At 69.0% G+C, this 113013-nt stretch carries 102 protein-coding genes, 1 tRNA gene and 4 pseudogenes (2 of these 107 running past the window's edge); 60 read left to right on the plus strand and 47 right to left on the minus strand.

Annotated elements, in window-relative coordinates; genetic code table 11:
* The 9 genes from ACWPN3_RS03230 to ACWPN3_RS03270 all read right to left on the minus strand — a co-directional run.
* Positions 1–1496, minus strand: the 5' portion of a protein-coding gene (locus tag ACWPN3_RS03230) for an ATP-binding response regulator (RefSeq protein WP_109450820.1). It extends 166 nt beyond the left edge of the window; only the first 1496 of its 1662 coding nucleotides appear in the window; its start codon is at positions 1494–1496; its stop codon lies beyond the left edge, outside the window.
* A 95-nt stretch (positions 1497–1591) separates the two neighbouring features.
* Positions 1592–1741, minus strand: a complete 150-nt coding sequence (locus ACWPN3_RS03235; protein WP_492261079.1) for a hypothetical protein — start codon at positions 1739–1741, stop codon at positions 1592–1594.
* A gap of 10 nt (positions 1742–1751) precedes the next feature.
* Positions 1752–2333, minus strand: coding sequence for a response regulator (locus ACWPN3_RS03240; protein WP_492261080.1), 582 nt, complete (start codon positions 2331–2333; stop codon positions 1752–1754).
* A gap of 23 nt (positions 2334–2356) precedes the next feature.
* Positions 2357–3502, minus strand: coding sequence for a chemotaxis-specific protein-glutamate methyltransferase CheB (cheB, locus tag ACWPN3_RS03245; RefSeq protein ID WP_247873228.1), 1146 nt, complete (start codon positions 3500–3502; stop codon positions 2357–2359).
* Positions 3499–5760: a hybrid sensor histidine kinase/response regulator gene (locus ACWPN3_RS03250; protein ID WP_109450816.1), complete on the minus strand. Its 2262-nt coding sequence runs from the start codon at positions 5758–5760 to the stop codon at positions 3499–3501. The genes cheB and ACWPN3_RS03250 overlap by 4 nt, the downstream gene beginning before the upstream one ends.
* Before the next feature lie 23 nt (positions 5761–5783).
* Positions 5784–7472: a methyl-accepting chemotaxis protein gene (locus tag ACWPN3_RS03255; RefSeq protein WP_109450814.1), complete on the minus strand. Its 1689-nt coding sequence runs from the start codon at positions 7470–7472 to the stop codon at positions 5784–5786.
* A 48-nt stretch (positions 7473–7520) separates the two neighbouring features.
* A complete protein-coding gene (locus ACWPN3_RS03260; protein WP_109450812.1) occupies positions 7521–8177 on the minus strand; it encodes a chemotaxis protein CheW in 657 nt (218 codons plus the stop codon).
* Positions 8178–8250: 73 nt separating this feature from the next.
* Positions 8251–9627 (minus strand): CheR family methyltransferase, encoded by a 1377-nt coding sequence (locus ACWPN3_RS03265; RefSeq protein ID WP_492261081.1) that lies wholly within the window; start codon positions 9625–9627, stop codon positions 8251–8253.
* A complete protein-coding gene (locus ACWPN3_RS03270) occupies positions 9624–10199 on the minus strand; it encodes a chemotaxis protein CheW (protein ID WP_492242551.1) in 576 nt (191 codons plus the stop codon). The genes ACWPN3_RS03265 and ACWPN3_RS03270 overlap by 4 nt, the downstream gene beginning before the upstream one ends.
* A 242-nt stretch (positions 10200–10441) precedes the next feature.
* On the opposite strand from ACWPN3_RS03270, the gene ACWPN3_RS03275 reads away from it, so the two are divergent.
* The gene (locus ACWPN3_RS03275) at positions 10442–10909 is read left to right on the plus strand and encodes a MaoC family dehydratase (protein ID WP_492242550.1); all 468 of its coding nucleotides are present in this window, start codon (positions 10442–10444) and stop codon (positions 10907–10909) included.
* Positions 10910–10948: 39 nt separating this feature from the next.
* On the opposite strand, the gene ACWPN3_RS03280 is transcribed toward ACWPN3_RS03275, so the two are convergent.
* Positions 10949–11755, minus strand: coding sequence for a LuxR C-terminal-related transcriptional regulator (locus ACWPN3_RS03280; RefSeq protein ID WP_492261082.1), 807 nt, complete (start codon positions 11753–11755; stop codon positions 10949–10951).
* A gap of 102 nt (positions 11756–11857) precedes the next feature.
* Entirely contained in the window at positions 11858–15391 is a 3534-nt protein-coding gene (locus tag ACWPN3_RS03285; protein WP_492242548.1) for a hybrid sensor histidine kinase/response regulator, read from the minus strand.
* A 432-nt stretch (positions 15392–15823) separates the two neighbouring features.
* On the opposite strand from ACWPN3_RS03285, the gene ACWPN3_RS03290 reads away from it, so the two are divergent.
* Together ACWPN3_RS03290 and ACWPN3_RS03295 are read left to right on the plus strand one after the other, a co-directional pair.
* Positions 15824–16966, plus strand: coding sequence for a sensor histidine kinase (locus ACWPN3_RS03290; protein ID WP_109450799.1), 1143 nt, complete (start codon positions 15824–15826; stop codon positions 16964–16966).
* 19 nt (positions 16967–16985) lie between these two features.
* Entirely contained in the window at positions 16986–17375 is a 390-nt protein-coding gene (locus ACWPN3_RS03295; protein WP_492242547.1) for a DUF1636 domain-containing protein, read from the plus strand.
* 27 nt (positions 17376–17402) lie between these two features.
* On the opposite strand, the gene ACWPN3_RS03300 is transcribed toward ACWPN3_RS03295, so the two are convergent.
* Complete coding sequence (locus ACWPN3_RS03300; RefSeq protein ID WP_109450795.1) at positions 17403–17879, minus strand: hypothetical protein; 477 nt, start codon at positions 17877–17879, stop codon at positions 17403–17405.
* Between the two features lie 133 nt (positions 17880–18012).
* Entirely contained in the window at positions 18013–18591 is a 579-nt protein-coding gene (locus ACWPN3_RS03305; protein WP_492242546.1) for a TetR/AcrR family transcriptional regulator, read from the minus strand.
* Between the two features lie 221 nt (positions 18592–18812).
* On the opposite strand from ACWPN3_RS03305, the gene ACWPN3_RS03310 reads away from it, so the two are divergent.
* Positions 18813–19070, plus strand: a complete 258-nt coding sequence (locus ACWPN3_RS03310; protein WP_492242545.1) for a hypothetical protein — start codon at positions 18813–18815, stop codon at positions 19068–19070.
* Positions 19071–19114: 44 nt separating this feature from the next.
* Here the strand turns inward: ACWPN3_RS03310 and ACWPN3_RS03315 are convergent, their stop codons facing one another.
* The 4 genes from ACWPN3_RS03315 to ACWPN3_RS03330 form a co-directional block, all read right to left on the minus strand.
* Positions 19115–19570, minus strand: a complete 456-nt coding sequence (locus ACWPN3_RS03315) for a transporter associated domain-containing protein (RefSeq protein WP_492261083.1) — start codon at positions 19568–19570, stop codon at positions 19115–19117.
* Positions 19545–20420, minus strand: coding sequence for a hemolysin family protein (locus tag ACWPN3_RS03320; RefSeq protein ID WP_492261084.1), 876 nt, complete (start codon positions 20418–20420; stop codon positions 19545–19547). The genes ACWPN3_RS03315 and ACWPN3_RS03320 overlap by 26 nt, the downstream gene beginning before the upstream one ends.
* 27 nt (positions 20421–20447) lie before the next feature.
* Positions 20448–21119 carry an exopolysaccharide biosynthesis protein gene (locus tag ACWPN3_RS03325; RefSeq protein WP_492242544.1) on the minus strand — a complete coding sequence of 224 codons (672 nt, stop codon included), beginning with the start codon at positions 21117–21119 and terminating at the stop codon, positions 20448–20450.
* A gap of 264 nt (positions 21120–21383) precedes the next feature.
* Positions 21384–21815, minus strand: a complete 432-nt coding sequence (locus tag ACWPN3_RS03330; protein ID WP_109450785.1) for a response regulator — start codon at positions 21813–21815, stop codon at positions 21384–21386.
* A gap of 260 nt (positions 21816–22075) precedes the next feature.
* Here ACWPN3_RS03330 and ACWPN3_RS03335 point away from each other — a divergent pair, with 260 nt between their 5' ends.
* Together ACWPN3_RS03335 and ACWPN3_RS03340 are read left to right on the plus strand one after the other, a co-directional pair.
* Entirely contained in the window at positions 22076–24232 is a 2157-nt protein-coding gene (locus ACWPN3_RS03335) for an ATP-binding protein (protein ID WP_492261085.1), read from the plus strand.
* 106 nt (positions 24233–24338) lie between these two features.
* Positions 24339–24947 (plus strand): transcriptional regulator, encoded by a 609-nt coding sequence (locus ACWPN3_RS03340; RefSeq protein WP_109450781.1) that lies wholly within the window; start codon positions 24339–24341, stop codon positions 24945–24947.
* A 45-nt stretch (positions 24948–24992) separates the two neighbouring features.
* Here ACWPN3_RS03340 and ACWPN3_RS03345 read toward each other — a convergent pair whose 3' ends face one another.
* A complete protein-coding gene (locus tag ACWPN3_RS03345; protein ID WP_492242542.1) occupies positions 24993–25517 on the minus strand; it encodes a helix-turn-helix domain-containing protein in 525 nt (174 codons plus the stop codon).
* 599 nt (positions 25518–26116) lie between these two features.
* On the opposite strand from ACWPN3_RS03345, the pseudogene fliF reads away from it, so the two are divergent.
* From fliF to fliN, 3 genes and pseudogenes are all read left to right on the plus strand, one after another.
* Positions 26117–27780 (plus strand): annotated as a pseudogene (gene fliF, locus ACWPN3_RS03350) (flagellar basal-body MS-ring/collar protein FliF).
* Positions 27781–27842: 62 nt separating this feature from the next.
* The gene (locus ACWPN3_RS03355; protein WP_492242541.1) at positions 27843–28619 is read left to right on the plus strand and encodes a FliH/SctL family protein; all 777 of its coding nucleotides are present in this window, start codon (positions 27843–27845) and stop codon (positions 28617–28619) included.
* 34 nt (positions 28620–28653) lie between these two features.
* Positions 28654–28971 (plus strand): flagellar motor switch protein FliN, encoded by a 318-nt coding sequence (gene fliN, locus ACWPN3_RS03360; protein ID WP_098737805.1) that lies wholly within the window; start codon positions 28654–28656, stop codon positions 28969–28971.
* Here fliN and ACWPN3_RS03365 read toward each other — a convergent pair.
* The gene (locus ACWPN3_RS03365; protein WP_492261086.1) at positions 28952–29173 is read right to left on the minus strand and encodes a hypothetical protein; all 222 of its coding nucleotides are present in this window, start codon (positions 29171–29173) and stop codon (positions 28952–28954) included. The two genes, fliN and ACWPN3_RS03365, sit on opposite strands and share 20 nt — an antisense overlap.
* A 107-nt stretch (positions 29174–29280) precedes the next feature.
* Here ACWPN3_RS03365 and ACWPN3_RS03370 point away from each other — a divergent pair, with 107 nt between their 5' ends.
* From ACWPN3_RS03370 to ACWPN3_RS03425, 12 genes are all read left to right on the plus strand, one after another.
* Positions 29281–29904, plus strand: coding sequence for a motility protein A (locus ACWPN3_RS03370; protein ID WP_492261087.1), 624 nt, complete (start codon positions 29281–29283; stop codon positions 29902–29904).
* A gap of 4 nt (positions 29905–29908) precedes the next feature.
* The gene (locus ACWPN3_RS03375) at positions 29909–31465 is read left to right on the plus strand and encodes a sigma-54-dependent transcriptional regulator (RefSeq protein ID WP_109450771.1); all 1557 of its coding nucleotides are present in this window, start codon (positions 29909–29911) and stop codon (positions 31463–31465) included.
* Between the two features lie 41 nt (positions 31466–31506).
* A complete protein-coding gene (flhA, locus tag ACWPN3_RS03380) occupies positions 31507–33678 on the plus strand; it encodes a flagellar biosynthesis protein FlhA (RefSeq protein WP_109450769.1) in 2172 nt (723 codons plus the stop codon).
* A gap of 46 nt (positions 33679–33724) precedes the next feature.
* The gene (locus ACWPN3_RS03385) at positions 33725–35005 is read left to right on the plus strand and encodes a flagellar biosynthesis protein FlhF (RefSeq protein WP_492242539.1); all 1281 of its coding nucleotides are present in this window, start codon (positions 33725–33727) and stop codon (positions 35003–35005) included.
* Positions 35002–35799, plus strand: coding sequence for a MinD/ParA family protein (locus ACWPN3_RS03390; RefSeq protein WP_109450765.1), 798 nt, complete (start codon positions 35002–35004; stop codon positions 35797–35799). Before ACWPN3_RS03385 ends, ACWPN3_RS03390 begins: the two co-directional genes overlap by 4 nt.
* Positions 35800–35818: 19 nt before the next feature.
* Positions 35819–37735, plus strand: a complete 1917-nt coding sequence (locus ACWPN3_RS03395) for a hypothetical protein (RefSeq protein WP_492242538.1) — start codon at positions 35819–35821, stop codon at positions 37733–37735.
* A complete protein-coding gene (locus tag ACWPN3_RS03400) occupies positions 37732–38085 on the plus strand; it encodes a hypothetical protein (protein WP_492242537.1) in 354 nt (117 codons plus the stop codon). Before ACWPN3_RS03395 ends, ACWPN3_RS03400 begins: the two co-directional genes overlap by 4 nt.
* A 188-nt stretch (positions 38086–38273) precedes the next feature.
* Positions 38274–38996 carry a 2OG-Fe dioxygenase family protein gene (locus ACWPN3_RS03405; protein ID WP_109450758.1) on the plus strand — a complete coding sequence of 241 codons (723 nt, stop codon included), beginning with the start codon at positions 38274–38276 and terminating at the stop codon, positions 38994–38996.
* Positions 38997–39238: 242 nt separating this feature from the next.
* Complete coding sequence (locus ACWPN3_RS03410; RefSeq protein ID WP_492242536.1) at positions 39239–40324, plus strand: aldose epimerase family protein; 1086 nt, start codon at positions 39239–39241, stop codon at positions 40322–40324.
* 77 nt (positions 40325–40401) lie between these two features.
* Positions 40402–41901, plus strand: a complete 1500-nt coding sequence (gene pyk / locus ACWPN3_RS03415) for a pyruvate kinase (protein WP_492242535.1) — start codon at positions 40402–40404, stop codon at positions 41899–41901.
* Positions 41902–42199: 298 nt separating this feature from the next.
* The gene (locus ACWPN3_RS03420; protein ID WP_492261088.1) at positions 42200–43729 is read left to right on the plus strand and encodes an MHYT domain-containing protein; all 1530 of its coding nucleotides are present in this window, start codon (positions 42200–42202) and stop codon (positions 43727–43729) included.
* A gap of 154 nt (positions 43730–43883) precedes the next feature.
* Positions 43884–44168 carry a hypothetical protein gene (locus ACWPN3_RS03425; RefSeq protein ID WP_492242533.1) on the plus strand — a complete coding sequence of 95 codons (285 nt, stop codon included), beginning with the start codon at positions 43884–43886 and terminating at the stop codon, positions 44166–44168.
* Between the two features lie 196 nt (positions 44169–44364).
* Here the strand turns inward: ACWPN3_RS03425 and ACWPN3_RS03430 are convergent.
* Positions 44365–44441: transfer RNA gene (locus ACWPN3_RS03430), tRNA-Arg, on the minus strand.
* Positions 44442–44748: 307 nt separating this feature from the next.
* Here ACWPN3_RS03430 and ACWPN3_RS03435 point away from each other — a divergent pair.
* From ACWPN3_RS03435 to ACWPN3_RS03470, 8 genes are all read left to right on the plus strand, one after another.
* Positions 44749–45786 (plus strand): LacI family DNA-binding transcriptional regulator, encoded by a 1038-nt coding sequence (locus ACWPN3_RS03435; RefSeq protein WP_492261089.1) that lies wholly within the window; start codon positions 44749–44751, stop codon positions 45784–45786.
* 29 nt (positions 45787–45815) lie between these two features.
* Positions 45816–46832, plus strand: coding sequence for an extracellular solute-binding protein (locus ACWPN3_RS03440; protein WP_492242531.1), 1017 nt, complete (start codon positions 45816–45818; stop codon positions 46830–46832).
* On the plus strand, positions 46829–47716 hold the full coding sequence (locus ACWPN3_RS03445; protein WP_492242530.1) for an ABC transporter permease: 888 nt from the start codon (positions 46829–46831) through the stop codon (positions 47714–47716). Before ACWPN3_RS03440 ends, ACWPN3_RS03445 begins: the two co-directional genes overlap by 4 nt.
* Positions 47717–47721: 5 nt before the next feature.
* A complete protein-coding gene (locus tag ACWPN3_RS03450; protein ID WP_109453169.1) occupies positions 47722–48525 on the plus strand; it encodes an ABC transporter permease in 804 nt (267 codons plus the stop codon).
* Positions 48526–48568: 43 nt separating this feature from the next.
* Positions 48569–49618 carry an ABC transporter ATP-binding protein gene (locus ACWPN3_RS03455; RefSeq protein WP_492261135.1) on the plus strand — a complete coding sequence of 350 codons (1050 nt, stop codon included), beginning with the start codon at positions 48569–48571 and terminating at the stop codon, positions 49616–49618.
* Between the two features lie 41 nt (positions 49619–49659).
* Positions 49660–50436 carry a phosphodiesterase gene (locus tag ACWPN3_RS03460; RefSeq protein ID WP_492261090.1) on the plus strand — a complete coding sequence of 259 codons (777 nt, stop codon included), beginning with the start codon at positions 49660–49662 and terminating at the stop codon, positions 50434–50436.
* Between the two features lie 166 nt (positions 50437–50602).
* On the plus strand, positions 50603–51589 hold the full coding sequence (locus tag ACWPN3_RS03465) for an ABC transporter substrate-binding protein (RefSeq protein ID WP_109450741.1): 987 nt from the start codon (positions 50603–50605) through the stop codon (positions 51587–51589).
* 257 nt (positions 51590–51846) lie between these two features.
* A complete protein-coding gene (locus ACWPN3_RS03470) occupies positions 51847–53445 on the plus strand; it encodes an ABC transporter permease (protein WP_492242526.1) in 1599 nt (532 codons plus the stop codon).
* Here the strand turns inward: ACWPN3_RS03470 and ACWPN3_RS03475 are convergent.
* Positions 53442–54455 carry an oxidoreductase gene (locus ACWPN3_RS03475; RefSeq protein ID WP_492242525.1) on the minus strand — a complete coding sequence of 338 codons (1014 nt, stop codon included), beginning with the start codon at positions 54453–54455 and terminating at the stop codon, positions 53442–53444. The two genes, ACWPN3_RS03470 and ACWPN3_RS03475, sit on opposite strands and share 4 nt — an antisense overlap.
* A gap of 333 nt (positions 54456–54788) precedes the next feature.
* Here ACWPN3_RS03475 and ACWPN3_RS03480 point away from each other — a divergent pair, with 333 nt between their 5' ends.
* The 7 genes from ACWPN3_RS03480 to ACWPN3_RS03510 all read left to right on the plus strand — a co-directional run bounded on the left by ACWPN3_RS03480 (position 54789) and on the right by ACWPN3_RS03510 (position 62690).
* Complete coding sequence (locus ACWPN3_RS03480; protein WP_247873221.1) at positions 54789–55748, plus strand: carbohydrate ABC transporter permease; 960 nt, start codon at positions 54789–54791, stop codon at positions 55746–55748.
* Positions 55741–56631: a carbohydrate ABC transporter permease gene (locus ACWPN3_RS03485; protein WP_109450734.1), complete on the plus strand. Its 891-nt coding sequence runs from the start codon at positions 55741–55743 to the stop codon at positions 56629–56631. Before ACWPN3_RS03480 ends, ACWPN3_RS03485 begins: the two co-directional genes overlap by 8 nt.
* A 7-nt stretch (positions 56632–56638) precedes the next feature.
* The gene (locus ACWPN3_RS03490; RefSeq protein ID WP_109450731.1) at positions 56639–57748 is read left to right on the plus strand and encodes an ABC transporter ATP-binding protein; all 1110 of its coding nucleotides are present in this window, start codon (positions 56639–56641) and stop codon (positions 57746–57748) included.
* 176 nt (positions 57749–57924) lie between these two features.
* A complete protein-coding gene (locus ACWPN3_RS03495; RefSeq protein ID WP_109453165.1) occupies positions 57925–58443 on the plus strand; it encodes a 2Fe-2S iron-sulfur cluster-binding protein in 519 nt (172 codons plus the stop codon).
* Positions 58440–59429, plus strand: a complete 990-nt coding sequence (locus tag ACWPN3_RS03500) for an FAD binding domain-containing protein (RefSeq protein ID WP_492242524.1) — start codon at positions 58440–58442, stop codon at positions 59427–59429. The genes ACWPN3_RS03495 and ACWPN3_RS03500 overlap by 4 nt, the downstream gene beginning before the upstream one ends.
* The gene (locus ACWPN3_RS03505) at positions 59426–61726 is read left to right on the plus strand and encodes a xanthine dehydrogenase family protein molybdopterin-binding subunit (RefSeq protein ID WP_492242523.1); all 2301 of its coding nucleotides are present in this window, start codon (positions 59426–59428) and stop codon (positions 61724–61726) included. Before ACWPN3_RS03500 ends, ACWPN3_RS03505 begins: the two co-directional genes overlap by 4 nt.
* A gap of 139 nt (positions 61727–61865) precedes the next feature.
* Positions 61866–62690, plus strand: a complete 825-nt coding sequence (locus tag ACWPN3_RS03510) for an aldo/keto reductase (RefSeq protein WP_492242522.1) — start codon at positions 61866–61868, stop codon at positions 62688–62690.
* 43 nt (positions 62691–62733) lie between these two features.
* On the opposite strand, the gene ACWPN3_RS03515 is transcribed toward ACWPN3_RS03510, so the two are convergent.
* The 4 genes from ACWPN3_RS03515 to ACWPN3_RS03530 form a co-directional block, all read right to left on the minus strand.
* A complete protein-coding gene (locus ACWPN3_RS03515) occupies positions 62734–63030 on the minus strand; it encodes a CcdB family protein (protein WP_109450723.1) in 297 nt (98 codons plus the stop codon).
* Positions 63030–63284 (minus strand): type II toxin-antitoxin system CcdA family antitoxin, encoded by a 255-nt coding sequence (locus ACWPN3_RS03520; RefSeq protein WP_247873220.1) that lies wholly within the window; start codon positions 63282–63284, stop codon positions 63030–63032. Before ACWPN3_RS03520 ends, ACWPN3_RS03515 begins: the two co-directional genes overlap by 1 nt.
* A gap of 85 nt (positions 63285–63369) precedes the next feature.
* Positions 63370–64830, minus strand: a complete 1461-nt coding sequence (locus ACWPN3_RS03525) for an ATP-binding protein (protein ID WP_492242521.1) — start codon at positions 64828–64830, stop codon at positions 63370–63372.
* Positions 64820–65569, minus strand: coding sequence for a response regulator (locus tag ACWPN3_RS03530; protein ID WP_109450716.1), 750 nt, complete (start codon positions 65567–65569; stop codon positions 64820–64822). The genes ACWPN3_RS03525 and ACWPN3_RS03530 overlap by 11 nt, the downstream gene beginning before the upstream one ends.
* A 279-nt stretch (positions 65570–65848) precedes the next feature.
* Between ACWPN3_RS03530 and ACWPN3_RS03535 the strand changes: the two genes are divergently transcribed.
* On the plus strand, positions 65849–67132 hold the full coding sequence (locus tag ACWPN3_RS03535) for an ABC transporter substrate-binding protein (RefSeq protein WP_492242520.1): 1284 nt from the start codon (positions 65849–65851) through the stop codon (positions 67130–67132).
* A gap of 111 nt (positions 67133–67243) precedes the next feature.
* Here the strand turns inward: ACWPN3_RS03535 and ACWPN3_RS03540 are convergent, their stop codons facing one another.
* Complete coding sequence (locus tag ACWPN3_RS03540; RefSeq protein ID WP_492242519.1) at positions 67244–68317, minus strand: NAD(P)-dependent alcohol dehydrogenase; 1074 nt, start codon at positions 68315–68317, stop codon at positions 67244–67246.
* 181 nt (positions 68318–68498) lie between these two features.
* Positions 68499–69812, minus strand: a complete 1314-nt coding sequence (locus tag ACWPN3_RS03545) for a sensor histidine kinase (RefSeq protein ID WP_492261091.1) — start codon at positions 69810–69812, stop codon at positions 68499–68501.
* Between ACWPN3_RS03545 and ACWPN3_RS03550 the strand changes: the two genes are divergently transcribed.
* Together ACWPN3_RS03550 and ACWPN3_RS03555 are read left to right on the plus strand one after the other, a co-directional pair.
* Positions 69748–70929: a PQQ-dependent sugar dehydrogenase gene (locus ACWPN3_RS03550; protein WP_492242517.1), complete on the plus strand. Its 1182-nt coding sequence runs from the start codon at positions 69748–69750 to the stop codon at positions 70927–70929. The two genes, ACWPN3_RS03545 and ACWPN3_RS03550, sit on opposite strands and share 65 nt — an antisense overlap.
* Positions 70930–70973: 44 nt before the next feature.
* Positions 70974–71468 carry a GNAT family N-acetyltransferase gene (locus ACWPN3_RS03555; RefSeq protein ID WP_492242516.1) on the plus strand — a complete coding sequence of 165 codons (495 nt, stop codon included), beginning with the start codon at positions 70974–70976 and terminating at the stop codon, positions 71466–71468.
* On the opposite strand, the gene ACWPN3_RS03560 is transcribed toward ACWPN3_RS03555, so the two are convergent.
* Entirely contained in the window at positions 71455–72432 is a 978-nt protein-coding gene (locus ACWPN3_RS03560) for a quinone oxidoreductase family protein (protein ID WP_492242515.1), read from the minus strand. The genes ACWPN3_RS03555 and ACWPN3_RS03560 overlap by 14 nt on opposite strands.
* A gap of 131 nt (positions 72433–72563) precedes the next feature.
* Between ACWPN3_RS03560 and ACWPN3_RS03565 the strand changes: the two genes are divergently transcribed.
* The gene (locus ACWPN3_RS03565; RefSeq protein WP_492242514.1) at positions 72564–73451 is read left to right on the plus strand and encodes a LysR family transcriptional regulator; all 888 of its coding nucleotides are present in this window, start codon (positions 72564–72566) and stop codon (positions 73449–73451) included.
* Between the two features lie 357 nt (positions 73452–73808).
* Here the strand turns inward: ACWPN3_RS03565 and pcl are convergent, their stop codons facing one another.
* A complete protein-coding gene (pcl, locus tag ACWPN3_RS03570; protein WP_492242513.1) occupies positions 73809–75038 on the minus strand; it encodes a 4-coumarate--CoA ligase in 1230 nt (409 codons plus the stop codon).
* Between the two features lie 10 nt (positions 75039–75048).
* Positions 75049–75438, minus strand: a complete 390-nt coding sequence (gene pyp / locus ACWPN3_RS03575; RefSeq protein ID WP_247873218.1) for a photoactive yellow protein — start codon at positions 75436–75438, stop codon at positions 75049–75051.
* 452 nt (positions 75439–75890) lie between these two features.
* Here pyp and ACWPN3_RS03580 point away from each other — a divergent pair, with 452 nt between their 5' ends.
* The 5 genes from ACWPN3_RS03580 (at position 75891) to ACWPN3_RS03600 (ending at position 81161) form a co-directional block, all read left to right on the plus strand.
* Positions 75891–76265 carry an ArsR/SmtB family transcription factor gene (locus ACWPN3_RS03580; protein WP_109450699.1) on the plus strand — a complete coding sequence of 125 codons (375 nt, stop codon included), beginning with the start codon at positions 75891–75893 and terminating at the stop codon, positions 76263–76265.
* Between the two features lie 21 nt (positions 76266–76286).
* Positions 76287–76790, plus strand: a complete 504-nt coding sequence (locus tag ACWPN3_RS03585; protein ID WP_492242512.1) for an arsenate reductase ArsC — start codon at positions 76287–76289, stop codon at positions 76788–76790.
* A gap of 58 nt (positions 76791–76848) precedes the next feature.
* The gene (arsB, locus tag ACWPN3_RS03590; protein ID WP_492242677.1) at positions 76849–77880 is read left to right on the plus strand and encodes an ACR3 family arsenite efflux transporter; all 1032 of its coding nucleotides are present in this window, start codon (positions 76849–76851) and stop codon (positions 77878–77880) included.
* 246 nt (positions 77881–78126) lie between these two features.
* Entirely contained in the window at positions 78127–80886 is a 2760-nt protein-coding gene (adhE, locus tag ACWPN3_RS03595) for a bifunctional acetaldehyde-CoA/alcohol dehydrogenase (RefSeq protein WP_492242511.1), read from the plus strand.
* Between the two features lie 29 nt (positions 80887–80915).
* Positions 80916–81161, plus strand: coding sequence for a hypothetical protein (locus ACWPN3_RS03600; protein WP_109447671.1), 246 nt, complete (start codon positions 80916–80918; stop codon positions 81159–81161).
* Between the two features lie 109 nt (positions 81162–81270).
* On the opposite strand, the gene iolB is transcribed toward ACWPN3_RS03600, so the two are convergent.
* The 10 genes from iolB to ACWPN3_RS03650 form a co-directional block, all read right to left on the minus strand.
* Positions 81271–82080: a 5-deoxy-glucuronate isomerase gene (gene iolB / locus ACWPN3_RS03605; protein ID WP_492261092.1), complete on the minus strand. Its 810-nt coding sequence runs from the start codon at positions 82078–82080 to the stop codon at positions 81271–81273.
* 101 nt (positions 82081–82181) lie between these two features.
* A complete protein-coding gene (locus ACWPN3_RS03610) occupies positions 82182–83687 on the minus strand; it encodes a CoA-acylating methylmalonate-semialdehyde dehydrogenase (RefSeq protein ID WP_492242676.1) in 1506 nt (501 codons plus the stop codon).
* A gap of 8 nt (positions 83688–83695) precedes the next feature.
* On the minus strand, positions 83696–84586 hold the full coding sequence (iolE, locus tag ACWPN3_RS03615; protein WP_492242509.1) for a myo-inosose-2 dehydratase: 891 nt from the start codon (positions 84584–84586) through the stop codon (positions 83696–83698).
* A gap of 55 nt (positions 84587–84641) precedes the next feature.
* Positions 84642–86489, minus strand: coding sequence for a 3D-(3,5/4)-trihydroxycyclohexane-1,2-dione acylhydrolase (decyclizing) (gene iolD / locus ACWPN3_RS03620; protein WP_492242508.1), 1848 nt, complete (start codon positions 86487–86489; stop codon positions 84642–84644).
* 60 nt (positions 86490–86549) lie between these two features.
* On the minus strand, positions 86550–88127 hold the full coding sequence (iolC, locus tag ACWPN3_RS03625) for a 5-dehydro-2-deoxygluconokinase (RefSeq protein ID WP_492261093.1): 1578 nt from the start codon (positions 88125–88127) through the stop codon (positions 86550–86552).
* A gap of 26 nt (positions 88128–88153) precedes the next feature.
* Entirely contained in the window at positions 88154–88492 is a 339-nt protein-coding gene (locus ACWPN3_RS03630) for a PfkB family carbohydrate kinase (protein ID WP_492261094.1), read from the minus strand.
* An 85-nt stretch (positions 88493–88577) separates the two neighbouring features.
* Positions 88578–89588 carry a Gfo/Idh/MocA family protein gene (locus ACWPN3_RS03635; RefSeq protein WP_492242506.1) on the minus strand — a complete coding sequence of 337 codons (1011 nt, stop codon included), beginning with the start codon at positions 89586–89588 and terminating at the stop codon, positions 88578–88580.
* Positions 89589–89969: 381 nt separating this feature from the next.
* Positions 89970–90998: a LacI family DNA-binding transcriptional regulator gene (locus ACWPN3_RS03640; RefSeq protein WP_109447662.1), complete on the minus strand. Its 1029-nt coding sequence runs from the start codon at positions 90996–90998 to the stop codon at positions 89970–89972.
* A gap of 92 nt (positions 90999–91090) precedes the next feature.
* Positions 91091–92677 (minus strand): DHA2 family efflux MFS transporter permease subunit, encoded by a 1587-nt coding sequence (locus ACWPN3_RS03645; RefSeq protein WP_492242505.1) that lies wholly within the window; start codon positions 92675–92677, stop codon positions 91091–91093.
* Positions 92674–93816 carry an HlyD family secretion protein gene (locus ACWPN3_RS03650; RefSeq protein WP_492261095.1) on the minus strand — a complete coding sequence of 381 codons (1143 nt, stop codon included), beginning with the start codon at positions 93814–93816 and terminating at the stop codon, positions 92674–92676. The genes ACWPN3_RS03645 and ACWPN3_RS03650 overlap by 4 nt, the downstream gene beginning before the upstream one ends.
* Positions 93817–94273: 457 nt before the next feature.
* Between ACWPN3_RS03650 and ACWPN3_RS03655 the strand changes: the two genes are divergently transcribed.
* Both ACWPN3_RS03655 and ACWPN3_RS03660 read left to right on the plus strand, forming a co-directional pair.
* Positions 94274–94810 (plus strand): GAF domain-containing protein, encoded by a 537-nt coding sequence (locus tag ACWPN3_RS03655; RefSeq protein ID WP_109447658.1) that lies wholly within the window; start codon positions 94274–94276, stop codon positions 94808–94810.
* A gap of 143 nt (positions 94811–94953) precedes the next feature.
* Positions 94954–96783: a sensor domain-containing phosphodiesterase gene (locus ACWPN3_RS03660; protein WP_492242503.1), complete on the plus strand. Its 1830-nt coding sequence runs from the start codon at positions 94954–94956 to the stop codon at positions 96781–96783.
* A 1-nt stretch (position 96784) separates the two neighbouring features.
* Here ACWPN3_RS03660 and hglS read toward each other — a convergent pair whose 3' ends face one another.
* Positions 96785–98188, minus strand: coding sequence for a 2-oxoadipate dioxygenase/decarboxylase HglS (gene hglS / locus ACWPN3_RS03665; protein ID WP_492242502.1), 1404 nt, complete (start codon positions 98186–98188; stop codon positions 96785–96787).
* A 116-nt stretch (positions 98189–98304) separates the two neighbouring features.
* Entirely contained in the window at positions 98305–99216 is a 912-nt protein-coding gene (locus ACWPN3_RS03670) for a LysR family transcriptional regulator (protein WP_492242501.1), read from the minus strand.
* Positions 99217–99381: 165 nt separating this feature from the next.
* On the opposite strand from ACWPN3_RS03670, the gene ACWPN3_RS03675 reads away from it, so the two are divergent.
* Positions 99382–100677 (plus strand): NAD(P)/FAD-dependent oxidoreductase, encoded by a 1296-nt coding sequence (locus ACWPN3_RS03675; RefSeq protein ID WP_492242500.1) that lies wholly within the window; start codon positions 99382–99384, stop codon positions 100675–100677.
* A gap of 30 nt (positions 100678–100707) precedes the next feature.
* Here the strand turns inward: ACWPN3_RS03675 and ACWPN3_RS03680 are convergent, their stop codons facing one another.
* The 5 genes from ACWPN3_RS03680 to ACWPN3_RS03700 all read right to left on the minus strand — a co-directional run bounded on the left by ACWPN3_RS03680 (position 100708) and on the right by ACWPN3_RS03700 (position 104276).
* Positions 100708–101409, minus strand: a complete 702-nt coding sequence (locus ACWPN3_RS03680) for a CBS domain-containing protein (protein WP_492242499.1) — start codon at positions 101407–101409, stop codon at positions 100708–100710.
* A gap of 231 nt (positions 101410–101640) precedes the next feature.
* Positions 101641–102489, minus strand: coding sequence for a cell wall hydrolase (locus tag ACWPN3_RS03685; protein WP_492242498.1), 849 nt, complete (start codon positions 102487–102489; stop codon positions 101641–101643).
* Between the two features lie 228 nt (positions 102490–102717).
* Complete coding sequence (locus ACWPN3_RS03690) at positions 102718–102960, minus strand: hypothetical protein (RefSeq protein ID WP_199237611.1); 243 nt, start codon at positions 102958–102960, stop codon at positions 102718–102720.
* 93 nt (positions 102961–103053) lie between these two features.
* A complete protein-coding gene (locus tag ACWPN3_RS03695) occupies positions 103054–103260 on the minus strand; it encodes a hypothetical protein (protein WP_109447644.1) in 207 nt (68 codons plus the stop codon).
* 314 nt (positions 103261–103574) lie between these two features.
* The gene (locus tag ACWPN3_RS03700) at positions 103575–104276 is read right to left on the minus strand and encodes an IclR family transcriptional regulator (RefSeq protein WP_492261096.1); all 702 of its coding nucleotides are present in this window, start codon (positions 104274–104276) and stop codon (positions 103575–103577) included.
* Positions 104277–104732: 456 nt separating this feature from the next.
* On the opposite strand from ACWPN3_RS03700, the pseudogene ACWPN3_RS03705 reads away from it, so the two are divergent.
* From ACWPN3_RS03705 to ACWPN3_RS03760, 12 genes and pseudogenes are all read left to right on the plus strand, one after another.
* Positions 104733–104960 (plus strand): annotated as a pseudogene (locus tag ACWPN3_RS03705) (ABC transporter substrate-binding protein); the annotation flags it as partial.
* A 76-nt stretch (positions 104961–105036) separates the two neighbouring features.
* The gene (locus tag ACWPN3_RS03710) at positions 105037–106242 is read left to right on the plus strand and encodes an ABC transporter substrate-binding protein (RefSeq protein WP_492261097.1); all 1206 of its coding nucleotides are present in this window, start codon (positions 105037–105039) and stop codon (positions 106240–106242) included.
* A 158-nt stretch (positions 106243–106400) separates the two neighbouring features.
* A complete protein-coding gene (locus tag ACWPN3_RS03715) occupies positions 106401–106814 on the plus strand; it encodes an ABC transporter permease (protein ID WP_492261098.1) in 414 nt (137 codons plus the stop codon).
* Between the two features lie 31 nt (positions 106815–106845).
* Positions 106846–107439 (plus strand): annotated as a pseudogene (locus tag ACWPN3_RS03720) (ABC transporter permease); the annotation flags it as partial.
* Between the two features lie 103 nt (positions 107440–107542).
* On the plus strand, positions 107543–108181 hold the full coding sequence (locus ACWPN3_RS03725) for an ABC transporter permease (protein ID WP_492261099.1): 639 nt from the start codon (positions 107543–107545) through the stop codon (positions 108179–108181).
* Between the two features lies 1 nt (position 108182).
* Positions 108183–109631: an N-acyl-D-amino-acid deacylase family protein gene (locus ACWPN3_RS03730; RefSeq protein WP_492261100.1), complete on the plus strand. Its 1449-nt coding sequence runs from the start codon at positions 108183–108185 to the stop codon at positions 109629–109631.
* Complete coding sequence (locus ACWPN3_RS03735; protein ID WP_492261101.1) at positions 109616–109786, plus strand: hypothetical protein; 171 nt, start codon at positions 109616–109618, stop codon at positions 109784–109786. The genes ACWPN3_RS03730 and ACWPN3_RS03735 overlap by 16 nt, the downstream gene beginning before the upstream one ends.
* Positions 109787–109896: 110 nt before the next feature.
* Positions 109897–110190: a RidA family protein gene (locus ACWPN3_RS03740; RefSeq protein WP_492261102.1), complete on the plus strand. Its 294-nt coding sequence runs from the start codon at positions 109897–109899 to the stop codon at positions 110188–110190.
* Between the two features lie 168 nt (positions 110191–110358).
* Positions 110359–110658 (plus strand): annotated as a pseudogene (locus ACWPN3_RS03745) (D-TA family PLP-dependent enzyme); the annotation flags it as partial.
* 70 nt (positions 110659–110728) lie between these two features.
* Positions 110729–111136 carry a type III PLP-dependent enzyme domain-containing protein gene (locus ACWPN3_RS03750; protein WP_492261138.1) on the plus strand — a complete coding sequence of 136 codons (408 nt, stop codon included), beginning with the start codon at positions 110729–110731 and terminating at the stop codon, positions 111134–111136.
* Complete coding sequence (locus tag ACWPN3_RS03755) at positions 111108–111347, plus strand: hypothetical protein (protein WP_492261103.1); 240 nt, start codon at positions 111108–111110, stop codon at positions 111345–111347. Before ACWPN3_RS03750 ends, ACWPN3_RS03755 begins: the two co-directional genes overlap by 29 nt.
* A gap of 35 nt (positions 111348–111382) precedes the next feature.
* A protein-coding gene (locus ACWPN3_RS03760) for a dipeptide ABC transporter ATP-binding protein (RefSeq protein ID WP_492261104.1) crosses the window boundary here: on the plus strand, positions 111383–113013 show its 5' portion. Its footprint extends 373 nt past the window's final position; the window shows 1631 of its 2004 coding nt (coding positions 1–1631); the start codon lies at positions 111383–111385; the stop codon falls past the right edge of the window.

Consider the following 113013-nt stretch of genomic DNA (forward strand, 5'->3'; position numbering starts at 1 on the left):
AGCTTGCGGACGCGGTCGATCACGTCGAAGCCGGACACCTTCCCCGGCAGGCGCAGGTCGGTCAGGATGGCGTCGGGCGGGCCTTCCAGCCCGTCGACCGCGGCGAACACCTCGCGCATGTTGGACGCCGAGACGAAGGCGCAGCCCCAGCTTTCCAGGGTCAGCAGCAGGCCGGACAGCACCATGCTGTCGTCGTCCACCACCAGGATGCGCATGCCGTCCAGCGGCACGGCGGCAGCACCCTGGTCGGACGAGGTTACCGCCGCCGAAGCTTCGACGGGAGCCTCCTCCGCCTCCAGCCGCTCGACGGTGACGGCGAAGACCGAGCCGCGGCCGGAGCGCGACTGCACGTCGATGGGGGCATGCAGCAGGACCGACAGGCGCCGGACGATGGCGAGGCCGAGGCCGAGGCCGCGGGTGGGGTCGCGCGCCGGGTTGGTCAGCTGGTGGAACTCGTCGAAGATGACGTCCAGCTTGTCCTGGGGAATGCCGAATCCGGTGTCCCACACCTCGATGCGCCAGCGGCCGTCGCGCTTGCGCAGGCCCAGCATGATGCCGCCGCGCTGGGTGTAGCGGATGGCGTTGGCCAGCAGATTGCGGACGATGCGGCCGAGCAGGACCGGGTCGCTGCGCGTCACCGCCCGGCAGGGCACATGGACGCGCAGGCGCAGCCCCTTCTCCTCCGCCTGCGGGCGGAATTCGTCGGCCAGCGATTGCAGCAGCGCGTCGAGCGGCACCGCCTGCATGTCGGCCTCGACAGTGCCGGCATCCAGCGTCGAGATGTCGAGCAGGGCGTTCAGCAGTTGCTCGCCCGCCGTCATCGCGTTGGCCAGCATGCCGGCGGTGCGCGACGCCCGGGCGTTGCCCTCCACTTGGTTGGTCAGGGCATCGAGGAACAGGCGCATCGCCTGGAAGGGCTGGCGCAGATCGTGGCTGGCCGAGGCCAGGAAGCGGGAACGCGCCGCGGTGGTGCGCGCCACCTCCGCCCGCATGGTCTCGGCCATCTGGGCGATGGCGCCGTCCAGCGTCGCCGTCGCCAGCACGCCGACCACCCGGCCGTCGACCAGCAGCGGCGTCGCGCGCAGGCCGATCGGCGGTTCGCTGGGCAGGGTCAGCCGGACGCTGTCGGGGGGCGAGGCCGGGCTGTCGGCGGTTCCGTCACGGTAGAGCGGGCGCAGCGCCTCGGCCACCGCGGTCCAGCCGCCCGGAAGCAGGCCCGGCCCGCTTTCGTCGCGGGCGGCGGCGCGCGGGCGGTTCAGCAGGGTCGCCAGCGACTCGTTGCAGCGGACGGCGGCCATCTCCGGACCGCCGACCACCAGCATGGTCGGGACCGTCGCGGCCGTGCAGACGCGCCGGGCATTCTCAAGGCACTCGCGATAGCGGAGATCGGTCGGGGAACTATGGGTGGCCGAAGTTCGGTGCATCGCGTCGGTGTCTCTTGCGTCGGCGTCCCTGGAGATCGGGGGCTCGTGGATGGGCTGGAGGCTGATCGCCATGGGCACCTGCCGGACCGTCGGACAGTTTCGTAAAGCCCGCAGAGAATAAACGGTCAAGCCCGCTTCCGAAATCAAACGATGGCCCTACTCCCCTCCTATGCGGAAGGTGCAGGACGCGGCAAACGGATAAGATGGTCCTCGACGAAGTATTTGCGGCGGAGAAGCGCCATCAACCTGATCTTGAGCACATCCATCGTCTGTGCCTTTCCAACGAAATCGTCGGCGCCGGCGTTCAGGCTGATCATCAGCTGTTCCTCATCGTCCTGGCTGGTCAGGATGACGATTTGGAAGAACAGACCGCGCCGGCGGCGGAACCTGTCGAAATCTTTCGCAGAGCTGGGTGCCGCTGGTGCCCGGCATCACGAGATCCAGGATGACGCAGTCGAGCGCGCCGCCGGACAGCGCCTCCACCGCCTCGTCGGCGTTGCGGGCGGCGGTGACGGTGCAGCCCTCCTGCTCCAGCTCGGCGCGCAGGAATTCGCGGTAGGTCGCGCTGTCGTCGACGATCAGGATGTGGGCGCGGTGGAAGATCTCCGGCGCCGTCGGCGGGGCGCTGCGCCGCTCGATCAGCGTGCAGGCGGCCTCCACCACCGCCTTGGGGTTGGATGGATCGCTCTCCCCCTCCCCGCGGCCAAGCACGATGACGGCGGCGTCGGTGCGGGCGCGCAGCTCGGCCAGGCCGGTCGGGCCGGCAAGCTCGCCCTCGACGATCAGCAGATCCTGCGGGGTGCCGGCGATCTCCGCCAGCGCGGGTTCGACGCCGTCGACGCAGACCGTCTCCACGCCGCGCTCCTCCAGCAGCAGCTTCAGCAGAAGCCCCTGCGTCTGGGAACCCATGACAACCAAGGTGCGCTGTCCGTTCATGACGCCATCTTATCGTCGGAGGTCAATTGCAGCAGCCGTCCGGCCACCCGGTCGAGGGGCAGCTCCTCCACCGCACCGCCCAGCCGCACCGCGGTGCCGGGCATGCTGTGGATCACCGCCGTGGAGGCATGTTCGGCTACGGTGTAGGCGCCGGCCGTCCGCATGTCCACCAGCCCTCTGGCACCATCCTCGCCCATTCCGGTCAGCAGCACGCCGATGCCGGACGCGCCATAGGCGCGCGCCATCGACTGGAACAGCACCTCGCCCGACGGGCGCTGGCCGCACACCATCGGGTCGGCCGTCAGGCGCAGCGTGGCGCCGTCCACCAGCAGGTGCCGGTCGCCCGGCGCGACATAGACCGTGCCCGGCCGCGGGGTCAGCCCGGCCTCGCCCAGCCGCACCGGCAGGGCGGAGACGGTGCCGAGCCAGCTGGCGAAACCGGCCATGAAGGGCGCGCCCATATGCTGGACCACGAAGACCGGCAGCGGGAAGTCGGCCGGCAGATCGCGGAGGATCTTCGCCAGCGCCGCCGGCCCGCCGGTGGAGGCGACCAGCCCCACCGCGCGGAAGCGCCGGAGCCGGCCGTCGGCGGCCACCGCCTCGTCCGGGAGCCTGCCTTCCTGAGACGGGGCATCCGCGGTCACTCCTGCGGGCATGCCGGAAGCGGACCGCGCGGCGCGGGCGGTGATGCGGTGGCGGATCACCTTCACCTGGCTCATGATGACGAGCTGGGTGCAGAGATGGTGCGCCACGGTCTGGTAGTCGGCGCGCGCCATGCTGCCCGGCTTCTCCACCACCGCCAGCGCGCCGGCCTGGAGCGCCCGCATCGGAATGTCGAGGTCGCGCACGTCCGACGCCACCACCACGATCGGCAGCGGGGTCTGCCGCATGATTCGGCTGGTCACCTCGAAGCCGTCGATGCCCGGCAGGCGGATGTCGAGCGACACCACGTCGGGCGCCGTCCGCTCGATCATGCGCAGCGCCTGCTCACCGCTCGACGCGATGCCCGCCACCTCCAGCCGCGGGTCGGCGCTGATGACGTGGCTCAGCAGCTGCTGGATGACCGGGCTGTCCTCGACCACCAGCACGCGGATGCGACGGGGTCCGGTGGTGAGGGGGCCGCCGTTCGTCTGGCCGCTCACAGCAGCCGCCGGATGCCGGCCAGAAGCTCGTTCTGGTCGAATCGCGTCTTGACGATGTAGGCGTCGGCGCCGAGCCGCAGGCCGCGCTCGCGGTCCTCGTCGCTGGCGCGCGAGGTGACGAGGATCACCGGGATCTCTTCCAGCCGCTTGTCCGCCTTCACCGCCTGCAACAGGGCGAAGCCGTCCATGCGCGGCATCTCGACGTCGCTGATGATCAGGCCAACCTCCATCCCTTCCGACAGGCGCTCAAGCGCCTCGCGCCCGTCCACGCACAGCGTCACCCGATAACCATGGGCTTCGAGGATGCTCTTTTCCAGCGTGCGGGTGGTGATGCTGTCATCGACGACCAGGATATGCGCCCGGGCAGGGGTCGCCTCTTCGGCAGGGCGGGCCGGGGGCGGCAGAGTGCTGCCGGGCAGCGGCATCAGGCCCGGAATGTTCAGCACCAGCGCCGGTCCGCCGTCGTCCATCAGCACGGTGCCGAGATAGCGGCCGCTGTCCAGCCCGGTCTCCTCCGCCGCCGTCACCACCGTCTCGCGCGTGGCGACGAAGCGGTCGACCGCCAGCGCCAGCCGCCGGTCCCCCGCCCGCACCACGACCAGCGACAGCCCGCGCTCGGCCGACGGCACCACCGGCGCCTCCATGCCCAGGAGGGCGGCCAGCGAGGTGACGGGAATTTCCTCCTCGCCGATGCGGGTCATCGGCGTGCCGGTGCCGGAGAACAGCGACTGGGCGGTGGCGGTGCGCAGGCGGACCACGTCGGCGGACGGGATCGCCAGGGTCTGGTCCTGCACGGCGACGAAGACGAGGCGCTGGCTCAGCAGGCTGAGCGGCACCTCGATGGTGACCGCGGTGCCGCCGCCCTCGGGCCGGTCGGCGATGGTCAAATTGCCCTGCAGCCGCTCCACCTCGCGCCGCGCGATGGCAAGGCCCATGCCGCGCCCGGCCAGCTCGGTGGTCCGGGCGGCGGTGGAGAAGCCGGGATGGAACAGGAATTCGGTCAGCCGCTCCTGCGGCAGCTCCGCGCCGGCCGACAGGTCGGCGGCGTCGATCAGGCCGCGCTCGGCCGCCTTGCGCAGGATCGCCGCGCGGTCCAGCCCGCGGCCGTCATCCTCGATGCGCAGGCGCAGGCGCGCGCCCTCGACCGAGGCGGCGATGGTGACGCGCGCCGCCGGCCGCTTGCCCAGCGCCAGCCGCTCCGCCGGCGTCTCGATGCCGTGGCTGATGGCGTTGCGGGCGATGTGCAGGATCGGATCCTTCAACCGCTGCAGCACGGTGCGGTCGGCCTCGACCTCCAGCCCGCGGACATCGACCTCGACCTCCTTGCCTTCGGCCCGGCTGATGTCGCGGACCATGCGCCCCAGGCCGCTCAGCTGGTTTTCCGCCGGCAGCATGCGCAGGCGCCGCATGTCCTGCTGGAGGCCGCCGCCCCAGCGCCGCATCGACCACAACAGCCGGTCGTGGCTGCGGTGCGCGCTGTCGAGCGCGCCGCCGAGCGCGCGGAAGCGGCGCTCGAAAGCCATCAGCGCGGGGAGCGCGCCACGCCCGTCCAGCGCGCTGGGCAGCGTGTCGGACAGCGCGTCGCCCCCCGCCCCCGCATCCGCCCGGACGCCGCGGCCGATCTGAAGGCGCAGATGCCGCCATGCCCGGTCGAGCGCCCGCCATTCCCGGCGCATCGTGCGAAGCTGTTCGCCGAGGCCGGCCTGGGCCTCCACCTCCGGCAGCAGGGCCGACGCGGTTTCCGACAGGCGTTCCAGCCCCTGTGCCGCGATGCGGACCAGGGCGGCGCTGTCGGCGGTGTCGGCTCGCTCCCGCTCGGCCGGCGGCCGGCGGGCGGCGCGGGCGGGGGCCGGAGACGCAGCCGGGACCGGCCCGCCGCTGCGGCCGGCGGCCAGCGCGTCGAGATCGGCGAGCACGCCGGCGGTCTCCACCGCGTCGCCGCCCTGGAGCGACCAGGCGACCAGATCCTCGATGGCGTCGAGCGACCGGCGCACCACGCCGACGCTGGCGGGATCGAGCGGGATCTCGCCCTTCTGCACGGCGATGAAGGCGGCCTCCAGCCGGTGGGAGATCGCCTCCACCTCCGGCAGGTCGACGGCGCGGGCGGCGCCCTTCAGGCTGTGGGCGCGCCGGTGGATGTCGACGAGATCCGGCGCATCGCCCGTCGCCTCCGCATCGCGGAGCGCGTTGCGGATCGCGGCGAGATGGTCCTTGTGCTCCAGGTCGAAGGCGGCGAGCAGGCGCTGGCGGATGTCCATTCAGGGGCCTCGGCGGTGCATCGTCACACCTGATAGTTCCGCACCGCCTCGACCAGACCCTGGCCGAGGTTGTTCAGGTTGGCGGCCGCACCTTCAAGCTGGCGGGTGCCGGCCGCCGTCTGGCTGCTCGCCTCGCGGATGTTCTGGAGCGCCTGGATCACCTGCTCCAGGCCGATTTGCTGCTGGTTGGTGCCGGCGACGATCTGCTGGAAGGCCAGCACGCTCTCCTGGATGTTCTCCGCCATGGTGCGGATGGTCGACTGGGTGGCGTCGGTCTGGCGCTTGCCGGCGGCGACGCGCTTGACCGCCTCCTCCGTCAGCATCACCGACGCGTTGATGCCGTGCTGGATCTCCGACAGGTTGGAGCGGACCTGGGAGGTCGCCTCCTTCGACTGGTCGGCCAAGCTCTTGATCTCGCCGGCGACGATGGAGAAGGTGCGGCCATGCTCGCCGGCCGCCGCCGCCTCGATGGCGGCGTTCAGCGCCAGCAGGTGGCAGCGCTCGGCGATGTCGTTCACCGTCACGATGATCTCGCCGATGGCCTGGGTGCGCTCGGACAGCATGACGATGTTCTCGGCCACCGCCTCGGCCTGTTCGCGGATGGCGTCCATCGCCTGGATGGTGTCGTCCACCGCCTTCATGCCGGAATGGCTGGAGGCCGCCACCGTCTGTGCGCCGTGGGAGACGTCCTGGGCGCGGCGGTTGATCTGGGCGCCGGACTCGGTGATCTCCGACAGGGTCGCCGTGGTCTGCTCCACCGCCGCCAGCTGTTCGGCGACGCTGGCCGACTGCTGCTGGGTCGAGGCGCGGATCTGGGCGGTGGCGGCGTGGACGCTCTCCGCCGTCTCCCGCGTGGTGCGGGCCATCGACTTCAGCCGGCCGGCCATTTCGTTCAGATGCTGGCCGAGGACGGCGAGTTCGTCCTTGCCGGCGATCATGATCTCCTGCGTCAGGTCGCCATGGCCGACCTTGGTGACGAAGTCGATGGCGCGGCCGAGCCGGCGGGTGATCGAGCTGCCGATGGTGTAGGCCACCCCCACCGCGATCAGGAAGACGGCCACCAGCGCGATGACCGAGGACTGGATGGCGGAGTTGTAGATCGCCCGGATGTCGTCGCGGCCGGCGGCGGTCAGGTGGTCGATGGCGGTCTGGGCGGCGTCGATGCGCTGCTCCATCACCTTGCGCAGCTGGTCCACCTGCTGGCGGCGCTGGAGCGCCTCGGCGACCTGATTGCGCTCCAGCAGGGTGTAGATGGTCCGCGCCTCGTCGCCCACCGCGCCGATGGCGCGGTTCATCTCGGTCACCGACGTGTCCAGCTCCACCCAGCCCTTGCGGCGGCTGTCGGTCACGCTGTTCTGCGAGCGTTCGGCGACCATCGAGCGCAGCTTGCCCAGCGTCTCGCGCAGCTTCTGTCCGGTCTGTTCATATTGGCTGCGCATCGGCGCCATGATGGCCGGGATGTCGGCGGCCCGCCCCTCGGCATTGGCGACCGACACCGCGTTCAACGCCGCTTCCCGGGTGCTGCGCAGCTCCGCCTGATAGTTGCCGACCGACACCACCATGTCGGCGGCCTCGGTGTCGTAGCTGGACACTGCCATGATCACCGACAGCGCGTCGGAAAAGCGCGACATCTGGTAGAGCGCCAGCAATGCGGTCAGGACACAGACGACGCCGAATCCCAGGACCAGCTTGTGTGCGACTTTCACGTTCATTCTTCCACTCCGGCCCCAGGCGGTTTTTTAAGGTGGATCAGGCGGTTTTCAGGTTTTCACGAGGTCGAGCAAGGCGGCCATGTCGAGGATCGCCATGCGGTCCGCGGTGATCGCCCGGACCAGCGGCCCGGCCTCCGCCGGGACGGAGGTCCGCGGCAGCACGATGTCGTCCACCCGCTCGACCTCGTGCAGGCGCAGGGCGGCCGGACGGCCGGTGCCGGTGCGCAGGACGATGGCGTAGCCTGGCTGGTCGATCCCGACGGCGGCGGCATGCGTCCCGCTGCACAGGCTGTCGAGATCGAACAGCCGCATCACCTTGCCGGCGACGGCGATCACGCCGAGGATTGCCGGCGGCGCCCCCGGCACGCGGGCCAGCCGCGGCATCGGCACGATATGGCCGAGATGGCGCAGCTCCAGCCCATAGAGGGTCTCGGCGCCGCGGGCGACCAGCATCGGCGTGCCGGTGCCCGCCTCGTCGTCGCGCTGCGGGACTTCGGCCAGCTCCTGCGCCCGGCGGTCCAGCACGGCGTCGGCCCAGGGGCCCCGGCCGGCAAAGGTCGCCTCGAGGTCGGCGGTGCGGTGCGCCAGCTTCCCGCGCACCGCGTCCCAGTCGACCGATACACGGCCGGCGGCGCGGTCGGGCGATGCGCTGTCGAGGGCGGCGATGAGCGGTGCGGCCCCGGCACCGGCAAGCGTCTCGTCCATCAGCCCTCCTCACCGGTCAGCCAGAGGTCCAGCATGCCGCGCAGTTCCTGCACGGTCAGGCCGCCGCCTTCCGTCACCGCCTCGCCGTCGGCGCGGTTGTCCAGCGCCTCGCGCGCGTTGCGGAAATGGCGCTGGGCCGGGACCAGCCGGCCGCGCCGCCAATAGGCCAAGGCCAGATGATAGTCGGCCAGGACGAAGCGCGGATCGAGATAGAGCGCCCGCTTGAAGGCCGCCACCGGGTCGCCGACGCCCAGCTCCTCCTCCACCAGACCCAGCTGGTAGTGGGCGGCGGGGTCGAGCCGCTGCGCCTCGACCCGGGCCAGGCAGGCTTCCAGCTGCGAGGAGCGCTCGCTGGTCTCGGCCGCATCCGGCGGAGCCGGCACACCGGACGCCGGCGGGGGGAGGCGGGGGAGCGGGATTGCGGACCGGCGGATTGCGGGGCGGAAGCGGCATCGGTTGCGGACCGCGGCGCAGGCTTCGCCGGGGCTCTGGCGGCGCGGCGCGGCGCCGCTGCAAGGGTCAGCGCGGCCGCGGCCGGGCTCGGTGTGGCCTTGCGGCTGACCGCGGCCATGGCCGGCGGTTCGGCCTGCTTGCGGTAGAGGGTGGCGCCGGGGACCGACACCGGGATGAACAGCTCGTTCATCTGCGGCCCGGCCTCGGCATGGCCGACAACCAGCCAGCCGCCGTCGGCCAGCGCCTTGTGCAGGTTGCCGAGCAGCCGGTGCCGCGTCGCCTCGTCGAAATAGATCATGACGTTGCGGCACAGGATGATGTCGAAATGCCCGATCCCGTGCGGATAGGAGGGTATCGCTCCTTCCACCAGGTTGAAGGGCATGAAGGTCGTCCATTGCCGGTATTTCTGCTTCACCGACCACAGCTTGTCCTGGCGGTCGAAGCAGGCCTCCAGCGTTTCCGGCGACAGGCCGCGCACCGCCCAGTCGCCATAGGCGCCGCGCCGCGCCTGCTCCAGGAAGGCACCGTTGATGTCGGTGCCGACGATGTGGACCTGCCAGCCTTCCAACTGGCTGGCGAAATGCTGCTTGAGCAGGATTTCGATGGTGTAGGCTTCCGGCCCGATGGAGCAGCCGGCGCTCCAGACCCGCAGCAGGCGGCTCGACTGGTTGCGGCGGATGCATTCGGGGATGGCGACGGCGCGGAGCGCGTCGAACTGCTCGATGTAGCGGAAGAAGAAGGTCTCCCCCACCGCCAGCTCGTTGATCAGCCCCTGATATTCCGGGCCGCCCGGCCCCTCCGCCTCCAATGCGGCCAGATAGCCGGCGACGGTGGTGACGGTGCCGAAGGGCAGCCGGCGGTTGATCCGCTCGGCGAAGGCGGCGTCCTTGTCGGCGTAGTAGGCAAGGCCGGTGGCATCGATCACCATCGCCTTCAGGCGCTGGAAATGCGGGTCGCGGCGGATCGCCTCGATGGTTGCGGCAGGGTTCGCCATCATGCGGTCCCGTTCCCGGCGGATGCCTCGCCGTCCGCCTCGTCATTTGCCTCGGCGGGGGCCTGCCACTGCGCCAGACGGCGTTCCGCCGACGCCCGGAAGGCGTCGAGCAGCCGCCCCTCCGCCTCGTTCAGCAGCCGGTCGGGCTGGAGCAGGGTCACGCTGCCGCCGCGGCCGGTCACCCGGTCCGGGAAGGCACCCGCGGCACAGCCGTTGAAACTCAGCGCCGGATCGGACGGCGTGCGCTCCGCCGGTTCCACCAGCGTGTCGCCATGGACCTGATCGGCCAGCAGCGCTGCCGGCCGGCCCTGCCAGGTGACGAGGAGAAGCGGCGAATAGAGGCCGGGCGCCGGGGCGCCTGCAACAGAATTGAACGGGACGAGGTCGAGCAGGACATCCAGGCGCAGGACCGGAACCAGCTCTCCCTGGTAGCGGAAGACGCCCTCCACCGGCAGCGGTGCCGTCGGCAGTCGGTCCAGCCGCGGCAACGGCAAAAAGCGCCGCACGGCTTCCACCGGCAGCGCCAGGGCTTGCCCGGCAACCGAAAACACGACGCAACGGAATGGCGGCGGCATCGACGTGCCTTGGGAGGTACTGTGCGCAGGGAGTGGTGACATCCGTCCGTCGATGGTCTGGAATCCGACCGGGAACATGCCCGATCACGACCGGAATGCGAATAACGCCAACGGTTTACGACGTAGGGCCTATGCCTTGGCCGTGGCGTCCCTGCCCTTTGCCGGATGCGCCGGGCGGGCTACTCTCCGGCGGCGGCGACAAGGCCCGACCGACAAGACAGACCAAGGGGAGAAAAGCGACGATGCCCGGCCGCCATTTCGAGGATTTCTGCATCGGCGAGGTGTTCGACTCGGAGGGGGCGACCCTGACCGAGAGCCAGATCATGGATTTCGCCCTGCGCTTCGACCCGCAGCCCTTCCACATCGACATGGTGGCGGCGGCGGACGGGCCGTTCCAGGGGCTGATCGCCAGCGGCTTCCACACGCTGTCGCTGACCTTCCGGCTGTTCCGCGACATCGGGCTGATCACCGGCACCAGCCTGGGCGGATCGGGCATGGACGAGCTGCGCTGGCTGCGGCCGGTGCGGCCCGGCGACACCATCCGCGTCCGGGCGGAGGTGGTGGAGACGATCCCGTCCCGCCGCGGCGGCCGCGGCACGGTGCGGCTGGCCTACACCACGCTGAACCAGCGCGGCGAGCCGGTGATGACCTGCATCATGAACCACATCATCGCCGGGCGCAGCGGTGCCGAGCCGACGGTCGAAGTCTGACCGCCGCAAGTCGGACCGGCGGCCCCGACGACGGGGCCGTCACGCCCGCGCGGCCAGGGTGCGGATCGCCAGCGCCGCGGCAGACGCGCGGTTCTCCACGCCGAGCTTGGTGAAGACCTGCTCCAGGTGCTTGTTCACCGTGCGCGGGCTGATGCCCAGGATCTCGCCGATGTCGCGGTTGGGCTTGCCGTTGGCGATCCACAGCAGCACCTCCGCCTCCCGCGCGGTGAGGCCGAGAGCGTCGCGCAGCACCGCCTCCTGCCGGCCGGCGGTCGGCTCGCTGAGGCGGAACAGGTACTCGTCGGGGTTGGCCGGGCTGAGATAGGTGAACTCCAGCCGCCGCACCCCCTCGCCGTCCGGCAACTCCGCCGTGAAGGGTTCGGCCGCACCGCCGGGGCAGGAGGTCCGGCGCAGGCCGGACAGACCGGCGGCCAGGGCGGAGGCGGCGTCCGGCGGCAGGCCGGCCAGCAGCCGCTCCGCCTGCGGGGTGCACCACAGCAGCCGGCCCTCCCCGTCCGTCGCCAGCAGGAAGCGGCCGGTGGCGTCGAGGGCGGCGCGGGCGGCGTAGGCGACGCGGGCGTTGGTCAGATGGACGCGGATGCGGGCGATCAGCTCGTCCACCACGATGGGCTTGGTGACGTAATCGACGCCGCCGGCCTCCAGCCCCTTCACCACATGCTCGGTGTCGCTGAGGCCGGTCATGAAGATGACGGGGATGTGCGACAGGTGGGGGATCTGCTTCAGCCGCCGGCAGGTCTCGAAGCCGTCGAGGCCGGGCATCACCGCATCCATCAGGATCAGGTCCGGCGTGATCTGGCCGACCAGAATCCAGCGCGCCCTCGCCATCGATGGCGACCAGCACGGTCAGGTCGGCCTGTTCGATGGCCTCCGTCAGGAATCCCAGCGTGTCGGGGGTGTCGTCCACCACCAGGATCATGTCGCGGCGCTTCATCCGGTCACGGCCCCGTCTTCTGCCAGATCATCGTCCGCCCGCTCGGTGTCGCTCTGCACTGGGTCTCCCTGGGCAGCGTCGCGCTGCGCCACTGCCTCGTCCACCGCACGCATATACCCTTTCAGGTCGAAGGCGCGCACCAGCGTTCGCAGCCGTTCGACGAAGGGCGTCGCGGCGCCGTCCTCCGCCTCGATCTCGCGCAGCTTGGCCTCGATCCCGCGAATATAGCCGATCCGCCCGAGCTGGCGCAGGTCGTCGAGATGACGCAGCGCCGACGCCGGCGGGCCGGCGGCTGGCTGCGGGGCAGGCGGCCGGACCGGCGTCCGGACCGGCGGCTGGATCGGCGCCGAGGCGGGCATGGATGCTTGATCGGCCGGCGGCGGAGGCGGGGCAAGCGGTTCCGCCGGTTTTTCCACCGCATGGATCCATTCCAGCCCGGTCAGCGCCTGGAGCCGGTCGAGCAGGGCGTGGATTTCGATGGGCTTGGCGACGAAGGCGTCGTGCGGCGCCCGGCCGTCGCCCGGCCCCTGCGCCTCGTAGGCATTGGCCGAGACCATGACGATGCGGATGCGGTCGGCGAACTGCCGGCGCAGTCCCTCCGCCACGTCCCAGCCGCTCTCGCCCGGCATCGAGATGTCGAGCATGGCGACGTCGGGCTTGCACTGCGCCGCCAGTTCCAGGCAGGTGGCGGCGTCGGACGCGGTGAACAGCACGAAGCCCAGCGGGCGCAGGATATCGGTCATCAGCGCCAGATGGTCGCGGTCGTCGTCGGCCAGCAGGATGGTGATCTGCGGCCCGGCATAGCCGGTGATGGCGCGGCGCTCCGCCTGCTCGCCCGGCCGGTGCATCGCCTCCGACAGCAGCAGGCGGACGGTGAAGACGCTGCCCTCCCCCGCCTTGCTGCGCAGCGCGATGTCGCCGCCCATGATCCGGGTCAGCACCCGCGTGATGGTCAGGCCGAGCCCGGTGCCGGCCACCGCCCGCACCGCCGCCCCGCGCCCGCGCTCGAACGGTTCGAAGACGCGGTCCTGATCCTCCTCGCGGATGCCGATGCCGCTGTCGGCGATCTCGAACTCGGCGATCTGGCTGCGGTAGCGGACGGTCAGGGCGACATGGCCGGTTTCGGTGTATTTCACCGCGTTGGACAGCAGGTTGATCAGGATCTGGCGCAGGATCTTGCTGTCGGTGTGGACCCAGGCCGGCAGGTGCGGCACGCGGGCATAGCGGAAGTCCAGCCCCTTGGCCGCGGCCTGGATGCGGAACATGTCGGCCAGCTGGTCGAGGAAGTCGATCAGCTGCACCTTGTCGCGGCTGAGCCGGCGCAGGCCCGATTCGATCTTGGAGATGTCGAGCAGCCCGTCGATCAGGTTCGACAGATGCTCGGCACTGCGGCGGATGACGCGGACGGCATCCTGCGGGCGCTGGGTGCTGTTGCTCTCCAGGAGCTGGGCATAGCCGGAGATGGCGTTCAAGGGCGCGCGGATCTCGTGGCTGACGCCGATGATGTAGCGGCTCTTGGCGGCGTTGGCGGCCTCCGCCACCTCCTTGGCCTTTTGCAGGGCGGCGTCGGTGCGTTCGTGGGCGGCGATCTCGTCCATCAGCATGGCGGTCTGTCGGCCGGTCTCCTCCTCCGCCTTGCGGCGGCTCTCATGGGCCAGCACCAGGAGCCAGGCGGCGACGCCGGACAGGATGAACAGGCAGACGAAGACGGAGACCAGCGCGGTGTGGATCGCCGCCCGCTCCGCCGCCTCGGCATTGGCGTACTGGAAGTCGATGACCACCAGCACCCCGCCCAGCACCAGCGAGAACAGCGTCATCACCCCGATGAAATGGCCGGTGCGGGTGTGGACGCCGGCGGCCATCCGCTTCGGCAGCACCCGTTGCAGGCTGCGGGCGATCTGGTCGGCGAAGCGGCTGTCGGTCTTGCACAGGTCGTGGCAGCGCGCCTCCAGCGTGCAGCAGAGCGAGCAGATCGGCGCGTCGTAGGCCGGGCAGAAGGCCATGTCCTGCCGTTCGAACGGGTTCTCGCAGATCGAGCAGCGGATGGTCGCGGCGTCGCCGGGCAGCCGGTCGGACTTGCGGGCGATGTAATAGCGGCCCTTGGTCCTCCAGGCGATCAGCGGGGCGGCGGCGAAGGCGACCACCAGCCCGATGAAGGGGGCCAGCGCCTGGGCAACCGGCCCGAGAAGGCCGAAGAAGGCGGTGGTGGAGCACAGCACCGACAGGCCCATCGCCCCGGTGCCGACCGGGTTGATGTCGTAGAGGTGGGCGCGCTTGAACTCGATCCCCGGCGGGCTGAATCCCAAGTGCTTGTTGACGGCCAGATCGGCGGCGACCGCCCCCAGCCAGCCCACCGCGACGTTGGCGTAGAGGCCGAGGATGCTCTCGATCACGCCGAGGATGCCGATCTCCATCAGCAGCAGGGCGAGCAGCACGTTGAAAACCAGCCAGACGACGCGGCCGGGGTGGCTGCGGGTCAGGCGGGAGAAGAAGTTCGACCAGGCGATGGAGCCGGCATAGGCGTTGGTGACGTTGATCTTCATCTGGCAGACGACGACGAAGATGCCGGTCAGCGCCAGCGCCGCGGCGGGCGAGCCGAACACGTCGAGGAAGGCCATGTGGTACAGGCTGTTGGGCTGCACCGCGTCCTCCAGCGGCAGCCCGTGCTTGATGGCAAGGAAGGCCAGCAGCGACCCCGCCGCCAGCTTCAGGCTGCCGATCAGCACCCAGCCCGGCCCGCCGGCCAGCATCGCCGCCCACCAGCGCACCCGGCCGATGCGGGCCTGCGAGGGCAGGAAGCGCAGATAGTCGACCTGCTCGCCGATCTGCGGCAGCAGCGAGAGCAGGACCGACGCCGCCATGCCGAAGGGCAGCAGCGACAGCCCGCCGTCGGGGGCGTAGACGCCGGGCAGCGAGGTCCATTGCGCCAGCGTCTCGCGGTCGAGCAGGAAGAAATAGGCCAGCGGCACGCATTGCAGCAGGATCCACACCGGCTGCGTCGCCCATTGCATGCGGCTGATGAAGCGAATGCCGTAGACGGCGATGGGGATCACCGCCAACGAGCTGATGACATGGGCGACCGAGGCCGGGATGCCCAGCACCATGGTCAGCCCGGCCGACATGATGCTGGCCTCGATGGAGAACAAAATGAAGGTGAAGGAGGCGTAGACCAGCGAGGTGATGGTCGAGCCGAGATAGCCGAAGCCGGCGCCGCGGGCCAGCAGGTCGATGTCCACCCCGGCCTTGGCCGCATGGTAGGTGATCGGCAGCCCGACCAGGATGCTGAGCAGCGCCACCGCCAGGATGGCGGCCATGGCATTCTCGAAGCCGTAGGTCAGGGTGACTGCGGCGCCGAGCGCCTCGCAGGCCAGGAAGGAGATGGCGCCGAGTGCGGTGTTGGCGACGCGCCAGGCGCTCCACCGCCGCGCCCGCTCCGCGGTGTAGCGGAGCGCGTAGTCCTCCAGCGTCTGGTCGGCGGCGAGCTGGTTGTATTGCCGGCGTTCACGGACGATCCGTTGCCTCGCGCTCATGCCCGTCCGCCGTTCCCGCCCGTCGCCCCCGATGGCCCGCATCGTCGGGAGTTTCGGGGTGGTTGGCAAGGCGGAAGCGATCCGGCCGGCCTGACATCGCGATCCATGCCATTCGGCACGGGCACCTCCCCGTTCGCATGCCGCCCTTCACACGCCGCGCCGGCACCGGCCTGCGCCGGACGGCCGCCAGAGGCGTATGCGCAAAGCCGGCCGCGGCGTATTCGCGGCGAAGAGGACTTCCAATCCAACCGATCCCAATCCAACCGATCCCACATGGAGCAAGCCGGAAGAGAATGACAGACTCTGTAGCAAGCAGTGTTATCGCAACTGCGCACTGGTCTCTTTTCCAAGGCGCGGACCTGTTGGTCGATCTCTGCCACCCCGGATGGCAGAGAAGCGGGATCATTTTTCAACCATGGATTTATCCTTGTCATGACTCAAAGCATGGTTCCCAGCGCCGATCCGGACCGCCTCGCCGCCCTGCACCGCTATGAAATCCTCGACACGCCGCACGAACCGGGATTCGATCAGATCGTGGCGCTGGCGTCCCATATCTGCGACGCCCCGATCGCCGTCATCAACCTGATCGAGGACAAACGCCAATGGTTCAAGGCGGAAGTCGGCCTCGGCATCCGGGAAACCCCGCTCGACATATCGATCTGCCGCCATTTCCTGGCCCAGCCGGGGGTGACCGTCGTCCCCGACATGCTCGGCGATGACCGGCTCTGCGCCAACCCGCTGGTCGGGGCCGGCGAGGGTCTGCGATTCTATGCGGGCTGCCTGCTCCAATCCCGGGACGGGCACGGCATCGGAACGCTGTGCGTCCTGGACCGGCGCGCCCGCGACCTGAGCGAGGGACAGCGCTTTGCGCTGAAGGCGCTCGCCGACCAGGTGATGGCGCAGATGGAACTCCGTCTGGCCCTGAAGCAGAAGGCCCGGCTGCTGGAGCAGAAGGAAACGCTCCTGAAGGAGGTCAATCACCGGACCAAGAACAACCTTCAGCTGATCAGCAGCATCATCCAGCTCCAGCTCCGCACGCTGCAGGATCCGTCGGCGCGGGAGGCCCTGCTCGACACCAGCAGCCGCATCCGCAGCATGGCGACTCTGCACGAGCGGCTCTACCGGGCCGACGAGGCCGACAGCGTGGATCTCGCGAATTTTCTCGAAACCCTGGCCCAGGGGTTCCAGAGCACGGCGCCGGAGGGCATCACCTTCAGCGTGGACGCCGTCTCCCTTGCGGTTTCCCTCGACAATGCGGTACCGATCTCGCTCATCGTCAATGAACTTGCGACCAACGCGATCAAGTACGCCTATCGCGACACCGGCGGCGGGGAGATCAGGATCACCCTGGAGCGGACGGACGGGAAGGCTGGCTTGCTGGTCAGGGATTTCGGACAGGGATTGCCGGCCGACTTCGACATACGGCGCGGCCGTTCGCTGGGCATGCGGGTCATCCTGGCGTTGGCGGGACAGCTGGGTGCCGACATCTCGATGCGGAACGCCCATCCCGGAGTCGAGTGCCGCCTGAGCTTCGCCCCGCAGCATGTCCAGGCGGCGGACCGCAGCGGACAATGAGCATCAGGAAAGCGAATTCATGACCGTCGAGACCAGGACAGTCGAGCTTGTCGTCTGCGAGACCTGCCGCCGTCCGGAAGACCCGCCCGACGCCGTCCGGCCGGGGGCCGAGCTGGTGGCGCTGATGGAGCGGGCGCTGGCCGATCAGCCCGATCTGGCCGCCTCGGTGCGGCTGCGGCCGATGCGATGCCTGATGAGCTGCAAGCGCCCCTGCGCCGTCGCGGTGCGTTCGCCCACGCGGATGAGCTATGTGCTGGGCGACTTCGCCCCGGACGAGATGACGGTGGAGACGCTGACCGCTTACCTGCGCGCCTATGCCGCCACCGGGGACGGCATCGTTCCGTTCAAGCAATGGCCGCAGGGCGTCAAGGGCCGTTTCGTTTCCCGCCTGCCGCCGCTGGAGGACTGAACCGCGGCCCCCACCGGGGGAGACGGTTTATTGCCGGCGTCGCGCCAGATGGACGATCTGGGCGGTCAGCCCGATGACGAGGAGGACCGCCAAGGCACCCTGGGCGCCCAGCAACAGCGGCGACTTCAGGTCGGTCACCAGGGGGTGGCCGTCCGGAACCCGGCGCAGGATTTCGCTGACCGTCGGCACCATCAGCAGAAAGGCGCTGACGCTGAGGCAGACGGTCTCGACGTAGCGGGCCGCACGCCCCGCCGCCGCTATCCACCCGACCGCATAGCCCGCAAGCAGCAGCAGGATCGTCACGGCACCGATGCCGACGCTCACGGACTGGTGGGCGACGAGAAAGACCGTCGAGGCGCCGATCAGCATGGATGCGAAATAGACGGCACCCGGAAGGGAGCGCGGAACGATCCGGCCGTGGCGGGCGAACATGTAGGCAGCCACCGGGATGGCCGGCAGGCTGCCGAGCGTATGAACCCAGCCAATCGGAGAAATTCCGAACATCGGCGATTTCCTTTCAGGGTCAGAGGAGCGGGAGGGCCGGCAGGACAGGCCCCGCCTCAAGGGACGTTAAAACTACCTACTGGTTGGTAGGCTGCGGGGTCACGCGTTTGCCCGGCGGGTGAGGCCGCCGCTTTCACGCGGCGATCCGCTCCAGCAGGGGACGGGTTATGGTGCCGAAGGCCGTGGCGTCGCCGTAGGCACGGGCCGACAGCATCGCGCCATGCGTGGTCGCCATGAACATCTCGGCGTCGGCCCCGGCGGTTCCGGACAGGCGGAGGCGGCCTTGGGCGGCGCCGCGTTCGAGAACGCCCGTCAACCAGTCGGCGAGCCGACGGAAATGGGCCCGCACCTCAACGGCGACCTCGTCCGGCAGAACCGGGATTTCGCCCGCAAGCAGCGCGCAGACGCAGAAAGGGGCGGCCGTATCGGCGAAACACCGCTCCCAATAGCCGAGATAGGCGCGAAGTTGATCGAGCGGATCGGGGATGGCCTGTTCCAACTGGACCAGTCCGGCCGCAGCCTCCTCCCGATACCGCGCAACGAGCACGCGGACCAGATCGGATTTGCTGGGAAAATGATGGTGAATGCTTGCCGTTCGGATGCCGACGACCTTGGAAATGTCGGCATAGCTGAAACTGTTGTAGCCACCCCTGACGATGAGGGAGCGCGCACAGTCGAGAATATCGTCGGCCCTGGTCGATTGCGTGTTCATGCAGAGAGCCTACCAACTAGTAGGGAGTTCGTCAATATGGAGTGAGTGTCGTAGGGGGGCAGGTACAGCGGACGGCTTCGGGGAGCGGCCCCAACCGGCACGCGGTACCTAAGCCCTTCCCCTTGCCGCTGAAGGATGGGTTTGACAGACCAAGGTGGCGTTCCGATAATTGTTTGTCAGACCAACAGAGTTCGCCCATTGCGGGCGAGGAGGAGCGCCCGATGAAGGTCGACCCCGAGGTCCTGAACTGTGCCACCGGCCTGCTGCACATGGCGCGCGAGGCGGAGCGGTCCAACGGCTGGGAGGCCGGCGACCTTCTGCGCACCACGCTGCGCCTGCTGGTGGTGGCCGGCGCCGACGGCCATGGCTGGGACGCCAACGACCTGTCGGAGGAAGTTCGCGATCTGGTCGAAGCGGTGCGGATGACCAAGGGTGACGGGGGGATGCGCTTCCGCGGCGGGGAGACGGCGCTGCATTGAGGGGGCGCCGGTCTTTCTGTCCCCTCCCCATCCCTCCTCAGCCCTCAGCCCTCGGACACCTCCGGGTTCAGCTGGATCAGCACCTTGTCGATGCGGCGGCCGTCCATGTCGACGACCTCGAAGCGGATGCCGTTCCAGTGGAAATGCTCGGCCGCGGTCGGGACATGACCGAACCGGTCGAGCAGGAAGCCGGCGATGGTGTGGAAATCGCCCTCCCCCTTCATGTTCTTGACGCCGACCAGCGCCTCGACCTCCTCGACCGGGGTCATGCCGTCGACCAGCCAGCTGCCGTCCTCGCGCTGGACGGCGCCGGCCTCGCCTTCCTGGGTGCTGTCGGGCAGCTCGCCGGCGATGGCCTCCAGGATGTCGGTCATGGTGACCAGGCCCTCGACGCTGCCATATTCGTCGACCACCACCGCCATGTGGACGCTGGCCTGCTTGAACAGGTCGAGCAGGCGGAAGACCGGCGTGCCGTCATGGACGACCAGCGGCTGGACCATCGCCGTCCGCAAGTCGAAGGTGATCCCCTTCAAGGACTGGTCGAGCAGCGCCTTGGTCGCGACGATGCCCTGCACCTCGTCGACGTCGCCGCGGCAGACCGGGAAGCGGGAATAGCCGCTCTCGCAGAATCTCGCGCGCCAAGGTTTCGGGGCTGTCGTCGATGTCGAGCCACATCAGGTCGGGGCGCGGGGTCATGATCGACCGCACGGTGCGGTCGGACAGGTGCATGACGCCCTCGATCATCTGGCGTTCGGCCGGCTCGAAGACGCCGCTCTGGGTGCCTTCGGCGATCAGGGTCTTGACCTCCTCCTCCGTCACCGTCTGCTCGCGCGAGGTGGGCAGGCGCAGGAGCTTCAGCACCGCGTCGCTCGACACGCCGAGCAGCCAGACCACCGGGGCCGACAGGCGCGACACCGTGCGCATCGGGGCGGCGACCAGCGAGGCGATCCGCTCCGACGAGATCAGCGCCACCCGCTTGGGCACCAGCTCGCCGATGATCAGGGAGAAATAGGTGATGGCGGCGACCACCAGGGCGAACGCCACGGTGTGGCCGTAGGGGGCGATCCAGGCGACCTGTTCGTCCAGCACGCCGCCGAGCCGTTCGGCGAGCGTGGAGCCGCCATAGGCGCCGGCGATGATGCCGGTCAGGCTGATGCCGACCTGCACGGTGGACAGGAAGCGGCTCGGGTCTTCCGACAGCTCCAGGGCCGCGCGGGCACCGGCGCCGCCCTTCTCCTCGGCCATCTGCTGAAGCCGGGCGCGGCGCGCCGACACCAGCGCCATCTCCGACATCGCGAAGAAGGCGTTGAGCAGGATCAGCAGGACGATGACCAACAATTCCCAAATCATGGCTTTGTGCCCTTTGGGGGCGCTCCCTCAACCGATCAGTTGTTGCGCCACGGCGACCGCCGCCTGCCCGAGACCGAGCAGGACGGCGGCGACGATGACGATGGCAAGAAGGCCGGCGACGAGGCCGGCCGACACGAAGACGCCGTCGGATTCCATCAGCCCCAGCGCGATCAGCGCGATGGCGAGGGCGGGAGGCTGGTTTCCGAAGACGATGGGAAGGGACAGGATGACGGCCAGCACCACCACCGCCAGCCCGAGCAGCCGTTCGGCGGTCGGGCCGGCCATCGCCGGCAGGCGCGGGCGCAGATGGCGCTCCACCCGCTCCGCCCACGGCTTGGCCCGGCGGATCACGCCGAGGAAGGCCTTGCGGTCGAAGCTGGCCGCCAGCATGCGGCGGGGCAGCCAGGGGCTGTGCCGGCCCACCGCCATCTGGGCGCCGAGCAGGATCATCGGCACGCCGGTGGCGGTCGACAGGCCGGGGACCGGCAGCACGTTGGGAATGGACAGGATCAGCAGCAGAGCGCCGAAGGCGCGGTCGCCCAGCGCATCCATGATCTCGCCGAGCGAGATCTTAGAGCGGTCCTCGCCGAGCGAGATTTTAGAGCGATCCTCGCCGGTCGGGCGGCTTGCCGGGGACGGGTCGTCCGGATCGGAACCGCCGGACTCGGCGGCGTCGCCGCGCGTCAGGAAGTCGTCCAACAGATCGGAAACGCGCGCGCAGGACCGGTCCGCGCCGGAGGGGCGTGCGTCTTGCGACCTGGGGGACGACCCGGGAGGTCGATCTTTGCTCACGGCTCTCCCCGAGGCCGGAAACGGGATCGGAGCGGGCCGGGCGAAGGATGGAAGGAACCCATGGACCTTTCGCGTCACGGCGGCAGCAGCCTTCCTTCTACATCAAGGACGGCGAAAGCGCCAGAGCGGGTTGCGGTGCGCAATAAAGCCGCGGGCCGCCGGTCCCGGCTGTCAGCGCTTCTGCATGGCGAAGGTCAGGCGCTTCATCAGGTCGGCCTTCGACACCGGCTTCACCAGATAGCCGGAGATGCCGTAGGCGATGGCGCGCTTGACCACGTCGGCCTCGCGGTGGCCGGTCAGCACCAGAACCGGCAGGTCGGCCAGCGGGTTGCCGGTGGCGGTGCGCAGCGCGTGCAGCAGGTCCAGCCCGCCCATGCGCGGCATTTCCAGGTCGCAGATCACCAGGTCGATGTCCTCGCTGTTCACCCGCAGCATTTCGAGCGCCTTTATGCCGTCCGCCGCCTCGAACACCGTGCGGAGCCCGATGTCGTGCAGCAGCCGGTAGATCAGCTTGCGGGTGAAGTCGTCATCCTCGACCAGAAGAACACCGAGATCCTGTATCGTCCGAACCTGGCGGGTCCGGTTGCCTGCCTCCACCACCATGACGCTCTCCGCTCCGCCAAAGTTCTCCGGCCGCCATCGGCATGGCCGGTCCGCACAGTTTTCGGATTGCAGTGTTGCACAGTCGTTAACGGAATCGCCATGAGGTGGCGATAGAAAATGTTTCGCATGCTTTGTCTGCCCGTCCGGCCCGCATGGCCGGGTCTGCTGGCCGGGCCCTCCAGCCGGGCAATGGCAATCGGCCCCGCGACCGCTTATCCTGTCCCCTCGCGCGCTCTTTTTGAACCGACCGGGATCCGCCCTTGACCGCGCCGCCCTCCTCCCCAACGACGTTCTTCGGCGGCTCGCCCGATGCCGCGATGCTGGCCGCCGTGGTCGAGACCAGCGGGGCCGGCCTCGTCGTGTCCGACGCCACCCGGCCCGACCATCCCATCGTCTATTGCAACCGCGCCTTCCTGGACATGATCGGCTACGAGGCCGGCGAGGTGATCGGGCGCAACGGCGATTTCCTGCAAGGGCCCGACACCGATCCGGACACCGCGGCGGCGATCCGCGCCGCCTTGGCGGAGGCGCGCCCCCTGTCGGTGGAGGTGCTGAACTACCGCAAGGACGGCAGCGCCTTCTGGAACGCGCTGACCCTGCGGCCGGTGCCGGAAGCAGGGGGGCCGTCCGATGGCCGGGCGCGCTGGATCGCCGGCTCCTGCGCCGACGTGACCCAGAGCCGCCGGTCGCAGGAGGAGCTGCGCGCCGCCGAGGACCAGCTGACCCGGCTGGCGGCCGAGACCTTCGCCCTGGCCGAGAAGCTGGACGGCGCGCGCGAGGATGCGGAGGCCGCCCGCATCGCGGCGGAGAATGCCAGCAGCGCCAAGTCACGCTTCCTGGCGATGATGAGCCACGAGCTGCGCACGCCGATGACCGCAGTGATCGGCATGGGCGACCTGCTGATGGGCACCGGGCTGAACGACCAGCAGAAGGCCTTCGTCAGGACGCTGCGGTCGTCGGCCGACACGCTGATGACCATCCTGAACGACGTGCTGGATTTCTCGAAGATCGAGGCCGGGCAGCTGACGCTGGAGGAGATCGACTTCTCCCTGCCCCGGCTGGTGGACGACGTGGTCCAGCTGTTCCTGGTGCGGGCGGCGGCCAAGGGGCTGAGCCTGTCGGCTTCCATCGCCGACGACACGCCGCGCCACATCCGCGGCGACCCGACCCGGCTGCGGCAGGTGCTGTTCAACCTGGTGTCCAACGCCATCAAGTTCACCGACCGCGGCAGCATCGAGATCGCCGTCTGGTCGCCGGATCCCCCCGCCGACCCGCTCACCGGTGCGGCACCGGCCGATGCGCCCGTCACCCTGCGGTTCGAGGTGGAGGACAACGGCATCGGCATGACGGAGGAGCAGCGCGCCCGCCTGTTCGACGCCTTCGTCCAGGCCGACGTGTCGACCAGCCGCAAATATGGCGGCACCGGCCTGGGGCTGGCGATCTGCAAGCGGCTGGTGGAGGCGATGGGCGGCGGGATCACCGTCGCCAGCACGCCCGGCCGCGGCTCCACCTTCCGCTTCTCGATCCTCAGCCGGCTGGCGGAGGCGCCGCCGGTCGGCGAGCTGGGAGCCCGCCCCACGCTCCCCGGGGCGGCCGAGACGCCGGAGCAGACGCAGGTGCCGCTGCGGCTGCTGCTGGCCGAGGACAACGACATCAACCGCATGCTGGTCGTCGCCATGATGTCCCGCATCGGCCACCGGATCGACGCGGTGACCGACGGGCGCGCGGCGCTGGACGCGCTGGCGGCGGCGACCGACTACGACGCGCTGATCCTCGACATGGAGATGCCGGTGCTCGACGGGCGGTCGACCGCGCGGGCGATCCGGCGGATGGACGGGCCGGTCGCGCGCATCCCCATCGTCGGGCTGTCGGCCGACGCCCTGCCGGAGCATCGCGACGGCCATCTGGCCGCCGGGCTCGACGCCTATCTGACCAAGCCGATCGACTGGGACCAGCTGAACGCCGTGCTGGTCGATCTGGCGACGCGGCCGCAGGAGGGGCGCGTGGTGCCGGTGCCCAGCCGGCCGCCGGCCGCCAGCGGCCATTTCTCGGCCCTGCCGCTGGTCGACCGGGTGAAGCTGGCCGAACTGCGGCTGGCGCTGGGCGGCGAGGCGCTGGACGGGATGCTGCAGCTGCTGCCGGAGACGGCGCTGCGCGAGCTGACGGCGATCCGCTCCGCCCTGCAGGCCGGCAGGCCGAAGGAGCTGAAGCAGGCCGCCCACACGCTGGCCGGGCTGGCCGCCAATTTCGGCACGCCACGCATGGCCGCCATCGCGCGGGCCATCAACGACAGCCCGGCCGACACCGACAAGGTCGCAGCCTTGCTGCCCCTGCTGGAAACGACCGTCGCCGCCACAAGCAGCCTGGTGCGCGATCCGGCGGATAGTATCCCCTCTCCCCCCCGGGGAGAGGGTTAGGGTGAGGGGGGCGCACTGCGTGCCCGACCCGAGAATCCTCGCTGTGCATCCCCCTCACCCCGACCCTCTCCCCGGGGGAGAGGGGGATTTTTCAGAGTCCAGGATCATGAAGAAAGCAACGCCGAAGCGGCGCGGCGGGTCGCCGCGCATCATCCATCCCGACCAGTTCGATCTGCTCGACGTGCCCGAGCCGACGGCGGTCATGATCACCTATTCGGGGCGCACCGTCGATCTGGAGAACCCGGACTTCGGCCCCTTCGACATCGAGGACATCGCCCGCCCGCTGGCCTACCAGTGCCGGTTCGTCGGCAACACCCAGCGCTTCTTCAGCGTGGCCCAGCATTGCGTGCTGGCCAGCCGGCTGGCGCCGGAGGGCTATGCCTACGACGCGCTGATGCACGACTGCGAGGAGGCCTTCACCGGCGACTGGCCGACGCCATGGAAGGTGCGGATCGGCCGCGACGCCATCCGGCAGGCGGTGGAGCCGATCAAGAGCGCGCTCGCCCTGCGCTTCGGCTTCCGCCATCCGGAGCCGAAAGCGGTCAAGCTGGCCGACCAGCGGGCGCTGGCGACCGAGCTGCGCGACCTCTGCGCGCCGCACCGCGTCAACTGGCGCGACCTGCCGGACCCCGACGAGGCCGCCATCCTGCCGCTCGGCCCGGAAGAGGCGCTGGCCGACTTCCTGGACCATTACCGGCGGCTGAAGCCGGCCTGAACGCTTCCGGGCGGTTTCAGGCACAGGTCTTCCAGGCAGACGGCCTCAGGCGTGGCCGCCCTGCTCCGCCCGGCGGCCGCGGCCGCGCCTGGACGCCGATGCCCCGCTGGAGGTTGCTCCGCCGCCGGCAGAGGCACCGCCGTCGGCCTGCTGCTCGGCGCAGCGCTCGGCCAGCTCGCGGATGGCGGCCCGGATCTGCGGATCGCGGATGCTTTGGAAATAGCGCGCCAGCATCAGCGCCTCGCGCGATTGCAGGGTGTTCTCCTGCTCCTCGCCGCCACCCGCCGCCGGCACTTCGCCGCCCTCGGCCGCCGGCTGGCGGTTCTCCAGCCCTTCGAAGAAGACGGAGACGGGGACACGGAAGAACTGGCCCAGCTTGAACAGGCGGCTGGAGGACACGCGGTTGAAGCCGCGCTCGTATTTCTGCAATTGCTGGAAGGTCAGCCCCAGCGCCGAGGCGACGTCGCTCTGGCTGAGCCCCGCGAGCATGCGCAGTTCCCGCAGGCGCTGGCCGACGAACACATCGACCTCGTTCAGGCCTTCCTTCTTCTCGCGGCCACGCCGTTTCATCGCTCTTCCCCTTCGCTCCTGTACTGGTCCCGGCAGCCGATTATTCCCGCCGCCGGCCAGTGGGCCGGTCGGCACCCGCCTCGAAGCACCGCTTCCGGCGGCCGAGCCTGGAAATACCTCGCCGGGAAGACGAATCGGCCGGTTTCGGGCATGGAATGCAACTCAGCTATGATCGGGTGTTGCCGATGTCAACCTTGGCTGGACCAGATACCTCTTTTGGGCAGGCGCCTGTTCGCGGGAATCGGCCTGTTGGTCATAGGACCGCACTCTTCTCGCGCATTGCGCGGTATGATTTTACCGAAAGTCGCGCAATCGGTGTCGCGCCGCCCATGCCGTGGCTTGGCTGCGTCATTGTGACCCAAGGTTGCGAAACCCGCTGTGGCGCCGCGGTCGCAGGGCTGCAACATTTGCGGAGCACTAGGCATATTTTGCCGGGCGCCCGGCAAAAACTGCCGCCGATTAACCCTCTCTTCATCAAGACGCCGCAGCATGCCCCAACGTAGGCAAGACCGGCGCGGAACTTGCACAAACCGTTTCGCAATCGCGAACGGAGACTGTGTGGAGACCATGCCGGAAAGACTTCCGATCGGGGACCGCGCGTGAACAACCTGCTGCAGACCTTGCGCAATCTCGGGCCCGCCCGCCTCGCGGCGATCGGCGGCGTCGGGCTCTTGCTGATCGGATTCTTCGTCTATCTGACCACCCGGCTCTCCACACCGGAGATGGAACTTCTCTATTCCGAACTCCAGCAGACGGAAGCGGCGGCCATCGCCAAGAAGCTGGACGAGGCCAAGGTCCCCTACAGCGTCGACAAGTCCGGCACCAAGATCATGGTCCCGGCCGATCAGGTCGGGCCGATGCGCATGCGCATGGCGGCGCAGGGCCTGCCGTCCGGCGGTTCGGTCGGCTACGAGCTGTTCGACAAGGGCGAAGGCTTCGGCGCCACCAGCTTCATGCAGAACATCAACCACCTGCGCGCGCTGGAAGGCGAGATGGCGCGCACGGTGCAGACGCTGAACGGCGTGCAGCAGGCCCGCGTCCATCTGGTGCTGCCCAAGCGCGAGCTGTTCGCCCGCCAGCAGAACCCGGCGACCGCCAGCGTCTTCCTGAAGCTGCGCCCCGGCACCCAGCTGAGCCGCGAGAACATCCAGGCGATCCAGCAGCTGATCGCCGCCTCGGTGCCCAACCTCGACCCCGGCCGCATCTCCATCGTCGACGACAAGGGCAAGCTGCTGGCCCGCGGCACCGGCAACGACAGCGCCGAGGCGATGGCGGCCAACGCGGAAGAGAAGAAGCAGGCCTATGAGGGCCGGCTGGCCCGCACCGTCGAGGATTCTGCTGGGCCGCACGCTGGGCTACGGCAAGGTCCGGGCGGAGGTGTCCGCCGACCTCGACTTCGACCGAATCACCACCCAGTCGGAAATCTTCGATCCGGAAAGCCAGGTCGTCCGCTCCACCCAGACCGTCAACGAATTGAACGAGAGCAGCGACCGCGACCCGCTGGCCCCGGTGACGGTTGACCAGAACCTGCCCACGGCCCAGGCCAGCAGCAGCGCCAGCCCGCTGTCCTCGAACAAGTCGAACCGCGCCGAAGAGACGATCAACTACGAGATCACCAAGACCACCAAGTCGCATGTCCGCGAGGCGGGCCAGGTCCGCCGCCTGTCGGTCGCGGTGCTGGTGGACGGCACCTATCAGCTCTCCAAGGACGCACCGCCGGCCTACCAGCCGCGCAGCGAGCAGGAGATCGAGAGCATCAAGGCGCTGGTGCGCTCCGCCGTCGGGCTGGACGCCGTGCGCGGCGACTCGCTGGAGGTGATCAACATGCGCTTCTGGTCGCCCGAGGACGACATCCAGAAGCCGGAAGAGCTGTTCATGGGCATGACCAAGGACGACCTGTTCCGCATCGCGGAGATGGTGGTCCTGGGCATCGTCGCCGTCCTCATCATCCTGCTGGTCATCCGCCCGCTGATCTCCCGCGCCTTCGAGAAGGCGGAGATGCAGGAGGAGGACGAGATGGACCGCCTGCTGACCGATCAGGCCGGCATGCCGGCGGCACTCGCCGCCCCCACCGGCGCGCTGGCCCAGGATCTCGGCGCTGGAAGCGGCGCAGGCCGACGAGGAGCTGGAGCAGATGATCGACATCAACCGGGTGGAGGGCCGCGTCCGCGCCTCCTCGCTGCGCAAGGTCGGCGAGATCGTCGACAAGCATCCGGAAGAGGCGGTCTCGATCCTGCGCAACTGGCTCTATCAGGAGAGCTGAGCGATGCCGGTCTCCAAATCCACACCGCTTGAGGCCACCTTGTCCGAAGGGGGATCGCGGCGATGAGCGTGCGCAAATTCCTCTTCGACGAGTCCTTCGACGTGGACGCCGTCCCCCGCATGACCCATGTGGAGGACGACGACCTGCTGCCCGAGGACGAGCTGTCGGCCATGCCGGCGCCCGAGCCGGAGCCGGAACTGCCGCCGGCCCCCACCTTCGGCGAGGAGGAGCTGGCCGCCGCCCGCGCCCAGGGCTATGAGGAGGGCATGGCCGCCGGCAGGTCCGAAGGGACCGCGGCGGGCTACGGCAAGGGATTCACCGACGGCATGACCGCCGGCCAGAACACCGGGTACGAGCGCGGCAGGACGGAGATCGAGGCGACGGTGAACGCCCGCATCGCCAACGCGCTCTCCCAGATCGCCGACGGGGTGGGCCATCTGCTGGCGGCGCACGAGGCGGGCAACGCCGCGCGCAGCGAACAGCCGGTCCATCTGGCGCTCGCCATCGTCCGCAAGCTGCTGCCCGAATGGGCGCGGCGCGGCGGCATGGTCGAGGTGGAGGGAATGGTCCGCGCCTGCCTGACCGACCTGATCGACGAGCCGCGGCTGGTCATCCGGGTGGCGGAGGACACGATGGGGCTGGTCCGCGACCATCTCGACGAGACGGTGGGGGCGCGCGGCTTCGGCGCGAAGCTGATGGTGATCGGCGATCCGTCGGTCGCTCCCGGCGGCTGCCGCATCGAATGGGCCGAAGGCGGCGTGGAGCGGGACACCGCCCAGCTGCTGGACGAAATCGAACGCCGCGCGGCGCACATGCTGGAGGCTCCGGCCCCCGTCTAAGGGGTGACCGGAATGAAGGAGGTCCGAGACCGACATGCCGAGCGACAATTTCTCGCTGAACGATCTGCACGGCGGCGATGGCGACGACTACGCCAGCCCCGGAATCACCAAGGACCTGGAGGCGGTGTACGACATCCCCGTCCAGATCTCCGCGGTGCTGGGCAAATCGACCATGCAGGTGGCGCAACTGCTGAAGCTGGGCCGCGGCGCGGTGGTGGAGCTGGACCGCAAGGTCGGCGAGGCCATCGACATCTACGTCAACAACCGCCTGGTCGCCCGCGGCGAGGTGGTGGTGGTGGAAGACCGGCTGGGCGTGACGATGACGGAAATCATCAAGTCGGACCGCGGCTGATGGCGGTTTCGTCCGACACCGGCGCGGCCCGTGCCAAGGCGAACCCAGGCGGCGGCACCCGTGCCGCGGCGCAGGGCGAGCCGGCAGGCACCCCCACCGGTGCTGCCGCGCCGGGACGGAGCGTGCGGCTGCGCGGCGGGCTGGACGTGGCGACGCTGGTCGGGCTGGCGGCGGCGGCCGGGGTGATCCTGATCGCCATCACCACAGGCGGGTCGGCGCGCGCCTTCCTCGACCCGCCGTCGCTGCTGATCGTGCTGGGCGGGACTTCTGGCGGTCACCACCGCCTCCTTCTCGCTGGGCGACGTGGCGGTGGCCTGGAAGAACGCCGCGGCGGTGCTGGTCCACCAGACGCTCGACCCCAAGGGCGTGGCGCGGCAGGTCCTGCTGCTGGCCGAGGCCGCCCGCCGGGCCGGGCCGGAGACCCTGCGCAACGTCCTGCCGGAACTGCGCGCCGAACCCTTCCTGCACCGCAGCGTCACCCTGATCACCGAGGGGCTGCCGCCCGACGCCATCGAGCGGATGCTGACCGGCGAGGTCGAGGCGACCGCCGGCGGCCACGGCAAGAGCGCCGGCGTGCTGCGCCGCGCCTCGGAAGTGGCGCCGGCCATGGGGCTGATCGGCACGCTGGTCGGGCTGGTGCAGATGCTGGGCAGCCTGAGCGACCCGTCGGCCATCGGGCCGGCGATGGCTTTGGCTCTGCTGACGACCTTCTACGGGGCCGTGCTCGGCAACGTCGTCCTGTCCCCGCTCGCCGCCAAGGTGGAGCGGGCGGCTGAGGAGGACGCGCTGGTCAAGACCCTCTATACCATCGGCGCCGTGTCCATCGCGCGCCAGGAGAATCCGCGGCGTCTGGAGATGCTCCTGAACGCCGTCCTGCCGCCTGGAAAGCGGATCCAGTATTTCGACCGGGAAGCCCCGAGAGTGGGAGCGTAAGGCTATGCGTCTGCTGATCGTTGGAACGTTGGAAGGCTACATCACCGCCGCCGGCAAGATCGCCATGAAGCGGGGGGCCAAGGTGTCGCACACCGACAGCATCGAAGGGGCGCTGACCGCCTTGCGTGCCGCCGCCGGTGCCGATCTGGTGATGATCGACGTCAAGCTGGACATCGCGACCTTCATCGACAGCCTGAAGTCGGAGCGCATCACCATCCCGGTGGTCGCCTGCGGCATCGGCACCGATGCGGCCGCCGCCGTGCGCGCCATCCGCGCCGGCGCCAAGGAGTATCTGCCGCTGCCGCCCAATGCCGAGCTGATCGCCGCGGTGCTGGAGGCGGTGGCCGAGGAAAGCCACTCCATCGTCTGCAGCGACCCGGCGATGCTGGCGACTCTGCGCCTTGCCGAGCAGGTGGCGCCCAGCGACGCCTCGGTGATGATCACCGGCGAGAGCGGCACCGGCAAGGAGCTGATGGCCCGCTTCATCCACCGCAAGAGCCGCCGGTCGGGCGAGCCCTTCGTCGCGGTGAACTGCGCCGCCATCCCGGAGAATTTGCTGGAATCGGAGCTGTTCGGCCACGAGAAGGGCGCCTTCACCGGCGCCGTCGCCCGGCGGCTCGGCAAGTTCGAGGAGGCGAACAACGGCACCCTGCTGCTGGACGAGCTGTCGGAGATGCACCCGAGGCTCCAGGCCAAGCTGCTGCGCGCCATCCAGGAGAAGGAGATCGACCGCATCGGCTCCAGCCAGCCGGTGAAGGTCAATGTCCGCCTGATCGCCACCTCCAACCGCAACCTGGAGGCGGAGGTCCGCTCCGGCAACTTCCGCGAGGATTTGTATTTCCGCCTGAACGTGTTCAGCGTGGCGATCCCGTCCCTGCGTGAACGCCCGGCCGACATCCCGATGATCGCCGAGCATTTCCTGAAGAAGTATGCGGAGGCCAACGGCCTGGGCGACAAGCGCCTGACCGAGGACGCCATGCTGATGCTGAAGACGCATCACTGGCGCGGCAACGTGCGCGAGCTGGAAAACACCATGCACCGTGCCGTCCTGCTGTCGCGCGGCGAAGAGGTCGGGCCGGAAGCCATCATGCTGACCAGCAAGATGCTGGCCCCGGAAGGCAGCGCCCAGGCATCGATCCCGTCGGACTCGCCGGTCGCCAACCCGTTCGCCGGCCCCGGCGGCACGGTTCCGGCCGCCGCCGCCCAAAGCCAGCCGGCCACCCCCCTGGTGGTGCCGCCACAGGGTGCCCTGCCGACCAGCTACGGCCCGCCGAAGGGCGGCAAGCCCGGTCCCTACGGCATGGCCGCCAACAGCAGCGCCGCGGCTGCCGCCAATGCCGGCACCAGCGGCGCCGGCCTGGCGGCGCTGATCGGCCGCACGGTGGCCGACGTCGAGCGCGACCTGATCCTGGAGACGCTGACCCACTGCCTGGGCAACCGCACCCACGCCGCCAACATCCTGGGCATCTCGATCCGCACGCTGCGCAACAAGCTGAAGCAGTATGGCGACGAAGGCCGCAGCGTGCCCACCCCGGGCAACGACGAACGGGCGACGGCCTGACGTCCCGTCCGGGACCGGGATCTTGAGCGGCGGGAGCATCCATGGCGCTGACGGAGCATAATGGCGGCGGCGGGGGCGGCGGTCCCGGCAACATGGCCGCCTTCGGCGAGATGTGGGCCGTCACCAAGGCGTCGCTGAAGCGCGGCGACGTGGCGATGGCCATCGGCATCCTGATCGTCGTGGTCGGCCTGATCATGCCACTGCCCGCCGTCATGCTCGACATGATGCTGGGGCTGAACGTCACCATCTCCATCCTGATCCTGATGGTGGTGCTGTTCATCGAGAAGCCGCTCCAGCTGTCGTCATACCCGACGATCCTGCTGATCACCACGCTGCTGCGCCTGTCGCTGAACATGGCCTCGACGCGCCTGATCCTGACGCAGGGGCATGAGGGGACGTCGGCCGCCGGCCATGTGATCGAGGCCTTCGCCAGCCTCGTCATGGGCGGCGATTTCGTCATCGGCGTGATCATCTACGCCATCCTGACCATCGTGAACTTCAAGGTCATCACCGCCGGTTCGGGCCGCATCGCCGAAGTGGCGGCGCGCTTCACCCTGGACGCCATGCCCGGCAAGCAGATGGCCATCGACGCCGACCTGTCGGCCGGCATGATCGAGGAGAGCACGGCGCGGGCGCGGCGCAAGGAGCTGGAGGACGAAAGCGCCTTCTTCGGCTCGATGGACGGTGCGTCGAAGTTCGTGAAGGGCGACGCGGTCGCCGGCCTGATGATCATGTTCATCAACATCATCGGCGGCGTGACCATCGCGGTCCTGCGCCACGACATGCCGGTGATGACGGCGCTGGACACCTTCACCAAGCTGACCATCGGCGACGGGCTGGTGTCGCAGATCCCGGCGCTGGTGATCTCGATCTCCGCCGGCTTCCTGGTGTCGAAGGCCGGCATGGGCGGCTCCACCGACAAGGCGGTGGTGGGGCAGCTGACCGGCCACAGCCAGGCGCTCGCCCTGTCGGCCGGCGCCGTCGGCGTGCTGGCCCTGCTGCCGGGCATGCCGATCCTGACGCTGGCCCCGGTCATCGGCGCCGTCGGCTTCGCCGCCTGGTACATGCCGCGCCTGCGCGCCAAGAAGGAGGCGGAAGAGGCCGCGGCGGCGGAGGAAGCGGCGGCGGCCGGGGCGGGCCCCGGCGGCATGCCCGGAGCCGGGCCGGCGCCGGACGAACCGATCGCCACGGCGCTCGCCATCGACCTGATCCGGCTGGAGCTGGGCTACGGTCTCTTGTCGCTGATCAACCAGCCCCAGGCCGGCAGCCACCGGCTGACCGACCAGATCAAGGGGCTGCGCCGGCAGATCGCCGGCGAGGTCGGCTTCGTCATGCCGGCGGTGCGCATCCAGGACAATTTGCAGCTTCCGCCCAACACCTACATCATCCGCGTCAAGGAGATCGAGGCCGGGCGCGGCGACATCCGGCCCAACATGCTGCTGGTGATGGACCCGCGCGGCGACGCCATGAGCCTTCCCGGCGAACAGACGGTGGAGCCGACCTTCGGCCTGCCCGCCATCTGGATCGAGCCGGGATACCGCGAGGAGGCCCTGTTCAAGGGCTACACCGTGGTCGATCCGTCGACCGTGGTGACCACCCACCTGACCGAGCTGATCAAGGACAACATGCCGGAGCTGCTGTCCTTCACCGAGACGCAGAAGCTGCTGGACGAGACCGACAAGGAACACCAGAAGCTGATCGCCGACGTGGTGCCCGGACAGATCACTGTGGGCGGCCTGCAACGGGTGTTGCAGAATCTCCTTGCCGAACGGGTTTCGATCCGGGATCTTCCCACGATATTGGAAGGGGTATCCGAAGCGACCAGCCAGACCCGCAGCATCACCCAGATCACCGAGCATGTGCGCTCCCGCCTTGCCCGGCAGATCTGCGACGCGAACACCAACGAGATGGGATTCATCCCGCTCGTCACCCTGTCGCCCGAATGGGAGCAGGGCTTCGCGGAATCGCTGGTGGGCGACGGCGACGACCGGCAGCTGACGATGGCCCCGTCCCGCCTGCAACAGTTCATCACCTCCGTCCGTCAAACCTTCGAGCGACATGCCATGATGGGCGAGAGCCCCGTTCTGCTGACCAGCCCGCTGATCCGTCCGTTCGTCCGCTCGATCGTCGAGCGGTTCCGGCCGGCGACCGTGGTCATGTCGCAGAACGAGATCCACCCGAAGGCCCGCATCAAGACCCTGGGGCAGATCTGATGGCGCGCGGCGTTCCCATCCCCTTAGCTGACGGAAGGCGCTGCCGATGCGGCTGAAGTCCTTCCACGCCAAGACCATGTCCGACGCCATGCGGATGGTGCGCCAGTCGCTGGGCGACGACGCCATCATCGTCGCCACGCGCGAGGAGGAAGGCGGCGGCGTGCGCGTGACGGCGGCGGTGGAAGAGGACGACCTGCCGCCGGCCCCGTCCTCCGGTTCCGCGCGCAACGGCCGCGGCAGGGCGCCGGCCAAGCCGGTCGAACCCGAGATCGACGTCGGCGAGGTGGTGGCCGACGCCCTGCAACGCCACGGCGTGCCGGCGTCGCTGGCCGAACAGCTGATCGACGCGGCATCGGGGCTGGACACCGAGGATCCGCGGCTGGCCCTGGGGTCGGCGCTCGATTCCTATTTCACCTTCAACCCGCTGCCGGACGGCCGCGCGCCGGTGAAGCCGCTGGCGCTGGTCGGCCCGCCGGGATCCGGCAAGACGCTGGTCGCGGCCAAGCTGGCGGCGCGCGCCGTCTTCCGGAAATGCTCGGTCGGCGTCATCACCACCGACACGGTGCGGGCCGGCGGCGTCGACCAGCTGGCCGCCTTCACCCGGCTGATGAAGCTGAAGCTGGCGACGGTGGAGGATCCAGACGCGCTGGCCGGCGCCTTCGAGGTGCATCGCCGGACCGATCTGGTCCTGGTCGACACCGCCGGGCGCAACCCGTTCGACGCCGAGGACATGCAGGACCTCCGCGCCATGCTGTCCGCCGGCGAGGTGGAGCCGATCCTGGTGCTGCCCGCCGGGCTCGACGCGCTGGAGGCCGCCGACATGGCGATGGCCTTCAAGGCGGTCGGCGTGCGGCGCATGCTGGTCACCCGGCTGGACATGGCGCGCCGGCTGGGCAGCGTCCTTGCCATCGCCGCACGCGCCCGGCTGTCCTTCTGCGACGCCAGCATCTCGTCCAAGGTGGCGGAGGGGCTGACCGCGCTGAACCCGCTGGCGCTCGCCCGCATGATGATCCCGGCCGAGGAGAAGGCGCCCGCCGTCAAGGACCAGGCGCCGCGCCGCTCCGCCCGCAAGGCGGGCTGGGACGAGGACGAGGACGGCCACGGCGGCGACCACCAGGACCACGAGCCGGACCGCACCCCCGAGCGCAAGCCGAGCTTCGGGCGGGGATATGAGCCGGAGGACGAGGAACCGGAGATCGAGCCGGCACCGCCGCCACCACCACCGCGCAGGGCCGCCGCGGCAGCCAAGCCGACGAAACCCGCAACCGCAAAACCCGCAACCAAGGCTAAAGCCGCCAGTTCCCCCTCGTCGAGGACCCTGCCATGACCGATCCGGTGTTCCCGGCCGCCCTCAAGAACGTTCGCCCGCTGCGCGGCGCCAACGTCATCGCCGTGGCCAGTGGAAAGGGCGGCGTCGGCAAGACGTGGTTCTCCATCACGCTCAGCCACGCCCTGACCAAGGCGGGCATGAACACCCTGCTGTTCGACGGCGATCTCGGGCTCGCCAACGTCGACATCCAGCTTGGATTCTCGCCCAAGAACGACCTGGGCGCCGTCATCAACGGCGAGGTGACGCTGGCCAAGGCGGCGCAGCGCTTCACCGACACCGGCTTCGACATCATCGCCGGCCGCTCGGGCTCGGGCACGCTGGCGCAGCTGCCGAGCCAGCGCCTGTCGGGCCTGCGCAACGACCTGCTGGAGCTGGCGAAGAGCTATGACCGGGTGGTGATGGACATGGGGGCCGGCGTCGACCGCACGGTGCGCACCCTGTCGGGACCGGCCGGCATCACGCTGGTGGTGACGACGGACGAGCCGACCTCGCTGACCGACGCCTATGCCTTCATCAAGCTGACCCATGCCACCAACCCGTCGGCCGACCTGCGGATCGTGGTGAACATGGCGCAGAGCGTGAAGGACGGCGAGCGGACCTACGGCACCATCCTGAAGGCCTGCCAGAACTTCCTGAAATACAAGCCGGCGCTGGCGGGCATCATCCGCCGCGACCTGAAGGTGCGCGACGCCATCCGCAACCAGACCCCGCTGCTGACCCGCTCGCCCGCCAGCGACGCGGCCCGCGACGTCGAGGCGATCGTGCAGCGGTTGCTCGCCAGCGCCCGGTAACCGGCCGGGACGGGCGGGCATGGGCGGGGCGATCCCACCGTCGGTCACGCCGGCCGCCGCCACCGCCGCGGCAGCCCCCGCCGCGCCCGCCCCCGTCACCGCCGAGGCCACGGTCGTCCAACTTCCCGAACGGCTGCCGGAGGTGACCCGACCGGTGGTGCTGACCGGCACCGTCGCCGGCCAGACGCCGGAAGGGCTGACCCGCGTGCGCACCGCGGCGGGCGAACTGCTGCTCGACAGTGCCACGGAACTGCCGCCGGACAAGCCGGTCACCGTGCAGCTGACCCCCGGCAGCACGGCCTCGCCGGGCGCACCGGCCACGGCGCTGCCGGGCAAGCCGACGGCGCTGATCCTGCTGCAATCGCTGGCAAGCCCGGCCACGCCACAGAGCGCCGGGCAGACCGGCAGCACGACCCAGACCCCAGCGGTCGGCAGCGGCGCCACGCCCGCCGTCCTGCTGCCCACCCCGACGCCGACCACCGTCCCGACCAATCTGCCGCCGCTGCTGCCAGGCACCGTCGTGCCGGCGCTGGTGCTGGCCGGCGGGTCGGGCGCCAAGCTGCCGACCGCCGCCGCGCCCCCGGCGCAGCCGGCCCCTGCCACCCCGTCACCCGCCGCCCCGGCCGGGACCGCGAAACCGGAGGCTCCGGCCGCCGGGACGCCTGCTGCGGCGACGGGCGGTCCCTCCACCCCTGCCCCGGCCATGGGCGGCGGCAGCGCCACCTTCGGAACGCCGGTCCAGCTGGGCGGCAACGCGGCCCATCCCGGCGCCGAGACGCCGACGGCGCCCACTCCGCCCGGCTCCAACCCGCCCAGCTCCAGCCCAGCCGGTTCCAACCCAGCCGGTGACAGCGGCAATCCCGAACCGCCCGACCTGCCGCGCGGCGCCACAGTGGCGCTGAAGATCCTGACGGTCACCCCGCCGCCGCAACAGCCCCAACCGCCCGGTAATCCGGGGGCGGGCAATTCGGAGGCCAACGGGCCCAACCAGCAGGCGGGAAGCCAATCCGGCCAGCAGCCGGGCGGACAGGCCGCCGCTCTGCCCACCCCGCAGGCCGACGAGGCGGCCCTGCCGCCCGATACCCCCATCCTGCGTGGAACGGTGGCCGGCAGCACGCCGCAGGGGCAGCCGATCCTGGCGACCAAGCAGGGGATGCTGGCGCTGAACGTCCCGGCCAGCCTGCCGCAGGGGGCCACGGTGACGGCGGCGCTGGCCGACCTCGCCCGCGCCACCCAGGCGGCGGCCCCCACCCTGCCCGGCCCGCCGGGACCGCTGGACGGGCGCGACTGGCCGGCGATGCGGCAGCTGATGGCGACACTGGCGGCGGCCGATCCGGCAGCAGCCAAGGCGATGCTGGCGACGATGCCGCAGCCGAACCGCAAGCTGACCGCGGCGCTGGGCTTCTTCCTGTCGGCGATGCGCGGCGGCGACGCGCAGGGCTGGCTGGGCGACGATGCCGCCTCCGCACTCGACAAGGCGGGGCGCCGCGACCTGCTGGAGCGGCTGGAGAAGGATTTCGACGGGCTGCGGCGCGAGGCGGCGGAACCGCTGCCGGGCGACTGGCGCAGCTACACCATCCCGCTGATGGACGCGAACGGGCCGAAGCCGATCAGGCTGCATGTCCACCCGTTGCAGGAGGATGAGGAGAGCGGGGGCGGTGAGCGGTCGAAGCCCGGCAGCCGCTTCGTCATCGACCTCGACCTCAGCCGGTTCGGGCCGATGCAGCTGGACGGTCTGGTGCGGCCCAACCATTTCGACCTGATCCTGCGCAGCCATGCCGCCCTGCCGCCGGAACTGCGGGTCGAGCTGATCCAGATCTTCGCCGACAGCGTGCGGGCGGTGGGCTACACCGGCTGCCTGTCCTTCCAGTCGGGCGCCCGCAGCTGGGTGAAGCTGACCCGCGCCGGCCAGGCCGGGCTGGGGGTGTCGGCATGAGGCGGGAGCGGCTGTCCACCCGCCCGTCTCCCGATGCCCGCCACGATTTCCTGGTGGAGCTGCGCGGCGAACCGCTGCCGGGGGTGCGGCTGACCCTGCGGCTGGTGCCCGACCTGCTGGTGCCCGATCCGGCGTCTGTCGTTGCCTATCTGGCGGAGTTTGCCGGCTTCCCGGACGGGTTAGAGGCGCTGGCCGTCGCCATTCTCGACGACATCAACAACGAGCTGGTGCCGCGCTGGGTCGAGGTGGCGGTGGAGAGCGACGCCCCCCTGCCCCACCGCGTGGTGATCGAGGACCGGCAGCCGAGCTGGGACAACCCGTCGCTGCTGGGGCGGCTGCGCCGGCTCTGACAAGGGGGTTCAGTCGTCGTCATGCAAGGCGGCGCTTGGAGCAGGGGCTGCGGGATGAGAAGGGTCCGCGGCTGTTGTGATAGGGTGCGGGCACGAAATCGCTTGAGATCGGATCGCGGAAAATCGGGCTCGATTTGAAGCGTGACTCCGATCGTCAAACACAAAGCTATTGAAAGCGGACAGGCCAGATGACCGATGATCTTCCTGCGGTTCGTGACGCTGTGGCGGCGGACGGCTTCTCCTTCGTCGCGGCGGACGCCATGCAGGGAGTGCTCGACGCCGCCGGGCTGCGGGACTGGGAGGGGTTCAGCGCCAGTTGGAACGACCTGGGCCTCGACACCTACATGGCGGACGGCGGGCGCTACCGCCGCCGCCGCCACGCCGCCTTCGCGGTGTCGGCCGGGGAGATCAGGCGCAAGCCGCACCAGCCCCACTACCAGAGCCGGGACTACAATCCGCTGAACGGCGGCCTGGAACGCTGGTTCGAGCCGATCAGCGAGGCGGTCGCGACCCACCCCGCCCTGGACGCGATCCTGAAGACCTGCTTCGCGCTGTTCGACCCGCTCACCCCCGCCGCCACCAAGCCGGAGGTCTGGCACACCGAGGTCCATCAGTTCCGCATCGAAGCCCGTGCCGGCGAGGCCGGACGGCCCACCCCGGAAGGGATGCACCGCGACGGCGTGGACTGGGTGCTGGTGATGCTGATCCGGCGCGAGAACGTCTCCAGCGGCACGACCAGCATCCATGACCTCGCCGGCCGGCCGCTCGGCAGCTTCACCCTGCGCCATCCGCAGGAATCGGCGGTGGTGGACGACGCCCGGGTGTTCCACGGCGTGACGCCGGTGGAGCCGACCGATCCGGCGCGCCCGGCTTTCCGGGACGTGCTGGTGGTGACGATGCGGCACGCCTGAAGCGGCGGGCCGTCACGCGCCGTAACCGGAATCCTGCGGCATACTGTCCACATCAGCGTCCGGCTCCCGATGCGGTTTGCCTTCTACGCTAATATATTAGTATAATAATGCCATGAGTTATCCGGTGAGGCCGAGCCATGACCGCGGATCCCTTGGAGACGGCGCTGCTCCTGCGCGTGGTGGTGATCCTGGGGCTGCTGCTTCTCGGTTTCTGCTAACCTCTTCGACAGGGATGCCTGAGCATGGCGACCGACCTCAAGCGAGAGAATTATTCCGCCACCATCGACGGCAAGCCGGTGGATCTGTTCACCCTGCGCAACGGGCGCGGCATGGTGGTGCGCATCACCAATTACGGCGCCAAGATCGAACAGATCCTGGTTCCCGACCGCGACGGCGTGGTGGGCGACGTGGTCCAGGGCTATGACGGGATCGAGGGTGCGATGGGCGGGCAGGCGTCCATGGGCTCCTTCATCGGGCGTTATTGCGGGCGCATCCCCGACGGGCGCTTCACCCTGGACGGCGTCGCCCATCAGGCCGCGGTCAACAGCCCGCCCAACACCCTGCATGGCGGCCAGCGCGGCTCGCGCTTCCGGGTCTTCGACGCCCGGCAGCTCGACGAGGCCAGCCTGGAGCTGAGCCATGTCTTCGCGGACGGCGAGGAGGGCTTTCCCGGCACCCTGCCGCTGCGGCTGGTCTATACGGTCGGCGACGACAACGCCCTGACCATCGCCTGGACCGCGGTGGCGGCCGACAGGACCACCATCGCCAACTTCACCGACCACACCTTCTTCAACCTGTCGGGCGATCTGGGGTCGTCGATCCTCGACCATGTCGCCACCATCCAGGCCGGCCGCTATCTGGCGCTCGGCGATACCGGGGTGCCGACCGGCGAGATGGTGGAGGTCGCCGGCACGCCGCACGACTTCCGCACCCCGGCGGCGCTGGGCGCCCGCATCGACGCCGACGACCGCATGCTGGCGCTCGGCAAGGGCTACGACCTGCATTACGTGGTCGACAAGCCGGCGAACGGCCCGACGCCCGTCCTCAACGCCCGCTTCCTGCACCCGGCCAGCGGCCGGACGCTCGAGGTGCTGTCCACCGAACCCGGCCTGCAGCTCTACACCGGCAATGCGCTGGAGGGAAAAACCCCGCGGGACGTCGGCAAGGGCGGCACGCTCTACACCAAGCACAGCGCCTTCTGCGCCGAACCGTCGAAATTCCCGAACTCCATCAATCTCCCCTCCCTCTGGCCGTCCGTCCCCTCGACCGTGCTGCGTCCCGGCCAATGGACCGCCGGGTCCATCGTCTACCGGTTCGGGGTCGCCTGAGGCGGCGCCGCGCCGCCCGTCTCCGCCCCCGCGACCTGCACGGCAGCCCACATTCCTCCCTCGGAGTCCGTTACGCCATGAGCACCGCCAAGCCGATCCGCCGTTACCGGCAGACGAAAGTCGTCGCCACGCTGGGTCCGTCCTCCTCCTCGCCCGAGATGATCCGCCGCCTGTTCGAGGCCGGCGTCGATGTCTTCCGCCTGAATTTCAGCCATGGCAGCCACCAGGACCATGGCGAGCGCGTCCGCGCCATCCGCGCGCTGGAGGAGGAGACCGGCCGCCCCATCGCCATCATGGCCGACCTCCAGGGGCCGAAGCTGCGGCTGGGCCGCTTCGCCGACGGGCCGGTGACGCTGACCGCCGGCCAGCCTTTCTGCCTCGACCTGCTGGCCGAGCCGGGTGACGCCCGCCGCGTCGGCATGCCCCATCCGGAGATCTTCGCCGCTCTGGTGCCGGATGCCGAACTGCTGCTCGACGACGGCAAGGTGCGGCTGCGGGTGACCGCCTGCGGCGCCGATTTTGCCGAGACGGTGGTGGTGTCCGGCACCAAGCTGTCGGACCGCAAGGGCGTCAACGTGCCGGGCGTGGTGCTGCCGCTGTCGCCGCTGACGCCCAAGGACCGCGCCGACCTGGATTTCGCCCTCGACCAGGGGGTGGATTGGGTGGCGCTGAGCTTCGTCCAGCGGCCGGAGGACGTGGCGGAGGCGCGCAAGCTGATCGCCGGCCGGGCCGCCCTGCTGTCGAAGCTGGAGAAGCCGCAGGCGATCCAGCATCTCGACCGCATCGTCGAGATGTCGGACGGCGTCATGGTGGCGCGTGGCGACCTGGGCGTGGAGATGCCGCCGGAAGACGTGCCGTCGATCCAGAAGCGGATCATCCGCGCCGCCCGGTCGGCCGGCAAGCCGGTGATCGTCGCCACCCAGATGCTGGAATCGATGATCTCCGCCCCCGCCCCGACCCGGGCCGAGGCCTCCGACGTCGCCACCGCGGTGTTCGACGGCGCCGATGCCGTCATGCTGTCGGCCGAGACCGCGTCCGGCGACTATCCGGTCGAAGCCGTGTCGATCATGGACCGCATCGCCCGGCGGGTGGAGGGCGATCCGCTCTACCGCGGCCTGATGGATGCCCAGCATGCCGACCCGGAACAGACGGAATCGGACGCCATCACCGCCGCAGCCCGTCAGGTCGCCCATACGGTGAAGGCGGCGGCCATCGCCACCTACACCACCAGCGGCTCCACCACCCTGCGGGCGGCGCGCGAACGGCCGGAGGTGCCGATCCTCTGCCTGACCGAGAGCGCCGCCATCGCCCGCCGGATGGTGCTGGCCTATGGCGTCCACGCCGTGCTGACGGAGGATGTCCAGAGCTTCGCCGACATGGTGCACAAGGCGGCGCGGCTGGCCTATGTTCATGGGCTGGCCGAGGAGGGGCAGCGGCTGGTCATCACCGCCGGTGTGCCGTTCGGCATGCCGGGATCGACCAATATCCTACGAATCGCCTGGGTCGAGGCGCCGAGCCGCCCGGAGCGCGACCGCGAGGCCCGTGCCCGCCAGCCGATGGCCTTCGCCGACGCCTGACCGCATCTTACCTTCCGCCGACCGCCAGGCTTCCGTTTCGTATAAACGGAGGCTTGGCGGAGTACCAAACGCACAGCGCATCTGCCTGACGTTCTATCGACTCCAATGCTCTTGACACCCGCCGCAGAAAGATAGCTTTTTAGCTAACTACCGGCAATTGACCGGTGCCGCTCGATGCCCGACTGTTGGAGTCGGGGTATTTCTCCTTCTGGACGCCCTGACGGTTGACCGGGCGGTCGAAAAGAGGCGGTCGGGCAGGACGGCCGGCAGCGGCCGGGTGTTTTCAGGAGTGTCGTGGATGTCGTTCCAACTGGCCGGGTTGTGCTTCACAACGGCGTCCGGCCTGCCGTTCTCCCACGACCATTGGCTGGTGGCCCTGTCCTATGCCGTCGCCGCCTTCGCCTCCTACTCCGCGCTGGACATGGCGGAGCGGATGCACCGGACGGACGGCGCCGCCCGCATGATGTGGCAGGGCTGCGCCGCGGCGGCGCTGGGCGGCGGCATCTGGGCCATGCATTTCATCGGCATGCTGGCGCTGACCATCGACACGCCGATCGCCTACGATCCGGTGAAGACGCTGCTGTCGCTGTTGACCTCGGTCGCCTTCGTCGCCGTCGGCTTCCGCATCATCCAGCGCCGCCGCTCCCTCGCCACCATCGCCGCGGCCGGCCTCATCGTCGGGCTCGGCGTGGCGACGATGCATTATCTCGGCATGGCGGCGATGGTGCTGCCGGCCCGCATCGCCTACGACCCCACCCTGTGGGGCCTGTCGGTCGCCATCGCGGCAGCGGCGGCGGCGGCGGGGTTGTGGCTGGCCACCCGCATCCACCGCCTGCTGGAACGCACGCTGGCCGCCCTGGTGATGGCGGTGGCGGTCTGCGGCATGCATTACACCGGCATGGCCGCCCTGGTGGTGCAGGTCGATCCCACGCTGATGGCGGCGGACGGCAGCCTGGGGGACGGGGTGTCGAGCGGCCCCCTGGCCGCTCTGGTGGCGGTGGCGGCCTTCGGCCTTCTGCTGCTGGCGCTGGTCTCGGCCATGGCCGACCGCAAGGTTTCCGCCGCGTCGGCGCGCGAGGCCGCCGCCCTGCGCATCGCCAATCTGGAACTTGAGGCGGCCCGCCTGCAGTTGGAGGCCAACCAGCGCGAGATCATCCGCCGCCTGTGCAGCGCCGGGGAATTCCGCGACAACGAGACCGGCCAGCATGTGGCGCGCATGGCGCAGATCTCCCACCAGTTGGCGCTCGCCGCCGGCTGCACCGCCAACTATGCCGCGCAGGTGCTGGAGGCGGCCCCCCTGCACGACATCGGCAAGATCGGCGTTCCCGACCAGGTGCTGTTGAAGGCCGGACGGCTCGAGCCTGAGGAATGGGTGATCATGCGCCGGCACGCCAGCATCGGACAGCGGCTGCTGGCCGGCAGCGGGCTGCCCCTGCTCGACCTCGCCGCCGAGATCGCCGGGACTTCATCACGAGAAATGGGACGGCACCGGCTACCCCAACGGTCTGGCCGGAACGGACATCCCGCTGTCCGGCCGCATCGTCGCCATCGCCGACGTGTTCGACGCTCTGCTGTCCGCCCGCCCCTACAAGGAGCCCTGGCCGCTGGAGAAAGTCGTCGGCTTCATGCGGGAGCAGGCCGGTCTCCATTTCGATCCCGAACTGGTGACGGTGTTCCTCGACAGGCTCGACGTCATGGTGGCGATCCGCGGGCGCTTCGTCGACGAGGACCACACTCCGCCGCTGCTGGCGGAGGCGGGCGCGGCCGAATAAGGTCCCCCGGACTGCAACGCCTTTTCTGCAACGCCTTCTGCAAAATCTTGCGGTGAGTGCGGTTCCGGTGCGGGAGCGCCGAGCGCCGCGCCATGGCGCATCCGTCGGCTGGGTCAGGAGGCGCTGCCGGTGGGCGGTGCATGACAAAAACTATCCTTTACCCGGCGGCCACGGCAGGGCAAATTCAGAAACCAACTTATGAGAGAAAATATGAAGGCGCTAATTCTTCCGGCGATATTGTTGGTTGTGGGATGCGGCGCCAAGGATGGCCCGCATGCGGCTCTGCTGCCGGACGGAACCATGGGAAGTTCAGTTACCTATTGGACGGGGACAGGCGATCAGGGCAAATCCGCCGCTCAAGAATTGGAGTATATGATTAGAATCAATGGCTATTGTTCTTCGGAGGAATCCGTAAAATTCATAGCGCTCGATGAAGTCGCCGCGGGAGCTGGGAGAAAGATTTCAGGCGTATACAAATGCCAGCCCAAGGTTTAGTTTTGGCGCCTATGCAATCAACCAATCAGTATTTTAGGATATTGTCGGGCAGCAGATTGTGGATCGCGAGCCGACGGCCGAACAACGGCCGTTATCGTCCACTGGCAGGCTCGAAAGACCAAGGAAAAATCTGATGGGGAGGCGATACGCGCTAGAGCGGATTTAACTGTTAAATCAACGCTCTAGCGCAAATCGATGGCGGACCCGACGAGATTCGAACTCATGACCTCTGCCTTCGGAGGGCAGCGCTCTATCCAGCTGAGCTACGGGTCCATCGCTGGTGGAGGCGCAACATAGCCCAAGCCATTCGGGGACGCAAACACAAAAATCACAGATTTTCCGACAGCTTGCAGACACCCTCGTCCGCCCTTCGACCTCTGCCTTCGGAGGGCAGCGCTTCAACCGGTTCGGGCGCATGGAAACGTTTCCATTCTTCACGAAACCGTTTTCACGACGTCATGCGATTGCAACACACCGCCGCCACTCTGCACCCGCGCCGGATCGGCCGGCGCCGGAAACAACAGCCTGGAACAAGGGTTGACGGATGGTGCGGGGCGGAATGCGGGCGGGCGATGGACAGATGGCGGACGGACGCGCGATGGACCGCGTGGCGACGATCCGCGACGTGGCGGCGCGTGCCGGGGTGTCCATCGCCACCGTGTCGCGCGTGCTGAACGGCAGCGGCAACGCCACGCCGGAAACCATGGAAAAGGTCCGCGCCGCCGCGTCCGACCTGTCCTTCCGCCCCAGCACCATCGGGCGCAACCTGAAGGCGGCGCGCACCCGCACCGTCGGCGTGCTGGTGCCGTCGCTGACCAATCCCGTCTTCGCCGAAAGCGTCGCCGGCATCCAGGACGCGGCGGCAGAGGCCGGCTACAGCGTGCTGATCGCCTCCACCGACTACGATCCGGGACGGGAGGTGCGCGCCATCGAAGGGCTGCTGTCCAACCGGGTCGAGGGGCTGGTGCTGACCGTCGCCGATGCCGACCGCAGCGGGTCGCTCGACACGCTGGACGAGGTGCGGCTGCCCTATGTGCTGGCCTACAACCAGCCGGAACGGGTGCCGCGCGCCCATGTGTCCGTCGACAATGTCGCGGCCTCCCGCGCGGTGGTGGAGCGGATGACGGCGCTCGGCCACCGGCGCATCGGCATGATCGCCGGGCGCTTCCGCCAGTCCGACCGCTCGCGCCGGCGCCATGCCGGCTGGCTGGCTGCGCTCGCCGATGCCGGGCTGCCGCCGGGGCCGGTGGTCGAGGTCGATTTCAACGAGCTGCGGCTGGCCCACCGGCTGGCCCCCCTGCTGGAAGGGCCGGAGCGGCCGACGGCCTTCTTCGCCTCCAACGACATGCTGGCGCTCGCCACCATCCGGGCGCTGCGCGACCTCGGCCTGTCGGTGCCCGACGACCTGTCGGTCTGCGGGTTCGACGGCATCGAGGTCGGGCGGCTGATGGCGCCCAGCCTCGCCACCCTGGTGCAGCCGGCCCGCGCCATGGGCGCCACCGCCTTCGAATGCCTGCGCACCGGCTTTTCCGGCGACTTGCAGGGCCGCGCCGTGATGCTGCCCTTCACCCTGCGGCCGGGCGAATTGCTCGGGCCGGCGCCATCGAAATCCTCCTAAGCACTTTCGGAACGGAGACCCCCCGGATCATGTTCAAGCCGCTCCTTCTCGGCGCTGCCGCGTTGGCCGCCGCCCTCACCGCAACGGTGACACCCGCCGCAGCCGCGGAGCCGGTCGCCATCTGCTACAACTGCCCGCCGGAATGGGCCGACTGGGCGTCGCAGTTGAAGGCGATCAAGGCCGATCTCGGCATCGCCGTGCCGTTCGACAACAAGAACTCGGGCCAGGCGATGGCCGCCATGCTGGCGGAAAAGGACAAGCCGGTGGCCGACGTCGCCTATCTCGGCGGGCCGGTCGGCATCCAGGCCAAGGCGGCCGGCATCGTCACCCCCTACAAGCCGGCGGCGTGGGCCGACATCCCCGACGGGATGAAGGATGTCGACGGCAACTGGTTCGCCATCCACAGCGGCACGCTGGGCTTCTTCGTCAACACCGAGGCGCTGGGCGGCAAGCCGGTGCCGCAGAGCTGGGCCGACCTGCTGAAGCCCGACTATTCGGGCATGGTCGGCTATCTCGACCCGACCAGTGCCGCCGTCGGCTATGTCGGCGCGGTGGCGGTCAATCTGGCGCTGGGCGGCGATTACGGCAGCTTCGACAAGGCGGTCGGCTGGTTCAGGGACTTGCAGAAGAACCAGCCCATCGTGCCGAAGCAGACCTCCTACGCCCGCGTGCTGTCGGGCGAGGTTCCGATCCTGATCGATTACGACTTCAACGCCTACCGCGCCAAATACACCGACAAGGCGCCGGTCGCCTTCGTCATCCCGACGGAAGGCACGGTGTCGGTCCCCTATGTGATGGCGCTGGTCAAGAACGGCCCGAACCCGGAGAACGGGAAGAAGGTGCTGGACTATGTGCTGTCCGACAAGGGCCAGACCCTGTGGGCCAACGCCTTCATGCGCCCGGTGCGCGCCGAGGCGATGTCGCCGGAGACCGCGGCCAAGTTCCTGCCGGCCGCCGACTATGCCCGCGCCAAGCCGGTCGATCTGGTTCGTATGGCCGAGGCGCAGAAGGGCTTCATGGACCGCTATCAGGCGGAGGTGAAGTGAGCGCCTGCGCGCAGGACGCCCCCCTTCCCCACCGGCCGGCGGCCCGTCCGCCGGTTCGCTCGGGATGGGCGGGCGAACCGCTGCGGCTGGCGGCCCTGCTGGCGCCGGCGGCGGTGGTGTTCGCCGCCTTCTTCCTGCTGCCGCTGGTCCGGCTGATCCTGATCGGCGCCGGCGGGACGGCGGGATGGTCGGCCTATCTGACCACGCTGGCCGATCCCGGCCATCTCGACAGCCTGATCTCCACGCTGGCGCTGTCGGCCGGGGTGACTTTGGTGACGCTGGCGGTATCGACCGTCGCCGGGCTGTTCCTGGTGCGCAACCGCTTTCCCGGACATGCCCTGCTGGTGGCGCTGCTGACCTTCCCGCTGGCCTTTCCCGGCGTGGTCATCGGCTTCATGGTCATCATGCTGGCAGGCCGCCAGGGGCTGATCGGCACCATCACCCAGGCGCTGGGCGCCGGGAAGCTGGTCTTCGCCTATTCGATGACCGGGCTGTTCCTCGGCTACGTCTATTTCTCGATCCCGCGCGTCATCCTGACGGTGATGGCGGCGGCGGAGAAGCTGGACCCGCGGCTGGAGGAAGCGGCGCGCTCGCTGGGGGCATCCTCCTGGCGGGTGGTCGCCGACGTGATCCTGCCGGCGCTGAAACCGGCGCTGATCTCGGCGGGTGCCTTGTGCTTCGCCACCTCGATGGGTGCGTTCGGCACCGCCTTCACGCTCGCCACCCGGATCAATGTGCTGCCGATGACGATCTACACCGAATTCACGCTCCAGGCGAACATCGCCGCGGCGGCGGCGCTCAGTGTCCTGCTCGGCCTCATCACCTGGGCGGCGCTGGCGGTGGCGCGCAGCGTCGCCGGCACGTCGGTTGCGGCGGCGGGGTGACGATCATGCGTGACCTTTCCCACCGACGCGGCTGGGGGTTCTGGCTGCAACTGGGCTTCACCCTGCTGGTCTGCGCCCTGCTGACCGTGCCGATGGCGATGTCGATGCTGGCCGGGCTGACCGCCAATTACTTCGTGGGCCTGAAGAGCGGCCTGACCCTGCGCTGGGTCGACGAGGTTCTGCGGGTCTATTCCGGCACCATCCTCTTGTCCCTGCAGATCGCCTTCGCCTGTCTGGCCTGCACGCTGGTCCTGGGCGTTCCGGCGGCTTATGCGCTGGCGCGGCGTCCCGGCCGGATCGCCCGGCTGGTGGAAGAGCTGCTGATGATGCCGGTCGCCATCCCCGGCCTCGCCACCGCGCTGGCGCTGATCGTCACCTATGGCGGCGTCGGGGATCTGCGCGGCAGCTGGCTGTTCATCCTGATCGGCCATGTGCTGTTCACCCTGCCCTTCATGGTGCGCGCCGTGCTGGCGGTGATGGGCTCCATCGATTTGACGACGCTGGAGGAGGGGGCGGCCAGCCTGGGCGCCGGCTTCCTGCGCCGCTTCGCCACGGTGGTGCTGCCCAACTGCCGATCCGGCATCCTGGCCGGGTCGCTGATGGTGCTGACCCTGTCGGTGGGGGAATTCAACCTGACCTGGCTGCTGCACACGCCGCTGACCAAGACCTTGCCGGTCGGGCTGGCCGACAGCTATGCCTCGCTGCGGATCGAGATCGGCAGCGCCTACACCCTCGTCTTCTTCCTGATGATTGTGCCGAGCCTGATCCTGATGCAGGGTCTGTCCAGGCGCGGCCGTCCGTCCGTTTGAGGTCCTTTCCACGATGCCAGACAGCGTGATGCAGAACAGCGCGATGCAGAACAGCTTCCACCTCGACGCCGTGCCGATCCGCCTGGAGCGCTGCGGCAAGACCTTCGCCGGCGGCGCCCGCGCGCTGGAGCCGCTGGACCTGACCATCCGCGGCGGCGAGACCATCGTCTTCCTCGGCCCGTCCGGCTGCGGCAAGACCACGACCCTGCGCATCATCGCCGGGCTGGAAAGCCCCGATCGGGGGGGCCGCGTGCTGTTCGGCGAGGAGGACGTCACGGCGCTCCCCATCGAGCGGCGCAACGTCGGCATGGTGTTCCAGAGCTACGCCCTGTTCCCCAATATGACGGTGGCGGAGAATGTCGCCTATGGGCTGAAGGTTCGCAAAATTGCCCGCGCCGACCGCGGGCGCCGGGTCGAGGAGATGCTGGATTTGATGCATCTGGGCGAGTTCGCCGGGCGGCGGATCGACCAGCTGTCGGGCGGGCAGCGGCAGCGGGTGGCGCTGGCCCGCGCGCTCGTGGTGCGGCCGCGCGTGCTGCTGCTGGACGAGCCGCTGACGGCGCTGGACGCCAAGCTGCGCGACAGCCTGCGGCTGGAGATCGACCGGCTGCTGCGCGGGCTGGGCATCACCGCCGTCTATGTCACCCACGACCAGGGCGAGGCGATGGCGCTGGGCGACCGCATCGTCGTGATGGCCAAGGGCCGGGTGGCGCAGGTCGGCACGCCGCGCGAGATCTACTATCAGCCGGCGGACGGCTTCGTCGCCGACTTCATCGGCACGATGAACCGGCTGGGCGGGATGGCGCGCGGCGGTACGCTGTCCATCGGATCGGCGACGCTGCCCTGGAGCGGGCCGGAGGGTGCGGTGGAACTGCTGGTCCGGCCGGAGGATTTGGCGCTGGCCGGCGAGGCCGACGGGCATCTGGGCGGCACCGTCGCCGCCGCGGTGTTCCTGGGCGACCGCACCCGGCTGGTGGTGGAGCCGGCGGACGGGCCGGCGCTGACGGTGGACGCCGCCGGGCGCAGCGAACTGGGGCGCGGCGACCGGGTCTGGCTGCGCGTCGATCCGGCGCGGGTGCTGGCGGTTCCGTAACACTCCCGAACGAACACTCAAGCCCCCCGAGAGCCCATCCCATGATCATCGTCCAGATCACCGACACCCACATCAAGCCGCCCGGCCGCCTCGCCTACCGGCGCGTCGACACCGCCCCCTTCCTGGAGCGCGCCGTCGCCGCCATCCTGGCGCTCACCCCGCGGCCCGACGTCATCCTCGCCACCGGCGACCTCGTCGATGCCGGCGATGCGGAGGAGTATGAGCGGCTGCTCGGCCTGCTACGGCCGCTCGACATCCCGCTCTTCGCGGTGCCGGGCAACCATGACGAGCGCGCCGGGCTGGCCCAAGCCTTCCCCGATCTGGCGGCGCGGGTGGGCGGCGGCCCGTTCTTCCATTATACGGTGGAGGAGTGGCCGGTGCGGCTGATCGCCATGGACACCGTCCTGCCCGGTTCCGGTGCCGGCGAGGTCTGCGCCGAGCGGCTCGGCTGGCTCGACGCGCGGCTGGCGGAGCAGCCGGACCGGCCGACCATCGTCTTCCAGCACCATCCGCCCTTCGACACCGGCATCGGCCACATGGACCGGCTGGGACTGAGCGGGGCGGCGGCGATGGCCGACGTGGTCCGCCGCCATCCTCAGGTGGAGCGGGTGCTGTGCGGCCATCTGCACCGGCCGATCCAGGTGCGCTGGGCCGGCACCATCGCCTCGACCGCGCCGTCCACCGCGCATCAGGTGGCGCTCGACCTGCGCGACGATGCGCCGTCGGCCTTCGTGATGGAGCCGCCGGGCTATCGAGATCCACATGTGGCGCGCCGACACCGGGGTGGTCAGCCACACCGCCATGGTCGGCGACTATGACGGCCCCTATCCCTTCTTCAAGGGCGGAAAGCTGATCGACTAGCCCCTATTGCCGGCCCCTATTGCCAGGCTCTATTGATTGATTTGGGCCTTTCCGTCCATTGTCACGCGCCTGTCATCGGTATCGCGTAAGACAAGGCTCCCCGATCCAACGGAGACGACAGAGATGAAGGCGTTCCTCGCCACCCTCGCCACCGTGCTGACCCTCACGTTCGGACAGGCGGCACTGGCCGACGGCGCCACCGGCAAGCTGGTGCTCTACACCTCGCAGCTGGAGCCGGACGCCCGCCAGACGGTGGAGGCCTTCAAGGCGAAGAACCCCGGCGTCGAGGTGGAGTGGATCCGCAACGGCACCACCGAGCTGATGAACAAGCTGCGCGCCGAGTTCACCGCCGGGGCGCCGCAGCCCGACCTGCTGCTGATCGCCGACGCGGTGACGATGGAATCGCTGAAGGCGGAAAAGCGGCTGCAAGCCTATGAGGGCGCTCCGGTCGCCGGCTACCGCCCCGGCACGCACGATGCGCAGGGCTATTGGTTCGGCACCAAGCTGATCACCACCGGCATCGTCTACAACACCGCCGCTCCGATGAAGCCGACCTCATGGCAGGATCTGCTGAAGCCGGAGGCCAAGGGCACCACGGTGATGCCGAGCCCGCTCTATTCCGGCGCCGCCGCCATCCATATGGCGTCGATCAAGGCGCAGCCGGCGCTGGGCATGGCGTATTACGAGGCGTTGCAGCGCAATGCCGTCACCGCCGCCAAGGGCAACGGCGGCATCCTGAAGGACGTGGCCGGCGGGGCGAAGCTCTACGGCATGATCGTCGATTACCTGCCGATCCGCGAGCATCTGAAGGGCGCGCCCGTCGCCTTCGTCTTCCCCAAGGAGGGCGTCAGCGCAGTCAGCGAGCCGGTGGCGATCCTCAGCACCGCGAAGAACCCGGCGGCGGCGAAGGCGTTCATCGACTTCCTGCTGAGCCGCGAGGGCCAGGAGCTGGCCTCGGCCCAGGGCTTCCTGCCGGCGCTGCCGGGGGTGAACCCGCCGCCGGGCTTCCCCGACCCGGCCGGCATCACGCTGCTGCCCTACGATCCGGCCAAGGCATTGGCCGAGGACGAGGCCAACAAGCGCGCCTTCGCCGACCTGTTCGGCGGGTGAGGGTGCGGCTGTGAAAACTGGTAGTCCCCTCTCCCCCCTGGGGAGAGGGTTAGGGTGAGGGGGGTGCGTTGCAGGGATCTCCAAGAATCGCACACCCCGTTGCTCCTGTGAAAATCCACGCTGTGCGTCCCCCTCACCCCGACCCTCTCCCCGGGGGAGAGAGGGAGATTGCCCCGGGTGGTCGAAGGGCGGGAACACGCATTCTCTCCGCCCTCCCCGGCTGGCCGCTGCTCGTCGGCCTGCTGGTGCTGCTGCCCGTGCTACGCCTGTTGTGGGAAGCCGGCGACGCCGCGGTGCTGACCCGCGTGCTGAACTCGCCTACCACGTGGCGGGCCGCGACCAACAGCATCGCCATCGCGGCAGGCGCCACGCTGGCGGCGGCGCTGATCGGCGGGCCCTTCGCCCTGCTGATCGGGCTGACCAACCTGCGCGCCCGCACGGCGATGAGTTTCGCCCTGATCCTGCCGCTGATGATTCCGCCGCAGATCGTGGCGATGGCCTGGACCCATCTCGCAGGCTCCGGCAGCCCGATCCTGAAGCCGCTGGGGCTGGCTCCCCCGGTCGGCACGGCGAACCCGATGCAGTCGTCCGCCGGCATGATGCTGGTCATGGGGATCGAACATGCGCCGCTGGTCTTCCTCGCCCTGCGCGCGGCGCTGCGCGCCATTCCCGGCGACGTGCTGGAAGCGGCGCGGGCGTCAGGGGCCGGGCCGTGGCGGGCGGTGCGCGGCGTGGTGCTGCCGCTCTGCCTGCCGGGGCTGGTAGCCGGGCTGGCCATGGCCTTCGTCGCGGCGCTGGGGAATTTCGGGGTGCCGGCGCTGCTCGGCGTGCCGGCCGGCATTCCGATGCTGCCGACACTGATCTACCGGCGGCTGGCCGGCTTCGGGCCGTCGGCCCTGCCGGAGGTGGCGGTGCTGGCGGCGCTGATCGGCCTCGTCGCCTGCCTGGGCATCGCGCTCCAGACCATCCTGCAAGCACGCATCGCCAGCCGCCTGCCCGGCGGCGCCCGGCCGCTGGCCGAGCTGCCGCTCGGGGCGGCCCGCGCGCCGGTGGAACTGCTCGCCTGGGGCGTGCTGGCGCTGCTGGTCGCCGCACCGCTGACGGCGCTGCTGGCGACCAGCCTCGTCAGCGTCTATGGCCTGCCCATAGGTTTCGGTACGCTGACGCTGGCCCATTACCGCGAGGTGCTGGCGCTCGATCAGGTCGGGCGGGCCTTCGCCAATTCTCTGCTGCTGTCGGGATCGGCGGCCCTGCTGCTGGGGGCGCTGGCGGTGCCGCTGGCCCATGCGATGGCGCTGGCCGGCGGGCGCGGGCGGATCGCACGGGCGGTCGGCGTGCTGGTGGAGCTGCCGCATGCCGTGCCGGGCGTGGTGCTGGGCATCGGCTGCATCCTGCTGTTCCTGAAACCGCTGCCGGGGCTGGGCATCAGCCTGTACGGCACGCTGTGGATCATCCTGGCGGCCTATCTGGTCCGCTTCCTGCCGCTGGCCCTGCGGCCGGTGCAGGCGGCCTGCGCGGCACTCGACCCGACGGTGGAAGAAGCCGCCCGCGCGCTGGGCGCCGGACCGCTGCGGCGGCTGGTGACGGTGGTGGCGCCGCTGGTCGCCCCGGCGGCGGCGGCCGGCGGGCTGCTGGTCTTCCTGACCGCCTTCAACGAGCTGACCGTCTCCATCCTGCTGTGGTCGCAGGGGCGCGAGACGCTGGGCGTCGTCGTCTATGCGCTGGAGGAAGGCGGCAGTCCGACGCTGGGCGCCGCGCTGGGCGTCATCGCCATCCTGGTGGTGCTGGCGGCGATGCTCGCCGCCGGCAGGTTCGGCCGCCGCCTGCCGCCGGGCGTGGTGCCCTGGCGAAGTTAAGCCAGACCCACCGCCTTGCGCACCGCCTCCAGCACGCTCAGCGCGTCGCGTGCCTGTTCGGCGGTCACCGGCGGCGGAGCGCCGTCGAGGATGGCGGCGACAACACCGCGGTAGAAGGCGGGATAATCGCCGGGCAGCGTCTCCACCCGGCGCTCCGTCCCGTCGGCCCGGACCAGCAGGGCATGGTTTTCCGGGTCGTCGGCGCCCCAGCCGGGTTCGGTCGGCAGGCGGCCGGCGCGGAGCGCCGCCTCCTGCCCGTCGATGCCGTGCTTGAGGAAGCTGCCGCCGTCGCCATGCAGCTGGAAGCGCGGACCCGGCCGGCAGACCACCGTTCCGCAATGCAGGATCGCCCGCATCGGCCCATAGCCCAATACGATGTGGAACCAGTCGTCGACCTCAGCGTCCGGCCGCTGGGCGCCGACATCGGCGAGGATGCGGTCGGGCATGCCGAACAGCGTCACCGCCTGATCGATCAGGTGGGCGCCAAGGTCGAACAACACGCCCGAGCCGGGCAGCGTCCGTTCGCGCCAGCCCTGCTTGATCTGCGGACGGAAGCGGTCGTAATGCGCCTCGTAATGATAGGGGCGGCCGATCTCGCCCGCCTCCAGGCAGGCGCGCAGGGTCAGGAAATCGTTGTCCCAGCGCCGGTTGTGAAAGACGGTCAGCAGCCGGCCCTGCCGCCGGGCGAGGTCGATCAGCTCACCGGCCTCCGCCGCGCTGGTCGCCATCGGCTTGTCGATCACCACATGCTTGCCGGCCAGCAGAGCCTCGCGGGCAAGCGGGGCGTGGCTGGTGTTGGGGGTTGCGATCACCACGAGGTCGATGGCAGGGTCGGCGATCACCGCCTCCGCCGTCGTCGCCTCCGCCCCCGGTGCAGCGCGGCGGATGTCGTCGATGCGCGAACTGGCGACCGCCGTCAGGCGCAGGCGCGGTTCGCTCAGGATCAGCGGCGCGTGGAACACCGACCCGGCAAGGCCGAACCCCAGCAGACCGACCGACAGGCACTTCATCGTCCAGTGTCCTCTTCGCAAAAGGCTTGCCCGACAGACCATGGCCCCCGCCCGGCCCCGGCGCAACAGCGCCCGCACCGGCATAGCATCGTCCCGGCCGGGCGGGCGGAGGTCTGTGTAACGGTTGCGTAACAAGGCGGGCGCCGGGAAAGCGCCGCGTTACCAAATTGTCCGCCCCGCCCATCATCGGCAGCGTACAGTGACCGCCAAGCGAACGACCGTCTTGCAGCGGTCCAACAACACCGCGTCACGGGAGGGAACCGACATGCGCGACCTGCATCCGTGTGCGACGCCGGCCCGAAAGCCGGCCCGAAAGCCGATGAGGCTCGCACCATGACCTTGCAGACCCCATCCTACCGCCCGGCAGCCGGAGAAGAGGCCGCCCCCGGCAGCGCCGCCCCGCCCAAGTCGGGCGGGCTGCGTGCGCTGGCGCAGCGGCACCTGTCCAAGCTGGTGGTCGCCCCGTCCTTCGCGGCGATCCTGCTGTTCGTCTACGGCTTCATCGTCTGGACGGTCTATATCAGCTTCACCAACTCCAAGATGCTGCCGTCCTACGAGCTGGTCGGCGCCGACGCCTTTTCCAAGCTGTGGCGGATCGAGCGCTGGTACGTCGCCATCGAGAATCTGCTGATCTTCGGCGGGCTGTTCATCGGCATCAGCCTGATCGTCGGCATCCTGCTGGCGGTGCTGCTCGACCAGCGCATCCGCGGCGAAGGGGCGTTGCGCACCATCTATCTCTACCCGATGGCGCTCAGCTTCATCGTCACCGGCACCGCCTGGAAATGGATCCTCAATCCCGGCATCGGCATCCAGCAGTTCGTCCGCGACCTGGGCTTTCCCGGCTTCACCTTCGACTGGATCGTCCAGCAGGACACCGCCGTCTACACACTGGTGATCGCCGCGGTCTGGCAAAGCTCCGGCTTCGTCATGGCGCTTTTCCTGGCGGCACTGCGCGGCGTCGATCAGGAGATCATCAAGGCGGCCTATCTCGACGGCGCCAGCCTGCCGCGCATCTATTGGGGCATCGTCCTGCCGTCGATCCGGCCGGTGTTCATGAGCGCCTTCGTCATCCTCGCCCACCTCGCGGTCAAGAGCTACGACCTCGTCGTCGCGCTGACCGGCGGCGGTCCGGGCTATGCGTCGGACCTGCCGGCGACCTTCATGTATGAGATGACCTTCCGCCGCAACCAGATCGCCATCGGCTCGGCCAGCGCGCTGATGATGCTGGCGACCGTGGTGGCGATCATCGTGCCCTACCTCTATTCCGAACTGAAGGGAGGCAAGCGTGTCTAGCCTGACCTCCGCCCTGCCGCCGGCGCAGGGCACCGGCGCCCGCATCGCCCGCTGGGGCCTGTATCTGATCCTCCTGCTGTTCGCGGCCTATTACCTGCTGCCGCTGCTGCTGATGATCGCCACATCGTTCAAGAGCCCGGAGGAAATCCGCACCGGGTCGCTGCTGTCGCTGCCGCGCGACTTCAGCCTGGATGCCTGGAGCTATGCCTGGAACCGCGCCTGCATCGGCGCCGACTGCCGCGGCATGGCCCCTTATTTCCTGAATTCCCTGGTGATCGTCGGACCGGCGGTGATCATCTCCACCCTGTTCGGGGCGCTGAACGGCTATGCCCTGACCAAGTGGCGGTTCCGCGGCGCCAACATCGTCTTCGGCATGATCCTGTTCGGCAGCTTCCTGCCGTCGCAGGTGATCCTGCTGCCGATGGCGCAGACGCTGGGCTTTCTCGGGCTGGCCGGCAGCGCCGGCGGGCTGATCCTGGTCCATGTGGTGTACGGCCTCGCCTTCACCACTTTGTTCTTCCGCAATTACTACGTCAGCATCCCCGACGATCTGGTGAAGGCCGCGACCATCGACGGCGCCGGCTTCTTCCAGATCTTCACCAAGATCATGCTGCCGCTGTCGCTGCCGATCCTGGTGGTGACGATCATCTGGCAGTTCACCCAGATCTGGAACGATTTCCTGTTCGGGGCGTCCTTCGCGGCAGGCGGTGCCCAGCCGGTGACGGTCGCGCTGAACAACCTCGTCAACACCACCACCGGCGTGAAGCAGTACAACGTCGACATGGCGGCGGCGATGATCGCCGGCCTGCCCACCCTCGTCGTCTATGTGCTCGCCGGGAAATACTTCATCCGCGGTCTGACCGCCGGCTCCGTCAAGGGGTGATCTTCCGATGGCGACTCTCAGCATCAACAATGTCCGCAAGCAGTATGGCAGCGTCGAGGTCCTGAAGGGCATCGACCTGGACCTGACGGACGGCGAATTCCTCGTCCTGCTCGGTCCGTCGGGCTGCGGGAAATCCACCCTGCTCAACATGATCGCCGGGCTGGAGACGATCAGCGCCGGCGAGATCCGCATCGACCAGCGCGTGGTCAACGAGGTCCATCCCAAGGACCGCGACATCGCCATGGTGTTCCAGTCCTACGCGCTCTATCCCAACATGACGGTGGCGCGGAACATCGGCTTCTCGCTGGAAATGCGCGGGCAGGCCAAGCCGGAGCGCGAGGGCGCCGTCCGCCGCGTCGCCAAGCTGTTGCAGATCGAGCATCTGCTCGACCGCAAGCCGGCGCAGCTGTCGGGCGGCCAGCGCCAGCGCGTCGCCATGGGCCGCGCCCTGGTCCGCGACCCCAAGGTGTTCCTGTTCGACGAGCCGCTGTCCAACCTGGACGCCAAGCTGCGCGTCGACATGCGCACCGAGATCAAGAAGCTGCACCAGCGGCTCGGCACCACCGTGGTCTACGTCACCCACGACCAGATCGAGGCGATGACGCTGGCCAGCCGCATCGCCATCATGAAGGAGGGGGTTGTCCAGCAGTTCGCTCCGCCGCAGGAGGTCTATGAGCGGCCGGCCAACATGTATGTGGCGAGCTTCATCGGCTCCCCCACCATGAATTTCGTGCGCGGCACGCTGTCGGCCGAGGGCGACCGGCTGGGCGTCAGCATCGGGCGCGAGCGCAGCGGCTTCCTGCCGCTGTTCCAGGCGCCGGAGCAGGCCGGAAGCTGGCTGGGCCAGGAGGTGATCCTGGGCATCCGGCCGGAGGCCATCACCTGCTACGACCCGGCGATCGCCGCCGGCAACCCGGCGCTGGTGAAGGTGGCCTGCGGCGTCAATGTGCTGGAGCCGACCGGCGCCGACACCATCACCTATGTCGAGCTGAACGGCCATGAGGTGGTCGCCCGCATCAAGCCGAGCGACCGGGTGGCGGAGGGCGAAACCGCCGACTTCATGATCGACATGGCGCGGGCCAACCTGTTCGACCCGAAGACCGAACAGCGGATTTGAGCGTCCGGAGCCCCGGCGATAATCCCCTCTCCCCCGGGGAGAGGGGGATTTTTTCCGACCCAGCGTGATTTCCAGCGCCGTTGACGGTTAACAGGCCGGCTCAATCCGCCCGCAAGGCGGGGGCGGGCCAGGGTCTGCCATCGGGCAGGACCCGTTCCGTCATGGGGAATGCGCTGATGAACTTCACCATCAATGGGCAAAGCGTCGAGGTCGAGGCGGACATCCGCAGCTCGCTGCTCGACCTCCTCCGCAACAGTCTGGGTTTCACCGGGACCAAGAAGGGGTGCGACCAGGGCGCCTGCGGCGCCTGCACCGTTCTGGTCGACGGCGAACGCATCAATTCTTGTCTGGCGCTGGCGGTCCAGTATCAGGGCCGCAGCATCACCACCGTCGAAGGGCTGGGCAGCGACGGCGCCCTGCATCCGTTGCAGCAGGCCTTCGTCGAGCATGACGGATTCCAGTGCGGCTACTGCACGCCCGGCCAGCTCTGTTCCGCCGTCGGCATGGCGCGCGAGATCGAGCGCAACATCCCGAGCGTCGTCACCGCCGACCTGTCGGCGGGCAGCGTCGCCATCGACGAGACCGAACTGCGCGAACGCATGAGCGGCAATCTCTGCCGTTGCGGCGCCTACAACGGCATCGTCGAGGCCATCTCCGAAACGCTGGGCAAGATGCAGGAAGGGGCACGGGCATGAACCCCTTCAGCTATGAACGAGCCGCCGACGCGGCCGCCGCCATTGGATTGGCGAAAGGCAATACCGCGGCGCGCTATCTTGGCGGCGGCACCAATCTGGTCGACCTGATGCGCGAGACGGTCGAACGGCCGGAGATGCTGGTCGACGTCACCGGCCTGTCACACAAGATCGAGCCGCGCTCAGACGGCGGCCTGCTGATCGGGGCGGCGGCGACCAACACCGCGCTGGCCGCAGATGCGCATGTCCGCACGCAGTACCCGCTTCTCTCCCGCGCGATCCTCGCCGGGGCCAGCGCCCAGATCCGCAACATGGCGACGGTCGGCGGCAACATCCTGCAACGCACGCGCTGCCGTTATTTCTACGATACGGCTGCGGCCTGCAACAAACGGGAGCCGGGGGCCGGCTGCGACGCGCGCGACGGCTTCAACCGCTACCACGCCATCCTCGGCGCGTCGCCGGCCTGCGTCGCCACCCATCCGTCCGACATGTGCGTGGCGCTCGCCGCCCTCGACGCCACGGTGCATCTGGACGGCCCGGACGGGCCGCGCAGCATGGCACTTGCCGACCTGCACCGCCTGCCGGGCGACCGGCCGGACATCGAGACGGAGCTGAAGCCGGGCGAGCTGATCGCCGCGGTCGAACTGCCGCCCCTGCCCTTTGCCCGCCGCTCGACCTACCGCAAGGTGCGCGACCGCGCCAGCTATGCCTTCGCGCTGGTGTCGGTCGCCGCCGCCCTCGATCTCGCCGAGGACGGGACGGTGCGGGACGTAAGGCTGGCGCTCGGCGGCGTTGCCCACAAGCCGTGGCGGGCCTCGGCGGCGGAAGCGGCGCTGAAGGGCCGGCCGGCCAATCCGGAGAGCTTCCGCGCCGCGGCGGAGGCGGAATTGGCCGCCGCTGCCGGGCTTCGCGACAACACGTTCAAGATCGAGCTGGCGAAACGGACCATCGTCGCCGTCCTCGGCGACCTGACAGGAGACGAGGCATGAGCGCGCACTCCGACGCCGCCGCTTCCCGGCCCGGCCGCTGGCAGCCGGCGGTCACGCAGGATCCTCTGCTGCAAAAGCATGGGGCCCAGGGGCATGGAGCGCTGGGCCAGCCGGTTTCGCGCATCGAAGGGCCGCTGAAGGTCCAGGGCAAGGCGCGTTTCGCCGCCGAGTTTCCCTATGAGGGTCTCTGCTACGCCGCACTCGCCTTCAGCACCATCGCGCGCGGGCGGATCACGGCGCTCGACACCGCGGCGGCGGAGGCGGCGCCCGGTGTCGTGCTGGTCATGACCCACCGCAACGCCCCCCGGATGAAGGCGCCGTCGCTGATGATGTCGTCGCCGACGGCCGCCGGGGCGAGCGACCTGCCGGTGATGCAGGATGACGAGATCCACTGGAACGGCCAGCCCATCGCCGTCGTTCTCGCCGAGACGCAGGAACAGGCCGACCATGCCGCCTCGCTGGTGACGGCCGACTATGCGCCGTTGCCGGCCGTGACGTCCTTCGACGAGGCGAAGAAGACGCCGCGTCAACTGGACAACATCCTGGGCCAGCCGCCGGTGGTCGAGATCGGCGATGCCGAGGCCGCCCTGAAAGCCGCCGCGGTGCAGGTGGACCAGATCTACCGGACGCCGCGCCACAACCACAATGCCATAGAGCTGCATGCGGCGACCGTCGCCTGGACCGGCGACGAGCTGAGGGTGCATGACGCCAGCCAGCTTCTCGACCTGACGGCGGGGCAGCTGGCCGACATCTTCGGCCTGGAGCCGGAGAAGGTCCGCGTCTCCTCCCCCTATGTCGGCGGCGGTTTCGGCGGCAAATGCCTGTGGGACCACCAGATCCTCGCCTGCGCCGCCGCGAAGCTCGCCGGCCGGCCGGTGCGCATCATGCTGTCGCGCGAGGGGGTGTTCCGCATCGTCGGCGGCCGGACGCTGACCGAGCAGCGGGTGGCGCTGGGCGCCAGCACCGACGGCAGGCTCGACGCGCTGATCCACACCGGCATCGCGGCGATGACCGAACACAACTCCTGCCCCGAGCAATTCACCTTCCCGACCCGCCACCTCTATGCCGCCAAGTCGGTCCGGCTGGCCCAGGAGGTCGCCGACATGGACATGCTGGCGAACACCTTCATGCGGGCGCCCGGCGAATCCGTCGGCACCTTCGCGCTGGAATGCGCCATCGACGAGCTGGCCGAAAAGCTGGGCCTCGACCCCATCGAACTGCGCCGGCGCATCGAGCCGGACAAGGATCCGACCAGCGGCAAGCCCTTCTCCGCCCGCCACCTGATCGACGCCTACGAGAAGGGTGCCGAACGGTTCGGCTGGGAGCGCCGCAGCCCGACGCCGCGCCAGCGGCGGGACGGCGAGTGGCTGATCGGCATGGGATGCGCCACGGCGACCTACCCCTATCACCGCTTCCCCGGCGGTGCGGCGCGGATCAGGCTGACGGCCGGCGGGCAGGTCACCGTCTCGACCGCGGTGCACGACATGGGGATGGGCACGGCGACGGCGCAGGTCCAGCACATCGCCGCCCGGCTCGGCGTGCCGCTCGACAAGGTCAGCTTCGAGTATGGCGACACCAGCCTGCCGCGCGGGGTGATCGCCGGCGGCTCGACCCAGACCGCCTCCATCGGCGGCGCCGTCATCGCCGCGACGGAGGTCTTCGTCGAGGAACTGCTGAAGCTCGCCGGCAACGATTCGCCGCTGGCCGGCCTGTCGCTGGCCGAGGTCGAGACACGGGACGGCGGCATCGGCCACCGCGACGACCCGGCGCGCTTCGAGAGCTATGAGTTGATCCTGCGCCGGGCGGGACGCGGCGAGCTGGTCTGCGAGGCCGAAGCCCCGCCACCGGCGGAAATGGAAGCCTTCTCGATGCATTCCTACGGCGCGCAGTTCTGCGAGGTCCGGGTCAGCGAAGTCACCGGCGAGGTCCGCGTCTCGCGCTTCCTCGGCTCCTTCGACGCCGGCCGCATCCTGAACGCCAAGACGGCGACCAGCCAGTTCAAGGGCGGCATCATCATGGGGATCGGACTGGCGCTGACCGAGGAGACCAACTTCGATCCGCGCACCGGCCGCATCGTCAACGCCTCGCTCGCCGATTACCACGTGCCGGTGCAGATGGACGTTCCCGCCATCGAAATCCTCTACACCGACATCCCCGACCCGCAAGCGCCGATGGGCGCCCGCGGCATCGGCGAGATCGGCATCACCGGCGTCGGCGCCGCGGTCGCCAACGCCGTCTACAACGCCACCGGCAAGCGTATCCGCGACCTGCCGATCACGCTCGACAAGCTGATGTGACGCTTCAAAGGCTTCGATTTGGGAATTCGGTTCACAGGTGATATGGCGGGAGAGGCGGTTTGCAGAGTGCCTCTCCCGTCCTAAGTCTCCTTCCCAAGCGAAAAGATGCGCTGCGGCGCTGGTTAGGAGAGAGAGCAGGATGCAGACCGTGAAAGCGAATGGCGCCGAAATCCCCGCGCTGGGCTTCGGCGTTTTCCGCATGTCGGACGAGGAGGTCGAGCGGGTGGTGCCGGCGGCGCTGGAAGCCGGCTTCCGCCATTTCGACACCGCGCAGATCTACCGCAACGAGGCCGCCCTCGGCCGTGCCCTGCAAGCGGCAGGCGCGCGGCGCGACGAGCTGTTCCTGACCACCAAGGTGTGGGTCGACAAATACAGCCCCGAGCTGTTCGCCGCGTCGGTTGACGAGAGCCTGGAGAAGCTGAAGGTCGACCGGGTCGATCTGCTGCTGCTGCACTGGCCGGCCGATCAGGTCGCCATCGCCGACCAGATCGAGATGCTGAACGCGGTACAGGCCGCCGGCAAGACCCGCTTCATCGGCGTCAGCAACCAGAACATCGCCCAGCTGCGGGAATCGGTCGAGCGCAGCCAGGCCCCCATCGTCACCAACCAGATCGAGGTCCACCCCTATCTCGACCAGAGCGCGATGGCGGCGGCGGCGAGCGAGCTGGGCGTGGCGATCACCGCCTATTACGCCATGGCCGACGGCAAGGTGCCGCGCGATGCGGAATTGCAGCGGATCGGCGCCAAACACGGCAAGACGGCGGCCCAGGTGACGCTGCGCTGGCTGATCCAGCTGGGCCACATCGTGCTGTCGAAGACCGCCAAGCCGGACCGGGTGCCGGAGAATTTCGCAGTGTTCGACTTTGCGCTGGACGATGGGGACATGGCCACGGTTGCGAAGCTGGCGCGGCCGGATGGGCGGATCGTCAACCCGGCGGGGCTGGCACCGTCTTGGGACAAGTGAGAAAAAAGCAGTATTGATGGATGGGGCGCGTGAGCTTATCGGCTCACGCGCCGATCAGCATGTCCAAAGCTGCGACGATGACGGTGTCCTCCGCCAGCAAGTTGCCGACATGAGGGCCGAGTTCCGAAAGCATCACAGCACCGGCGAACTGCGTCACCATGACATGTGGGCGACCCTCGACGGAAAACACGGGATTGAGACGCGCTGCCGGACGCGGAGCCTTGTCCGGTGGCAGCAGCGGAGCGACAAAACGAGTGTTCAAGTCGCGCAGGATGTCGGCCTGAAGGTCGAGCAGATAACCCGGCCCATCCAACCGGCGATGAATATCGAAACGCGCCATCAGTAAGGCCGGTTCTTTGCCAGCGGAAGGCCATGTGCTTCGACATAGGCATTGGACGACTGAATGGCTTCCCGATTCTCCTCCAGCCATTGCCTGTCGCGCAACTCGGCGATCTGCTGCGCCAGTCCGCGTTCACAGGCGCGCGAAACATTGATGCCGAGCGCCTTGGCCTGCTCCAGCAAATCACTGTTCAGGCTGATGTTGGTTGCCCGCCTGGGCGCGGACATATCGAACGTATAGCGCTCGCCAGCCATCGAACCCTCCATGACAATGCGCATGAATGATGCGCATGAACAACGCACAAATCAAGCCACAACCCCGAGATACACGCATAGACATTCACAACATCCGCGGCAGCGTTACCCGCACCCGCAGGCCGCCGCTGGCGCGGTTGCTCAGCTCGATCCGCCCCTGGTGCGCCTCGACGATGGACTTCACGATGGACAGGCCGAGACCGCTGCCGCCGGTCTTGCGGTTGCGGGAGCCTTCCAGCCGGACGAAGGGCTTGAAGACGTTGGCGATCTCGGCCTCCGGGATGCCCGGTCCCTCGTCGCAGACATCGACGACGATCTCGGCGGCGTCGGCATCGACGGAGACGGTGGCGCGCTCGCCGTACTTGATGGCGTTGTCGATCAGGTTGGCGAAGGCGCGGCGCAGGCTGGACGGACGGCCGGCGAGGCGGAGCTGGCGGGCCTGCTCGAAACGGTCGCTGCGCTCCACCCCGCCGCCGAAGATGGTGCGGACGGCGGCGAACTGCAGCGGCGGCGGCTCGTGGTAGGTCACCGGGGAGCCGGTGTCGGCATAATCGTCGCACAGGCTCTGCAGCAGGCTGGCGAAGGCGACCACCTCGACCTCCTCGCGCAGCACGTCGTCGCCGAGAAACTCCAGCGTCGCGGTGACCATCGCCGCCATCTCGTCGATGTCGGCCATCATCTTGGCGCGCAGCGCGTCGTCATCGACATATTCGGCGCGCAGCCGCAGCCGCGTCGCCGGGGTGCGCAAATCGTGGCTGATCGCCGCCAGCAGATGGGTCCGCCCCTCCATCAGGTCGCGGAGCGCGTTGCGCGCCTGGTTGAAGGCGCGGGCGAGCGAGGCGACCTCCTCCGGCCCATCCTCCGGTAGGGGACGGGGGTGCAGGCGGTCGTGCGGGCGGGTCGCCTGTTCGGCCAGCGATTCCAGCGGGCGGACCAGCCGGCCGGGCAGCCAGAGCAGCAGCCCCAGCGCCAGACCGAAGGCGGCCAGACCGGCCAGCACCATCTCGAACGGCGTGGTGCGCGGCCGCCAGAAGCGCGGGCTGGCGAACTCCAGCCAGCCGCCGCCGGCAAGCTGGACATAGACGCGGGCGTCGCGCAGCTGGGCCGCCGTGTCCTCCGCCACCAGGGAGAGGGATTCCGCCAGCGTCTGGGCGCGGGCGGAATGGACGGACAGCAGGGCGCGCTGGACGGCGACGAACACCGGGCGGGGTGCGTCCAGCACCCCCTCCAGCATCCAGCCGGCGGGCACCGTCGGCATGCCGGGCCCCTGCCAGGACACCGACAGGTCGGGCAGCCCGCTCAACGCCAGCGCCGGCCCGGCAGCGATCCCGTCCAGCAGCGCGCGGTCGGCCGCCTCCACCGCCGCTGCCATCGCCGGTCCCAGCCGGTGGGCGGTCAGCAGCTCCCGTGCGCGGTCGTCGACCAGTTGCATGCCGACCAGTGCCCCGCCATGGGTCAGCACCAGCAGCGCCACCATCGCCGCCAGGATGCGGTGGCGCAGCCGGGCGGCGCGCATCTGGGCCGGCAGCAGGCGTTCAAACGCCACGGCTTATCCCGGAAGAGGCGGCTTCGCCCTGGTCCACCACCGTCGCGGTGAACTGATAGCCGATGCCGCGCACCGTCTTGATCAGGCCGGAGCCGCCCGGCCCCTCCTCCAGCTTGCGGCGCAGGCGGCTGATCTGGATGTCGATGCTGCGGTCGAAGGGGATCGAGGTGTCGCCACGGTGCTTCTCCAGCAGCTCGGTGCGCTCCACCACCTGGGGGGCGCGCTCCAGCAGCGTGCCGAGCAGGGCGTATTCACCCTGGCTGAGATGGACCACCACCCGGTCCGGCGTGCGCAGTTCCCGCCGCCCCTGGTCGAGCGACCAGCCGGCGAAGCCCAGCACGCGCGGCCGCTCGCGCACCGGCTCCGGCCCGCCGCAGCGGCGCAGGATGGCACGGATGCGGGCCAGCAGTTCGCGCGCGCTGAAGGGCTTGACCAGATAATCGTCGGCGCCGACCTCCAGCCCGACGATGCGGTCGACCTCGCTTCCCATGGCGGTCAGCATGATGACGGGGGTCTCCGACTTGGCACGCAGGCCGCGGCACAGGCTGGTCCCGTCCTCCCCCGGCAGCATGACGTCGAGCACGATGAGATCGACCGGCCATTGCGCCAGCACCCGCGCCATCTCGCGCCCGTCGCCGGCGGTGGAGACGCGGAAGCCGCTCTTCACCAGGAAATCATGCAGCATGTCCCGGATCTCGGGATCGTCGTCCACGACCAGGAGATGGCGCGCGCGCTCCATGGCGACCCTTCCCTCTTCCGTTCCCTGCCCCGCGGAGGGGGGCTTTCTTGTTCGTTGGGCCTGAGTGTAGCCTCCCGCGCCGGTCCGGGTACAGTGCGCCGCGCGGGCCTCTTTGTAACGGTTGCGTAACAGCGGTGCGGCCGTGATAAGGCGTTGTTACCAAATAATCCGGGCGCCGAATTGCACGCGGGATAGAGTTCCTCCAACGGCCGGACGGCTGACAGCCCAAGGCCAACTCGAAGATCGAACGAAGACAGGGAACAGGGGGAAATGTCCAAAATGCCGTCTCTCAGCAAATCCATCCTCGGCATGACAGCGACCAGCATGGTTGCCCTGGCCACCGTCATGGCCGGCGCGTTGATGGCCCTGCCCGCCAAGGCCGAGCCGGCGGTGGAGGTTCTGCACTACTGGACCTCCGGTGGCGAATCGAAGGCAGCGGGCGCGCTGCGCCAGGATTTCGAGGCGGCGGGCGGCAAGTGGATCGATGCGCCGGTCGCGGGCGGCGGCGGCGACGCGGCCAGCACCGTGCTGCGTTCCCGCGTGCTGGCCGGCGACCCGCCGAACGCCGTGCAGCTGAAGGGTCCGAACATCAAGGACTGGGCGGCACAGGGCAAGCTGGCGACGCTGGACGAGGTCGCCAAGGCGGAGAACTGGGACGCCATCCTGCCGCCGCAGATCCGCGACGTGGTGACCTACAAGGGCCATTACTACGCGGTGCCGGTGAACATCCACCGCGTCAACTGGATGTGGGTCAACCCGAAGGTCATGGAGAAGGCCGGCGTCGCCATCCCGAAGACCTGGGACGAGTTCAACGCCGCCGCCGACAAGCTGAAGGCCGCCGGCATCATCCCGCTGGCCCATGGCGGCCAGCCCTGGCAGGAGGGCGCCCTGTTCGAGGACGTCACCCTCGGCCTCGGCGGTCCCGACTTCTACCGCAAGGCTCTGGTGGAGCTGGACGCCAAGGCGCTGACCAGCGACACGATGGTCAAGGTGTTCGACCAGATGCGCAAGCTGCGCGGCTATGTCGACGACGGCTTCCCCGGCCGCGAATGGAACCTCGCCGCCGGCCTGCTGATGAACGGGCAGGCCGCCATGCAGATCATGGGCGACTGGGAAAAGGGCGAGCTGACCGCCGCCGGCAAGGTGCCGGGCAAGGATTTCGTCTGTGCCCATGTGCCGGGCCAGTTCGGCTACATCGTCAATTCCGACAGCTTCGTCATGTTCAGCTCGGCCAACGCCGACCGCGCCGCCGGCCAGAAGCTGCTGGCCAAGCTGATCCTGGGCAAGAAGTTCCAGGAGACCTTCAACGTGCTGAAGGGCTCGATCCCCGCCCGCCAGGATATGGCGCGCGACAGCTTCGACGAATGCGCCGTGAAGTCGATGGACGATCTGAAGACCGCCATCGACACCAACAGCGCGGTTCCGTCGATGGCCCACGAGATGGCGGTCCCCGGTGCGGTCCGCGGCGCCTTCCTGGATGTCGTCACCGCCCACTTCAACTCCACCATGACCTCGCAGGAGGCGGTGAAGCGTCTGGCCGAAGCCGTCGATCTGGCGAAGTAAGCCTCGGTTTTCCTTGTTTGTCCTCTCTCCTCTGGTGTTGCGTGTGACCTTGGAAAGCCCCTCTCCCGCCTGGGAGAGGGGCTTCTTTTCATGTGCGCATTGGGTCGGGCATCAGGGCGTGATCGCCACCTTCAGCACGCCGTCGCGCTGGTGGCCGAACAGGTCGTAGGCCTCCTCGATCCGCTCCAGCGGGAAGCGGTGGGTGACCAGCGGCTTGAGGTCGACACGGCCGGAGGCGACGACGCCCATCAGCCGGCGCATCCGCTCCTTGCCGCCGGGGCAGAGCGAGGTGACGATGGTGTGGTCGCCGAGACCGGCGGCGAACGCACCCAGCGGCAGACGCAGGTCGGCGGAATAGACGCCGAGACTGGACAGCGTGCCGCCCGGCCGCAGCACGCGCAGCGCCGCCTCGAAGGTCGCCTGGGTGCCCAGCGCCTCGATGGCGACATCGACGCCGCGGCCGTCGGTCAGCCGCAGGATTTCCTCCACCGGATCGGTTTGACGGAAATCGACCGCATGGTCGGCCCCCATCCGCCGCGCCATCTCCAGCCGCACCGGCACGGTGTCGACGGCGATGATGGTGGTGGCGCCCTTCAGCCTGGCGCCTGCGGTGGCGCACAGGCCGATGGGACCTTGCGCGAACACCGCCACCGTGTCGCCGATGCGGATGTTGCCGCGCTCCGCCCCGGCGAAGCCGGTGGACATGATGTCGGGGCACATCAGCACCTCCTCGTCCGTCAGCCCGTCGGGCACCGGGGCGAGGTTGACCATCGCGTCGGGGACCAGCAGGTATTCTGCCTGGGAGCCGTCGATGCTGTTGCCGAAGCGCCAGCCGCCCAGCGGCTTCCAGCCATGCCTGGTGCCGGCGCCGTCCTGGGAATGGCAGCCGCACAGGCAGGCGTTGCTGTGGCCGCTGGGGGTGATAGCCCCGGCGATCACCCGCTGCCCCTCGCGGTAGCCGGTGACGGCGGAGCCCAGCTTCGCGACGATGCCGACCGGCTCATGGCCGATGGTCAGGCCGCGGGCAACCGGATATTCGCCCTTCAGGATGTGGATGTCGGTGCCGCAGATCGTCGTCGTCGTGATGCGGATCAGCGCGTCGAGCGGCCCGACGTCGGGGATCGGCTTGTCGTCCAGCACGATGCGGCCCGGTTCGACGAACACCGCCGCTTTCATCATGACCATGGCGTCCTCCCAGTATGGTGGTCGCCGGTCGGGGGGCTGTTTGGCGTGACCTTCGCAAACGGCCCGCGGCCGGCGCTGTGCTTCACGCCGACCAGTCTACGCGGCGGGGAGGACGTTCGCATTGACGCAGATTGGCCGGTTGCGGGAAATCGCCCTCCCCCGCTCCAGCATGGCCTGTTTTTCAGCAGATGGCGGGACCGTCGCCCGCGGACGACGCCGCCTGGCAGCAGGGAAAGCGCAGGGTCGCCTTCAACCCACGCTCCGGCCTCGGCTCGATGTCGAGGCTGCCGCGCAGTTGCAGGGCAAGCAGCCGCATGATCCGGCCGCCCAGCCCGGTCCCCTGCGGCCGCTCGGACTGCATGCCCACGCCGTCGTCGCACACGCGCAGCACGCACCCGGTTTCCTCCTTGCGGAAGCTCAGCTCGATGCGGCCGGCCCGGCCATCGGGAAAGGCGTATTTCAGCGCGTTGGTGATCAGTTCGTTGGCGATGGTGCCGACCGCCACCGCGACGCTCATGTCGAGATCGGCATCGTCCACCTCGGCGATGACCGCCACCGGCCTGACCCCGACGACGCCGAGCTGGATATCCTCCACCAGGCTTTCCAGGAAATCCTTCGAACTGACGATGTTGACGCCTTCCACCCGGCGCAGCCGGACATAGACGCGGGCCAGCACGCCGATCCGCTCGATGGTGCCGCTGACGATGTCCTGTTCCGCCCCCGCCCCGGCCTTGTGGGCGGCGAGCGTCAGCTGGGCGCAGATTTGTTGCAGGTCGTTGCGGATCCGGTGATGGATCTCGTGCAGCATCAGATCCTTTTCCTCATTGGCGGCGGCAAGCCGGTCCGAATAGTCGCGCAGCCGCTCGTTCGCCCGGCGCAGGGCATGGGCACCGCCGGCGATGCCGAAACCGAGGGCCATATAGATGAGGAAGGCCAGACGGTCGCCCGGCTCGGCGACCCACAGCATCCCCTCCGGCTTCATGAAGAACCAGGCCGAAAACAGACCCGACAGCGCAACCGCCAGATAGCCCGACCCGCGGTCGAACAGCAGGGCGATGACGAAGATGGTCGGGATGAAGAGCAGGAACGGGTATTTGAACAGCAGCGGATCGAGCGCATGGCGCACCAGCGCCGTCAGCCCGACCAGCAACAGCGTGATCCCGTACTGTGCCCAGACGGCGCGTGGGAGGCTGGACGACAGCCGGCGAAAAAGTCTTCCATACCCCGTTCCCTGCTCCGAACACCGCAACGGAACGGTAACAATCGGCGTGTGAAATCGGATGACCCGGGTATGCACACAAACATGTGACGAATTGCGTCCAGGCTCCGGTCGGCCATCTCGCCGGGCGAGTCTTTCGGGGGAGCCGGCCTTGGCCGCCGGCCCCGCACCCCCATCTGCAAGGTCAATCCCGAAAAACCGGAGGATCGTGATGCGCAGCACCCTGACCCTGTCGGCCACCGCCCCGATCGCCGCTCTCATTGCCGCCCTCGCCATTCCGCTTGCCCCGGCACAGGCACAACAGGGGCAAAGTCAGGTGCAGGCGGGCAATGCCCAGACGGTGAAGACCGTCCGCACCAGCGCCGGGCCGGTGGCGGTCAGCCGCGTCGCCGCCGGGCTGGAGCGGCCCTGGGGCATCGATTTCCTCCCCGACGGCCGGGCGCTGGTGACGGAAAAGCCGGGGCGGCTGCGCATCATGGCGCGCGACGGCTCGCTCTCCTCCCCGCTGGCTGGCACGCCGAAGGTCTTCAACCAGGGCCAGGGCGGACTGATGGACGTGGCCGTCGATCCAGACTTCGCCCGCAACCGGATGATCTACCTCGCCTATGCCGAGCCGGGGGATGGCGGCACCGCAGGCACGGCGCTCGCGCGCGGCACGCTGGGCGAGCGCGGCATCGAGGACTTCAAGGTGATTTTCCGCCAGACGCCCAAGGTGGACGGCGGCAACCATTTCGGCACCCGCATCGCCTTCGCGCCCGACGGCCACATCTTCCTGACGCTGGGCGAGCGCTACAAGTTCGATCCGGCGCAGAGCCGCGACAACACGCTGGGCAAGGTGGTCCGGCTGAACCGCGACGGCTCGGCTCCGAAGGACAATCCGTTCGCCGGTGAGGGGGCGACGGCCGGCGCCGTCTGGTCCTACGGCCACCGCAACATCGAGGCGGCGGCCATCGACCCGCGCAGCGGAGCGCTGTGGATCGCCGAGATGGGCCCGATGGGCGGCGACGAGCTGAACCGGCCGGAAGCCGGGAAGAATTACGGCTGGCCGCTCGTCAGCTGGGGCAAGCATTACGACGGCCGCGACATCCCCGACCCGCCGACCCGCAAGGAGTTCACCGACGCTGTCATCCACTGGACGCCGGTGATCTCGCCGTCGGGCATGGCCTTCTACACCGGCGGGCTGTTCCGCGACTGGCAGGGCAGCGCCCTGATCGGCGGCCTCAGCGCCAAGGGGCTGGTGCGCGTCGCCATCGATGGCACCGGGGCGAAAGAGGTGGAGCGCATTCCGCTCGACGCGCGCATCCGCGATGTGGCACAGGGTCCCGACGACGCCCTCTATGTCATCACCGATGCCGCCGACGGCGCGGTCTTGCGGCTGGCGCCGGCGAAATGACCGCCTGAAGAGCGGGCCGGAAGATGGGACAGGAAGTGGGACAGATGAGGATCAGGGATTACCGGCCGTCGGACGCGCCCGTCCTGGCGCAGCTTTACGCCCGCTCCGTCCGCGGCATCGGCCCCCGCTTCTACAGCGCCGAGCAGGTGGAGGCCTGGGCCGCCAGGGCGCCGACGGTGGAGCGGGTGCTGGAGGCCTATGGCGACGGCCGCGTCGCCCTGGTCGCGGTGGATGGCGACGACCAGGCGGTGGCCTTCAGCGACGTCGAGACCGACGGCCACATCAACTTCCTCTATTGCGCGCCCGAGGCCGCCGGCCGCGGCGTGATGTCGGCTCTGGTCGACGTGCTGGAGGCACGCGCCCTGGTGCTCGGCCACCCCCGCCTGCATGTGGAGGCGAGCGAGGCCGCCCGCCCCTTCCTGCTGCGCCGCGGCTTCACCCTGCTGGCTCGCCGGGATCTCAAAATCGGCGATGTGCCGATCCACAACTACGCCATGGAGAAGTGGCTGGTCCCGGCGGCGCGCCTCAACCGGGCGTGAGGACCAGGGCGCCGCTGGTGTCCCGCCCCTCCAGCGCGCGATGGGCGTCCGCCGCGGCATCGAGCGGCAGGCAGGTTACCGGACCGGCGCTCAGGCCTGCGGCGACGCGGGCCAGCACCTCCCCGGCGGCGGCACGGTAGGTGGCGGGATCGGCCATGTAGGCGAACACGCTGGGCCGGGCGAGGCAGAGCGAACGGCGCGGCCCCAGTTCGGACAGTTCGACCGGGGCGACCGGCCCGCCGGCCTGACCGACGCTGGCCACCGTGCCGAACAGCCGCACCGCGTCGAAGGTCCGGCGCAGCGTGTCGCCGCCGATGCCGTCCACCGCGACATCGGCGCCGTGCCCGCCGGTCAGGTCGCGGACGGCGGCGACGAAGTCCTCGTCCCGATACAGGATCGCGTGGTCAAGCCCGTGGGCGCGGGCGGTCTCCGCCTTGGCGGCGCTGCCGACCGTGCCGATGACGGTAGCGCCCAGGCTCTTCGCCCATTGGATCAGCAGCAGGCCAAGCCCGCCGGCGGCGGCATGCACCAGGATCGTGCTGCCCGGACCGACCGGGCAGACCCGGTTGAGCAGCATGTGGACGGTGATGCCGCGCAGCAGCAGCGACGCGGCGGCCACCGGTTCCACACCATCCGGCAGGCGCATCGCGCGGTCGGCGGCCAGTAGGCGTGCCTCGGCATAACCGCCGGCCGGCAGCCCGGCCCAGGCGACGCGGTCGCCGACCGCGAGCCCGTTCACCCCCGGCCCGACCGCCTCCACCACGCCGGCGCCCTCGACACCGAGCGTCGCGGGATAGGCCGGCAGCGGATAGAGACCGGTGCGGTGGTAGATGTCGACGAAATTGACCCCGGCGGCGGCATGGCGCAGGCGGATCTCGCCCTCGCGCGGGGCCGGCAGGTCGATGAGGGCAGGCCGCATCACCTCGGCGCCGCCTGGCCCCGTCATCTGGATTGAGCGGATCATATCGGGTGTCTCCATCGATCGTTGCGGTGGAGCGGAGGTTAATCTGTGGTGCAATACGCTGAAATTCGGCAAACTCGCCCAAGTCCTGGGTGTTTTTGCACAGAGATGTGGAGACCGGTTGGAATGGGCCGATGAACTGGGATGACCTTCGCGTCTTCCTGGCGCTGGCGGACAGCGGCAGCCTGTCGGCGACGGCCCGGAAGCTGGGGGTGGACCACTCCACCGTCGCCCGCCGGGTGGCGGCACTGGAAGCCGACCTTGGCGTGCGCCTGTTCGACCGGCTGCCGCGCGGCTATGCCCCGACCGCAGAAGCGGAGGAATTCGCGGCCCTGGCCCGCCGGGTGGAGGATGGGGTGCTGGCGGTGGAACGCCATGCCCGCGGCCAGCCGGGCGAGCCGGCCGGTGTCGTGCGCCTGTCGGCCCCGCCGGCCTTCTCCAGCAGTTTCCTCGCCCCACGGCTGGCCGGCCTGCGGCGGACGCTGCCCAGGCTGGTGGTGGAGCTGGTCGGCGACGTCCGTGCGGTCAGCCTGACCCGGCGGGAGGCCGATCTCGCGCTGCGCCTGCAACGGCCGGAGGATGACGGGCTGGTCGCCCGCCGGATTGGCGCCATGGGCTATGGGCTCTATGCGACGCCGGATTATCTCGACGGCCGCGACGAGGCCGACTGGGAGTTCATCGGCTATGACGACAGCATGGACCATGTGCCGCAGCAGCGCTGGCTGCGGCAGGTGGCCGGCCGCCGCCCCTTCGTCTTCCGCGCCAACGATCTGATGAGCCTGCGCGCGGCTGCGGCGGCCGGCATCGGCATCGCCGCGATTCCGCATTTCCTGGGTCGGGCGGACGCGGTTCCAATTCCCGCCCTGGTTCCGGCGGTTCCGGCCGCGGGCCTTTCGCCGCCGCAGCCGCGCGAGCTGTGGCTGCTGGTGCACAACGATCTCCGGCGGTCGGCACGGGTGCGGGCGGTGATGGACGCCCTGGTGTCGATCATCGCCGCAGAGCGGTCGCTGCTGGAGGATTGAAGGCATTATCGTCGTCGTTGCGACGCAATCACGGGCGGTACCATCGGCGGTACCGACAAAATTTTTACGCGAAGCACGGCCTCGGCGGGAGAAACGAGGGAACAGACCGGCAAGTTACTCCGTTCATTCAGCAGCATCGAAGAGCAGCGCTCTTGCAGACTGAACACCTGAATATGGAGGAAACGCATGCCTATCCTGCTTTGGCTTCTGGGCGTTCCCGGAATTATCGTGATCCTGCTGTGGATGACGGGCATCATCGGCTTCTGACCTCCCGCCTCAGGGTCTCCGCGACCGGACCGGAGCCGCCGAACACGGCAGCCCCGGACCGGATCGCCCGTCACTTTCCCCTTATGCCGATCACCCCTGCGATGCCACGGGCCAGTCGCAGGGTTTTCCCATGTCATTCACCGGCAATGCCGGCCCGATGGCCAGCGCGCGCGGGCGCTGCGGAGCCGGAAGCGTCGCCTCGATCCAATCCGTCAGCCGCCGGCACAGGTCCTCCTGTGGCGGCGCGTTGCATGCCGGGACGACGAAAGCCTTCAGCCGCGTGCCCTCCTCCGGCCGCATCAGCCTCACCACGACGGCTTCGACGTCGGGATGGCCGGCCAGATGCGCCTGCACCGCCGCCAGCGAGACATTGACGCCGCCGACCTGCACCACCGTGTCGAGACGGCCGCCCGGACGGAAACCGCCGTCGCTGTGGGTCAGCCGGTCCTGAAGCGTTGCGGACAGGATCGTTCCATCGGCAAGCCGGCGGCTCACCCTGCCCTCCTCGCCGAACCGCCACCAGGGGAAAGGCCGGAAGGGAGCGTCGGGGTTGTCGCGCCAGCCCAGTCCGGCGGTTTCCGACGAGCCGAACACCTCCACCAGCCGCGCCAGTCCGAGCCGGCGCACGCCATGCGCCGTGTCGGCGGGACAGGGCGCGGTGGAGCTGGTGCCCATCACGCCGTCAGGCAGCCCCGCGCCGGACCGCAGCAGGGCGCCCCACCAGTCGGGATGGGCGACGACGAGGTCGCCGGGTTCGAGCCGGGCCGCCAGCCCGCCGGGCGACGCGGCGCGCCCATCCACCACCGGAACCGCCAGACGGTTCGGCAGCAGCACGGTGAAGAGAAAGCCGTAGATGTGATGGGCCGGGACGACGCTGACGATGCGCCGCGGAGCGACCGGACCGGCGGACAGCAGGGCGGCAAGCGCGTCGGCCTCCTCCTCCAGCGCGGCCAGCGGATGTTCGCAGCGCTTCCCTTCGCCGGTGCTGCCCGAGGTGCGGAAACCCAGGGCGCTGTCGAAGCGGCCGAGCGCCGTTTCGCAGACATCGAGCCAGTCGCCGACCGTCCGCCGCACCAGCAGATAGTCCTCGATGCCGCTGCGGTGGAGGTGCAGGGACTCGTTGAGTGCCGCAGCGAGTTGCAGCAGGTCGAGGGAATCCGCCCCCACCCCGCCGGGACCGAGCGGGACGGTTTCGGGCCAGGGAGAGCCTGCGGCGGACGGCGGGACACCCGGCCGGAGCCGGGCGAATTCCCCCGCCAGCAGATCGCGGACGACCCTGCCCAGAGCGTCGCGATCCTGCCACCAGCGATCGGTCTTCATGGCAATCGGCTCACAGGCGCTTGACGAAAACCCAGTAGCTGTCGCCGATCAGGGCCTTCTTCATGTGCACCTTCACCTTGGTCGGCTTCATCTGGTAATTGAAGGTGTATTCGATCATCGTGTTCAGGTCCTTCGACTGGACGCCCTTGTCGAACACGCCCTTGAAGGCCGGGGTGTTGGTGCAGGGGGCGATCTCGGTGAAGAAATTCTTGCCGACGACGGTCTTCGGATCGCGTCCGGTGATGGCGCCTTCAGCGGAATTGTACTGAAGGATGCGGCCGGCGGCATCGAGCTGCACGGCGCCGAAGGCGAGACGGTCGATGTCCGCCGCACTCATCTTGCCAAGGGTGTTCTCGATGTCGGCCGTGCCGAATTCGACGAGCTGCATGGTCGCGGTCATGATGGAAAAATCTCCGTGTCCAGGACGATGGGCGCTGCGCCGACGGCACAGCGGGCAGGTTACGACGCCTCCTGGAGGCGATCCGTCGCATGAAGGATGATTTCAAAGAAGAGTTCGGCGGCTTGGTTTTTCATCGTCGCTGCCGTTATCCATAGAGGTATTTATCGTGAACTCGTTTGTCTACAAAAACTCAAAATCATATCATCAAAATATTGCGCCATATGACCGGATATACATTAGTTAATATACAATTCTCCTTAAGGGCGATCTTGCCTCTGCCCTTTCAAACCTTTCCGTGAAATAGGACGATCCGCCTTGTCATTTCGATTTTCATCGAAATGATGTTGACCACAGACACCACCACGTATTATTTCGATATTTATCGAATAATCGAATCGGCGCCCGGCCAATAGCACGGCTTCAGGCGATGGGTGGTTGGCTTGGAAAAGACGATGGAAAAGAAGGATGTCCTGGCCGGGCTGGCGGCCCTGGCGCAGGAAACGCGGTTGGACATCTTCCGCCTGCTGGTGGAAGCCGGGCCGGAAGGCCGCTCCGCCGGATCGATTGCGGAGGCTCTGGGGGTCGCGCCGGCCACCCTGTCCTTCCACCTGTCGGCGCTGACCAATGCCGGGCTGATCCTGCAGCGGCGCGAGAGCCGGTCGCTGATCTATTCGGCCGATTTCGGGCGGATGACCGGCATCGTCGGCTTTCTGTCGGAAAACTGCTGTGGCCGGTCGGCCAATGCGGGCGCCTGCATCCCGGTCTGCGCGCCGACGCCGGAAGCTGCCAATGGCGAGAAGACCGCAAGCCCGCGCTGCGGCTGCTGAGAACCGAAAACGGAGCGGAAAATGGCCGAGAACCGCGTCTACAACGTGCTGTTCCTCTGCACGCACAACAGCGCCCGCAGTGTCATGGCGGAATGCCTGATGAACCGGGAGGGCCAGGGCCGCTTCCGCGGCTTCAGCGCCGGCAGCCAGCCGTCCGGGCGCATCAACCCCACCGTCCGCGACCTGCTGGAGCGGCTGGGCTTTCCGACGGCGGACCTCCGGTCGAAGAGCTGGGACGAATTCGCAGCACCCGGCGCGCCCCACATGGATTTCATCGTCACCGTCTGCGACAACGCCGCGGGCGAGGTCTGCCCGGTGTGGCCGGGACAGCCGATCAGCGCCCATTGGGGCTTTGCCGACCCCTCCAGCGCCGAAGGGACCGATGCGGAGAAGGCAGCCTTCACCGCCACGGTGTTCGGGCAGATCGAGCGCCGCATCCAGGCTTTCGCCAGCCTGCCCATCGCGTCGCTCGACCGCATGGCGCTGAAGCGGCGGATGGACGAGATGGCGCCGGCAAAATCGTGACGCGGGGAGCAAATCCATGACCGCTGACATCCAGTCCGCCCCGGCCGCCCGTCCCGCCATGGGGACTTTCGAGCGCTATCTCAGCCTTTGGGTGGGGCTGTGCATCGTCGCCGGCATCGCGCTCGGCCATCTGGTGCCCGGCCTGTTCCGGGCGATTGCCGCGGCCGAGATCGCCCGTGTCAATCTGCCGGTCGCCCTGCTGATCTGGCTGATGATCGTGCCGATGCTGCTGAAGATCGACCTCGGCGCGTTGGGACAGGTCAAGGAACATTGGCGCGGCATCGGCGTGACGCTGTTCATCAACTGGGCGGTCAAGCCCTTCTCGATGGCGCTGCTCGGCACGCTGTTCATCGGCCATCTGTTCGCCCCGCTGCTGCCGCAGGAGCAGATCTCCTCCTACATCGCCGGGCTGATCCTGCTGGCCGCCGCCCCCTGCACCGCCATGGTGTTCGTGTGGTCCAACCTGTGCGACGGCGAACCGCACTACACGCTGAGCCAAGTGGCGCTGAACGACCTGATCATGGTGTTCGCCTTCGCGCCGCTGGTCGGGCTGCTGCTGGGGGTGGCGTCGATCACCGTGCCGTGGGGCACGCTGCTGCTGTCGGTGCTGCTCTACATCGTCATCCCGGTGGTGGCCGCGCAGATCTGGCGGCGCAGCCTGCTGGCGGCTGGCGGCGAGCCGGCGCTGACGCGCGTGCTCCGCCGCATCCAGCCGGTGTCGCTGCTGGCTCTGCTGAGCACGCTGGTCCTGCTGTTCGGCTTCCAGGGCGAGCAGATCCTGGCGCAGCCTATGGTCATCCTGCTGCTGGCGGTGCCGATCCTGATCCAGGTCTATGTCAACGCCGGGCTGGCCTATTGGCTGTCGCGCCGGTTCGGGGTGGCATGGTGCGTGGCGGCGCCGGCCGCGCTGATCGGCGCCTCCAACTTCTTTGAACTGGCGGTGGCGGCAGCCATCAGTCTGTTCGGGCTCGGCTCCGGGGCGGCACTCGCCACCGTGGTCGGGGTGCTGGTCGAAGTCCCGGTGATGCTGTCCGTGGTGCGCATCGTCAAGGCAACCAAGCCGTGGTACGAAAGTAAGGCGGGGGCATGAACCCCCGCCTTTTCATGGGTCTTTTCTGCGCATGATTGAGACGGTCCCGGCATACCGCCGATATGTAGTGAAACTACATTTCTGCTATGGTGGTTTTATACCGGAACATGTGGGGAAATTGAGTCTGTTACGCCAAGATGCTCCCTTATCCGCTTAGCATGACTTGATCCAGATCAAATCTCGCGGCAAGTGGTAGGACCACTCTTGCGTCGCCCTCGGGCAGGATGTAGGTTTCCTACATATCGCATGGAACCGAGAGATTCGGGGGTTCCGGGCCGGCAAACCGGCCCTTTGGCGACACCCGACGGGAGACGCCCGATCATGGTCACGACCGTTAAAACCCTTTCCGACCTGAACGCCCTGATCGCGCGGGTGAAGGCGGCGCAGGCGCGCTTCGCCGACTATCCGCAGGAGACGGTCGACCTGATCTTCCGCAGCGCCGCTCTGGCCGCCGCCAACGCCCGCATCCCGCTCGCCAAGATGGCGGTGGCGGAGACCGGCATGGGCGTCATGGAAGACAAGGTCATCAAGAACCACTTCGCTGCCGAATACATCTACAACAAATACAAGGACGACAAGACCTGCGGCGTGCTGTCCGAAGACAACGACGCCGGCATTCTCACCATCGCCGAGCCCGTCGGCCTGATCTGCGGCATCGTCCCCACCACCAACCCGACCTCGACCGCCATCTTCAAGGCGCTGATCGCGCTGAAGACCCGCAATGGCCTCGTCCTCTCCCCCCATCCCCGCGCCCGCAAATCGACCTGCGAGGCCGCCCGCCTCGTGCTCGCCGCCGCGGTCGAGGCCGGTGCGCCGGACGACATCATCGGCTGGATCGACGAGCCCTCGCTCGAACTCTCCAACGCCGTCATGCACCATCCCGCCATCAACCTGATCCTCGCCACCGGCGGGCCGGGCATGGTCAAGGCCGCTTACTCGTCCGGCAAGCCCGCCATCGGCGTCGGCGCCGGCAACACCCCCGCCGTCATCGACGAGTTCGCCGACATCAAGCGCGCGGTGGCCTCCATCCTGATGTCCAAGACCTTCGACAATGGCGTGGTCTGCGCGTCCGAACAGTCGGCGGTGGTGGTCGAGGCCGTCTATGACGCCGTGCGCGACCGCTTCGCCCATCATGGCGGCTACATCCTGTCGCCCCGCGAGGCCGACGCCGTGCGCAAGGTGCTGCTGACCGACGGCCATCTCAACGCCGACATCGTCGGCCAGCCCGCCCATGCCATCGCCGCCATGGCCGGGCTGAACGTGCCGCTCGCCACCAAGGTGCTGATCGCCGAAGTTTCGGATGTCGACGACAGCGAGCCCTTCGCCCACGAGAAGCTGTCGCCGACCCTGGCGCTCTACCGCGCCAAGGACTTTATGGAAGCCTGCGACAAGGCCGCCGCCCTGGTGGCGCTCGGCGGCATCGGCCACACCTCGGCGCTCTATACCGACCAGGACCGGCAGGCCGAGCGCATCCGCCATTTCGGCGACAAGATGAAGACCGCCCGCATCCTGATCAACACGCCGTCGTCCCATGGCGGCATCGGCGACCTCTACAATTTCCGCTTGGCCCCGTCGCTGACGCTGGGCTGCGGCTCGTGGGGCGGCAATTCGATCTCGGAGAATGTCGGGCCGCAGCATCTGATCAACAAGAAGACGGTGGCCAAGCGGGCCGAGAACATGCTGTGGCACAAGCTGCCCAAGTCGATCTATTTCCGCCGCGGCTGCCTGCCCTTCGCGCTTGAGGAGCTGCGCGGCAAGAAGCGCTGCCTGATCGTCACCGACCGCTTCCTGTTCGAGAACGGCCATGTCAACGACAGCGTCCGCGTGCTGAAATCGCTGGGGCTGGAGGTCGAGACCTTCTTCGAGGTCAGTGCCGACCCGACGCTGGCGGTGGTGCGCAAGGGGGTGGCGCTGGCGAATGCCTTCCAGCCCGACGTCATCCTGGCGCTGGGCGGCGGCTCGCCGATGGATGCGGCCAAGATCATCTGGGTGATGTACGAGGCGCCCGAGGTGGCGTTCGAGGATCTGGCCCTGCGCTTCATGGACATCCGCAAGCGCATCTACACCTTCCCCAAGCTCGGCGTGAAGGCGCAGCTGGTGGCGGTGCCGACCACGTCCGGCACGGGATCGGAGGTGACGCCCTTCGCCGTGGTGACCGACGAGCGCACCGGGACCAAGTACCCGATTGCCGATTACGAGCTGACGCCGAGCATGGCGATCGTCGACGCCAACCTGGTGATGGACATGCCCAAGGGTCTGACGGCGGCGGGCGGCATCGACGCGGTGACCCATGCGCTGGAGGCCTATGTCTCGGTGGTGGCGAACGAGTATTCCGACGGGCAGGCGTTGCAGGCGCTGAAGCTCTTGAAGGAGCATCTGCCGTCGGCCTACCGCAACGGGTGCCAGGATCCGAAGGCGCGGGAGCTGGTTCACAATGCGGCGACGCTGGCCGGCATCGCCTTTGCCAACGCCTTCCTGGGCGTCTGCCATTCGATGGCGCACAAGCTGGGGGCGGAGTTCCACATCCCGCACGGCATCGCCAACGCGCTGCTGATCGCCAACGTAATCCGCTACAACGCGGCGGACATCCCGACCAAGCAGACGGCGTTCAGCCAGTACGACCGTCCGAAGGGTGTGGCGCGCTATGCGCAGATCGCCCGTCATCTGGATCTCGGCGGCAGCCGCGACCATGAGCGGGTGGAGAAGCTGATCCAATGGGTCGAGGAGATGAAGCGGGCGCTGGAGATCCCGGCCTCGATCCAGGCGGCGGGGGTGCCGGAGGCAGCCTTCCTGGCGCGGGTCGATGCGATTGCCGAAGCGGCCTTCGATGACCAATGCACCGGCGCCAACCCGCGATATCCGCTGGTCGCCGAGATCAGGCAGCTGCTGATCGACAGCTATTACGGACGCGCCTATGTCGAGCCGTCGGCCCAGGACGCCGCACCGGTCGAAGTCAAGCCAGCCGGCAAGTCCGCCGCCCGCAAGGACGCCGCGCTCGCCAAGTAACGAAACCCCTTAAGTCAGGATACGAGACCATGAGCAAAGCGATCATGTGGGCCGAAAGCGATGCCCGCGGCTTCGAGACCGAATGCCTGTTCAACGAGGACAACCGCAGCTACGAGGTGCTGGTCACCGCGACTGGCCTGGGGCTCGACAAGGCGGAGAGCTTCCCGGTGGTCGAGGATCCCGGCCTGGGGATGTGCCCCGCCGACCTCGCCCGCTCGATCAAGCTGGCGGACCGGCTGGTGTGGGAGATCGACCGGTCGCTCGGCGACCTCTGAGGCGAGCCACGCCGCCGCCGGACGGCAAGTCGATCTGTTTGAAAAGCCCCCGTCCGAACTGCCGGACGGGGGCTTTTCCATTGCCGGGACTGTGACCGCGGGCCCCCGGTCAGCCCGGCGCCAGCAGCCAGCGATGTTCCGGGGCGGTGTTGAAATGCCAGGCGCGGCGGGGGCCGGCCATCACGTTCAGGTAATAGCCGGTGTAGCCGTGGGCGGCCCCGACCGGGTGGTAGCCGCGCGGGACCATGACGAGGTCGCCGTTTTCCACCGCCATCGCCTCGTCCAGCGAGCGGTCGTCGGTGTAGACACGCTGGAAGGCGAAGCCCTGCGGCGGGTCGATGCGGTGGTAATAGGTCTCCTCCAGCTGGGTTTCCGCCGTGCCGTCGTCGGCGTCGTGCTTGTGCGGAGGATAGCTCGACCAGTTGCCGGCCGGCGTGATGACCTCCACCACCAGAAGGCTGTCGGCCGGCTGCGATTCGGGCAGGATGTCGAAGACATGGCGGGTGTTGCTGCCCTGCCCGCGGACCGAGGCGCCGACATCCTCCGGACGGATCAGCCGCACCGGCAGCCCGCCGTTCAGGCCGGGCGCGGTGCAGACCGCCAGTTCCAGCGCGGTGGTGGCCCTGACCCGCCACGGCGTCCCCTGCGGCAGGTAGATGGCATAAGGCCGCTTGTCCTCGAAGGGCGACATGCGGTCGCCAAGCTCCGCCCATTCCCGGTCGCCGGCCATCGCCGCACCGCGCCCGGCGACGAAGACCAGACAGGTCTCGCGGTCCGCATCCTCGCCGGAAACGGTCATGCCCTCCTCAAGGCGGTAAAGGTCGAACCCGATGCACGACCAGCCCGCCGATTTAGGGGTGACATGGTGCACCCGGCCGGCCGGGTCCGGTGCGTGGTTGCGCAGCAGCAGCTTGCTCATGGTCGCCCTCTGTGGTGCCGGATGGTCTCGCGATGCGTCTCCGCCCCCTGGCGAAGCCGTGTTGGGTTCAGGCGCGGACGGTTCGGATCATATGTTCCCGCTCACGTCATTGTCGGCATCACGAAGTCGGCGCCGGAGCGGATGCCGGTCGGCCAGCGGCTGGTGATGGTCTTCAGCCGGGTGTAAAAGCGCACGCCTTCCGGCCCATGCATGTGATGGTCGCCGAACAGCGAGCGCTTCCAGCCGCCGAAACTGTGGAAGGCCATCGGCACCGGGATCGGCACGTTGACCCCGACCATGCCGATCTCGATTTCCGCCCCGAAGGCGCGCGCGGTGTCGCCGTCGCGGGTGAAGATGGCGGTGCCGTTGCCGAACTCGTGCGCGTTGATCAGGTCGACCGCCGTGCGGTAGTCGGGAACCCGCACCACCGCCAGCACCGGGCCGAAGATCTCCTCCTTGTAGATCCGCATGTCCGGCGTGACGTGGTCGAACAGCGTGCCGCCGAGGAAATAGCCGTCGCCGCACTCCGGATCGGCGATCTCGACGTGGCGGCCATCCACCACCAGCGTCGCCCCTTCCTCGATGCCGAGGTCGATGTAGCCGCGCACCTTGTCGCGGTGCTGGCGGGTGACCAGCGGCCCCATCTCCGAGGACGGGTCGGTGCCGGGACCGATCTTCAGGGCGCGAACCCGCTCGGCCAGCCGCTCGACCAGCGCGTCGGCCACCGCCTCCGTCACCGGCACGGCGACCGAGATCGCCATGCAGCGCTCGCCGGCCGAGCCGTAGGCCGCCCCCATCAGCGCGTCCACCGCCTGATCGAGGTCGGCATCGGGCATGATGACCATGTGGTTCTTGGCGCCGCCCAGCGCCTGCACCCGCTTGCCGTTGGCCGCCCCGGTGGCATAGATGTATTGCGCGATGGGAGTCGAGCCGACGAAGCTGACCGCCTTCACGTCGGGATGGCTCAGCAGCGCATCGACCGCCACCTTGTCGCCATGGACGACGTTGAAGACGCCGTCGGGCAGGCCGGCCTGGGTCAGCAGCTCCGCCATGAACAGGGCCGCGCTCGGTACCCGTTCGGACGGCTTCAGGATGAAGCAGTTGCCGCAGGCGAGGGCGACCGGGAACATCCACATCGGCACCATGGCCGGGAAGTTGAACGGCGTGATGCCGGCGACGACGCCCAGCGGCTGGCGCAGCGAATGGCTGTCGACGCGGGTGCCGACATTCTCCGCCACCTCGCCCTTCAGCAGATGCGGGCCGCCGCAGGCGAACTCCACCACCTCCAGCCCGCGCGCCACCTCGCCCAGCGCGTCGGAATGGACCTTGCCATGCTCGGCGGTGATCAGGCTGGCGAGCCGGTCGGCGTTCTGCTCCAGCAGCTGCTTGAAGGCGAACATCACCCGGGCGCGGCGCAACGGGGTGGCGGCCGACCAGGACGGGAAGGCGGCACGGGCGGCGGCGACGGCGCGGTCGACCTCCGCCGCGGTCGCCAGCGGCACCTTGGCGCTGTTGCGGCCGGTCGCCGGGTTGTAGACGTCGCCGAGCCGGCCGCTGGTGCCGCCGACCGGGGCGCCGTTGATGAAATGCGTGACGATGTTGGTCATTTGGATGCTCACAGGCCGTATTCTGTTACGAGCGCGCTCAGATGCCGGCGGCCCTTGGTGACGTAGGTCAGGGGATGGGCCTTGGCGGGGTCCTGTTCCGCCTCGATCACCAGCCACTGGCCGCGATAGTCCGCGTCCTTCAATGCCTTCAGCACGGCGGGGAAATCGACGCAGCCGTCGCCCGGCACGGTGAACACCCCGTCGATGACGGCATCAAGGAAGCTGCTGTCGGTCGCCTTGGCCCGCGTCAGCACGTCGGCGCGCACGTCCTTGCAATGGACGTGGTTGATGCGGCGGCCCCATTTGGCGATCAGATCCAGCGGATTGCCGCCGGCGAAGGTCAAATGGCCGGTGTCGAGCAGGATGCCGACGCTGTCGCCGGTGACCTCGGCGAAGCGGTCGATCTCGTCGGGCGTCTCCACCACCGTGCCCATGTGGTAGTGGTAGGCGAGCGGCGTGCCCTGGTCGCGCAGGTAATCGCCGAACTCCGCCATGCGGCGGCCGAACTCCGCCCACTGGCCGGACTCCAGCGTCGGGCGTTGGGACAGCGGCGTGCCGCAGGCGCCATGGACGCAGCCGGTGGTCTCGGCCACCACCATCACCGGGCAGCCCATCGCCTTCAGCAATTGCAGGTGCGGCTGCACCGCCTCGATCTCCTCGGCGACGCTGCGCTCCAGCAGGCCGGCGCTGTACCAGCCGGACACCAGCGACAGGCCGTAGCCGTCGAGGATCGGGCGCAGCACGGCGGCGTCGCGCGGGAATTTGTTGCCAAGCTCGAAGCCCTGGAAGCCGGCCTCGCGCCCTTCGGCGAGGCACTGCTCCAGCGGCGTCGCCCCGCCCAGCTCAAGCATATCGTCGTTGCTCCAGGCGATCGGATTGACGCCGAGACGAACGGTCATGATCGGATGCTCCCAAGACGGAAGAAGATGGTGGAATTGGGGAAGAGGGGCGCGGTCAACGGCGCTGGCGGGCCTTGTTGGCGACGTAGCGTTCACGCGCCGCCGCGACCTCGGGACGGGTCGAGAGTTCCGGCACCGGCACGTCCCACCACGCCCCGCCTTCCTGGGTGGAGGGCAGCGGGTCGGTGTCGATGACGATGGCGTAGGTGACGGGGGATTCCTTGGCGCGCTCCAGCGCCTGTTCCAGCGCGGCAACACCCGTCACTTTCTCGGTCACGGCACCCAGCGCGCGCAGATGGGCGGCGAAGTCGATGTCGGGCAGGGTCTCGGTCTCGTAATGGGTGTCGCGCAGCAAATTGTTGAAGGGGGCGCCGCCGCAGGCGTTCTGCAAGCGGTTGATGCAGCCATAGCCGCGGTTGTCGAGCAGGACGACGATCAGCTTGCGCTTCATCGCCACCGACACGGCCAGCTCGGAATTCAGCATCATGTAGCTGCCGTCGCCGACCATGACGAAGGTCTCGCGGTCCGGGCAGGCCATCTTGACGCCGAGCCCGCCGGCGATCTCGTAGCCCATGCAGGAGAAGCCGTATTCGAGGTGGTAGCCGCCGGGCCGGCCGCTGCGCCACAGCTTGTGCAGTTCGCCCGGCAGGCCGCCGGCGGCGCAGACGATGGTGCCGTCCCTGCCGGCGGCGCGGTTGACCGCCCCCAGCACCTGGGCGTCGGTCGGCAGGTCAAGCCCGGCGTCGGCGGTCACCCGGTCGACGATGCGGGTCCACACCGCCGTGCGCTCCTGCGCCAAAGCCTGCCAGGACAACGGCGCCGACCAGTCGCCGAGCCCGGCGTCGAGGGCGGCCAGCCCGCGCGCCGCGTCGGCGACCAGCGGCAGGGCGTCGCCCTTCACCGCATCGAAGGCGGCGACGTTCAGCCCGGCGAGACGGGCGCCGCGGTTGGCGAAGACCGTCCAGGAGGCGGTGGTGAAGTCGGCGAGCCGGGTGCCGACCGCCAGCACCAGATCGGCCTCCGCCGCCAGCTCGTTGGCGGCGCTGGAGCCGGTGACGCCGATGGCGCAGACGTTGCAGGGATGGTCCCAGACCAGGGCGCCCTTGCCGGCCTGGGTCTCCGCCACCGGGATGCCCCGACGCTTGGCGAAGTCGGCCAGCGCGTCGCAGGCGCCGCTGTAGAACACGCCGCCGCCGGCGACGATCAGCGGCTTCTGTGCGGTGCGCAGGGCCTCTGTCACCGCGGCCAGCTCGTCGCGGTCGGGCTCCGGACGGCGGGTGCGGCGGACGGTGCGCTCGAAGACGGAGACCGGGAAGTCATGGGCTTCGGCCTGCACGTCCTGCGGCAGGCAGAGCGTCACCGGCCCGCACTCCACCGGGTCGGTCAGCACCTGGAGGGCGCGGCGCAGGCTGGGGATCAGCTGTTCGGGGCGGGTGATGCGGTCCCAGAAGCGCGACACCGGGCGGAAGCAGTCGTTGGCGCTGACGGTGGCGTCCTCGAACCGCTCGACCTGCTGCAACACCGGGTCGGGGGCGCGGGTGGCGAAGACGTCACCCGGCAGAAGCAGCACCGGCAGGCGGTTGACATGGGCCAGCGCCGCCGCCGTCACCATGTTGACGGCACCCGGCCCGATGGAGGTGGTGCAGGCCATCATGCGGCGGCGCCCTTGCGCCTTGGCATAGGCGATGGCGGCATGCGCCATCCCCTGCTCGTTGTGGGCGCGGTAGGTCGGCAGAACATCGCGGGCGGCATGCAGCGCCTCGCCCATGCCCGCCACGTTGCCGTGGCCGAAGATCGCCCAGACACCGGCGAACAGCGGCAGTTCCCGGCCGTCGATCTCGACATACTGGGCGCTGAGATAGCGGACGACGGCCTGGGCGACGGTTAGGCGCACGCTGTCCATGATGGCTTCTCCCTGGCGGGGCCAGTCCGGCCCCTGTTGTTTTTGGCGACGGTTCGAGGATCAGGCGGCGTGGCGGCTGCGCTGTTCCTGCCAGAAGGCGATCAGCCGGCCATAGGCGGCCTCCATCGCCGCGACCGCCGCCGCGTCGTCGATGCTGCCGGCCAGCCACGCCTCGGCGGCGGCGCCGAACAGGGTGCGGCCGACGGCGAAGCCCTTGCAGACCGGCTGGCGGGTGGCCAGCGCCAGCCCGGCCTTCAGCTCCTCCTCCGGCGCATCGAGGCCGAGGATCAGCACGCCGCGGCACAGCGGGTCATGCCGGTCGATGGTGCCGGCAATGCTGTTCCAGGCCCCCTGGCTGGCCGGCGCCGGCAGCTTCCACCAGTCGGGATGGACGCCAAGCCCGTAGACGCGCTCCAGCGCACGGGAAATCGTGTCGTCGCCGGCCGGCATGCCGCGCGGCGGGATGATCTCCAGCAGAAGCTCGTGGTTGGTGGCGCGGCAGGCGGCGAACAGGGTCTGGATCTGGCGCTCCTGCTCGGTGCGCAGCGCCTCCTCGTCGTCCGGGTGGTAGAAGGCGAGGCACTTCACCACATGCTCGGCCGGCCATTCGCGGATGGTCACGGCGATGTCGGGGCCGCCCTCGAAGCGCAGGGGACGCGACCCCGGCAGTTCCACCGGGCGGCCGATCCAGGCGCCGGTCCCGGTCAAGGCATCCAGCGCGTCCTGGCCGTGGATGCCGTCCAGCAGCATGCCGAAGCCGTCGCGGCCGTCGCAGGCCTGCCGTGCCGCCTGTTGGGCCGCCTGTAGGGCCAGCAGCTTGAAGGCTGCGATGCGCGCCGGGTCGGCGCCCAGCCGCGCCGCCATCGCCTCCAGCTGGGCGCGGTGGTCGATGGCGAAGGCCATCACCTCCGGCCAGTCGCGGCGCCGCGTGGTCGCCCAGTGGATGTGCGACAGCCGGGCATCCTCGCGCAGCCGCGGCGTCGGGCTGCCGTTCTCGATGAAATAGGACAGCTCCGTCCAAGTCGGGATGGCGGGGGCGCAGCCGTGGCGCGACACCGCGAAGGCGCCGCAGGCGTTGGCGAAGGCGCAGCACTCCTCCAGCGGATGGTCGCGCAGCCAGCCGCGCAGGAAGCCCGACATGAAGGCGTCGCCGGCCCCCAGCACATTGTAGACCTCGACCGGGAAGCCGGGGCCGCGGATGCCCTGCTCCAGGCTGTCGGGAATGGCAGCGGGGAAGACGACGCAGCCCATCGGGCCGCGCTTGCACACCAGCGTCGCGCCGGTCAGCTCGCGGACCCGGCGCAGCGCCGCCAGCGTGTCGGTGCTGCCGCCGGCGATGTGGAACTCCTCTTCCGTGCCGACGATCAGGTCGCAGGCGGGCAGGATGGTCTGCAACAGGGCGCTGACGCCGCCGTCGGCGACGAAGCGCTCCTCCCCCAGCCCGTGACCGGTCAGCTTCCACAGCACCGGGCGGTAATCGATGTCGAAAACCACCTTTGTGCCGTTCTCGCGAGCCAGCCGCATCGCCTTTCGCATGGCGGCTTCGGTCGTGGGGGTGGAGAAATGGGTGCCGCTGACCACCACGGCCTTGGCAGAGGCGATGAAGGCTTCCCGGACATCTTCTTCGCAGATCGCCATGTCGGCGCAGTTCTCGCGGTAGAAGATCAGCGGGAAGGTTTCTTGTCGCGGATGCCCAGGATGACCAGGGCGGTCAGCCGTTCCGGGTCGGTGACGACGCAGCTGGTGTCGACGCCTTCGCGGATCAGCTGTTCGCGGATGAAGCGCCCCATATGCTCGTCGCCGACGCGGGTCAGCAGGGCGGAGCGCAGGCCGAGGCGCGATGTCCCGACCGCGATGTTGGTGGGGCAGCCGCCGACATATTTGGCGAAGCTCTGCATGTCCTCCAGCCGGCCGCGGACCTGTTCGCCATAAAGGTCGACGGAGGAGCGGCCGATGGAAATGACGTCGAGTTCGCGCTCGGTTTGACCGCGTTGAGTTGGCATGGGTCAGCTCCGCTGTAATCCGGTCGTCGGATTGGCGATGGCAATGGATACGGACCGGTGGCCCCGTGCGCCGGACAGGCGGCCGTCAGCTGTAGAGCGCCGGACGGCTGGGCAGCGTGATGGCGACGGCCTCGCCCTCGCGCTCCTGCGCGGTGACGCAGGCATCCGACGTGATGGCGGCGACATAGCCGTCCCAGCAGGTCGGGCCGGTGGCGGTGCCCTGGGCGGCGGCCTTCAGGAAATCCTGAAGCTCCACGTCGTAGGAGGCGATGAAACGATCCTTCCAGTCGGTCAGGATCGGGTTCTGCAGGCTGGCATTCAGGCGCATCTGCACCGCCATCGGTTCCGGCAGGCGGGCGATGCCGTCCTCGCCCACCACCTCGCACTGGATGTCGTAGCCATAGTGGCAGTTCACGAAGATCTCGACATCGATGACGACGCCCTTCGCCGTCTCCAGCAGCACGACCTGCGGGTCGCGCAGCTTGCCGTGGCTGCGGGCGGCGCGGCGCGGGAAGATCACGCGGGCGGACACGTAATCGTCGTCCAGCAGCCAGCGGAACACGTCGATCTCGTGGATCAGCGTGTCGTGGATCGCCATCGGCGTGACGTAATGCTGGGGGACCGTCGGGTTGCGGTGGGCGGCATGGACCATGATCGGCGCGCCGGTGCGGCTGGTCACCGCCTCCTTCAGCGCGATGTAGCCGGCATCATAGCGGCGCATGAAGCCGACCTGGACCAGACGTTTGCCGTGCGCCACCTCGGCATCGACGATGCGCTTGGCGCCGTCGGCGGTGGTGGCGAGCGGCTTTTCGCAGAAGCAGGGCTTCCCGGCGGCGATGGCAGCCAGCACATACTGCTCGTGGCTGGCGCCCCAGGAGGTGACCAGAACCGCATCGACCAGCGGCGAGGCGATCAGCTCCTCGCCGGTCTCGAAGATCTCGGCATCGGGGGCGATGTCGGCCCGCACCGCTTCGGCGGACTCGCGGTTGACGTCGGTCAGGGCGACGATCTTGCCGCCGGCCAGCACCTGCTCGATGCGCCGGGCATGGTCGCGGCCGATGGCGCCGGTGCCGATGATGCCAAGTCTGACGGTCATTGTTTTAATGCCTCATGTCGTTCGGTGGGCGAGCGGGGCCACGCGCGCAGTCCTGCGCGCCGCGCCCGGGCGGGTCACCGGGGTCGATTGCGGTTTTCGGTTCTTGGGGGGCCGCCCGCTGGCGGGCCGCCGGAAATGGCTGGAGTGTGATCGTTTCAAGCGGAATCGCTTGAAGCGTGAATCACACGGAAAACCAAACTCTAGGGTTCCGAATCCGTCATCGCGCTTCCTCCCGGCCGTTTCTGCTCTTGATTGGCAGGGGAAGCATTCACCATCGCGCACGGTCCGGTCAACGCGCCAGCCGGCCGGATCGCCGTCAAACATGAGAGAATTTGCAGCACACCATGATGGTTTTCCATCATGGCGTTGGGAGGCCCTCCCCTACAGGCTCTCCGGCGTCCACAGTTGGGCGGGAAGGAAGCGCTGGCCGGGATTCTCCGCCATGCCGTGTTCGATGCTGTGGACCATCATCTCGATCAGGTCGGCGCAGAGCGCCGGCAGCGGCGTCGCCATCACCACCGAGACATGGCGGTCGAGCAGCGCCTGCCTCGATTCCGGCGTCAGCTCGTGGACGATGCAGGTCACCTCGTCCGGCCGGCGGAGCTCGCGCAATGCGGCGATGGCGCCCTCCATGCCGCCGCCCGCCACATAGATGCCGACCACGTCGTCGTGCCGGTCCAGCAGGCCAAGCGTCGCCTCGTAGGTCAGCTGGCGCGTCTCGACGTTGACGATGCTGTCCATCAGGGTGAATTCGGGCGCGAACTCGCGGAAATAGCTGCGGAATCCGGTCTCGCGCAGGGCATGGCCGTGATAGCGGAAGGCGCCGATGAAGACGGCGATGCGCCCCGGCCGCGGAGCAATCTTCGACATCAGCCACGCCGCGGTGCGGCCGGCCTTCAGGTTGTTGGTGCCGATGTAACCTTCCCGCACGCCCTGGGCAAAGTCGGACAGCAGCGAGAAGGTCGGGATGCCGGCGGCCTTCAGTTCGGCCACCGCGGCGGTGGCGTCGTGATGGTCGATGCCGGTGACAGCGACCGCCCTCACCTTCCCTTTCATGCCGCGGATCAGCTCGGCGAGTTCTGCCGGGGATGTCGACTGGACGAAGCGGATGGTGGCGCGCAGCCGGCGGTCGGGATGGCTGCGCGCCACCTCCTCGATCCGCGCCGCGAACTCCTGATAGAAGGCGTGACGCTCCTTTTGAAGGATGAAGCCGAGATGATAGTCGGGCTGCTGGGCCAGGGTACGCTGGCGGATGGCGTTGGCGCCGTGGAAGCCGATGTCTGTCGCCGCCTCGAAGATGCGGCGGGCGGTCTCCTCCCGCACGGGGTGCCTGCCGTTCAGCAGCCGGTCGATGGTGGCGACGCTGACGCCCGCCGCCTTGGCGAGGTCGGAAATCGTCGGGCGCTTCATGGGTGGAGACCTCATCCGGTCACGGGCGGGAACCGGCGCTGTCTATCACGAAGCATGAGGGAATGAGAGACCCTTGCACGGGCGCCTGCCGGTCAGCGCTTGACGTTGCGCAGGATCAGAGCGAGCGGCACCGCCGAGGCGGAGATCAGCATCAGCGCGAAGAACACGTCGATGTAGGACCAGTAGGCGGTCTGCATCTGCACCTGCTGGCCGATGAAGGCCATCGCCCGTTCCCGCGCTCCGGCCTCGCCGCCGGCCATGGAGAAGTAGTTGGTCGCCTGCTCCATGGTCCGCTGATAGGCCGGGTTGGACGGCACGATATGCTCGGCCAGCCGGCTGTGGTGGAACTGCTCGCGGAAGGCCAGCACATTCTGGGCGATCGACACTCCGATGGAGCCGCCGACATTGCGCGCGACGTTGATGAGGGCCGAGGCCTGGTCGGTCTTGTCGCGCGGGATGCCGTCATAGGACGCCGTGGTGATCGGGATGAAGATCAGCGGCAGGCCGATGCCGATATAGATGCGCGACCAGGCGAAGAACCAGAAGGTGGAGTCCGGGTTCAGCCGTGTCAGGTCCCACATCGCCAGCGCCACGATGGTGGCGCCGGTGGCGATCAGGTATTTCGGCTGGATGCGCCCGGCCAGCCTGCCGACGACCAGCATCATCACCATGGTCACCATGCCGCCCGGCGACAGGGCAAGTCCGGCCCAGGTGGCGGTGAAGCCGTAATATTGCTGGAGAAGCTCCGGCAGGAACTGCGTCGTGGCGATCAGGATGGCGCCGGTCGCCATCATCACCAGGAAGCAGGAGCCGAACTGCCGCGTCGCCACCATCCGCAGGTCGAGGATCGGGTTCTCCCGCGTCATCTCCCACGGGATCATCAGGCAGAAGGACGCCACGCAGATGACGGCGAAGGTGATGATGAAACCCGACGCGAACCAGTCGTCGGTCTGGCCGCGGTCGAGCACCACCTCTAGCGAGCCGAGGAAGGTCGCCACCAGCAGGAAGCCGATCACATCCATGCGGATGCCCCGGCGCTTCAGCCGCTGCCGTTCCTCGATGGCGGATTTCGGTTCCTGCACCAGGAAGCTGACCAGCGCGAAGGCCATCACCCCGACCGGCCCGTTGATCAGGAAGCACCAGTGCCAGGACAGGTTGTCGGACAGCCAGCCGCCCAGCGTCGGCCCGACCACCGGCGCCACCACCACGGCGATGCCGAAGATGGCGAAGGCCTGCCCGCGCTTGGCCGGCGGGAAGCTGTCGGCCAGGATCGACTGCGAAATCGGCACCATGCCGCCGCCGGCGAAGCCCTGGAGCACCCGGAACAGCAGGAGCGATTCCAGATTCCAGGCGAAGCCGCAGGCCAGCGAGCTGACGGTGAACAGCCCGAGGCAGGCCAGATAGAAGCGCTTGCGGCCATAGCGCTTGGCGATGAAGCTGCTGGCCGTCAGCACGATGGCGTTCGCCACCAGATACGAGGTGACGACCCACGACGCCTCGTCGGCGCTGACCGCCAGCGTGCCGGAGATGTAGCGCAAGGCGACGTTGGCGATGGTGGTGTCCAGCACCTCCATGAAGGTGGCGATGGAGACCACCACGGCGATCAGCCAGGGGTTGCGGCCGCCGGCGGCACTCTGCGAGGCATCGAAGCCGCCGGCACCTTCCGCGGCGGCGCTCATCGCACCGTCACCCGCGGCACCACCGACATGCCGGGACCGATGGAGACGCCGTCCGGCCATTGGTCGACGACGATCTTCACGGGAATGCGCTGCACCACCTTCACATAGTTGCCGGTGGCGTTCTCGGCCGGCAGCAGGGAAAAGGCGGTGCCGGAGCCCGGCTGCACGCTGTCGACATGGCCGGTGACCTTGCGGCCGGGATAGGCGTCGATCTTGATGTCCACCGGTTGGCCCGGCCGCATGTCGGTGATCTGGGTTTCCTTGAAGTTGGCGGTGACCCAGATGTCGTCGGGGACGAAGATGGCGAGGCTCTGGCCAGCCTGGGCGAACTGGCCGACCGCCCCGCTCAGCTGCACCACCCGGCCGGGCTGTGCGGCGGTAACGGCGGTGTAGGACAGGTTCAACTGGGCCTGGGCCAGTTGCGCCTTCGCCCGCGCCAGATCGGCGACGGCGCTGGTCCGCTGCGCCTGGAGCGCCCCGACCTGCCGTTCGGCGGCGATCACCGCGGCGTTGGCGCTGGTCAGCTTGCCCTGCTGTTCCTGCAGGGTGGCGGTGGACTGCTGCGCCTGCTGCACCGTTCCGGCACCGCGGGATTGCAGGTCGCGGTAGCGCGCCGCATCCTCCTTGGCGAAGCCGACGGCGGCCTCGGCCTGCGAGACCTCCGCCTTGGCTTGCTCGATCTGGGCACGCTGGGCGTCGATCTGGGCGTCGTAGCCGGTGATCGCCGCCTGGGCGGAGTCGATCTGCGCCTGCGCCTGATCCAGCGCCGTCTGGTAGTCGCGCGTGTCGATGCGGAACAGCAGGTCGCCGGCATTGACATGCCGGTTGTCGCCGACCGCCACCTCCGTCACATAGCCGCCCACCTTCGCCGCCACCGGGAACTGGCGGGTGTCGACGAAGGCATCGTCGGTCGACTTGTAGGGGTGGATGTTGCGCTGCCAATAGATGTAGCCGGCCACCGCCAGCAGGGCGACCGCCACCAGCCCGGCGAGGATTGCAACCGGGTGACGGCGGATGAAGCCCGGCTTCTTGCGATCATCGCCCGCGGCCGGCTGTCCGCGCTCGCTGCGCCCGGCTTGGCCGTCCGCCTCCTGTCCGGTGAGATCGACGACGTCCCTGCGATGCTGGTCGTCCGGCATGGTATGACGCTCCTGACCGAAATGCCGGGCGATCAGCAAGGGCCCGGTCGTTGCCGCGCGGGAGCGTCCCCGCTCCCTGTCGTGGGAGAGCGTCCCCGCTCCCCAGCGCGAAACACCGGAACCACCCGATCGTTGCACGGGCTTGGCAGAAAGCCGGCGGACGCATCCGCAGAACAGCCATGCCACAGGTCGATGGTCGGGGCCGGACGGCGCGAACCGCAACAAGGGTCGGGCGGCAGCGGTCCATTAGACAATCATAACGTCGGATATGACTATGCCTTCTGAAATAATATGAAAGCCAACAGATCCAGGATTCGTCCCATGCGTAAAAAGAAGGAGTTCTTAACCGAATCTCCTCAATAATCATATTTGCCGGTCGGGCGAATTATTTGTCTCTTGACAGAATTGCGCCATCGCCGGGGAGCCAACCATCCAACATGACCGCGGAGCCCAGCCCATGACGCTTTTGAAGGAGACCATCGCGAGCGGGGCCGTCCCGCAGAGCGTCGGCCGCGGCGCCGTCCCGGTCGATGACGAGGCGGCGAGGCTGGAGGCGCTGCGCCGCACCGGGCTGCTGGACAGCGAGCCGGAACCCGCTTTCGACGATCTGGTCTCCTGGGCCTGCGATCATTTCCGCGTGCCCATCGCGCTGATGTCGCTGCTGGACGCCGACCGGCAATGGTTCAAGGCGCGCCGCGGCTTGGCCGTCCAGGAAACGCCGCGCGACGTCGCCTTCTGCGACTTCACCATCCGCCAGAGCCTGCCGATGGTGGTCGAGGACGCCGCCCGCGACCCGCGTTTCCAGCACAACCCGCTGGTGCTGGGCGAACCGTACATCCGCTTTTATGCCGGCGCCCCGATCATCAACCGGCAGGGGCTGGCGCTTGGCTCCGTCTGCCTGATCGACACGGCGCCGCGCAGTTTCGGCATGGTGGACCGCATGGTGCTGGCACAACTGACCGTGACGGCGCTGGCGGCGATTGAACGGCGATAGGACGGCGGGAAGCTGGGCTGGAGATCGACGATTGAGTCCATGCCGCATTGCACCATTCTCATTGGCGTTTCTCCGAACTTGACGGCAAGTTCGGCGCTGGAACTATTGAAGACGACAGTGCCCGGAACAGGATGACCACCGAGATGACGCCCGCAAAGGCGAAGCGCCTGCCGCCGGTTCCGGTCCGTGAAGAGGATCGGCTGGCGATGCTCCAGCGGTACGAACTGCTCGACACGCCGGCCGAGGCGGCCTTCGACCAGATCACGCGTCTGGCCGCCAAGCTGCTGAAGGTACCGGTGGCGCTCATCTCGCTGGTCGACCGCGACCGCCAGTGGTTCAAGTCGCGGGTCGGACTGCCGGTGCAGGAGACGCCGCGCGAATATGCCTTCTGCGCCCACGCGCTCGACTCCGAGGCCCTGCTCGTGGTCGGCGACGCCCGGCAGGACGAACGCTTCGCCGACAACCCGCTGGTGACCGGCGATCCCAACATCCGCTTCTATGCCGGCGCCCCGCTGCGCACGGCGGACGGGCTGGCGCTCGGCACCATCTGCGTGATCGACGACCAGCCGCGCCCGCCGCTGACGCCGGAGGAGGAGGAGGCGCTGCGCGACCTGTCGGCGATGACGATGGCGCATATCGAGGCGCGGCGCGCCGTCGGCTACCTGCATCCGGTCACCTCGCTGTCGAACCGCTTCCGTTTCCTGGCAGACGCCGACGCCCTGGCGGACGACCCCGCCACGCTGCCGGGGACGGCGGTGGTGATCGATGCCGCGGCGTCCCAGCAATATGCCGAACTGACCCGGGTGCTGGGGCAGGTCTGCGCCGACGCGTTCGAGGTCGATTGCGCCCGCCGCATCGCCGCCTGCCTGCCGGACCGCACGCGGCTCTATCACCTGTCGCCGGCCCGATTCGCCTTCATCCTGCTGTCCGATGGCGACGGCGATCTGGCCGCCACGCTGGACCGCATCAGCGCTGCGGTGCGCAGCCCCTTCCAGTATCAGGGCGTGCCGATCGCCACGTCCTCCGGCATCGGCTTCGTGCACCGGTCGGACATCGCGGCGGAAAGCCCCGTGGAAAGCGTGGAGCTGCTGCGGGCCGCCACCAGCGCCGCCCACCAGTCGCTGGAGACGCAGAAGCCCTGGTGCGCCTATGACGAGGAGCAGGACCGTGCCGCCCACCGCGCCTTCCTGCTGCTGCGCAGCCTGACCGAGGCGATGGACGGACACGGCCAGCTGCACATGGCCTATCAGCCCAAGGTGGATCTGCGCACCGACCGCTGCATCGGGGCGGAGGCGCTGCTGCGCTGGACCCACCCGGAACTGGGACCGATCTCGCCCGCCGAGTTCGTGCCGCTGGCCGAACGCACGGCGCTGGTGCGCCCTCTGACCGAATGGGTGATCGGTGCCGTCCTGACGCAGGTGGTGCACTGGCGCCAGCGCGGCATCGACCTGCCGGTGTCGATCAACATCTCGATGCTGGATCTCGGCAGCGGCGACTTCACCGACCGGGTTGAAGCCCTGCTGGCGCGCCACGACGTGCAGGCGGACTGGATCGATTTCGAGGTGACGGAAAGCGCCCTGATGACCGACCGGGCGGAGGTCGACCGCCAGCTCCTCCGCCTGCGCCGCCTGGGCATCGAGGTGGAGATCGACGATTTCGGCACCGGCCAGAGCGCCCTGTCCTATCTGAAGGATATCCCGGCGACGGCGGTGAAGATCGACCAGCGCTTCATCCGTTCCATCGCCGATGAGCGCAGCGACCAGATCATGGTCCGCTCGACCATCGACCTTGCCCATGACCTGGGCTATCTGGTCATCGCCGAAGGGGTGGAGACGGCCGAGGCCTATGACTGGCTGCGCCTGCACGGCTGCGACTTCGGCCAGGGCTATCTGATCTCCCGGCCGCTGGCACCGGCGGCCTTCGAAGACTGGCTGGCGGCGGGCGCCTTCCGCCCCGCCGCCATACAGGTCTGACTCACTTCGCGGCGAGGCAGGCGGCGATGGAGGCGCGTTCGATCTCCGCATAGAGGTCGAACGGGTTCAGCACCGCGGCACCCAGATCGGCTTCGAAACGCTGCTGGTTCGGGCTGGCGGCGAAATCCTGCCGGGCCTCGTCGCCCAGGTTGGACTGGAAGATCCCGGCGGCGCTGACCGGCAGGAAATCCTCGTAGACGACGGGATCGAAGCGGACGGCGCCGCTCTCGATCAGCGTTTCCAGATCGGCTCCCGGCGTCGGCGGGGTGCGGCGCCCGGCCTCGGTCAGGGAATAGCTGAAATAGCCGAGCCCCTCGCGGCGAATCCCGTCCCAGCTGTCGGGGAAGGGAGCGAAGACCTCCTGGAGGGCCGCCATGTACTGCGCGGCGTTGGAGCCGTCGGCCGCCGGGGCGACGAGGCGGCGGGAGTCCTGGAGCAGCGTGTCGTAGAGCGCCCGGCCCTTCGGGGTGAGGGCGATGCCGCGCTGCTCGATCTCGCCGAAGCGGGCGGTGTGGACGCCGGACCGCCAGCCGCCCCCCTCACTGTCACTGGCCTGGAAATCGACCGGCTCGCTCAGCGCCTTGAAGGAGGTCTGGCGCAGCAGGATCGGGCAGCGGCGGGTCGGCGGGCCTTCGACCACCGCCTTCGGCGCGATGCCCTTTTCCGGCATCAGCCGCTGGACCGCATCGATGTCGAGCGTGCGCGGCGTCAGGTGGTTGATGTGCGGCCCCTTGAAGGACACCACGTCGGCGATCAGCCGGTGGGCGTCGTGCAGACGGTTGTAGAGATCCAGCGGCACATTGGCCCGGCTGTGCCAGCGGAAGGTCTCCAGCGCCTCCGCAACGAAGCGCCCGGCATCCTCCTCATCCAGCCCGCCGTCGGCCTCGGCCTTTTCGATCAGGGCAAGGCAGCCGGGGGTGAAGATGCTGCGCGCGGCCAGCACCTTTTCCGCCTCCTGCCGCAAGGCTTCGTCGGCGATCAGGTCGAGCCGCAGCAGCGAGGTGAAGACGCGGAACGGGTTGCGGCTCAGCGCTTCCCCGTCCACCGGACGGAAGGCGGTGGAATGGACGGGGACGCCGGCCTCCGACAAATCGTAATAGCCGACCGGCTGCATGCCCATCACCGCGAACAGGCGGCGCATGGTGGACAGCTCCTGCGCGGTGCCGAGGCGGATGGCGCCGTGGCGCTCCTCGGTGATGCGATTGAGGCCGCCGGCGGAGTCCAGGCGATGGCGCTCCGCCGGATCGGCGGCCAGCAGCGCCGCGTTCACCTCCTCCACCAGCTCGACGAGCGTCTGGTAGGCCGGCACCTCCGTCCGATACATCTCCGACATGGCGGTGGAGAACAGGGTGCGGATCGCATCGGGGCCGGTGAGATCGGCGCGGGTAATCGTCTGGACGCTCATTCCAAATCTCGCTCGCATTGGCTGGCCGGACCTCCGCGGCCCTTCACAGGCTGCTGATATAGCAACGAAGCGGCGGGATGGATTGCGATTGTTTTTCCCGACATCATGAGGAAAGCTCATGACCTGCCGGAGGTACGGCAGTCCGCCGTCTCCGCCAGGATCCAGTCGCGGAAGGCGGCCAGCGGCGGATAGCTTGCCCGCTCCGACGGCCAGACGACGTAATAGGCGTTCTCGCTTTCCATCGGCAGATCGAGCGCCGGCACCAGCTGGCCCGACCGCAACTCCTCCTCGATCAGGAACAGCGGAAGCAGCGCCACGCCCAGCCCGGCGATGGCCGCTTGCGAGGCGGTGGCGAACTGGTCGAACAGCATGCCGTGCACGCCGTCGGCCGGCGTGCCGTGCAGGGTCAGCCAGCGCTCCCACGCGTCGGGACGGCTGGTCAGGTGCAGCAGCGGGGCGAGGCGCAGGTCGGCGGGCTGGCGGAAATCGAAGCGGTCGCGCAGGCTCCGACTGCAGGCGGGAATCACCGTCTCGCGGCGCAGCAGCGCCATCTCCCCGCCCGGCCAGTCCGGCCGGCCGAAATGGATCGCGGCATCCACCGGGTCCAGACGGAAATCGAAGGGCGCCATCCGCGTCACCAGATTGATGGTGATGCCGGGATTGCCGGCCAGGAAGCTTGGCAGGCGCGGCGCCAGCCAGCGCGTGCCGAAGGTCGGCAGGATGGCGATGCTGAGCGTGCCGCCATAGGGGTTGGCGCGCAAGTTCAGCGACGCGGTGCTGATCCGGCGCAGGGCGTCGCGCACCTCCCGCACGTAATACTCGCCGCCGGCGGTCAGGCGGATGGTCTGCCGTTCGCGGTGGAACAGCTCGACCTCCAGCAGGTCCTCCAGCGCCTTGATCTGGCGGCTGACGGCGCTCTGGGTCAGCGACAGCTCCTTGGCCGCCGCGGTGATGCTGCCGGTGCGCGCCGCCGCCTCGAAGGCGGACAGCAGGGCCAGGGAAGGAAGGAAGCGGCGCGGGCTCTGCATCAAGGTCTCGGTATCACGGTCTCGGTATCACGGTCTCGGCGGATTTCATTCCGGAATGGAATGACTGGTTGAGCAAAGATCATTTTGCCGAAGGGGGTAGGCAAGTCAATCTTTCGCACCGGGAATGACTGGCGCACAGAACAGACGCGAAAAGGACCTCAGGGGATGCTGAACGATCCGCGGTCGCATGGGCTTTGGGAACGCACCGCACCGGCGGCACCGCCGACAGCACCGCTGTCCGGCAGCGTCCAGGCCGACGTGGTGATCGTCGGCGCCGGCTACACCGGCCTGTCGGCGGCACTGCATCTGGCCGAAAGCGGCGTCAGCGCAGTGGTTGTCGAGGCGGTGGAGATAGGCTTCGGCGGCGCCGGGCGCAATGTCGGGCTGGTCAATGCCGGCATGTGGGTGATGCCCGACCAGCTGGTCAGCACCCTGGGACCGGTCTATGGCGAGCGGCTGATCGAGCTGCTGGGCAACGCGCCGCGCGCCGTCTTCGACCTGATCACCAGGCACGGCATCGCCTGCGAGGACGAGCGCAGCGGCACGCTCCATTGCGGCGTCGGCCCGGCGGGCCTGCGCGAACTGGAACAGCGCGCGGACATCTGGCAGAAGCGCGGCGCACCGGTCCGCCTGCTGGACGCGAAGGAGACGGCGGAGAAGGTCGGCACCACGGCCTACACCGGCTCGCTGCTGGATCTGCGCGCCGGCACCATCCAGCCGCTGGCCTATGCCCGCGGGCTGGCGACGGCGGCCATCGCGGCGGGGGCCCGCATCTTCACCGGCAGCCCCGTGCAGTCGGCGAGCCAGACCAGAGCCGGGTGGGAGGTGAAGACGCCGGACGGATCGGTCACCGCCGACTGGGTGGTGGTCGCCACCGACGCCTACAGCATCGGCCCCTGGGTGCAGCTGCGCACCGAGCAGGTCCACCTGCCCTATTTCAATCTGGCGACGGAGCCGCTGTCCGATGCGATGCAAAAGGCCATCCTGCCGGAACGCCAGGGGGTGTGGGACACCAAGTCGGTGCTGAGTTCCTACCGCTTCGACCGCCGGGGCCGGCTGGTGTTCGGCAGCGTCGGCGCGCTGCGCGGGACCGGAACCGCGGTCCACCGCGCCTGGGCGCTGCGCTCGCTGGCCGCGCTGTTCCCGCAGCTGGGGCCGGTGCGGTTCGAATCCGAATGGTACGGCCAGATCGGCATGACCAAGGACAACCTGCCCCGCTTCCACCGGCTGGACCGCAACGTCATCGGCTTCAGCGGCTACAACGGCCGCGGCATCGCCCCCGGCACCGTGCTCGGCCGCTGCCTGGCCGAGCACATCACCGGCAAACTGCCGGAGGCGGAGATGCCGCTTCCCAGCACCGCCCCCGACACCCTGTCGGCCCGGGCGGTGCAGGAGGCCGTCTATGAGTATGGCGCGCAGGCAACCCATCTGGTCGGAGCGCGGCTGCCGGGGAAGATCTGACCGCGCGCCTTCCCCGGCACATCCTTTACGTTAAAGGCCCCAGGCGCCGCTTTCGGCGGGGTCGACGACCTGGATGTTGTTCTCCACCGCCTTCACGCCGGGGACGCGCTCGGCCGCGATGCGCAGCGCGTCCCGCTGCGACACGCTGCTGACGAAGCCCCAGAGCTGGACGACGCCGTTGCGGACGACGATGGCGTCGTGCGAACGCGAGTCCCACGACAGTTCCTTGACGGCGGCGGCCACCCGCTCCTTCAGGTCGCGGTCGTCAGCCGCGGCGGCCGGCGTTTCCGGCGAGACGCTGGCCAGCGCGCGCAACAGGTTGGCGCGGCTGATGATGCCGACCAGGGCGCCGTGGCGCACCACCGGCACGCGCTTGATCCGCCGCGTCTCCATCACCCGCACGACCTCTTCGGGCGAGGCGCTCTCGTCCACCGTGGTGACGTGGGCGGTCATCACGTCGGCGACCTTGCGGGCATGGGACTTGATGAAATCCTCCGCCGGCAGGGTGCCGCCGGACACCAGCCCGAGCCACCAGGAGCGGTGACGCTCCGTCCCCAGCTCCACCCGGCGCAGCAGGTCGCCTTCGCTGATGATCCCCACCACCTTGCCGGCGGCATCGACCACCGGCAGGCCGCTGATGTGATTCTCCAGCATCGTCCGGGCGGCATCGGCGACGGTCGCGTCCGGGCCGATGGTGATGACCCGCGGTGTCATCAGATCGATTGCTTTCATCGTTTCTCTCCCTTTGATGTCGTGGAACGGAGACAGCCTAGGAGGTCGACAGACGAGAGCGATTGATCTACAGCAATTCGGCACCGGCCTTTCCGCATGATGAAAAATACAAACATCACCCCTGCAAATCCGGTCTGGTCCGCTGGGTCAAGTACTTGACAGAGAATATCGACTTAACCGGACCGGATATCCGCCCGGCTATTTCCGCTGGAGGCCGCCTGCCCCGGCACTTTACTCCGCAATCTCCGCCACCAGTGTGGCGATGGTGCGCTCTTCGGGCGGGGTCGGCGCGCGGTAGAAGGAATGGCCGCCGATGGAGGCGGTCTTCAGCCGCGCCTCCGCCCATTCCGGCTTCTGGCGGCGCAGCGCGGCCTGTGCCGGCGGGCTGTAGAACATCGAGGCGCGGGCGGTCGGATCGGGCAGGTCGTCGTCGTTCAGGTTCCAGGCCAGCCCGCGCGCGGTGCGCAACGCCTCCTGGTCGGGGGCGAGGCGCGTCTTCGGCCAGGACGGCATGCCGCCCGCCCGGATCACCGCGGCCTGCCGGCGAATCTCCGCCAGGATGCGCCGGGTTTCGACACGCGGATCGGCCGCCAGCTTCGCCTGCCGGGCCGCCTTGTCCGCCTGCCTGCCCTTTGCCTTGACCGCCTTGGCCGTCTTCCGGTTGGCGGGCTCGACGGGCGGCGCCGCGAAAGGCTCGAACTGGCCGGTCGCGACGACGACGCGGCAGGGCAGCGACGGCTGATCGGCAGAGGCGGCGCGGTTGGCGACCACCCACATGACGGCCGCCATGGCGTCGGCGCCCTCGCCCCGCGCTTCGGCCCAGCCGGCCAGCGCAAGACAGCGGCGCTCCCGTTCGGCCTGCCACGGGGTCAGCATGAAGACCGAGGCGCCGATCATCACCGCCTGTTTGGCGCCGCCCCGCTTCGGCACGCCGCCCTTCTCGTCGCCGACGAACCGCGCGCAGCCCTTGTCACCCGGCCGGCAAACGGCAGCGCCGTCATCTGCACCGACGGCCTGCGCAGCGGCTGCCGTGGGCGACAGGGCGGCTGCAAGCAGCAGAGTGGTGAGGAGGTTGCGCATCCCAGTCTCTCCGGTTCAGGAAGGGGGACTTCCTTCGACAGGAGCGCGGACTGCAAGTTCCCGGATTCGTCCATCTCTCAGAGAGCTTAAGCCTGAGGGCGGAGGATGTACGCCGTTCGGATTCCGATGGCGTCATGCGGACAAGACGAACGGGCTGGAAGCCGTCGGATTCCCTCCGGCTTCCAGCCCGTTCGGTGGAATGGGACTGCTGTGACGAGGACGGCGGCCTCAGCCGTCCTTGCGGTCGCCCTGCCGGTCGCCCGGGGGTTTGCCGCCGCCGTCGCCGGTCCAGTCGTCGGTCAGATACTCCTGCGAGCGGCTGATCTCTTCGACTTCCGCGCGGGAAGGCGGCTTCGGCACCTGGGCCTGACCGGACTGGCGGTCGCCGGTCGCTCGGCCGTCCGTACTTTGGCCGCCTGTAACTTGGCCGTCTGCTATTTGACCGTCTGCGGGGTCGGTGGTGCGGGGCATCGGCGCCTCCTTGTCAGCCGGGTATCAGTCCCAGCAAACAGGGGCAAGCCGTCAATGTTGCACCACCGGCCCGGCCTGCGGACCGTGATGCGCTCAGTGGGCGGCGTCGGCGACGGTCACCGGCATGGTCTTGACCATCTCCAGGGCGACGGCGGCACGGGCCTCGTCGGCGGCCAGGATGGCGTTCGGGTTCATCTGGGCGACCGCGGCGACGGCGGCGAACAGGATGGCGCCGACAACAATGCGGGCAATGGCGAACTTGGCGGCGAACTTGGCGGATTCGACATCATACGGGGTCATGGCGGTCTTCCTTCAGTATCGGGTTTTGAATTCCGGCGGCCGGTGTCGCGGCCTGTTGAGGAAGATATTGACACGATCCCGCATGCGCAAAAGAGGAGACATCACATTGCTGTACTGGCTCTTTCGCATTGCAGCATAGCGCTGCGAAAGACGGCGATGAAGCCAATTCTTAAAGCAGATTTACGTTTCGCAGCGCTCTATCGGGGATTATGGGGCTTTCGCAGCGCTATTACTGCTCGCTGTCTGCCCCCATTTAAAACATGTGGTGCGCGGTCGTCAAATGACAACGGCCCGGCGCCGATTCCGCACCGGTATCAGCGGCCGGGCGACAGGCGCTCCGCGCTGGCCTTCAGCGTGTCGATCATCACCTGCTGCGCCTCCTCCGTCGTGTCGGCGGGGACGACGAAGCAGATGGTGGCGATGCAGCGGCCGGACGGATCGCGGACCGGGGCGGCAAGGCAGGTGGTGAAGCGGTCGACCAGCGCCGTGGTGCGGACATAGCCCTGGGTGCGGGCGCGGCGCATGTCCTCCAGGAACTCGTCCTCGGCGATGCGGCGGCCGTCGGGCAGGGTGAAATCCTCCGACGGGATGAAGCGCCGGATCTCCTCGGCATCCAGGTGATCGACCAGCAGACGGCCGGACGCCGTCCAGGGGATCGGCACCTTGATGCCGATCTCGGAGCTGATGCGGAACATGCGCCGCCCCGGCTCATTCAGCACGACCAGATACTTGTCGCCGTCCAGCGTGCAGAACTGCGCGGTCTCCCCCACCGTCTCGGCGATGTGGGCGACCTCCACCCGCGCCTTGCGGATCAGGTCGACGCTGTCGAGGTAATCGCTGCCGTAGTAATGCATCGCCGGCCCGAAATAGACCGTGCCGTCGCCGTCGCGCAGCTCCAGCCAGCGCGCCTCCACCAGCGTGTTGACCAACTCGTACATGGTCGAGCGCGGGGTGCCGGTGTCGCGGGCGATGTCGGCGATGCGCGTCGGAGCGCGCCGGTCGTGCAGATGCTCCATCAGCGCGATGACACGGTCGATGCCGCGGGCGCGGCCCGTCGGCTTTTCCGCAGATCTGCTTCTCCTCGGCCTGCTTCACCGCTGCTTCGCCGCTTTTCATCGATCCACGCTCCCTGGTCGTCGCACAACCGATTAGCACGCGGATTTTCGGCTTGCCAGCGGTCTTTGTCCGATATACCGTTCGCTTGTCTGGAATACAAGACCGACGTCCGAGATTTCGGACAAACGGTTCGGGAGACGGAAATGACAGGGATCACGCGACGTCTGTTCAACACCGCCCTCGGCACGACGCTGGCCGCAGGCGGGCTTTCCACTGGAATTCTCGGAAGCTGGACCACCCCTGCGCTGGCCCAGCAGGGCGGCGCATCGGTCGTCACGGTCGCCACCATCGGCGAGCCGCCGACGCTGGACCCGGTCGGCACCACGTCCGACCTCGTCAGCATCATCACCCAGCACATGTTCGAGACGCTGTTCACCTTCGACGGCGACTGGAAGCTGGCCCCGCTGGTGGCCTCGGCCCTGCCGCAGGTGTCGGCGGACGGCAAGACCTACACCATCCCGCTGCGCAGCGGCGTCACCTTCCATGACGGCAGCACCGTCACGGCGGACGACGTGGTCGCCTCGCTCGACCATTGGACCAAGGCCTCGCCGCGCGGCAAGACCGTCGCCCCGCTGGTGGAGAGCATCGCCGCCAAGGGTGCGGACGCCGTCGTCATCGCGCTGAAGGAGCCCTTCGCGCCCCTGACGCGCGCTGCTGGCGATGAACAACGGCGCCGCCGCCATCGTGCCGAAGTCGGTGATCGACGGGCCGGGCGCCCTGAAGTCGCTGATCGGCACCGGCCCCTACAAGCTGCTGGAGCACAAGCCCGACCAGTATATCCGGCTGGTGCGCCACGACGCCTACGCCTCGCCCGCCGGCACGCCCAGCGGCTATGCCGGCAGCCGCAAGGCCAACATCGGCGAGGTCCGCTTCGTCCCGGTGCCCAACGCCGCCACCCGCGTGTCGGGCGTCCTGGCCGGCCAGTACCAGTTCGCCGACAGCCTGCCGGCGGAAACGCTGGCGCGCATCAAGGGGGCTGCCGGCGTCAAGCCGGTGATCGTCAAGCCGTTCGGCTTCCCGCTGATGATCATGAACACCAAGACCGGCGTGATGGCGAACCCGAAGGTCCGTCAGGCGGTCCTGGCGGCGCTGGAGCCGAACGACATGCCGCTGGCCGGCTTCGGCGATCCCGAGTTCGTCCAGGCGGAAGGGTCGATCTACGCCCAGGGCACGCCCTATTACGATGCGGCCAGCGCCAAGCCCTACAGCGACCATGCGGCCGGCAAGGCGGCGGAGCTGCTGAAGGCCGCCGGCTACAAGGGCGAGCCGATCCGCATCATGACCTCGGTGCAGTACGAGTTCCTGTACAAGATGAGCATGGTGGCCCAGGCCCAGCTCGAACTCGCCGGCTTCAAGGTCGATTTGCAGGTGCTGGACTGGGCGACGCTGCTGCAACGCCGCGGCGACGACAAGGGGTGGGAACTCCTTCTTCACCTACCACACCTTCGTGCCGGAACCGTCGCTGATCACCGTGCTGAACCCCAGCTATCCCGGCTGGTGGGACAGCCCGGCCAAGAAGGAGGCGCTGGCCGCCTTCAACCGCGAGATGGATCCGGCGGCGCGCAAGGCGAAGTGGGTGACACTGCAGTCGCTGTTCTACAGCGAGGTGCCGAGCATCAAGGTCGGCGAGTTCTACAACCTCGCCGCCAGCAGCGACAAGCTGACCGGCTACACCCCGACGCCCTGGCCGTTCTTCTGGAACACCGACCTGAAGGGCTGAGGGTCGGGATAAGCCACTTTCCCAGCCACCCCCCCTCCCCCCCCGGGGAGAGGGTCGGGGGAGGGGGATGCACAGCGTGGAGCCTGGGGAACGATCAGAGCGTCGCAATTCTTGCAAATTCACGACGCGCGTCCCCCTCACCCTAACCCTCTCCCCGGGGGGAGAGGGGGACTCCGCTCAGGCGATACTTCCTGCTACGGTCCGGGACCGCAACCACGCTCGTTTACATCGTCCGCCGGTTCGCCGGCATGATGGTCGTCATGCCTGCTCGTCGCCATGGCTGGTCTTCCTGATCGCCCGCGTCGTGCCGGGCGATCCCGCCGCCGTCATGCTGGGCTCCTCCGCCACGCCGGAGGACATCGCGGCGCTGCGCGGCCGGCTCGGGCTCGACGAGCCGCTGCTGACGCAGTTCCTGCTCTATCTCGGGCAGATCGTCCGCTTCGACTTGGGCGAGTTCATCTTCCTCAACCGCCCGGTGGCGCAGGCGCTGGCCGAGCGGTCGGAGCTGACCGGGCTCTTGACCATGATGTCGGTGGGCATCGCCATGCTGATCGGCGTGCCGGTCGGCATCCTGTCGGCGGCCAAGCGCGGCGGTCTGGTCGACCAGACCGCGGTCGGGCTCGCCATGCTGGCTGCCAGCATCCCCAGCTTCTGGATCGGGCTGACGCTGATCAAGTATCTGGCGGTCGACCATGCTTGGTTCCCGGTCGCCGGCTGACGGCCCGCCCGACGCCGACCTGCTGGAGCGCATGCGCCATCTGGTTCTGCCGGCCATCGCACTCGGGATTCCCAACTCGGCGCTGATCCTGCGCTTCACCCGCACCAGCATGCTGGACGTGATGAGCCACGATTACGTCCGCACCGCGCGGGCCAAGGGGCTGCCGCCGCTGGTCGTCGTGCTGAAGCATGCGCTGCGCAACGCGATGATCCCGATCCTGACGGTGATCGGCCTGACCACCGCGGTGATGATCGCCGGTGCCATCGTGACGGAAACCGTGTTCGGCCTGCCCGGCGTCGGCAACCTGATCGTCTCGGCCGTGCTGCGCCGCGATTATCCGGTGATCCAGGGCGCCCTGCTGGTGGTGTCCGCCATCTATGTGCTGATCAACCTGACGGTCGACCTGCTCTACGCCGGTGGTCGATCCGCGGGTCCGTTATTGAGAGGGAGGGTTTCGATGGCAAGCGTCCCCGCCGGTCACGGCAACGTCCCCCTTCCCTCCTCGGCCAAGCCGCAGAACAGCCGGTCGCCGGCCGCCCTGCTGCTGCGCCAGCTGTTCCGCCGCCGGCTGGTGGTGCTGTCCTTCCTGATCATGCTGGCGATCCTGGCGGTGGCACTGCTGGCGCCGTGGATCACCCCCTTCAACCCGATGAAGATGGACATCCTCGGCCGGCTGAAGCCGCCGACCGCCGCCCACTGGTTCGGCACCAGACGAGTATGGCCGCGACGTGCTGTCCCGCGTGATGCTGGGCGCCCGGCTGTCGCTGCTGGTCGGCCTGCTGGTGGTGGTGGTGGCGACGCTGCTCGGCACGCTGCTGGGGCTGGCCGCCGGCTATATCCGGCCGCTGGACGGGCTGCTGATGCGGCTGACCGACGCGCTGATGGCCTTCCCCGACATCCTGCTCGCCATTGCCTTCATGGCGGCGCTGGGGCCGTCGCTCTACAACGTCGTGCTGGCGCTCGGCATCGTCTACACCCCGCGCGTCGCCCGCGTGGTGCGCGCCGCCTGTCTCGTGGTGCGCGAGATGCCCTTCATCGAGGCAGCGACGGCGCTGGGGGCCTCCACCCCGCGCATCGTCTTCCTGCACATCCTGCCCAACCTGATATCGCCGATCCTGGTGCAGGCCACCTTCATCTTCGCCTACGCCATCCTGACGGAGGCGGCGCTGTCCTTCCTCGGCGTCGGCGTGCCGCCGACCACGCCGACCTGGGGCAACATGATCGCCAGCGCCCAGCAGTATTTCCAGCAGGCCGACTGGCTGATCCTGTTCCCCGGCTGCGCCATCGTCCTGACCGTTCTGTCGCTCCAGATCGTCGGCGACGGGCTGCGCGACGCGCTCGACCCCCGGCTCCAGAAGGCGAAGTGAGATGACCGATACGCTTCTCATCAAGGGCGCCCGCGTCATCGACGGCACCGGCGCCCCCTGGTTCCCCGCCGACGTGCTGGTGGAGCGCGGACGCATCGCCGCCGTCGGCCCGATGCTGGACGCCCCGGACGCCGAACCGCTGGAGGCGCAGGGCCGCTTCCTCGCCCCCGGCTTCATCGACGCCCATTGCCACGACGATTTGATCCAGCTGCGCCAGCCCGGCCGGCCGGAGAAGGTGGCCCAGGGCGTCACCACCGTGGTGGTCGGCAACTGCTCCTTCGGCCTCTACCCGCAGAGCCCCGACAGCGGCGCCCCCTTGCGCGAGCATTTCGGCAACCTGCTGGGCACGGTGACGACCCAGGAGACCTTCGCCGATTTCGCTGGCTACCGCGCAGCACTCGACGGACGCGGCACCGCCATCAACCTCGTCTCGCTGGTCGGCCACGCGGCCCTGCGCCTCGCCGTCATGGGCTGGCAGAACCGCGCCGCCACGACGGACGAGCGCGAGGCGATGGTGGCCCTGCTGGCCGACCAACTGCGCCAGGGCGCACATGGCCTGTCGCTCGGCCTCGTCTATCCGCCCAGCGCCTGGGCCGACCGCGCCGAGCTGGTGCGGCTGGCGGAGGTGGTGGCGGAGAATGGAGCGCTGCTGACCGCCCATGTCCGCTCCTACGAGGGCGGGCTGATCGCCTCGGTGGACGAGTTCCTCGACCTGCTGAAGGCGGGAGGAGCGAGCGGCCTGCTCTCCCACCTGCAAGCCGCCGGGAGGCCCTATTGGGGCAGCCTGCCGCGGGCGGTGGAGCGGCTGGAGATCGCCCGCAAGGGCGGCACCGACGTCAGCTTCGACATGTACCCCTACCCGGCCGGCTCCAGCACCATCCTGCAACTGCTGCCGCCCTCGGCGCTGGCCGGCGGGGTCGAGGCGCTGCTGGCGCGGATGGCCGATACGGAAGGGCTGGCGGCTCTGCGCCGGGCGGTGGAGAACGGCGAGGCGCCGAATGACGCCGGCTGGGAATCGAAGATCCGCCTGATCGGCTGGGAGAATGTCCGCATCGGCGGCGTTTCGGCAGATGACCTGCGCACCCTGGAAGGGCTGTCGCTGACCGAAATAGCCGATGTGGCGAAGGAACAGCCCTTCGACACGCTGGTCTGCCTGATCCGCGCCGACCGCGGCCGCACCAACATCGTCATGTTCCAGCTGGCCGAGGCCGATCTGGAGACCGCGCTGTCGCACCCGCTGCACATGCTGGGCTCCGACGGGCTGCCGCGCGAGACCGGCAAGCCGCATCCCCGCGCCTTCGGCAGCTTCCCGCACTATCTCGCCCGCGCGATCCGGGGCGAGGGCGGGCTGGGGCTGGAGGATGCGGTGCGCCACATGACCGCCGTCCCGGCCCAGCGTTTCGGCCTGTCCGACCGCGGGCTGGTCCGGCCGGCATGGTGGCCGATTTGACCCTGTTCACCGCCGACGTGGCGGATTGCGCGACCTTCCAGGACCCGACGCGCCCGCCCCACGGCATCACCGACGTGCTCGTCGCCGGACAATTCGTCCTGCGCGACGGCGGGCACACCGGCGCGCGTCCGGGCAAGGCCCTGGCCCGCGCCTGATCTTTCAACCTGTGAGGACCGAATGACCCACCGCAAGCCGATCTTCGCCGAAGGGTGCGAAGCCCGCCGGCCAGTACAGCCACGCCATCGTCGCGAACGGCTTCGTCTATGTGTCGGGCCAGGGGCCGCACCATCCGGAGACCGGCGCGCTGCCCGAGGATTTCGCCGGCGAGGTGCGCCAGACCCTGCGAAATCTGGAGATCATCCTGAAGGCCGCCGGCACCGACCTCGCCCATGTGGTGAAGGTCAACAGCTACCTCAGCGACCTCGGCCGCTTCCAGGAATACAACGCGCTCTATTCGGAATTCTTCCCGACCGAGCCGCCGGCCCGCACCACCATCGGCTGCCAGCTGAACAACATCCAGGTCGAAATCGACTGCATCGCCGTCCTGCCCCAAGCGTAAAACAAGGCGGCGTAAGGTTCAGAGTACATGGCCGATCCCATGGCGCCGCCGCCAGGTATCGGCCCATTCCCCGAATTCGTGTTCCGGAGCGGTCCCATGCGCGTCGACGATCTCGACACCCCCGTCCCCGTCATCGACCTCGACCGGGTCGAGCATAACCTGACCAAGATGCAGGCCTATTGCGACCGGCACGGGTTGGCGCTGCGCCCGCACATCAAGACCCACAAGCTTCCCCAATTCGCCCTGCGCCAGATCGAGCTGGGCGCCGTCGGCATCACCTGCCAGAAGATGAGCGAAGCGATGGTGATGGCCGAGGCCGGCTGCGCCGACATCCTGCTGACCTACCCCATCGTCGGCGCCGCCAAGGTGTCGCCGCTGGCGGATCTGGCGGGCAAGACCAGGCTGACGGTGGCGCTCGACAACGCCGTCGCCCTCGACACCGTGGCCGCCGCCGCGGCGGAGGCCGGCGTCGAGATCGGCATCCTCGTGGAGTTCGACAGCGGCGACGGCCGTTGCGGCGTGCAGACCCCCGGACGAGGTGCTGACGCTGGCCCGCCGCGCCGCCGGCAACGGCCTGACCCGCTTCCGTGGCCTGATGACCTACCCGCGCGGCCCCCGCACCGTGCCTTTCGTCACCGAGACGCGCGCCCTGCTGGAGGGATCCGGCATCGCGGTGGAGACGGTGTCGGTCGGCGGCACCCCCGGCTGCTGGGACACGCACGAGCTTCCCGGCGTGACCGAGCTGCGCGTCGGCACCTACATCTACCACGACCGCGCCACGGTGGGCGCCGGGGTGGCGACGCTGGACGAGTGCGCCGTGCATGTCCACGCCACCGTGGTCAGCCGCCCCGCCCCCGACCGCGCCGTTCTCGATTGCGGCAGCAAAGTCCCTGTCGAGCGACCGCGTCGCCCCGTCGGTGGGGGAAGGTTACGGCCTGATCCTTGACTACCCCGACGCGGTGATCGTCCGCGTCAACGAGGAGCATGCGGTGGTCGACCTCAGCCGGAGCGCGGCGAAGCCGCAGATCGGCGACCGCGTGCGCATCCTGCCCAACCATGTCTGCGTGGTGACCAACCTGCACGACCGCATGGCGATCACCCGCAACGGCGAAGTCGTCGGCGACTGGCCGGTGCCGGCGCGCGGCTGCACCCGCTGATCCGTCTCAGTTAGCCCAAGTTCCGGGATGCCGTCATGGACGCTGACCTCACGCTCGACATCCGCAACCTGCAAACCCACTTCACCGCCGATCCCGGCGTGTCGAAGGCGGTGGACGGCGTGTCCTTCGCCGTGCGCCGCAACGAGACGCTGGCCGTCGTCGGCGAATCCGGCAGCGGCAAGTCGGTGACCAGCCTGTCGGCGATGCGGCTGATCCCGACGCCGCCGGGCATCATCGCCGGCGGCGAGATCCTGTTCCGCGGCCGCGACGGGCAGGTGCGCGACCTCGCCCGCCTCAGCGAGCGCGCCATGCGCCGCGTCCGCGGCAACGAGATCGGCATGATCTTTCAGGAGCCGATGACCTCGCTGAACCCGGTCTACACCGTCGGCGACCAGATCGGCGAGGCGCTGCGCTACCACCAGGGCCTCGACCGCCGGGCGGCGCGGGCCGAGGCGCTGGCCATGCTGAAGAAGGTCGGCATCCCGGCGGCGGAGCGGCGGCTGGACGAGTATCCGCACCAGATGTCGGGCGGCATGCGCCAGCGCGTGATGATCGCCATGGCGCTGGCCTGCCGCCCCACCCTGCTGATCGCCGACGAGCCGACCACCGCGCTCGACGTGACCATCCAGGCGGCAGATCCTCGACCTGATGCGGCGGCTTCAGGAGGAGACCGGCACCTCGATCCTGTTCATCACCCACAATCTGGGCGTGGTGGCCGAAGTGGCGCACCGGGTGGTGGTGATGTATTCCGGCCGCATCGTCGAGGAGGGCGATGTCCGCTCCCTGCTGAAATCGCCCAGGCACCCCTACACCCGCGGGCTGCTGGCCTGCATGCCGCATCTGGGCCAGCGCCGAGGCGACGGCGGCCGGCTCTACGCCATCCCCGGCAGCGTGCCGAGCCCGGTGAACCGCCCGGCCGGCTGTACCTTCGCCCCGCGCTGTGCGCTGGCCGAACCCGCCTGCCTCGCCGCCGAACCCGTTCTGGAGCCGGTCGGCCCCGACCATTCCGCCCGCTGCCGCCGTTGGAGAGACGTGCAATGAGCACCGATACCGTTACCGAACAGCCCCTGCTGAGCGTCCGCAATCTGGAGAAGCGCTTTGCGGTGCGCGGCGGGCTGCTGCAACGGCCGGTCGGCTGGGTGAAGGCGGTGGACGATCTGTCCTTCGACCTGAACCGCGGCGAGGTGCTGGGGCTGGTCGGCGAATCCGGATCGGGCAAGACCACCGCCGGGCGCAGCATCCTGCGGCTGATCGAGCCGACCGGCGGCTCCATCCGCTTCAACGGGCAGGAGATCACCGGCCTGGGCACGGCAGAGATGCGGGCGCAGCGCCGCCGCATGCAGATCGTCTTCCAGGACCCCTATGCCAGCCTCGACCCGCGCCAGCGCGTGCGCGAGGTGATCGGCGAGGCCCTGACGATCCACGGCATCGGCACCCGCGCCGACCGCCGCGACCGCGTGGCGGCGCTGCTGGAGAAGGTGGGCCTGAGCGCCGACGCCATGGACCGCTTCCCGCACGAATTCTCCGGCGGCCAGCGCCAGCGCATCGGCATCGCCCGCGCGCTGGCGGTGGAGCCCGACTTCATCGTCGCGGACGAGCCGGTGTCGGCGCTCGACGTCTCGGTGCAGGCGCAGGTGGTCAACCTGCTGGGCGATCTGCAGCGCGA

This window comes from Azospirillum sp. UENF 111221 (genome assembly GCF_058780625.1).

Bases quoted from the DNA above. Each gene is read 5' to 3' on its own strand.
- ACWPN3_RS03235 (WP_492261079.1), bottom strand. From the start codon at position 1,741: ATGATCAGCCTGAACGCCGGCGCCGACGATTTCGTTGGAAAGGCACAG.
- ACWPN3_RS03240 (WP_492261080.1), bottom strand. From the start codon at position 2,333: ATGGGTTCCCAGACGCAGGGGCTTCTGCTGAAGCTGCTGCTGGAGGAG.
- ACWPN3_RS03250 (WP_109450816.1), bottom strand. From the start codon at position 5,760: ATGGACATCCGCCAGCGCCTGCTCGCCGCCTTCGACCTGGAGCACAAG.
- ACWPN3_RS03255 (WP_109450814.1), bottom strand. From the start codon at position 7,472: ATGAACGTGAAAGTCGCACACAAGCTGGTCCTGGGATTCGGCGTCGTC.
- ACWPN3_RS03260 (WP_109450812.1), bottom strand. From the start codon at position 8,177: ATGGACGAGACGCTTGCCGGTGCCGGGGCCGCACCGCTCATCGCCGCC.
- ACWPN3_RS03265 (WP_492261081.1), bottom strand. From the start codon at position 9,627: ATGATGGCGAACCCTGCCGCAACCATCGAGGCGATCCGCCGCGACCCG.
- ACWPN3_RS03270 (WP_492242551.1), bottom strand. From the start codon at position 10,199: ATGCCGCCGCCATTCCGTTGCGTCGTGTTTTCGGTTGCCGGGCAAGCC.
- ACWPN3_RS03275 (WP_492242550.1), top strand. From the start codon at position 10,442: ATGCCCGGCCGCCATTTCGAGGATTTCTGCATCGGCGAGGTGTTCGAC.
- ACWPN3_RS03280 (WP_492261082.1), bottom strand. From the start codon at position 11,755: ATGGCGAGGGCGCGCTGGATTCTGGTCGGCCAGATCACGCCGGACCTG.
- ACWPN3_RS03285 (WP_492242548.1), bottom strand. From the start codon at position 15,391: ATGAGCGCGAGGCAACGGATCGTCCGTGAACGCCGGCAATACAACCAG.
- ACWPN3_RS03290 (WP_109450799.1), top strand. From the start codon at position 15,824: ATGACTCAAAGCATGGTTCCCAGCGCCGATCCGGACCGCCTCGCCGCC.
- ACWPN3_RS03295 (WP_492242547.1), top strand. From the start codon at position 16,986: ATGACCGTCGAGACCAGGACAGTCGAGCTTGTCGTCTGCGAGACCTGC.
- ACWPN3_RS03300 (WP_109450795.1), bottom strand. From the start codon at position 17,879: ATGTTCGGAATTTCTCCGATTGGCTGGGTTCATACGCTCGGCAGCCTG.
- ACWPN3_RS03305 (WP_492242546.1), bottom strand. From the start codon at position 18,591: ATGAACACGCAATCGACCAGGGCCGACGATATTCTCGACTGTGCGCGC.
- ACWPN3_RS03310 (WP_492242545.1), top strand. From the start codon at position 18,813: ATGAAGGTCGACCCCGAGGTCCTGAACTGTGCCACCGGCCTGCTGCAC.
- ACWPN3_RS03315 (WP_492261083.1), bottom strand. From the start codon at position 19,570: ATGGTCCAGCCGCTGGTCGTCCATGACGGCACGCCGGTCTTCCGCCTG.
- ACWPN3_RS03320 (WP_492261084.1), bottom strand. From the start codon at position 20,420: ATGATTTGGGAATTGTTGGTCATCGTCCTGCTGATCCTGCTCAACGCC.
- ACWPN3_RS03330 (WP_109450785.1), bottom strand. From the start codon at position 21,815: ATGGTGGTGGAGGCAGGCAACCGGACCCGCCAGGTTCGGACGATACAG.
- ACWPN3_RS03340 (WP_109450781.1), top strand. From the start codon at position 24,339: ATGAAGAAAGCAACGCCGAAGCGGCGCGGCGGGTCGCCGCGCATCATC.
- ACWPN3_RS03345 (WP_492242542.1), bottom strand. From the start codon at position 25,517: ATGAAACGGCGTGGCCGCGAGAAGAAGGAAGGCCTGAACGAGGTCGAT.
- ACWPN3_RS03355 (WP_492242541.1), top strand. From the start codon at position 27,843: ATGAGCGTGCGCAAATTCCTCTTCGACGAGTCCTTCGACGTGGACGCC.
- fliN (WP_098737805.1), top strand. From the start codon at position 28,654: ATGCCGAGCGACAATTTCTCGCTGAACGATCTGCACGGCGGCGATGGC.
- ACWPN3_RS03375 (WP_109450771.1), top strand. From the start codon at position 29,909: ATGCGTCTGCTGATCGTTGGAACGTTGGAAGGCTACATCACCGCCGCC.
- flhA (WP_109450769.1), top strand. From the start codon at position 31,507: ATGGCGCTGACGGAGCATAATGGCGGCGGCGGGGGCGGCGGTCCCGGC.
- ACWPN3_RS03385 (WP_492242539.1), top strand. From the start codon at position 33,725: ATGCGGCTGAAGTCCTTCCACGCCAAGACCATGTCCGACGCCATGCGG.
- ACWPN3_RS03390 (WP_109450765.1), top strand. From the start codon at position 35,002: ATGACCGATCCGGTGTTCCCGGCCGCCCTCAAGAACGTTCGCCCGCTG.
- ACWPN3_RS03395 (WP_492242538.1), top strand. From the start codon at position 35,819: ATGGGCGGGGCGATCCCACCGTCGGTCACGCCGGCCGCCGCCACCGCC.
- ACWPN3_RS03400 (WP_492242537.1), top strand. From the start codon at position 37,732: ATGAGGCGGGAGCGGCTGTCCACCCGCCCGTCTCCCGATGCCCGCCAC.
- ACWPN3_RS03405 (WP_109450758.1), top strand. From the start codon at position 38,274: ATGACCGATGATCTTCCTGCGGTTCGTGACGCTGTGGCGGCGGACGGC.
- ACWPN3_RS03410 (WP_492242536.1), top strand. From the start codon at position 39,239: ATGGCGACCGACCTCAAGCGAGAGAATTATTCCGCCACCATCGACGGC.
- pyk (WP_492242535.1), top strand. From the start codon at position 40,402: ATGAGCACCGCCAAGCCGATCCGCCGTTACCGGCAGACGAAAGTCGTC.
- ACWPN3_RS03420 (WP_492261088.1), top strand. From the start codon at position 42,200: ATGTCGTTCCAACTGGCCGGGTTGTGCTTCACAACGGCGTCCGGCCTG.
- ACWPN3_RS03425 (WP_492242533.1), top strand. From the start codon at position 43,884: ATGAAGGCGCTAATTCTTCCGGCGATATTGTTGGTTGTGGGATGCGGC.
- ACWPN3_RS03435 (WP_492261089.1), top strand. From the start codon at position 44,749: ATGGCGGACGGACGCGCGATGGACCGCGTGGCGACGATCCGCGACGTG.
- ACWPN3_RS03440 (WP_492242531.1), top strand. From the start codon at position 45,816: ATGTTCAAGCCGCTCCTTCTCGGCGCTGCCGCGTTGGCCGCCGCCCTC.
- ACWPN3_RS03450 (WP_109453169.1), top strand. From the start codon at position 47,722: ATGCGTGACCTTTCCCACCGACGCGGCTGGGGGTTCTGGCTGCAACTG.
- ACWPN3_RS03455 (WP_492261135.1), top strand. From the start codon at position 48,569: ATGCAGAACAGCTTCCACCTCGACGCCGTGCCGATCCGCCTGGAGCGC.
- ACWPN3_RS03460 (WP_492261090.1), top strand. From the start codon at position 49,660: ATGATCATCGTCCAGATCACCGACACCCACATCAAGCCGCCCGGCCGC.
- ACWPN3_RS03465 (WP_109450741.1), top strand. From the start codon at position 50,603: ATGAAGGCGTTCCTCGCCACCCTCGCCACCGTGCTGACCCTCACGTTC.
- ACWPN3_RS03475 (WP_492242525.1), bottom strand. From the start codon at position 54,455: ATGAAGTGCCTGTCGGTCGGTCTGCTGGGGTTCGGCCTTGCCGGGTCG.
- ACWPN3_RS03480 (WP_247873221.1), top strand. From the start codon at position 54,789: ATGACCTTGCAGACCCCATCCTACCGCCCGGCAGCCGGAGAAGAGGCC.
- ACWPN3_RS03490 (WP_109450731.1), top strand. From the start codon at position 56,639: ATGGCGACTCTCAGCATCAACAATGTCCGCAAGCAGTATGGCAGCGTC.
- ACWPN3_RS03495 (WP_109453165.1), top strand. From the start codon at position 57,925: ATGAACTTCACCATCAATGGGCAAAGCGTCGAGGTCGAGGCGGACATC.
- ACWPN3_RS03500 (WP_492242524.1), top strand. From the start codon at position 58,440: ATGAACCCCTTCAGCTATGAACGAGCCGCCGACGCGGCCGCCGCCATT.
- ACWPN3_RS03505 (WP_492242523.1), top strand. From the start codon at position 59,426: ATGAGCGCGCACTCCGACGCCGCCGCTTCCCGGCCCGGCCGCTGGCAG.
- ACWPN3_RS03510 (WP_492242522.1), top strand. From the start codon at position 61,866: ATGCAGACCGTGAAAGCGAATGGCGCCGAAATCCCCGCGCTGGGCTTC.
- ACWPN3_RS03515 (WP_109450723.1), bottom strand. From the start codon at position 63,030: ATGGCGCGTTTCGATATTCATCGCCGGTTGGATGGGCCGGGTTATCTG.
- ACWPN3_RS03520 (WP_247873220.1), bottom strand. From the start codon at position 63,284: ATGGCTGGCGAGCGCTATACGTTCGATATGTCCGCGCCCAGGCGGGCA.
- ACWPN3_RS03530 (WP_109450716.1), bottom strand. From the start codon at position 65,569: ATGGAGCGCGCGCGCCATCTCCTGGTCGTGGACGACGATCCCGAGATC.
- ACWPN3_RS03535 (WP_492242520.1), top strand. From the start codon at position 65,849: ATGCCGTCTCTCAGCAAATCCATCCTCGGCATGACAGCGACCAGCATG.
- ACWPN3_RS03540 (WP_492242519.1), bottom strand. From the start codon at position 68,317: ATGGTCATGATGAAAGCGGCGGTGTTCGTCGAACCGGGCCGCATCGTG.
- ACWPN3_RS03550 (WP_492242517.1), top strand. From the start codon at position 69,748: ATGCGCAGCACCCTGACCCTGTCGGCCACCGCCCCGATCGCCGCTCTC.
- ACWPN3_RS03545 (WP_492261091.1), bottom strand. From the start codon at position 69,812: ATGGCGAGGGCGGCAATGAGAGCGGCGATCGGGGCGGTGGCCGACAGG.
- ACWPN3_RS03555 (WP_492242516.1), top strand. From the start codon at position 70,974: ATGAGGATCAGGGATTACCGGCCGTCGGACGCGCCCGTCCTGGCGCAG.
- ACWPN3_RS03560 (WP_492242515.1), bottom strand. From the start codon at position 72,432: ATGATCCGCTCAATCCAGATGACGGGGCCAGGCGGCGCCGAGGTGATG.
- ACWPN3_RS03565 (WP_492242514.1), top strand. From the start codon at position 72,564: ATGAACTGGGATGACCTTCGCGTCTTCCTGGCGCTGGCGGACAGCGGC.
- pcl (WP_492242513.1), bottom strand. From the start codon at position 75,038: ATGAAGACCGATCGCTGGTGGCAGGATCGCGACGCTCTGGGCAGGGTC.
- pyp (WP_247873218.1), bottom strand. From the start codon at position 75,438: ATGACCGCGACCATGCAGCTCGTCGAATTCGGCACGGCCGACATCGAG.
- ACWPN3_RS03580 (WP_109450699.1), top strand. From the start codon at position 75,891: ATGGAAAAGAAGGATGTCCTGGCCGGGCTGGCGGCCCTGGCGCAGGAA.
- ACWPN3_RS03585 (WP_492242512.1), top strand. From the start codon at position 76,287: ATGGCCGAGAACCGCGTCTACAACGTGCTGTTCCTCTGCACGCACAAC.
- arsB (WP_492242677.1), top strand. From the start codon at position 76,849: ATGGGGACTTTCGAGCGCTATCTCAGCCTTTGGGTGGGGCTGTGCATC.
- adhE (WP_492242511.1), top strand. From the start codon at position 78,127: ATGGAACCGAGAGATTCGGGGGTTCCGGGCCGGCAAACCGGCCCTTTG.
- ACWPN3_RS03600 (WP_109447671.1), top strand. From the start codon at position 80,916: ATGAGCAAAGCGATCATGTGGGCCGAAAGCGATGCCCGCGGCTTCGAG.
- iolB (WP_492261092.1), bottom strand. From the start codon at position 82,080: ATGAGCAAGCTGCTGCTGCGCAACCACGCACCGGACCCGGCCGGCCGG.
- ACWPN3_RS03610 (WP_492242676.1), bottom strand. From the start codon at position 83,687: ATGACCAACATCGTCACGCATTTCATCAACGGCGCCCCGGTCGGCGGC.
- iolE (WP_492242509.1), bottom strand. From the start codon at position 84,586: ATGACCGTTCGTCTCGGCGTCAATCCGATCGCCTGGAGCAACGACGAT.
- iolD (WP_492242508.1), bottom strand. From the start codon at position 86,489: ATGGACAGCGTGCGCCTAACCGTCGCCCAGGCCGTCGTCCGCTATCTC.
- iolC (WP_492261093.1), bottom strand. From the start codon at position 88,127: ATGGCGATCTGCGAAGAAGATGTCCGGGAAGCCTTCATCGCCTCTGCC.
- ACWPN3_RS03630 (WP_492261094.1), bottom strand. From the start codon at position 88,492: ATGCCAACTCAACGCGGTCAAACCGAGCGCGAACTCGACGTCATTTCC.
- ACWPN3_RS03635 (WP_492242506.1), bottom strand. From the start codon at position 89,588: ATGACCGTCAGACTTGGCATCATCGGCACCGGCGCCATCGGCCGCGAC.
- ACWPN3_RS03640 (WP_109447662.1), bottom strand. From the start codon at position 90,998: ATGAAGCGCCCGACGATTTCCGACCTCGCCAAGGCGGCGGGCGTCAGC.
- ACWPN3_RS03645 (WP_492242505.1), bottom strand. From the start codon at position 92,677: ATGAGCGCCGCCGCGGAAGGTGCCGGCGGCTTCGATGCCTCGCAGAGT.
- ACWPN3_RS03650 (WP_492261095.1), bottom strand. From the start codon at position 93,816: ATGCCGGACGACCAGCATCGCAGGGACGTCGTCGATCTCACCGGACAG.
- ACWPN3_RS03655 (WP_109447658.1), top strand. From the start codon at position 94,274: ATGACGCTTTTGAAGGAGACCATCGCGAGCGGGGCCGTCCCGCAGAGC.
- ACWPN3_RS03660 (WP_492242503.1), top strand. From the start codon at position 94,954: ATGACGCCCGCAAAGGCGAAGCGCCTGCCGCCGGTTCCGGTCCGTGAA.
- hglS (WP_492242502.1), bottom strand. From the start codon at position 98,188: ATGAGCGTCCAGACGATTACCCGCGCCGATCTCACCGGCCCCGATGCG.
- ACWPN3_RS03670 (WP_492242501.1), bottom strand. From the start codon at position 99,216: ATGCAGAGCCCGCGCCGCTTCCTTCCTTCCCTGGCCCTGCTGTCCGCC.
- ACWPN3_RS03675 (WP_492242500.1), top strand. From the start codon at position 99,382: ATGCTGAACGATCCGCGGTCGCATGGGCTTTGGGAACGCACCGCACCG.
- ACWPN3_RS03680 (WP_492242499.1), bottom strand. From the start codon at position 101,409: ATGAAAGCAATCGATCTGATGACACCGCGGGTCATCACCATCGGCCCG.
- ACWPN3_RS03685 (WP_492242498.1), bottom strand. From the start codon at position 102,489: ATGCGCAACCTCCTCACCACTCTGCTGCTTGCAGCCGCCCTGTCGCCC.
- ACWPN3_RS03690 (WP_199237611.1), bottom strand. From the start codon at position 102,960: ATGCCCCGCACCACCGACCCCGCAGACGGTCAAATAGCAGACGGCCAA.
- ACWPN3_RS03695 (WP_109447644.1), bottom strand. From the start codon at position 103,260: ATGACCCCGTATGATGTCGAATCCGCCAAGTTCGCCGCCAAGTTCGCC.
- ACWPN3_RS03700 (WP_492261096.1), bottom strand. From the start codon at position 104,276: ATGGAGCATCTGCACGACCGGCGCGCTCCGACGCGCATCGCCGACATC.
- ACWPN3_RS03710 (WP_492261097.1), top strand. From the start codon at position 105,037: ATGAACAACGGCGCCGCCGCCATCGTGCCGAAGTCGGTGATCGACGGG.
- ACWPN3_RS03730 (WP_492261100.1), top strand. From the start codon at position 108,183: ATGACCGATACGCTTCTCATCAAGGGCGCCCGCGTCATCGACGGCACC.
- ACWPN3_RS03735 (WP_492261101.1), top strand. From the start codon at position 109,616: ATGGTGGCCGATTTGACCCTGTTCACCGCCGACGTGGCGGATTGCGCG.